Source organism: Isoptericola sp. MSGPD8_1_ISO-PGPR-S23-394 (assembly GCF_058072785.1).
Genome location: NZ_CM176517.1, coordinates 1,482,400 through 1,595,152, shown reverse-complemented (window position 1 = coordinate 1,595,152; position 112,753 = coordinate 1,482,400). Strand labels below are relative to the sequence as shown.

Sequence of the window (112,753 nt, the reverse complement as noted above, 5' to 3'; positions counted from 1 at the left end):
CCACCGGCATGAAGCAGCGGGTCAAGCTCGCGCAGGCCCTGGTGCACGACCCGGACGTGGTGTTCCTCGACGAGCCGACCAACGGACTGGACCCGGCCGGACGCGATGAGATGCTCTCGCTGGTGCGGCGCATCCACACCGACTTCGGGATCTCCGTGCTGGTGACGTCCCACCTGCTCGGCGAGCTGGAGCGCATCTGCGACGGCGTCGTGATCGTCGACGGCGGCACGCTCCTGCGCTCGTCGACGGTCGCCGACTTCACACGGTCCAGCGCCCAGCTCGCCCTGGAGGTGCTCGCCGACCCCGACGACGCCGCGACGGCGCTGACGGCCGCGGGCCTCCGGGTGGTGCGGGACGGACCGTTGCTGCTGGTCGAGCTCGAGGGCGACGAGACGTACGACAGGGTGCGTGACACGGTCGCGAACCATGGGCTCGGCCTGGTGCGGCTGGAGCCGCGCCGCCACCACATCGCCGAGGTGTTCGACGAGGAGGCCACCGATGTCGCGCGCTGACAGCGCGCCGGCAGGCGTCATCCACAACATCGGCTATCGCGGGTACGACGGCGAACGCCTCACCCGGCGCGGAATCACGCTCGGGCTCTACGCCCACAGCCTGCGCGGTGCCTTCGGGCTGGGGCGAGCCGCCCGGTCCAAGGTGGTGCCCATGGGCATGGTCGTCGTCGTGCTGCTGCCGGCGATCGTGCTCGCCGTCGTCGCCGTGGTGGGCGAGCAGATGGGGCAGCTCACCGGCCCGGTCCTGCCGTACACCCGCTACGCGATGGTGCTCCAGGCCGCGTTGGCGATCTTCGTCGCGGTGGCGGCACCCCAGGCTGTCTCCCTCGACCTCCGCTTCCACTCGTTGTCGCTCTACCTCGCCCGGCCTCTGGAGCGGGTCGACTACGTGCGGGCCAAGCTCGCCGCACTGACCACCGCCGTCTTCCTGCTGCTCGCCGCTCCCCTGCTGGTGCTGTACCTCGGCTCGCTCGCCGCCGGGTTCGACGCCGGGCGCGAGACGGCGGACGTCGCCCAGGCTCTGCTCGGTGCGGTGCTGTTCGCCGCCGTCCTGTCCAGCATCTCTCTGCTGATCGCGTCGCTCACCTCACGGCGTGGCTTCGGGATCGCCGGGATCGTCACCGTGCTGGTACTCAGCTACTCGATCGTCTCCAGCATGCAGGGGGTGGTGGCCTTCGAGGCCGACGACCCCGTCACGGCCGGATGGATCGGTCTCTTCTCGCCCATGACGCTGGTGGACGGTGTGCAGGTGTGGGCGTTCGGCGTCTCGAGCTCGACGCCCGCCGGACCGACCGGCGACCTCGCCGGCCCCGTGTTCCTCCTGGTGTCCCTGGCCGTCGTCGCCTTGGCCTACGTGGCCCTGAACCGTCGCTACCGGAAGGTGAAGGTCTGATGGCCACGCTCAGGATCGAGGAGTGCTCGCGCTGGTTCGGCAACGTCGTCGCGGTCAACGACGTCTCGATGTCGATCGGCCCGGGGATCACCGGACTGCTCGGGCCGAACGGCGCCGGGAAGTCCACGCTGATCAACATGCTCGCGGGCTTCCTGCCACCGTCGGCAGGTTCCGTGACGCTGGACGGCGCGTCGACCTGGAAGAACCCGGAGGCCTACCGCGTGCTCGGCATCGTCACCGAGCGGGAGGCCACCTACGACTACCTCACGGGGCGCCAGCTGGTGGTCGCGAGCGCCGAGCTGCACGGCCTGGCCGACGCCGGCGCCGCCGCGCAGCGGGCGCTGGCCACCGTCGCCATGCAGGACGCCCAGGACCGCAAGGTCGGCGAGTACTCCAAGGGCATGAAGCAGCGGGTCAAGATGGCCTCCGCCCTGGTGCACGACCCGACGGTGCTGCTCCTGGACGAGCCCTTCAACGGCATGGACCCGCGTCAGCGCCTGCACCTGATCGAGCTGCTGCGGCGCATGGGGGCCGAGGGCCGCACCGTGCTGTTCAGCTCGCACATCCTCGAGGAGGTCGAACAGCTCGCGCACCAGATCGAGGTGGTCGTCGCCGGCCGGTACGCGGCGTCGGGCGACTACCGCGAGATCCGGCGGCTGATGACCGACCGCCCGCACCAGTACACCATCGTCTCGAGCGACGACCGCGTGCTCGCCTCGGCCCTCGTGGCCGACCCCTCGACGGCGGGAGTCAGCCTCGAGGACGGCGTCTTGCGTGTCCAGGCCCGAGAGTTCCTGCGCTTCGCGGAGCTGCTCCCGCGGGTCGCCCGGGACACCGGCGTCCGCCTGTTCGAGGTCTCTCCCGCCGACGAGTCGCTCGAGAGCGTCTTCTCCTACCTGGTCGCCACCTAGGAGCCACCGTGAACCGCACCATCATCCGACTCACCGCCCAGGGGATGCTCGGCGGTCGCCGCCTGTGGCTGCTCGGCGCCCTGGCCCTGCTGATCCTCGTCATCGCGGTCGCGACCAGGCTGCTCGCCCCGGGCTCGCCGGCCGACGGCGCGACCGTCCTGCGGACCATCGTCTTCTCGACGTTCCTGCCGCTGTTCGGCCTCATCGTCGGCACCGGGGCCATCGCCCCCGAGATCGACGACGGCTCGATCGTGCACCTGCTCGCCAAGCCGGTCTCCCGGCACACCATCGTGCAGAGCAAGCTCGTGGTGTCGGTCGGCGCCGTGGTCGCACTGGCCGTGGTCCCGACGATGATCGCCGCCGTGATCCTGGGCACCGAGGTGCAGACGGTGTTCGCGTTCGGGGTCGGGGCGCTGGCCGCCGGCGCCGTCTACACCGTGCTGTTCATGCTCCTGACCATCGTCACGCGGCACGCCGTCATCATCGGCCTCATCTACGCGCTGGTCTGGGAGAGTCTCGTCGGCAGCTTCGTCCCGGGCGCCCGGAACCTCAGCATCCAGCAGTGGGCGCTGTCGGTGACGGAGGCGATCGCCCCGGCCGGCGTCGTGGCCTCCGACGTCGGCCTCGGCTTGGCGTGCGCCCTCATCGTGGTCGGCATCGTCGTGGGCACCTGGTACGCGGGCAGCCGGCTCAACAGCCTCACCCTCGCCTCGGAGGACTGACGCGGAGCGCAGCGTAGGGTGCGGGCCGAGGAACGAGGGACGCGCCCGCAGCGCAGCGCAGCACCAGTCCGACCACCAGGCTCGGAGGACTGACGCGGAGCGCAGCGTAGGGTGCGGGCCGAGGAACGAGGGACGCGCCCGCAGCGCAGCGCAGCACCAGTCCCCGCCCACGGAACCGGAGGACTGAGCCTCAGTCCTCGCCGTAGACGACGCGCTCCATGACGGTCCGTGCTCTGCGGGACGTGCGCAGGTAGAGCTCCTCGAGCTCGCCGCCGGTGCCGACGTCGCCGAGGAGGTTCGCCAGCCCGGACAGCGCCCACGCGTCGGCGGGCAGCACGTCGCCACGAGGCCCGCCGACCTTGCCGGACCAGAGCACCAGCGCGGACCGCAGGCGCGAGGCGAGCATCCACGCCTCGCGCAGCCACTCGGCGTCCAACGGGTCGAGCAGGCCGGCCGACTCCGCGGCATCGAGGGCCGAGACCGTCTCGGTCACCCGCAGGCCGGGCACCTCGTGGGCGTGCTGGAGCTGCAGGAGCTGCGCGGCCCACTCCACGTCGGAGACGCCTCCCCGGCCGAGCTTGAGGTGGCGTGTCGGGTCCGCGCCCCGTGGGAGCCGTTCGGACTCCACCCGGGCCTTGATGCGGCGCACCTCGCGCAGGGCGGCCTCCGGGAGCCCACCGGCCGGGTAGCGGTACCGGTCGACGAGGGTCGCGAAGCGGCCGGCCAGCTCGGCGTCCCCGCCGAGGGCGCCGGCGAGCGGGCGCGCGCGCAGCAGGGCCTGCTGCTCCCAGACGTCGATCCACCGCTCGTAGTACTCCACGTAGGAGTCGAAGGTGCGCACGAGCGCGCCCTGACGTCCCTCCGGGCGCAGGTCCGCGTCCACGGGCAGGTTCGGTTCGGGTCCGACGGCGGAGAGCATCTTCTGCAGGGTGCGCGCCGTGCGCAGCGCGAAGTCCTTCGCCTGCGCGGCGTCGGCACCGGGCACCGGGTCGTGGACGAACATCACGTCCGCGTCGGAGCCGTAGCCCATCTCCCGGCTGCCGATCCGCCCCATCGCGACCACGAGCATCCTCGTCGGGTTGGCCGCCGCGTCGGTGCCGAGCCCCATCTCGGTACGGGTGGCGTACTCGGCGACGCGAAGCCCGCCGAGGAGGACCATGTCCGCCGCGTCGGAGATCGCCGCCTGGGCACGGACGGGGTCGAGCACCCCGAGCACCTCGCCCGCGCCGGTGCGCGCCAGCTCGCGGCGACGCAGGGCACGGAGCTTCGTCGCGGCGGGGCCGGGGTCGTCCACCCGGGTGAGCACGGCGTCGGCCTCCGCGGCGAGCCGCTGCGGTCCGCGGGGCTCGAGGCGTGAGGTGTCGGCGAGCCACTGCACCGATTCCGGGGACCGCGCCAGGGCGTCGGCCAGGTAGCGGGACGACGCCAGCAGGTGGGCGAGGTGGTAGGCGGCGTTCCCGGAGTCCCGCAGCAGCCGCAGGTACCAGGGCGTGGCACCGAGGGTCTCGGACAGCTTGCGGAAGGCGAGCAGCCCGGCGTCAGGGTCCGCCCCCTCGGCGAACCAGCCGAGCATCACCGGCAACAGCTGGCGCTGCAACGCCGCGCGTCGCGAGGTGCCCTCGGTGAGCGCCACGACGTGGCGTATGGCGCCGTCGGGGTCTCGGTACCCGACCGCCGCGAACCGCGCCCGCGCGGCGTCCGGGGCGAGCGAGAGTTCGTCGTCGGAGAGCTGCGCCCACGCGGGCAGCAGGGGTCGGTAGAAGACGGCCTCGTGCAACGCGCGGACCTCGCGGCGGGTGTCGCGCCAGCGTCGCAGGAGGTCGTCGGCCCCCTGGCCTCGCATGCCGAGCGACCGGGCCAGCCGGCGCAGGTCCTCCTCCGACGTCGGCAGGAGGTGCGTGCGGCGCAGCCGGAAGAGCTGGACCCGGTGCTCGAGGGAACGCAGGAACCGGTAGCACTCCCCCATCCGCGCGGCGTGCTCACGTCCCACGAAGCCCGCGTGCGCGAGCGCGTCGAGCGCGGCGAAGGTGTTGGCCGCGTGGATCGACTCGGTGGTGCGGCCGTGCACGAGCTGGAGCAGCTGCACCGTGAACTCGACGTCCCGCAGGCCGCCCTTGCCGAGCTTGATCTGGCGGTCGACCTCCGCGACGGGCACGTGCTCCTCGACGCGTCGACGCATCGCCTGGGCGTCCTCGACGAAGTGGTCGCGGTTGACCGCCGCCCACACGAACGGGTCGACGGCGTCGCGGTAGGCGGCACCGAGCTCGGCGTCGCCCGCGACGTGCCGCGCCTTGAGCAGCGCCTGGAACTCCCAGGTCGCCGCCCAGCGCTCGTAGTAGGCGACGTGGCTCTCGAGCGAGCGCACGAGCGGCCCCTGCTTCCCCTCGGGACGCAGCGCGGCGTCGACCTCCCACAGGGAGGGCTCGATCGAGGTGCCGCCGCAGACCTTCTGCAGCCGTGACGCGAGCTGCGTCCCGATTCGCATGGCCTCCGACTCCTCCATCACCGGTCGCCCGTCCGGCGTCGTGGCTGGTTCGCAGACGTAGACGACGTCGACGTCGGAGACGTAGTTGAGCTCGCGGCCGCCCGTCTTGCCCATCCCGACGACGGCGAGCCGGACGCCGGCACCGTGGTCGGGCACCTGGGAGCGGGCCACGGCGAGCGCTCCTTCCAGCGCCGCCGCGGCGAGGTCGGACAGGGCGGCGGCGACGGTGGGCAGCACGGCCAGCGGGTCACCGGCGGTGAGGTCGGTGGCCGCGATCCTCAGCAGCCGTGCCCGGTAGGCGCGGCGCAGCGTGTCCGTGGAGGTGGTGGCCTGCGCGTCCGGCCAGGACGGCGGCCCGTCCGACGCCGGTTCGGGGTCGGGAGCGGCGACCGGGACCTCGGCGGACGGGTCGGCACCGACGGCACGCAGGAGCTCTGCGCGCACCGCGGCCGGGTCGGTACCGATGCCGGAGTCCTCGTCGGCGAGGACGCCGAGCAGCTCCGGGCGGCGGATGATCTCGTCGCCGAGCGCCGACGACGCGCCGAGTACCGCCAGGAGTCGGGCCCGGGCTCGGCTCTCCGGCCCGGACTCCCCGGCGGCGAGCAGCTCTCCCAGGTCGTCGCCGACGCCGGGGGCACCGACGAGACGGACGAGCTGGAGGAGCGCCAGGTCGGGGTCCGCGGTGGCCCCGAGCGCCCTCAGGAGCACGTCGCCGCCGTCGTCCCCCAGACATGCCTGCAACGACTCGTCGGCCCAGAGGTCCGCCGACCGGCCGAGGTCGGCGAAGCCGGCTCGCAGGAGTCGTCGGGTGGGGGTGTCGCGTCTACCGGTGCCGGACGTCGTCGAGCTCACGACACGACCCTACCGACCGTGCGGCACCGGCGGACGAGGCCTCTCAGAGGAACTGCAGCGACGTGCGCAGCTCGTAGGGGGTGACCTGCGCACGGTAGGCGTCCCACTCGGTGCGCTTGTTGCGCAGCACGTAGTCGAAGACGTGCTCGCCGAGCGTCTCGGCGACGAGCTCGGAGGACTCCATGAGCTCGATCGCCTCGTCGAGCGAGTCGGGCAGCGGCGCGATGCCGAGCGCCCGCCGCTCGGAGCCGGTCAGCTCCCACACGTCGTCCTCGGTTGCCTCGGGGAGCTCGTAGCCCTCCTCGATGCCCTTGAGCCCGGCGGCGAGCAGCACGGCGAAGGCGAGGTAGGGGTTCGCGGCCGAGTCCAGCGCACGGTACTCGACCCGCGAGGAGTTGCCCTTGCCCGGCTTGTACATCGGGACGCGCACCAGGGCGGACCGGTTGTTGTGACCCCAGCAGATGTAGCTGGGCGCCTCCGCACCGCCCCAGAGCCGCTTGTACGAGTTCACGTGCTGGTTCGTCACCGCGGTGATCTCACCGGCGTGGACGAGCAGGCCGGCGATGAACTGGCGGCCCGTCTTGGACAGCTCGAACTGCGCACCGGGCTCGTGGAAGGCGTTGTGGTCCTCCTCGAACAGCGACATGTGGGTGTGCATGCCCGAGCCCGGCTTGTCGGCGAGCGGCTTCGGCATGAAGGAGGCGAAGACCCCCTGCTCGAGCGCCACCTCCTTGACCACCGTGCGGAACGTCATGAGGTTGTCGGCCGTGGTGAGCGCGTCGGCGTACCGCAGGTCGATCTCGTTCTGGCCCGGTCCCGCCTCGTGGTGGGAGAACTCCACCGAGATGCCCATCGACTCGAGCATCGTGATCGCGGCGCGCCGGAAGTCGTGCGTGCTGCCGCGGGCGAGGTGGTCGAAGTAGCCGCCGTCGTCGACGGGGACGAGCGGCTGCTCGCTCGAGGACATCTGGTTGAAGAGGTAGAACTCCACCTCGGGGTGGGTGTAGAAGGTGAAGCCCTTGTCGCTGGCCTTGGCGAGCTGGCGCTTGAGGACGTTGCGGGAGTCCGCCAGGGAGGGCTCGCCCTCCGGCGTGAGGATGTCGCAGAACATCCGCCCCGTGCCGTGCCGCTCCCCGCGCCAGGGAAGTACCTGGAACGTCGTCGGGTCGGGCTTGGCGATCATGTCCGCCTCGTAGACCCGCGTCAGTCCCTCGATCGAGCTGCCGTCGAACCCGATGCCCTCGATGAAGGCCTGCTCGAGCTCCGCCGGGGCGACCGCGACGGACTTGAGCACCCCCAGCACGTCGGTGAACCAGAGACGGATGAAGCGGATGTCGCGCTCCTCGACCGTGCGGAGCACGAACTCCTGCTGCCTGTCCATGACCCCATCCTGCCCGATACCTGTTGCCCGTGGATGACGAACCGTTCCGGCGCCGTCGACCAGGGAGGACGAGATCGCGAGACGAGGTCCCACCCGGCTGTCGCCTACGCTATCGACCATGGCAACCACGAGCCAGAATCCTGCGCCCCAGAGCCCCTCCGGACCGGATGTGAGGTCCGTCACCCCGCAGGGCGAGGACGTCCCCGGCATCGCGCACGGCGCCCGCCGCGTGCGGGTCCACCACCTGCAGCAGGCCAAGGAGCGCGGCGAGCGGATCACGATGCTGACCGCCTACGACGCGCCCACCGCGGCGCTCCTCGACGCTGCGGGGATCGACACGCTGCTCGTCGGCGACTCGATCGGCAACACGATGCTGGGGCACGCCACGACGCTCCCGGTCACGCTGGACGACATGGTGCGCGCCGGACGCGCGGTCGCCTCGGCGACGCGGCACGCGTTCGTCGTCGTCGACCTGCCGTTCGGCACCTACGAGGCCGGGCCCGAGCAGGCGCTCGCGTCGGCCGTCCGCGTGATGAAGGAGACCGGCGCGTCGGCCGTGAAGCTGGAGGGCGGCCGGCGGGCGGCCGCCCAGATCCGGGCGATCTCGGAGGCCGGGATCCCCGTCGTCGGGCACCTCGGCTACACCCCGCAGTCGGAGAACGCGCTCGGCGGCCCGCGGGTCCAGGGCCGGGGCGACGACGCCGCCGAGGAACTCAGCCAGGACGCTCTGGCCGTCCAGGAGGCCGGGGCAGTCGCGGTCGTGCTGGAGATGGTGCCGGTGGAGGTCGCCGAGCGCATCACCGAGTTCCTGCAGATCCCGACGATCGGGATCGGCGCCGGGCCGCACGTCGACGGCCAGGTGCTGGTGTGGACGGACATGGCGGGGATGACGGACTGGTCACCCCGATTCGCCCGCCGCTACGCCGAGCTGGGCCGCGCGCTGCAGCAGGCGGCCGCGGACTTCGCCGGCGAGGTGCGTTCGGGCGCGTTCCCCTCGACGGAGCACTCCTTCCAGCAGTAGCCGGGCCCCGGCCGGCCCCTGGTCAGCCCTGCCCGCGCCAGTCGCTGTCCTCGTCCTCCCAGGACTCGTTGCGACGCGAGGCGGTGTCGAGCGCCTGCTCGGCCGCCTCGCGCGTGGGATACGGGCCCATGAGGTGGGTCCACGACGACTTCTGCGCCGCTTCCTCCACCTCGCCGGTCTCGGTGTTGTACCAGAACTGCGTCGGGCGCGGACTGTTCTCGCTCATGACTCGATCCTGCACCAAGATGGTGCCCATGGCTGAGCAACGAGAGCACCGGGTGGCCTTCGGCATCGACGTCGGCGGGTCCGGGATCAAGGGCGCACCGGTCGACCTGGCCACCGGCGAGTTCACCGCCGAGCGGCAGCGGATCCGCACCCCCGACAAATCGACCCCCGAGGCCGTGGGCGAGATCCTCGCCGAGCTCGTCGGCGGCTTCGATCTTCCCGACGACGCCCCGATCGGCGTCGCCTTCCCCGCCCCGCTCGACCACGGCGTCGTCCGCTTCATCGCGAACCTGCACAAGTCCTGGAAGGGGATCGACCTGCCCGCCCTGGTCCGGGACGCGACCGGCCACGAGGCCGTGGCGGTCAACGACGCCGACGCGGCCGGCGTCGGCGAGCAGCGCTACGGGGCGGCCCAGGGGTGCGACGGAGTGGTCCTCGTGGCCACCCTGGGCACCGGGATCGGCTCCGCCCTGCTCGTCGACGGTGCGCTCGTGCCGAACACCGAGCTCGGTCACCTGGAGATCGACGGGCACGACGCCGAGCACAAGGCCGCCGAGTCGGCCCGGGACCGGGAGGACCTGTCCTGGGAGAAGTGGGCCAAGAGGCTCCAGCGCTACTTCGAGACGGTGGAGATGCTGCTCTCCCCCGACCTGATCGTGGTCGGCGGCGGGGTGAGCAAGCACCACGAGAAGTTCCTGCCGCTGCTCGACCTGCGCGCCGACATCATCCCGGCGACCCTGCGCAACCGGGCCGGCATCGTCGGCGCGGCGTCCCTCGCCGCGCGGCCGCACTGACGGATCCGGGGCGACATCACGCCCATGCGACGGGGCCGACCACCCGCGGCGGTCGGCCCCGTCGTGGTGCTGTCAGCCTGCGACGAGCGTGTCGAGCTCGAGCGTGCGCAGCGCCTGGCGGATGGCAGTCGGCGGCTCGTGCAACGAGACCTGGAGTCCTTCGTCCTGCCCGATGCGGCAGAGCTGGACGAGGAAGGCGATGCCCGCGGAGTCGATGAACGTCACCCGGGACGTGTCCACGACGACGGGCAGGTCTCGCTGGAACGCCCCGGCGAGCGCCGCCGAGGCCTCGTTGCGCAGGGCGATGTCGACCTCGCCCCACATCGTCACCACGCTCTCCGTCGGGCGCTCGGTCAGAGCGATCCCGCCGGCCTGAACCTCACTGGTGAGGGTCACTGTCACACCTTCGTCCCTGGAGTCAACGCCCCCTGCGTGCCACGGCGCGGCACCGGCGATCAGGACACGCGACCTCGTCGTCGCGATGCGGCCAACCTACACCAGCACGGCCCGGGAGTGAACCCCGTCACAGAGAACTCCTTGACCAGAACTTCATGCTTCGACAAGACGTCCGACACTCGGACGTTTCCCTCTCACCACTCGATCCGCCTCACTCCGGGACGAGGCCAGGGATGCGGCATGCTGTGCCCGTGACCGAGCACAGCGACGACGGCGCCTCCTGGTTCGTGGTCAGCGACGACGCGACCCGCGCGACCGCCGAGGCGGCGATCCGTGGAGCGCTCGTGGCGCAACGCGACCGCTTGGCCGTCCTCTGGCTCGACGTCCTCTCCGACGAGGCCTGGCCGGCGGAGGCCCGGCCCGCCGTCCGGCTCGCCGAGGATCGTCTGGGCCGGACGCGACGCCGGGGCACCTCGCTCACCTTCGACCCACGCGTCGACGAAGACTTCGAGATCGCGTTGGCGCTCGCCCGCTTCACCATCGGCTCGACGGGGATGAGTGACCGTGGCGACGATCTCTGGGACGTGAACGACACCGGCACCAGTACCGCGTGGAAGCTCCACCCCACCGAGGAGCGCGCCGTCAGGTCGGCGATCAGCGATGCGGGAGGCCGCCCCGACGACCTCGTGACGCTGTCACAGCACCACCTGGGTCGACCGAAGGTCAGCGACGACGACGGCACCGTCACCCTGACGCTGCGTTCGCTGACGCGCGCCGGACGCAGGCTCTGGAAGCCGTTCTTCCCCATGGCCCTGGTCGCGCAGCACGTGTACCGCCGCCGGTATCTGCGCGCCCTCCGGCAGGTCGGGGCACGTACGACGTAGCAGGACTACGCCGACGTCCGGTGGGGCGCTTCCCCGAGGTCATCCGCCCGCGGCATCGTCACGGCACGCCCGGCACAACCCCGCCAGAGTGCTCTGGCCGGGATCGAGGGAGAACCCGGTGTCGTCGCGCACGCGGGCCGTCGTCGCGTCGAGGGCGTCCACGGGCAGCGGCACGATCGTCCCGCACGCACGGCAGTGCCCGTGCAGGTGCTCGTGCGCCGTCCCGGCCACCGTGACGTGATACCGGGCGGCACCACCCAGCGGACGGCTGTGCGCCACGACGCCGGCCGCGACCAGCAGGTCGAGGGTGCGGTAGACCGTCGCCCGGTGCACGTCCCCACCGGCGAGCATCGTCGCGACGTCATCGGCACTGAGGGGCTCAGGGTGCGCGGCGAGCACACCGAGCACCGCCCGCCGCGGCGCCGTGACCCGCTCGCCACGCTCGCGCAGCGCAGCGACCGCGGCACTGACGGCCGCGGGCCCGGACGCGGCGTGCAGCGCCTCGTGGTGTGTCGACATGGAACTCATCCTGACAGCGACGAGCCCCGGCCACGGACCGGACGAGCGGACGCCGTCCGGCACGCGGTGAACTACTGTGGTCCGATCGTCGCAAATGCGACGATGTCGCAATTGACCAGGGGCACGTCACCATGGCTGTCATCGGCGAAGAACCGGCGTCGCACGCGGCGACGTTCGCCGGCTCCGTCCGCGCCTCCCGGCGTCGCACCGCCCTCTGGACGATCGCCCTGGCCGCGGTGCTGCTGGCGTCCGCGGTCACGACGACCGGTATCGGCCCGGTCGCCGTCGCCCCCGAGACCATCCTGCGCATCGTGCTGCACCACGTCGGAGTCCTGTCCGCCGACGTGGGGTGGTCACGCTCCGACGAGGCGATCGTGTGGAACGTGCGCATCCCCCGCGTGCTGCTGGGCATGGCGGTCGGCGCGGGCCTCGCCCTGTGCGGCGCGACCCTGCAGGCGATGGTCCGCAACGTGCTGGCCGACCCCTACATCCTCGGCATCTCCGGCGGTGCGTCGACGGGAGCCGCCGGAGCGATCCTCTTCGGCCTCGGCGCCGGGGTCGGTCCGTACTCGCTGCCGCTGAGCGCCTTCCTCGGTGCCCTCGCGGCGTCCCTGCTCGTGTTCTTCATCTCCCGGACCGGCGGACGGATCACGTCGCTACGCCTGCTGCTGTCCGGTGTCGCGGTCGGCTACGCCCTCTCCGCCGCCACGAGCTTCCTCATCTTCGCGTCCGACTCCGCGGAGGGGTCGCGGTCGGTCATGTTCTGGCTGCTCGGGTCCCTCAGCCTGGCCCGCTGGGACGTCGTGCTCGCGATCGTGGTCGTCGTCGTGGCGATGACCTTCGCCGGGCTGTTGCTCCAGGGACGACGGCTCGACGCCGTCGCCGCGGGAGACGAGACCGCGCTCACGCTCGGCGTCTCGCCCGACCGCACCCGCGTCGGGATGCTCGTCGTCGTGGCGCTGTGCACCGGGGCGGTGGTCGCCGCCGCCGGCGCGATCGGGTTCGTGGGCCTCGTGATACCGCACCTCGCACGCCGGCTCGTGGGCGCCGTGCACAGCCGCATGCTGCCGGTGGCCGCCCTCCTCGGCGCGCTCTTCCTGATCTGGGCCGACGCCCTCGCTCGCACCGCGATGCAACCGCGAGAGCTGCCAATCGGCATCCTCACCGCGATCGTCGGCGCGCCCTTCCTGCTGGTCCTCGTCCGCCGCATGTACGCACGCCACTCATGACCCGGAAGGAGCGTGGCGCCATGGCGCACACGACCCGTTCGCTCGCCGTCGGCCTCCTCGCTCTCGCCGTCGCTGGTTGCAGCGCCTCGGCGCAGGAGTCCGCGGCACCGGCGGCGCAGACCGGCGGGACCACCTATCCCCTCACCGTCGACAACTGCGGCGAGGAGGTGGTCTTCGAGTCGGCACCGGAGCGCGTCGTGCTCCTGGAGTCCGCGCCCGTCACGATCCTCGACGGCCTCGGGGTGCTCGACCGTGCCGTCGCCCGGGCAGGGACCTTCTCCTACCAGTACTACCCGGCCGAGCTCAACCGGCGCATCGACCAGGTCGAGATGCTCTCCGACGAGATCGACACGACCGGCCACCTCATGATCAACGCCGAGGTCGTCCTGGCGCAGCAGCCCGACCTCACGCTCGGGCTGCCCGAGGGCCTCACCCGCGACGGCCTGCGCGACGGCGGCTCGAACACGCTCGTGCAGCCGGTCTACTGCCCCACCGACGTCGGAGAGACGTCGTTCGCGTCCCTATACGAGCAGATCGGGATGTACGGCGAGATCTTCGACCGCCGCGACGAGGCCGAGGAGCTCGTCGCCGACCTGACGGCTCGGGTCGCGGCGGTGGAGGAGGCGACGGCCGACACGCCCGAGCGCGACGCCGCGGTGCTCTACCCGTCGGTGGGCGGCGGCCCCCTCTACGCCTACGGCCGCGGGTCGATGGCCCAGCCCCAGCTCGACGCCGCCGGCTTCACCAACGTCTTCGACGACACCGCGGAGCGTGTCTTCGAGGTGAGCGTCGAGGAGCTCATCGCCCGCGACCCCGACGTGCTGGTCCTGCTCCACCAGGGCGACGAGTCCGGGGTGCTGGAAGCGGTGGAAGGGCTGCCCGGCAGCGATGCGCTCCAGGCGATCGAGAACGACGACGTGCTCGTGCAGCTCTTCAACTTCACGGAGCCACCCACCCCGCTCTCCGTGGACGGGCTGGAGCGGATCGTCGAGCGCTTCGGGACCGGCTCATGATCTCGGGCGAGCACGTCAGCCACGCCTACACCGACGCCGAGGTGCTGCACCGCGTCTCCGTCACGGCCGACGTCGGCGAGGTCGTGGGACTCATCGGTCCCAACGGCAGCGGGAAGACGACGCTGCTGCGCGCGCTCTACGGTGCCCTGAGCCCGACGCGGGGCGAGGTCACCGTGGACGGCGCGGCGATCCGCCGCCTGCGCGCCCGCGACGTCGCACGCGAGATCGCCGTCGTGGTGCAGGAGCCTCCCGGCGAGCTGCCGCTCTCGGTGATCGACACCGTGCTGCTGGGCCGTAGCCCGCACCTGCGTGGCTGGCAGCGCCAGTCCGAGCTCGACATCGACGTCGCCGGCGACGCCCTGTGTCGCGTCGGTGCCGAGCATCTCGCCGGTCGCGACGTCGCCGACCTCTCGGGCGGGGAGAAGCAGCGCGTCCTGATCGCCCGAGCCCTCGCGCAACGCGCCACGCACCTCCTGATGGATGAGCCGACCAACCACCTCGACATCCACTTCCAGCACGAGGTCCTCGCCCTCGTCCGCGAGCTGGGTGTGACGACGATCATCGTGCTGCACGACCTCAACCTCGCCGCCCGCTACTGCGACCGCCTCGTGCTGCTCGACCGTGGGCACGTCGTCGCGTCGGGCACGGTCGACGAGGTGCTGCGACCCGACGTCCTCGAACCGGTCTACGGGATACGGATCCAGCGGGTGGAGGCGGACGACGGGCGACCGCAGCTGCTCTTCCGCGCGCCCGAGCACCGGCACCCGTCAAGCCACCGTCACACGTCCGGTGCGGCGCCCGGCACCGCGACGCTCGCCGCAACGGGTCGAACCGCCGCGAGTGCACCTCTGGCGGCCGACGGCTAGCGTGTGCCGACATGACGGCTGAAGCGGACGCACAGCCCGCGGCGAAAGCTGCGCCATCGCGTGGCACGGTCGCGCTCCTCGCTGTCCTCCTGCTGGCGCCCCTGGTGGTGCTCAGCATCTCCCCATGGCACGCGAACGGTTCGCTCTGGTACCTGGGCATGCTGCCGGTCATCATTGGGTTGTTCGCCGGCGCACGCGTCGGGTTCGCCGCGGCCCTCGTCACTCCGGCGCTCATCGGGGTGTCTCTCCTGCTGCACGACATGCCGGTCGTCGGCGCGCTCTACATGGCGACCGTCGCCGTCGCGACCGGACTCGCCGCGGTGCGTGGCTGGCACCTGATGCTCTCGTTCGCCGGCCCCCTGGCGTCGTTCGCCCTGATCGGCGACGTGGACGTACGGCTCCCGACCGGCACGGTGCCGGCCGACTCGTCACTGACGGCCGGGCTCGTCACCATCGGCGTCGTTCTCGCCGGCGGCCTCTGGACGGCCTCGCTCGGTCAGCTCGTCGTCCGGGCGTTCCCGGTCAAACCGCCGAAGACGATCCCCTGGCACACGGCCGGCTACTACGCCGCCGCACTCGGCCTGTTGGTCGGGATCGCGACCTACGTCGCCATGAGCATTCTCGACGCCGACTCGTGGTGGATGATCCTCACCTTCTTCGTCGTCGTGCAGCCGTACTACGTCGACAGCGCCGGCCGGATCGCGGCACGCGTGGCCGGCACCCTGGCCGGCGCGCTGGTCGCCGTCCTGATCGTCGCCGTGCTCCAGGAAATGCCCGCCGTCATCACCACGCTGGCGATCGTGCTGACGGTCGCCGCCGCGTGGGCGAACATGAGGCTCCCGTACTGGGCCTTCGTCACCTTCCTGACCCCGGCCGTCGTCCTGCAGACCGCCGGAGGATCAGAGGCCATCGTCGACAGCATCGTCGAACGAGCGCTCGACACCATCGTGGGTGCCGCCGTCGCCGCCGTCGTGCTCACGGCGGGCCACGTCCTCGTCACCGGACGACGGCACCGCGCCCGGTCGAGGACGGCCACGGCCGAGGACGCCGACGCCTGAAGCCGCCGCCGACGACTCGGCGACGAGGGGACATCACTCCGGGAGGACGGCAGGAAGACGGTCGCCGGTCCGGGAAGGACCTGAGATGCGGACGAGTCGGTCTGTACGCCGGGTTCGCCTCCCTGGGCGAACGCACCGTCACGGACTGACGTGGCGCCCACGAGGTGCGGCGTCGCAACCGCCACGGCAGATTTTCCTGACTCTGTCGGCAACGACAGCAACGCGGGCTCATTGGCCCGCACGGACCAGTGCGCGAGGAGCGCACCCAAAGCACCAACCTGCGCATCGCGCCAGCGTGGGCGCGCTTCGGCCGGCCAGTAGGAGAACCCTGCCCCTGCACGTTGGTAGTAGCCGCTCACGCGTCCATCCTTGCACCTGAGCCCCTTCTCGCTGGGGACGCTCCACCTAATCCTCAGAATCAGCGCCTGACACCGCCACGGTCGAACTGCGATCCACCGCTACCAGGGAAGCGGATACTGCGACGGCCATGATGACGAGCCATCCATCGGTCAAGGTATCGGTCGCCGCCCACGCGGTCGTCTTCCACGACCTCCGGACCTACTACGCTCGGCTCATTCGCCACGGCGCCTCCGTGAAGGTCGTGCAAGCACGCCTCGGCCACAAGTCCACCGGCGAGACACTCGACACCTACTCCCACCTCCGGCCGGCGAACGACCGGACCCGAGACGCCGTGGACAGCGCCTTCGCGCCGCCTGCCGCTAGCCGGGACGACCGCACCTCCGCCGCGTAGGGTCACGTAAGCCGCATTTTCGTGTACGTTATTCCTATGGATGAGAAGCAGCGCACCATCCACGGCAAGTCGGTCACCGACGAGCAGATCCAGGCGTGGGCCGACGAGGCCGAGGCCGGATACGACCTGCCCGCTCTCCGCAAGAGTCGCCGCGGCCGCCCCGCCGTCGGCCACGGCCCCGGCAACCCCGTCACGGTCCGCCTCGATGAGCAAACCCTGGCCGCCCTTCGGAAGCGCGCAGAGCACGAAGGCCTGGCGAACGAGTCTGAGGCGATCCGCGCCGCGGTCCGCGCCTGGGCCCACGTGGCGTGAAGGTCCACGAGTCCGCACGCAAGCACGACAAGCGAGACCGCCTCACCGACGACGTCGTCCTGTACGCGGGCTTGCACGCACTGCTGCGCGAGCCGCTTGACGACGAGGACGACGACCCTCGCCGCTGGCTCTTGCTGGGCGTCGATCCGGCGGGACGCGTGCTGGAGCTCGTCATCCTCGCCTTCGACTCCGGCGACGAGCTCGTGATCCACGCGATGAAGGCCCGCCAGCAGTACCTCGACTGGCTCTGATCGACGGCCTTCCGGGAGCCGACGCAGAAATTCTTGCGGACTCTCTGCGGACTGGGCCACCCTCTGCGGCATCAAGCCGCAGGTCAGACCGTGTGAAGCGGACGAGCCGGTCTGTACGCCGGGTTCTGTTCCCGCACCGGGTTGCCCCGGCACGGGCGACGGTCATCCATCTAGGACCTGCGTTGCCACAGGCCTCCAGCGGTCTACCCGACTGCGCTTCTCGTCAGAGAATCGGGCGGGCCGCCCTCGATCACAGCCTGTCTGACCTTGCTCCAGGTGGGGTTTACCGAGCCGCGACCGTCACCGGCCACGCTGGTGGTCTCTTACACCACCGTTTCACCCTGACCTGCTCGCCGAGGCGTGCAGGCGGTCTGTTTTCTGTGGCACTGTCCCGCGGGTCACCCCGGGTGGCTGTTAGCCACCACCTTGCCCTTCGGAGCCCGGACGTTCCTCGGCGCCACCGCTCCGAGGAGCAGCGACGACGCGACCGTCCGACCGACTCGTCCGCCCGGCAAGGATACCCCTCAGTAGGCAGTCTTCCCGTCGAACGCGTGCCACGCCTCGAACGGTGCCGACACGTCGTCCACGGTCCGCTGCTCCACGCGCAACGGAGCAGGCGCGCGGCCGGCGAGCACGTCGTGGAACAGCCGGTCGTCGAACCCGGCCGCGGCGGCGTCGTGCCGGTCGGCGGCGAACACGACCCGGTCCACGCGCGCCCACAGGATGGTGGCCAGGCACATCGGGCACGGCTCGCACGAGCTGTAGAGCACGGCACCGGCCAGGCTGAACGTGCCGAGCGCCCGGCAGGCGGCCCGGATCGCCACGACTTCGGCGTGCGCGCTCGGGTCGAGGTCCACGGTCACGCGGTTGGTCCCCTCGCCCACGACCTCGCCGTCGTGCATCACGAGCGCCCCGAACGGGCCTGCGCCCGCCGGCACTCCGGACACCGCCAGCTCGACCGCTCGGGTGAGCCATCGTTCGTCGGACGTCATGGCCCCGATGCTCCCATAGGGTGTCCGGGTGCTGATCTGCCTCCCGCCCTCCGAGGGCAAGACCCCCGCGCCCGACGGTGGCACCCCGGTCGACCTCCGGGCGTTGACGGCGCCGGAGCTCTCCTCGCAGCGCGAGGCCGTGCTGGACGCCCTGTGCGCGGTGAGCGCGGGCCCCGGAGCCACGGAGGCCCTCAAGGTCGGCGCGACGCTCGCCGAGGAGGTCGCCCGCAACACCTCGCTGCGGACAGCCGCGGCCGCACCCGCCACCGAGGTGTACACCGGCGTCCTCTACGCGGCAGCGGGCCTGGGCGGCCTCACCGGGCGTGCCCGTGCGCTCGCCACGGACTCGGTCCGCACCTTCTCGGGGCTGTGGGGCGTGGTCGCCCCGGGCGACCGCATCCCCGCCTACCGGCTCTCGATGGGCGTGGACCTGCCGGGCGTCGGGAAGCTCGCCACCGCCTGGCGGCCCCACCTGACGGCCGCGCTGGCGCAGCGCGCGGCCGGGGACGTCGTCGTCGACTGCCGCTCGGCCGCCTACCTCGCAGCGTGGAGGCCGGCGACCACCGGCGAGCACGCTGCCGACTGGGTGACCGTCCGGGTCGTGCGCGAGACCGACGGCCGGCGCACCGTCGTCTCGCACAACGCCAAGCACACCCGCGGCGTGCTCACCGGGCACCTGCTGCGCCGGACGTGTCGGCCGCCGTCGTCGGCGGACGAGCTGCTCACGGCCGTCCGCGAGCTCGACGGCGAGGTGATCGGCACCGAGGTCGGCACCGGCCTGAGCTACCAGATGATCGAGGCGACGCTGGGCGCGCCGCCCGCTCGCAGCGGGCCGCGCGTCCTGGAGCTCGTCATCTCCTGAGGGTGCTCCGCACCGACCCGTCAGTCCGCGGCGGGGTACCCGACGGCGGTGACCTCCCGGGCCCCGTCCGGCCAGATGCGCAGGACCGACAACGAGCACGGCGGGATGCGGACGCGTCCCCAGGCGTTCGGCGGCGCGTCCAGGGCCAGGCCGACCAGGGCGCGCACGACCGCGGCGTGCGCGACGACGACGGCGGTGCTCCCGACCGCGTGCGCGGCCACCTCGTCCAGCGCCGGCTGCACCCGGGCGCCGAGATCGACGTAGGACTCGCCGCCGGGCGGGGCGAACGTCCCCTCGGTGACCCACCGGCGCAGCTCGCCGGGCCAGCCCTCGTGCACCTGCTCGGGGACGAGAGCCTCCCAGTCGCCGAAACGGATCTCGGCGAACCGCTGGTCCGTGCGGACCGTCGCACCGATCCGACGGCCGACGGCCGACGCCGTCTCCTGGGCGCGCACCATCGGCGAGGCGACCAGCGAGTCCGGACGCGGCACGTCGGGCCACTGGTCCTTGCCGATACGGAACACGACGTCGGCGGCCTGCGCCGCCTGTCGCCGTCCCGCCGTCGTCAGCGACGGGCCGGGCACGTCACCCCCGGAGAGTGCACCGACCTCGGTCAGGGGCGTCACGCCGTGGCGCACCAGCACCACCGTGGCGGGCACCGCGCCGTCGTACCGGGCGAGCGCTCCCGGTGCCGGACGCCGCATCAGGCCGCCGCGCGCACGAGGATCCGGCCACACTCCTCGCACCGGACGACCTGCTCGGGCGGGGCGTTCTTCGCGGCGGCGAGGTCGCCAGGGTTCAGCTCGAGGCGGCAGCCCTCGCAGCGGTTGCCGTTCAGCGCGGCCGCACCCGAACCGAGCTGCGCGCGCAACCGGTCGTAGAGGGTGACGAGCGCGGCGTCGAGCCCGTCGACGGTGGCGGCCCGCTCGGCAGCGACCTGCTGGGCGGCGCCGTCGACCTCGGCGAACGCGGCGTCTCGCTCCGCGGCAGCCTTCTCCTGGGCGGCGACCAGCTCGCCGTGGGCGGCCTCGACCTTGGCCAGCGCCTCCTGGTGCGCCTCGAGCCGCTCCATGAGCTCGAGCTCGGCCTCCTCGAGGACGTTCTGGCGGCGGGCCAGCGACTCGAGCTCGCTCATGACGGCGGTGGCGTCCTTGGCGCCGAGCGCGCCGGCGTCGAGCTTCTGCTGGTCGCGCGCCGCACGCTGGCGGACCTGCTCGACGTCTCGCTCCGCCTTGGTGACGTCACGCTCGAGGTCCGCGACAGCCGTCCGGGAGTCGACCAGGGACCCGTGCAGGTCGCGCAGACGCTGGTCGAGCTCGGCGAGCGTGGCGAGGGCCGGGTGGTGGCTGCGCTGGTGTGCGAGCTGCTGGAGCCTGGTGTCGAGGGCCTGGACCTCGAGCAGCCGACGCTGATCCTCGACGGGTGCGGTAGCCATGGGTGGGTCCTCTCGTGCAGCTCTTCAGATGATGGTCAGCGGCCCGTGCTCGCGACCCGGGTGCTCCAGGGGTCCGTCACCAGGGTGCTGACTCTGGTGGTCACCGTACCGTCTCCGAGTCGGCCGGCGAGATCCTCGGCGGCGTAGGCCAGCCAGGGCCACTCCGAGGCGAAGTGCGCCACGTCGAGCAGGAACGGGCGCCCGCTGTCCGGCCGCACCTCGGTGCCCGCCTCGAAGGCCGCTCGCTCGCGCAGCTCGGAGGCCGGGTGGTGCCGCAGGTCGGCGGTGACGTAGACGTCGACGGCGGCGGCCCGGACCGCGTCGAACAGCGAGTCGCCGGACCCGCCGACGACGGCGGCGGTGGCCACCGGCACGTCGAGGTCCCCCGCGACCCGGACGCCCTGCGCGGTGGCGGGCAGCACGCCGGCGACGCGCCGGGCCAGCTCGCCCAGCGTCGTCGGACGCTCGAGCGTCCCGACCCGGCCGATCCCCCGCTCGGTGTCGTCGAGGCGTGCGACCAGCGGCCGCCGGTCGGTGATGCCGACGAGGTCGGCCAGGGCGTCGGCGACCCCGCGCGGCGCGGAGTCCGCGTTGGTGTGGGCCACGTGCAGGGCGCAGCCGGCGCCGAGCAGGCGGTGCACCACGGAGCCCTTGAAGGTGGTGGCCGCCACGGAGGTCACCGGCTTGAGGAACAGTGGGTGGTGGGTGACCAGCAGGTCGGCGCCCCACTCGATCGCCTCGTCCACGACCGCCTCCACCGGGTCGACGGCGAAGAGCACCTTGCGCACCGTTCGCTGCGGGTCGCCCGCCACCAGCCCGACGGCGTCCCAGCCCTCCGCCGTCGACGGCGGGTAGAGGTCCTCCAGGACGGTGACGACGTCGGCCAGGGTGGGTGCGCTCATGCGCCCGACGATACCGACGTCACGATGTCGTCGACATCACTTGGCGTCGGCGTACGCCTCGACGGTGGCGACGGTGAGCGGGAACGACACGGCGAAGTCCCCGAAGAGCAACCGCCCGGCCTCCTCGGCCGCCTCGCGCACCTCCCGGGCCACGTCGTCGGCGAGTGCCGCCGGCGCGTGCACGACCACCTCGTCGTGGACGAAGAACACCAGGTGCGCCCGGTCGGCGAACGGCGCGGGCCCCTGGTTGGGCTGCGCGACGGCCGGCAGTCTCCAGAGCCGCCGCCGGATCGCCGCGATCCAGCACAACGCCCACTCGGCGGCCGTGCCCTGGACCACGAAGTTGCGGGTGAAGCGGCCCCAGGCACGGGCCGACGACCGCGCGAGGCTCGCGGCGTCGGGCGGAGCCCCGTCGCCGAGCGCACCGGACTGCGCCGCGTCCCACGCCTGCCCGGGAGGTGGCGAGGTGCGTCCCAGCCAGGTGGTCACGGACCGGCCCCGCTCGCCCGTGCGCGCCGCGTCCTCGACGAGCCCCATGGCGCGCGGGAACGCCCGCGACAGGCGGGGCAGCACCTGCCCGCTCGCGCCCGTGGTCCCCCCGTACATCGCCCCGAGCATCCCGACCTTGGCGAGCTCGCGCGTCGGCACCGCCCCGGTGGCCACGATCCCGGCGTACATGTCGCCACCCGCGCCCGCGGCGGCCATCGTCTCGTCAGCGGCGAGCCCGGCGAGCACCCGCGGTTCGAGCTGGGCGGCGTCCGCGACGACGAGCACCCACCCGGGGTCGGCCTGGACGGCGCGCCGCACCCCGCGGGGCAGCTGGAGCGCTCCCCCACCGCTGGACGACCAGCGCCCGGTCACCACGCCGCCGACGACGTAGTCGGTGCGGAAGCGGCCGTCCCGCACCCAGTGGTCCAGCCAGGACCAGCCGTTGGCCGTGTAGAGCCGGTACAGGCTCTTGTACTCGAGCAGGGGCGCCACCACCGGGTGGTCGATCTTCTCGAGGTCCCACTTGCGCAGGCTGCGGGCGCCGACGCCGGCGTACTCCATCGCGCGCAGCAGGTCCGGGTGGGAGTCGGGGTTGAGGGCGTCCGGGGCGTCGAGGGCGGCGCGGATGCGCACCGCGAGCGCCTCGAGCCGCTCGGGCCGCCGGCCCGGTGCCGGGCGCGGTCCGAGCAACTCGGTGAGGATCTCGTCGTGAACGTCGGTGCGCCACGGCAGGCCGACGTGGTGCATCTCCGCCGCGGCCAGCGCCCCGGCCGACTCCGCCGCGAGCAGCAGTCGCAGGCGCCCCGGCGCGGACGACCCGGCGACCGCTGCCTCCTGGGCAGCCAGCTCGGCGAGGAGCCCGACGGCCCCGACCTGCTGCCCACCCGCGGAGGCGTCGTCCGAGCGGGCCGCAGGGCCCAGCTCGAACAGCGACTCCTCCTGCGGCCGGTGGGGCGCGCCGGTGAGGACCTCCTCGCTCGGCGGCGTCGGGTCCATCGCGTCCCACGGACCGGGCGGCGCCTCGGCCAGCGCGGCCCCGGTGGCGAGGCTCGTCGTGCGCAGGATGCGGTGCGCGAGGCGCAGGTCGTGGCCGCGCTCGACCCGCACGCCCGCCGTGAGCAGCGCCGGGTACCACCGGTTCGTGTCCTGCCACGTCCATCGAGGAGGTGTGGGCGCGGACTCCTCGGCGTCCCGCACGACGGCGGGAAGCTCCTCCGAGGCGACCACGTGGTCCGGCGCGCCTGCGTCGCCCGGGGCGGCGGCGCGGACGAGGCGGGCTGTGCCCGCGGGCTCCCGGGCGAAGACGACGTGCACGGGCCCATCCTGCCCGCCGACTCCGACAACGCGCGCCGGGTCGACCCGCTCAGCAGGTGCGGCGAGGGCGACCGGGCGGACGGCAGCAGCCTCAGGGGGCGCCGGACGCACCACCCGGAAGCCGCCGCTCGTCCGGCCGCAGGGCGTCGAGGATCAGCGCGAGGCCGCCGTCGAACTCGTCGGCGTAGTCGTAGCCGGGCTGTAGGGCGTGCTGGGTGGTGACCTCCACCAGGTACGGGTAGCGCTCGGCGTCGAGGCCCTCGAGGATCCCGCCGGCCACCTCGCCGAGCTCCTCGCTGCTGCGGAACGGCAGGCTGACCTCCTGCAGCACGAACCCGTAGACGTAGCTGTCGATGACCGAGAACGCCCGCGCGGCGCCGGCGACCGAGAAGCCTCCCGTACGCAGCACGCCGAGGACGGCGTCGTGGTGACGCAGCGTCGCCGGGCCGGGAGCGCTGCGGGAGTCCAGGAGGCCGACCGCCCACGGGTGGAGTCGCAGCACCTGCCGGGCCGCGTCGGCACGACGGCGCATCGCCTCGCGCCACTCGACCCCCGCGGCGGGCAGGTCGATCTCGGCGAAGACGGCGTCGACCATCCCGTCGAGCAGGTCGTCGCGACGGCGGACGTGGTTGTACAGCGACATCGCCTCGACGCCGAGCCGGCCGGCGACGGCGCGCATCGTCACGCCGGCGACGCCCTTCTGGTCGGCCAGCGCCACCGCCGCCGCCACCACTCGGTCCCGGTCGAGCGGCCCCCGTCGCGCCTCGCCGTCGACCCTCTTCCTTGCTGCCACCCTCGACCCCCTTGACGCTGCTTACAGTGTAAGCCTACGATACTTACACTGTAAGTCGAGGAGTTCGGACAATGGAGCGGCAATGAGCAGCAGGACGACGAAGGTCTGTATCGTCGGGGCTTCGGGCAAGCTCGGGCAGCACATGGTCCAGCACGCTCTCGACCGCGGTCACGAGGTGGTCGGCGTCTGCCGCGAGCGCAGCGTGCCGAAGCTCGACCGGTACGCCGACCGGATGACGATCGTCCCGGGCCCCACGAACGACCCCGAGGTGATCCGCCGTGCCGTCGCCGGCTGCGACGGCGTGCTCACCGTGCTCGCACCCTGGGGCGTGCAGCAGTACTCCTCGGGCACGGCACAGGCCGTGCTCGACCACGCCGATCCCGGCGCGCGTCTCGTGTTCTCCTGCGGCTGGCACGTCGCGCGGGACGACCAGGACCGGTACTCACGCCGGTTCCTCGCCACCGTGCGCCTGGTCACCTGGCTCGCCCGGGCGGTGCGCGCCGTCGAGATCGACGACCAGGTCGAGGCGTGCCGTCGCATCTTCGCCAGCGACCGCCGGTGGACGGTGGTGCGCGGGAGCGACCTCGAGGAGGGCCCGAGCCAGGGGCTGCCGGTCTGGAGCCCGCACGTCGGCGACCCTGTGCTCGCGAGCAACCTCACGCGACGTGTCGACTTCGCGCTGTTCATGGTCGAGGCTCTGGGTGACGACGACCTGATCCAGCAGGCCCCCGCCATCGTCGGACGCCTCTCCCCCAGCGCGCTGGCCCACCGTCCCGACGCCGAAGGAGCACGATGACGTTCCCCACGCCCGTCGCTGACCCGTCCCCCGGCGTCCGCGCCCTCGCCCCGGACCTCGCCCGGGGCCTCATGCTGCTGCTCATCGCGCTCGCGAACGTCCCGTGGTTCCTGTACGGCCAACCGACGTCGGCGACCAGCGCGCACCGCGAGCCGACCGGCGTCCTCGACGCCGTGTGGCAGTCCGTGGCCATCGTCGCCGTCGACGGGCGCAGCTACCCGCTCTTCGCGTTTCTCTTCGGCTACGGGATCTGGCAGTCCTTCTCCCGGCAGCGCGCCGCAGGACTCGACGAGCGTGCCGTGCGCCGTGCGCTGCAGCGCCGTCACCTGTGGCTGATCGCCTTCGGCGCGGTGCATGCCGCACTGCTCTGGTTCGGCGACGTGCTCGGCGCCTACGGCCTGGTCGGGCTCCTCGTGGTCTGGCTCTTCCTGGGCCGGGCGACCCGGACGCTGCTCGTCTGGGCCGGCGTGCTCACCGGCCTCCTCCTCGTCGGGGCGCTCGGCACCCTCGCGCTGGGCGCCGTGGTCCCCGCCGAGCTCGCCGAGATCCCTGGCGACGCCAACCCCGACCTCGCCGGCGTGACGCCCTACGCCGCGTCGATCCTGCCTCGCCTCGCCTTCTGGCTGCCCCTGACCGTGACCCAGGGCATCGTCGGGCTGGTCGTGCCGATCGCCGTCCTGCTCGGCATCGCCGGCGCCCGGTCCCGGGTCCTGGAGGATCCCGCCGCACACCGGCGCCTGCTCGTGCGCACCGCCGTCGTCGGCGTCGCGATCGGCTGGCTCGGAGCGGTGCCGTCGCTGCTCGTCCACCGGGGCACCTGGGACGTGCCCGCGTGGACTCCCACGGTCCTGCACCTCGCCACCGGCCTCTTCGCCGCACTGGGCTATGCGGCACTCTTCGCCCTGCTCGCGCTGCGCCTCCCCGTGGACGGCCCCCCACGCGGGATCACGGCCGGCCTGACGGCGGTGGGGCGGCGCTCGTTGACCAGCTACCTCCTGCAGTCGGCGATCTTCGCCCCCCTGCTCTGCGCCTGGGGCCTGGGCCTGGGCCTGGGCGGCGTCCTCCACCAGTGGCAGGCGGCGCTCGTCGCGGTCGCGGCCTGGCTCGTGACCGTCGTCGTCGCGTTGCTGCTCGCCCGCGCGGGGCGCCGGGGTCCTGCCGAGCACGCGCTGCGCGCGCTCACGTACCGGCGGCGGTCCCTCCGGTAACGTCTCGGGCGACCGACCGCGTCGACGAGGAGCTGTACTCCGGTGACCACCACCGACCGTGACGAGACGTTCACCCTGATGCACCGCAGCAACTTTCTCGGCACACCCGCCGACGACCCGGCGCTGGGCCGTGTCAACCGCTGGGAGTAACGAGGGATGCGGTGGTCGGCGACGCGACCGGCGGACGGCGAGCCGCCGATGCCCGTCACCGTCCGTTGCTCGGAGTGCGACGAGCCCGTCGAGATGCTCGTCCGGTCCCACAGCGGCACCCGGCGGATCCGGGCGATGTTCCGCTGGGCCGCCGTGACGGTGGCCTGGACCCTCGTGCTCAAGGCGGCCAACCAGATCGGCGTGAGCGGAGGCGGGGCGGGCTCGGCGATCTTCGCGAAGCACCTCATCAGCCGTGCGCAGCAGGCACCGGACGCGCGGCCCCTCCCTTGACGACCGGCTCGGGCCTCCGCCCGTCCGCCGACGGGACCGCCCCACGACGGGCTGCACCCGTCCCCCACCGACTATCCTGTGACGGCCGATGATCCAGATGACGCAGACCACCCGACCATCCGTGCCGCGACGCCCGGTCCCCTTCGTCGACGCCGCGGCCCGCCAGCGGTGAACGACATGTCACCTGCCGGGGAGTCGGAGTCCGGGGCCGTGGTCCTCGGCGGTACGTACGCCCTGGGCGCCATCCTCGGCACCGGAGGCACCTACACCGTCTACGAGGCCACCCGCGTCCGCGCGACGGGGGCCGACACGGACGACGACGGCACCGGTGGCTCCGGGACGGGAGGCGAGCCGGCGCTGGTCGTCAAGGTCCTGCACCCGCACCTGGTCGACGACGAGACCGCCCGTGCCGCGCTCGCCCGCGAGATCGCGGCATCCGCCCTCGTGGACCACCCGGGCGTCTCGAAGATCCTCGACACCGGCGAGGACGAGGTCGCGGGCGCGACCGTTCCCTGGGTGGCGGCCCGCCGGCTTCCCGGTGTCCCCCTCTCCGAGGTGGCGGCCGGCGACGGCCTGCCGTGGCGGGAGGCGCTGGCCCTGACCAGCGGGCTCCTCGACGCGCTGGCGGCGGTCCATGCCGCCGGGCTGGTGCACCGCGACGTCGGCCCGCGCAACGTCGTCGTCGAGCGGCACGACGGCGGCGACCCGACCGTCGGCCTGCTCGACCTGGGCCTCGCCGCCCCCGGCGGCGGCGGCGGCGACGGCGACCTCGTCGCCGGCTCGGTGGCGAGCATGTCGCCCGAGCAGGCCCGGGGCCGGCCCCTCGACGCACGCAGCGACCTGTACGCGGTCGGGTCGTTGACGTACTTCGCCCTCACCGGGCACGCCCCGTACGAACGGGCCCGGCCCGACGACGTGCTGCGCGCCCACGTGGGCGCGCCGGTCCCCGCGCCGTCCGCGCGACGCGCCGCCGTGCCGGTCGCCGTGGACCGGTTCGTCGCCCGAGCGATGGCCAAGGACCCGGCGCACCGGTTCGACTCCGCCGAGGCGATGCGTACCGTCGCCGCGACGCTCGGGGGCGTCGGTGCGCCCGCGACCGGGGCCGGGGCCGAGGTGCCAGGCCCTGGCACAACCATGACGCTGGGGCAGATCGCCGCGGAGGACCCCGACCGCACGGCGGTCATCGGCGCGGCCGGGGCCGCGGCCGCGGTGGCCGCCGCGGCGGACGCGGAGGCCGAGCTCCAGCGCACCCGCCAGCTCGGTGCGGTCGACCCGTCGGACGCACCGGCCGAGGACTCGCCCGCGCCGCCCGTCGCCGCAGGAGAGACCCCGTCCGATCCGTCCGACGACGCACCCGCCGGCGCGCGCTCCACCCGCCGCACGGTGCTGGCCGTCGTGCTCGTGCTCCTGCTGGCGGCTGGCGGAGCGGGGGCGTTCTGGGCGCTGCGCGACACCGACGGCAGCGCACCGGTCGCGCCGGCCACACTCAGTCCGTCCCCGTCACCGTCCCCGTCGAGCACACCTACGGAGACGCCCACCACGGCCCCGCCGGTCGGTCCCACCACCCAGCCGGACCCGACTGCGGAACCCACGCCCACGCCGTCCGCGACGCCCAGCGACGACGCGACACCCACCCCGTCACCCACGGAGGAACCGGAACCGTCGCAGGACCCGACACCTCCGCCGACGTCGGACCCCACACCCACCGACGACCCCGCACCGACGTCGGACCCCACACCCACCAGCGACCCGGAGCCGACGTCCGAACCGGACCCGACCCCCACCAGCGACCCGGAGCCGACGTCGGAACCGGGCACCGAGCCCACCGACGACGGCGAGCCGGTGGCCGACGACGAGCCGGCGAGTGCGGACGACGCCACACCCTGACGCCCCCGTCGACCGCTCAGGCCCACACCACCAGCGCGACCGTGCCCAGGTAGATCGCCGGGATCGCCACCCCCTCGAACCCGATTCCCCGCTTGTCACGCATCACCAGGCCCGTGGCCAGGGTGGCCGTGATGAGCATGGTCCCGCCGAGCAGCACCAGCGCCGCCGGGCCGGCGTCGGTGTAGACCGAGCCGGGCAGGTAGGTCGCGTCCGCGACCGCGACCATGAGCATGTCGTAGACGTTGCCGCCGATGACGTTGCCGATCCCGAGGGTGAGCTGGCCCATCCGCACCGCGGTGACCAGCACCACGAGCTCCGGCAGCGAACTGATGGCGGTGGTCAGCGTGAACCCCACGACGCCGCCGTCCAGGCCGGTCGCGGCGACCACGGCCAGACCTGCGCGTCCGACGACCCAGCCGGCGACGCCGACCACCACACCGAGGCCGGCCAGCGACCACCACAGCCGCGACGTCGACGTCCCCGCGGCGACGGCCTCGTCGTCCCCGGCGTCGTCGTCGGCCGTCTGCGCCGTCCGGATGGGCTGCCACATCGGGGCGCGGTGCATCTGACGCAGCAGCACGAGCCCGTACCCGTAGAGCAGCGGGATCGCCAGGGTCAGGGGATGGATCCAGCCGATCGTCAGCGTCGGGGTGGCGTAGGCGACGACCGGCACGGCCAGCAGCGCCATGAGGAGCAGGGACTGCAGGACGTTCTGCAACGAGGCCGCCGCGTGCTCGAGGTTCACCCGCCGGTACACCAGGTCCGCGATCGCGAGCCACACCGTCTGCAGGGCGACACCGCCCACCGGGTTGGCCAGGGCGAAGGCGGCGTCGCCCTGCAGGGCGCCTGTCACGACCGTGACGTTCCCCGGCAGGGACGTGACCGACCCCAGGAGCAGCGCGCCCCCGACGGCGTCACCCAGGCCCGTCCGGTCCGCGAGCGCGTCGGCGACGCCGGTCAGCCGGACGCCCGCGATCACGATGACCACAGCCATGGCCGCGAGCGCCAGGGCGCTGGGCAGCAGGGGCCAGGTCCCGTTCATCGGCGCCCCCCGACGACAGCTGGCCTGCCCACCGGTGCGCTCGGGGCGCGGGCCGGCTCGACGCTGGACGGACTCCTCCGGAGTGCGGGACACCTCACGTCGACGACGCTACTGCGCCGGGCGGGTCCACGGTCGACGGACCGCGCCACGGTGGCATCATGACTGCCGTGCCGAGATCGTCCGTGACCACGACCGAGGCCGGCACGCCAGGCCTCGAGGGCGAGCGACGCCGTCTGACCCTGCTCGCCTACCGGATGTGCGGGTCGTGGGCGGACGCGGAGGACGTGGTGCAGCAGGTCTACCTGGAGTGGTGGCGCGTCCACGAGTCGGTGGACAACGGCCCCGGCTGGCTCACCCGGACCACCGTCCGGCGCGCCATCGACGCACTGCGGGCACGGCAGCGGGACGCCACCTACGTCGGTCCGTGGCTCCCCGAGCCCGTCGTCCAGGACCGAGGCGGCGAACCGCACGCCGTCGCCGAGCAGTCGGAAGCGATGTCGACCGCGTTCCTGCTGCTCGCCGAGTCGCTGACACCGCCGCAACGAGCCGCCGTCGTCCTCCGTGCCCTGCGCTACGAGCACGCGGAGGTCGCCGACATCCTGGGGATCTCGCCGGCGGCGGCCCGGCAGCACCACGTGCGCGGGCTGCGGCGCCTCGCGGAGCGCGACGGTCGGGCGTCTGCCGTGGCCGCGACCGTGGGCCCGTGGGCGGGTGAGCGTCCGGAAGGCGTCCAACCTCCCGACGCCCGGGCCGAGGCGGCCCGCCTGCTCGCCGCCTTCCTGACCGCGGCCCGCCGCGGTGACACGGCGGCCCTCACCGCGCTGCTCCACGAGGACGTCCAGGCGTACAACGACGGCGGCGGCCGGACCAGGGCTGCCCGTCGGGTCGTCACGGGCGGTCGGCACGTCGCGCGGTTCGTGATCGGCGTGGCCGGCCGGCACGAGGGCCGGCGTGCCGTGCGGCTCGTCACCGTCAACGGCACGCCGGGTGCGCTCGTCACGCTGGCGGGCATCCGCCACGTGCTCTCGCTGGAGGTGCGCGACGGACGCATCTACCGCCTGTTCGACGTGTGCAACACCGACAAGCTGTCGGCCCTGCGCACGTCCGCCGCGCGCGGCTCCGCCTAGCTCTCCAGCGGTGCCGGGCCGAGCCGGGTGGAGACCCCCATGCGGTTGAGCAGGTTGATCGTCCCGATCGCCAGGATCAGGTCGGACATCTCGCGCTCCGAGAACGCGGCGGCGGCAGCGAGCCACGTCTCGTCGTCCACGCCGCCCGCGATGCGCGTGACCTGTTCCGCGAGGGCGAGCGCGGCCCTCTCCTGCTCGGTGAAGAAGCTCGTCTCGCGCCAGGCGGCGACCGCGTAGATCTTGCGGGCTGGCACGTCGGCCGCCGCCAGGTCCGTGGCGTGCCGGTCGACGCAGAAGGCGCACCCGTTGAGCTGCGAGGCACGCAGGTTGACCAGGTCCAGCAGGACCGGATCCAGGTGGCGTCGGGCATACGCGTCGAGCGCTGCCACCGCCCGGTACCCCTCGGGAGTGTGCTCCTTGATGGCCAGTCGAGTCATCGATCCTCCTCGTCGTGGGCCCCACGGCGGGGCCCTGCACGCTGTTCGTCGACGACGGCGGCGCCCGTGTGACACGCGTGCGTCAGGAATCGAGAAGTGCCGGTGGGCAAGGTGCGCCTAGCGTGGGCAGCACGATCACCGAGACCAGGAGGACCGTCGCCATGAGCACGAGCAGCAGCACGCAGGGCCGTCGCACGCCAGGATTCTCCGACGAGGAGCGCGCCGCGATGAAGGAGCGCGCCGCAGAGCTGAGGACCGAGGCAGAACGAGGGCGTGGCAACAAGAAGGCCGCCGACGAGCTCGCGGTGCTGTCGAAGATCGCCGAGATGGAGACGTCCGACCGAGCCGTCGCCGAACGCATCCACGCCCTCGTCACCACGGCAGCGCCCGAGCTGTCCCCCAAGCTCTGGTACGGGCAGCCCGCCTACGCCAGGAAGGGGAAGGTCGTGTGCTTCTTCCGCAGCGGCGACGTCGACAAGGAGCGCTACTCCACGTTCGGGTTCACCCCGGAGGCGGTCCTCGACGACGGCGACGGTCTGTGGGCGACATCATTCGCCGTCGCCGGTCTGAGTGACGAGGCCGAGAGGAGGATCGTCTCGCTCGTCGAGAGGGCCATGAGCTGACGATCGCTCTCGGTGGGCCCGGAGGGACTCGAACCCCCGACATCCACGGTGTAAACGTGGCGCTCTGACCAACTGAGCTACAGGCCCCGGCAGCCACGGGCAGCAGCCCTGGCAGCGCAGGAAAGGATACCGGTCCCCCGGCACAGGCTCGAACCGTGCGGCCGACGACCGGCGGTCGCGGCGGCGAGCGAGGTGCTACACCTCTGACAGCGCCGCCCGGTACGCCTCGAGCTCGCGGCGCTGCCCCCGCGGGCGCACCACGGACCAGCGCACGATGCCGTCGGCGTCGACGAGGAAGGACCCGCGCAGCGCGTTGCCGGACTCCTCGTCGAAGACCCCGAAGCCGCGCGCGGCGGCGCCGTGCGGCCAGAAGTCGCTGAGCAGGTCGAAGCCGAAACCCTCGACCTCCTGCCAGGCCTTCAGCGCGAACACGGGGTCTGTCGAGACGCCGAGCACGCGCACGTCGGCGGCCTCGAAGTCCTCGATGTTGTCGTGCAGCTCCCGCAGCTCACCGGTGCAGGTGCCGGAGAAGGCGAACGGGTAGAACACCACCAGCACGTTCTCGCCGCGCAGGTCCGCGAGCTGCGTCGGGGTGCCGTGCGTGTCCGGCAGCGTGAAGTCCGGTGCCGGGTCCCCGGCACCCGGCACGCGGCTGCTCATCGGCGCGCTACCGACCGCGCGGCGCCAGTCGCGTGGCAGACCAGTCCTCGCCCGCGGCGAAGGTGCTGGTCGCGTGCAGGCCGGCCGTCGTGGCGGCCTCCATGATCTCCTCGTGGGCCACGTGGCCCTCCCGCCGCGGCTTGCGCGTCAGGAGCCAGACCTGGCCTCCGTCGTCGAGCGCGGTCTGGACGTCGACGAGCATGTCCGTCAGGTCGCCGTCCTCCTTGCGCCACCAGACGATGACCCCGTCGATCACGTCCCCGTAGTCCTCGTCCACGAGCTCGCCGCCGGCCATGCCCTCGAGCGCTTCGCGCAGAGGCTCGTCGACGTCGTCGTCCCACCCGAACTCCTGCACGACCTGACCGGTGGTGAACCCGAATCGCTCGGCCGGGCTTTCCGCCTGCTGTCCCACGTGGACCTACGTTCCTTCCGTCGTCGGCAGATGCACCCCGTGGTGCGCCTGTGAGCGTCAAGGTAGTGCACGCGGCGCCGTCATGCGCGCCGGTCCACCGGCCCCGACGGCGTCCTCGACCGGTTGTCGACGCATCACCATGACGTAGATCACGGATTCTTGACCGCAACCTGGTGTCCGGGCCGAGGAAAGTCAGGACACAATGAGTAGTGACCACCCGTGGGTGGACCGCGCCGTCGCGACCTCGGCGTCGCGGCCGACCCTGCACGGGACGCCTGACACGAGCGGTCGCCGGACCACGGCGGCAGCCCGCAGAAGAGAGAGGTTGCTGGTGGCTTCGTACGACGAGACCGGACCGCTGATCGACGGTCTGCTCAGCGCTGTGCCGGACATCGACCCGTCCGAGACGTCGGAGTGGGTGGAGTCCCTGGACGGGCTGATCGACGACAAGGGCGGCCCGCGGGCGCGCTACGTGATGCTCAACCTGCTCCGCCGTGCCCGGGAGCGCAGCGTGCAGATCCCCACGTCGGTGGCGACCCCGTACGTCAACACCATCGGTGTGCACGAGGAGCCCTACTTCCCCGGCGACGAGGCACTGGAGCGCAAGTACCGGTCCTGGAACCGCTGGAACGCCGCGGTCATGGTGACCCGTGCCCAGCGCCCGGGCCTGGCCGTCGGCGGCCACATCTCCTCCTACGCCTCGGTGGCAACCCTCACCGAGGTGGGCCTCAACCACTTCTTCCGCGGCAAGGACCACGCCGGCGGCGGTGACCAGGTGTACTTCCAGGGGCACTCCTCCCCCGGCATGTACGCCCGCGCGTTCCTCGAGGGCCGGCTCACGGCCGACCAGCTCGACGGGTTCCGTCAGGAGAAGTCGCACCCCGGTGGCGGGCTCCCCTCCTACCCCCACCCGCGCCTCATGTCCGACTTCTGGGAGTTCCCGACGGTCTCCATGGGCCTCGGCCCGGCCTCGGCGATCTACCAGGCGTGGACGAACCGGTACCTCCACAACCGCGGCATCAAGGACACCAGCCAGCAGGACGTGTGGGCGTTCCTCGGTGACGGCGAGATGGACGAGCCGGAGTCGCGCGGGCTCATCCAGCACGCGGCGCACCAGGGCCTGGACAACCTGACGTTCGTCGTCAACTGCAACCTGCAGCGCCTCGACGGGCCGGTGCGCGGCAACGGCAAGATCATGCAGGAGCTGGAGGCCCAGTTCCGCGGTGCCGGCTGGAACGTCATCAAGGTGGTGTGGGGCCGCGAGTGGGACGCCCTGCTCAACGCGGACAAGGACCGCGCCCTGGTCAACCTCATGAACTCCACGCCCGACGGCGACTTCCAGACCTACCGGGCCGAGTCCGGCGCGTTCATCCGCGAGCACTTCTTCGGTCGCGACCCGCGCACCAAGGCCCTCGTCGAGAACATGACCGACGAGGACATATGGAACATGAAGCGCGGCGGGCACGACTACCGCAAGATCTACGCCGCCTACGCCGCGGCGCGGGCCCACACGGGCCAGCCGACGGTGATCCTCGCGCAGACGGTCAAGGGCTACGCCCTCGGCTCCGGGTTCGCCGGCCGCAACGCCACGCACCAGATGAAGAAGGTCAAGAACACCGACCTCAAGGTGCTGCGCGACACGCTGCGCATCCCGCTGAGCGACGAGCAGATCGACGCCGAGCCCAACCTGCCGCCGTACTTCCACCCCGGCATGGACGACGACGCGGTGCAGTACATGCTCGAGCGCCGCCGTCAGCTCGGTGGCTTCGTCCCGGAGCGGCGCTCGTCGCCGAAGCCGGTCAAGCTGCCCGAGCCGAAGACCTACGAGCTGCTCAAGAAGGGGTCGGGCACGCAGGAGGTCGCCTCGACCATGGCGTTCGTGCGCCTGCTCAAGGACCTCATCAAGGACAAGGAGCTCGGCCCGCGCATCGTGCCGATCATCCCGGACGAGGCGCGCACCTTCGGCCTGGACGCGATCTTCCCGAGCGCCAAGATCTTCAACACCGCCGGTCAGAACTACCTCGCCGTGGACCGCGAGCTCATGCTGAGCTACAAGGAGTCCGAGGCCGGTCAGATCATGCACACCGGCATCAACGAGGCCGGGTCGGCGGCCGCCTTCCAGGCGGTCGGCACGTCGTACGCCACCCAGGGCGAGCACATGGTGCCGTTCTACATCTTCTACTCGATGTTCGGCTTCCAGCGCACGGGCGACCAGTTCTGGGCCGCGGGCGACCAGCTCACGCGCGGGTTCATCATCGGCGCGACGGCGGGACGCACCACGCTGACCGGCGAGGGTCTGCAGCACGCCGACGGGCACTCGCCGCTGCTGGCGGGGACGAACACCGCGATGGTGCAGTACGACCCGGCGTACGGCTACGAGATCCGCCACATCGTGCGCGACGGCATCGAGCGCATGTACGGCGACGGTTCCGACGGACGCGACCAGAACGTCATGTACTACCTCACGGTGTACAACGAGCCGATGGTCCAGCCGGCCGAGCCGGAGGACGTCGACGTCGAGGGCATCCTGCACGGCATCCACCGCATCTCCGTCGAGGAGGGCGAGGGGCCCAAGGCTCAGCTGCTCGCGTCGGGCGTCGGTGTGCCGTGGGCCCTCGAGGCGCAGCAGCTGCTGCGCGAGGACTGGGGCGTCTCGGCCGACGTGTGGTCCGTGACGAGCTGGAACGAGCTGCGTCGTGACGCGCTCGCCGCCGAGAAGGACGCGCTGGTCGACCCCGCGTCCGAGCCCCGCGTGCCGTACCTGACGCAGAAGCTCGCCGACGCGTCGGGCCCGTTCGTCGCCTCCAGCGACTACGACCACCTGGTCCCCGACCAGATCCGGGCGTGGGTCCCCGGCGACTACGCGGTGCTCGGCGCCGACGGCTTCGGCTTCTCGGACACCCGCGCCGCCGCTCGCCGGCACTTCCTCATCGACGGGCCGTCGATGGTCGTCAAGACCCTGCAGCAGCTCGCCCGTCGTGGCGAGGTGCCGCGTGAGGTCGTGGCGCAGGCCGTCGAGAAGTACCGCCTCACGGACGTCACGGCCGGGACGTCGGGCTCGGTGGGCGGCGACAGCTGAGTCCCCCGGGACGACGCGTCCCTCGGTGACGTGAGAACGCCCTTGCCGCCCGTTCGGGCGGCAAGGGCGTTCTCACGTACTGGGCGAGCGGCGACTCGCTGCGGCTCGCGCTACCGCGGCGAGCCCGGGGTCGCCTCCGCGGACTCGGCCGCGGCGACGGCCGCCTCCAGCTCAGGGCGCAGCGACGCCACCGCGGCGGCGTCGGGATGCTCGGCCAGGGTCTGCAGGTGCTGCTTGGCCTCGTGGACGCGCTCCGCCTCCAGCGCCGCCAGGACGAGCTGTCGCCCCACCTCCGGTGTCTGCTCGCGCACCCGCCAGTGACCGATCCCCAGCCCGAGCGCCTCGACGGGCATGCCCGCGTCGCGCAGCACCTGCAGGCTCTCGGCCAGGGCGGCGCCGGTCCCCTCTCGTTCCGCGGCCGTGGCGAAGCGGCGCGACGCCCCCTCGGGATCCTCGACGACGGACAGCCGGCCGAGCTCGAGCAGCGGGCGCCACGCCTTCGGGTGGCCGGCGAGCTCCTCCGCCAACGACCACACCGCCAGGTCGGCCTCCTGCTGACGGTCCGCCTCCTCCTCGGGTGCGGTGAGCGGGTCCTCGGTCGACGGCTCCGCCGCCCGGCGGCGGACCAGCTCGGCGAGCGCGTCGAACGCCCGCGCGTCGTTCGGGTCGTCGTGCAGCATCGAGCGCAGCGCGTCCTCGTGGACGGTGTCGCCGTAGCGGCGGGTCTCGCTCGGGCGCCGGGTACCCACGCGCGACGTCGATCGTTGCCGGCGCATCAGCTGGCGGAGTCGGGGCAGCAGAGCCATAGCACGACCATATCGGCTGCGGGCTCTCGAGGTCGGTCGAGCGCGACCGGCGCATCAGATGGACGTCGTTTGTGCACTCCCCACAACATTGGCCCTATCCTCGTGGCATGCCGACCTCGACCGTCTCGCGCGACGAGAACATCCAGCGCGTCCGCGAAGGCCTCGGCCTGCTCACGGCGGCGGCGATGCGCCGGCTCGACGAGGAGGTCGTCTGGTACCGCCAGCTGCCCGCCGAGGACCGCTCCTACGTGGCGCTCGTCGCCCAGACGGGCATCAACGCGTTCGTCACCTGGTTCGCCGACCCGAAGCAGACCCCGCACGGCGTCGGCGAGATGTTCGCCGCGGCGCCGCCCGAGCTGACACGCTCGATCTCCCTGCAGCACACGCTGCAGCTCGTCCGGCTCATGGTCGACGTCGTCGAGTCGCACTCCGACCAGATCGCCTCGCCCGGCTACGAGCGCGAGCTGCGCGAGGCCGTCCTGCGGTACTCACGGGAGGTCGCGTTCTCCGCGGCCGAGGTCTACGCCCGGGCGGCCGAGGTCCGCGGCGCCTGGGACGCCCGGCTCGAGGCCCTGGTGGTCGACGCGATCGTGCGCGGGGACACCGACGACGCCCTGCGCTCGCGCGTGTCGGCACTGGGCTGGAGCGGTCGCGGCCAGGCCCTCGTGGTCGTGGGCGAGGCGACCTCCGGCCTGGACGACGTCGGCACCGCCGACCTGCGTCGGGCGGCCCGCCGAGCGGCCGGGGACACCCTGGTCGGCATCCATGGCGACCGGCTCGTCCTGGTGCTCGGCGGCGAGGGCGACCTCGTGGCCGCCGCCAGCTCGCTGCTCGGCCGCTTCGGCCCCGGACCGGTCGTGTTCGGGCCGGTGGTGGCCAGCGTCACCGAGACCCCGGCGTCGGCACGCTCGGCGCTCGCCGGGCTCGCGGCCGCGCCGGCCTGGCCCCAGGCGCCGCGGCCCGTGCCGGCGGACGACCTGCTGCCCGAGCGTGTCCTGACCGGCGACCGCACGGCGCGGCGCGTGCTGGTGGCCCAGGCCTTCCGCCCGTTGCAGGAGGCCACGGGCTCAGTGCTGGACACGCTGTCCGCCTACCTCGGGACGGGCCGCTCGCTCGAAGCCGCCGCCCGCCGGCTGTACGTCCACCCGAACACCGTCCGCTACCGGCTGCGCAAGGTCTCCGAGATCACCGGCTGGGACCCGCTCGACGCGCGGGAGTCTTTCGTCCTGCAGGTCGCCCTCGCGCTCGGCCAGCTCGACCCGGCGGACTGATCCGGCCGACGGCGGTTGAGGATTCCCACAATCGCCTCCGGTCAGGTTGGTGCGGGTCGCCACGCACCGCGGAGCCGCGCAGGTGGCACCGTGGTCACGTGCTCGCCGTCGTCTGCCCTGGACAGGGCTCTCAGACCCCCGGGATGCTCAGCCCCTGGCTGGAGCTGCCCGGCACCACCGACCTGCTCGACTCCTTCTCCGCGGCCGCGGGCAGCGATCTCACGCTGCACGGGACGACCTCGGACGCGGACACGATCCGTGACACCGCCGTCGCTCAGCCGCTCATCGTCTCGGCCTCCCTGCTGGCCCTGCGCACGATCCTCGACGGACGCGCGACGACCGACGTCGTCGACGTCACCGCCGGGCACTCGGTCGGCGAGCTCTCCGCAGCGGCCGTCGCCGGCGTGCTCGACGACGCCGGCGCCGTCGGGCTCGTCTCGCACCGCGCGCGGGCCATGGCGGACGCCGCAGCGGCCGCACCGTCCGGCATGAGCGCCGTCGTCGGCGGCGACCCGGACGAGGTGCTCGCCGCGATCGAGGCCGCTGGGCTGTACCCGGCCAACGTCAACGGCGGCGGCCAGGTCGTCGCCGCCGGCGACACGGAGCGCCTGGCCGCTCTCGCCGAGAACCCGCCGGCCAGGACGCGGGTCATCCCCCTGCCGGTCGCCGGGGCGTTCCACACGCCCTTCATGGAGCCGGCCCGCGCCTCCTTCGAGAAGGTCGCGACGACGTGGCTCGCCACCGATCCTCGCCTGCCGCTGCTCAGCAACGCCGACGGCGCCGCCTACGCCACCCTCGGCGAGGGGGCGCACGGTCACGGGCGGTCCACCGACGTCCTGGCCCGCCTCACCGCGCAGGTCACCGCGCCCGTGCGCTGGGACCGGTGCCAGGAGACGCTCGCGGGACGCGGCGTGACCGGGATCCTCGAGCTCGCCCCGGGCGGGGTCCTGACGGGGCTGGCGAAGCGGGCGCTCAAGGGCGTCGAGTCGGTGGCCGTGAAGTCGCCCGACGACGTCGAGGCCGCCCGCGACCTGATCGCCCGCCACTCCGCCGTCGGCGCGGCGGCATGAGCGCGCGCAAGACGCTGCGCCAGGCGGAGCCTGTCCGGTACTCGCGGCTCCTGGCCGTCGCGGGCGAGCGTGGCAGCGAGACGGTCACCAACGACGACGTCGCCGGACCGATCGACTCCTCCGACGAGTGGATCCGTCAGCGCACCGGCATCGTCACGCGGCGCCGCGCTACGGCCGACGTCGACGTGCTCGACCTGGCCGAGGCTGCCGCCCGCAAGGCGCTCGACGCCGCCGGCCTGGTCGGCGCGGACGTCGACGCGGTGATCCTGTCCACGATCACCTACTTCCACCAGACGCCGTCGGGCGCCGCGATCCTGGCCGACCGCCTCGGCGCCACGCCCGCCGCGGCCTACGACATCTCCGCGGCGTGCGCCGGGTACGCCTACGGCATCGGGCAGGCCGACGCCCTCGTGCGGTCCGGCGCCGCCCGGCACGTCCTGGTGATCGGCGCCGAGAAGCTCAGCGACGTCGTCGACCCCACCGACCGCTCGATCTCTTTCCTGCTCGGCGACGGCGCCGGTGCCGCCGTCGTGGGACCGTCGGACACCCCCGGCATCGGCCCGACGGTGTGGGGGTCGGACGGCTCCAAGGCGCAGGCGATCCGCCAGACGCACTCCCTGCAGGAGCTCGCCGCCGACGGCGCGCTCGGCATGCCGACGCTGCGCCAGGACGGGCAGACGGTCTTCAAGTGGGCGAGCTTCCAGATGGCGCCCGTCGCGGCGAAGGCGATGGCCGAGGCCGGGGTGGAGGCGGAGGACATCCAGGTCTTCGTCCCGCACCAGGCGAACATGCGGATCATCGACCAGATGGTCAAGCAGCTCGGCCTGCCCGAGAACGTGGTCGTCGCCCGTGACATCGCCGACACCGGGAACACCTCGGCGGCCTCGATCCCGCTCGCCACCGAACGCCTGCTCGCCGAGGGCGCCGCACGCCCCGGCGACCTCGCGCTGCAGATCGGGTTCGGTGCCGGGCTGGTCTACGCCGCCCAGGTGGTCGTGCTCCCGTAGCGACGCCCCGTAGAGTCCGAACCCGGTGGTGCGCGAGAATCGCACTGCCACACCCCGACCCGGTGCCGGACGGCCGGTACCCCGTTCAAGGAGAGAAGCACCCCATGGCTCACACCGCATCCGAGATCCTCGAGGGCCTCGCAGAGATCGTCGCCGAGGAGACCGGTCTGCCGACCGACGCCGTCGTCGCCGAGAAGTCCTTCACAGACGACCTCGACATCGACTCGCTGTCGATGATGACGATCGTCACCCACGCCGAGGACAAGTTCGGCGTCCGCATCCCGGACGACGAGGTCAAGAACCTCGCCACCGTCGGCGACGCCGTGAAGTACATCGAGGGTGCCCAGGCCTGAGGCCTGACCGACGCACCGCGTCGCCGCGCGGGCAGGCCGTCAGGCCGCCCGCGCGGCGCCTCGCACCGAACCACACCGAACCAGGAGCTCCCCCATGACCGCAGCTGCCTCACGCGACGTCGTCGTCACCGGCCTTGGTGCCACCACCCCGCTCGGCGGGGACGTGCCCAGCACCTGGTCGGCAGCCCTGGCCGGGGAGTCCGGTGCGCGGACCATGGACAACGACTGGTCCGAGAAGTACGGCATCCCGGTCACCTTCGCCGCGACCATCAAGGTCAAGCCCGAGGACGTCCTGCCCCGCCCCGAGATCAAGCGCATGGACCCGTCCGCGCAGTACGCCATGATCGCCGCCCGGGAGGCCTGGCAGGACGCCGGCGCCCCGGAGGTCGACGGCGAACGCCTGGGTGCCGTCGTCTCCTCCGGCATCGGTGGCATCTGGACGACGCTGGACGGCTGGGACACCCTGCAGGAGCGTGGCGCCCGTCGGGTGCTGCCGATGACGGTCCCCATGCTCATGCCGAACTCCCCCGTCGCGTACGTCTCGCTCGAGTTCGGTGCGCAGGCCGGCGCGCACTCGCTGGTGTCCGCGTGCGCCTCGGGCGCCGAGGCGATCGGCTACGGCATCGACATGATCCGCGCCGGGCGGGCGGACGTGGTGGTCTGCGGCGGCACCGAGGCGACGATCCACCCCATGCCGATCGCCGCGTTCGCCGCGTCGCGCACCCTGTCGCTGCGCAACGACGACCCGGCCGGCGCGTCCCGGCCGTACGACGTCGACCGCGACGGTTTCGTCATCGGTGAGGGCGCCGCCGTCGTCGTCCTCGAGAGCGCCGAGCACGCCGCCGCCCGCAACGCCCGCGTCTACGCACGGCTGGCGGGGGTGGGGCTGTCCTCCGACGCGTACCACATCACCTCCCCCGACCCGGAGGGCAAGGGGCAGGTCTCCGCGATGCGGCGGGCGCTCGCCGACGCCGACGCCGCCGGTCCCGACGTCGCGCACGTCAACGCGCACGCCACCTCCACCAAGGTGGGTGACCTGACCGAGACCCGGTCGATCCGGGCCCTGCTCGGGGCGGACGCCGACCACGTCCAGCTCTCCGCGACGAAGTCCATGACCGGGCACCTGCTCGGCGGCGCCGGGGCGCTGGAGACCCTGTTCACGGTCAAGGCCGTGCACGAGCGCCTCGCTCCCCCCACGATCAACGTGGCCAACCCGGACCCCGAGCTCCAGGTGCCGCTGGTGCGTGACACCCCGTCCGCGCTGCCCGACGGCGACATCGTCGCGATCAACAACTCCTTCGGGTTCGGCGGTCACAACGTGGCGCTGGCGGTCACGAACGCCTGAATCCTGCGGGGCAGAGCCGACCGGGTGAATTTCCCGGGTGAAGTTCTCTCCGCTCGCGACGGTGACATCCCTCACTTAGCGTGAGTGCCGCAAGCGACAATTGCACGGCACTCTTCCGCCTTAGGGGGGCCACCATGGCCGCACCGCGCCTGCACGACCACAATGCCAGCCGAGAACCGGCGAACTCACCACCACCACCTCGCCAAAGACGACGATCGAGGCATGGACACGGCAAGGGCGCTGCCGCGTTCGCCGTGGCCGCCGGTGTCGCCGGAGCTGCCGCGCTGGCGGGCGTCCCTGCCGCCTCGGCGGCACCGACGGACGACAGCGAAGCCCTCGGCAAGTTCCTCGGCGGGAGCGCTGGGACCATCGACCTCGACGATCTCGCCACGGTCGAGGGAGCCCTGGCGGAGTACCCGTCGGGCAGCGAGCTCGAGACCAACCCACTCGCGGCCGACGTCCTCAACGCACTCTCGGTCGACCTGGGTGGTGGGCTGTCGCTCTTCGGGGACACCGGGCTCATCGAGCTCGGCGCCGTGAACCAGTACGCGTCCGCGGACGACACCGGCGCGGCTGCTGCGTCCGGTGCGGTCAGCGACCAGGGCGCGATCGAGGTCGGTGGCAGCACCGAGTTCCCGTCCGACGCGAACGTCACCCTGACGCCACTGCTTGCGGACGCCGGGCTCGACGACGTGCTCTCGCAGCTCGACCTCGAGCTCGGTGCACTGTCCAGCACCGCGACGTGGGCGCCTGACGGCGAACCGGTCGGCGACTACCAGATCGCCGGCTCGACGTTCCAGATGGAGAGCCCGGCCGTCTCCGGCATCGCGACACTCGTCGACGACGAGGTCGTGCCCGAGGTCGACGACGCGGTGGGATCGCTCGTCGGACCGGAGGGACTTCTCTCCGACGCGCTCGGGACGATCGACGCGCTCGCACCAGTACTCGCGGCCTTGGGTTCCGAGCTGACCGTCGACTCGGCGATCACCCTCGACACCGAAGCTGCTCTGGACCCTGTGCTCGATCAGGACTTCGGTGACGAGGGTGTGGTCATCAACGTCGGGGCAGGCACGATCGACGTGGACCTCGACACGATCCTGGGTGGCGAAGGCTCGCTGAACGGGTTCGACCCCAACACCGAGGTGCTGTCCGCGGATGCGCTAGCAGCGATCACGGACGGTCTCAGTGCCGCTCTGGACGACCTGACGCTCGCTCTCGTCGACGCGGTCGACACGGCGCTGCAGGCGGCGGCTCTGACATTCACCGCGCAGGGGAGCCTCGTCGGCGGGCTCACCGCGCTCGACATCACGCTCGACAGCACGGTCGGCGACGTCGTCGGCGGCACCGTGGACCCGGGCGACGCGTCCATCACGATCTCGCTGGCCGGTCTCCCCGTGACCCTCCCGCTCGGGGACCTCACCAACGCACTCGCGGGGCCGCTGAACGATGTCCTCTTCGACGAGAGCACCGGACTGGTCAGCACGCTGGCGGGCACCATCAACACCACTGTGGTCGACCCGACGCTGGCGGCGCTGTCGCCGGCACTCCAGGCCCTGAACACCGTCGTGAGCCTGGTGGCGAACGTCCAGGAGCAGCCGGGCGAGCTCCCGGCGCACGACCCGACGGGTACCGAGTCCTTCACGCAGCGGGCACTGACGCTCACGCTGCTGCCGGGCGGTACGCCGCTCGCCCAGGTCGACCTGGCCTCCTCCACGGTACGAGCCGTCGAGGTGCTGGACCTCGCGGTCACGGTCACCCCGGACACCGCCGCACCCGGTGACACCGTCACCGTGGACGGCACCGGCTACACCCCGGACGCCACCGTCACGGTCGAGATCCGCGACTCCGAAGGCACCGTCATCGCCACCGTCGAGGACGTGCCCACCGACGCCGAGGGAGCCTTCACCACCCCGGTGACCATCCCGGGCGACACCGCCGAGGGCGACTACACCGCCGCTGGCATCGACGACACCACCGGCCAGGAAGCAGAAGCTCCCCTGACCATCGCCGAGGTCGTCCTGGACCTGGCCGTCGCGGTCACCCCGGACACCGCCGCACCCGGTGACACCGTCACCGTGGACGGCACCGGCTACACCCCGGACGCCACCGTCACGGTCGAGATCCGCGACTCCGAAGGCACCGTCATCGCCACCGTCGAGGACGTGCCCACCGACGCCGAGGGAGCCTTCACCACCCCGGTGACCATCCCGGGCGACACCGCCGAGGGCGACTACACCGCCGCTGGCATCGACGACACCACCGGCCAGGAAGCAGAAGCTCCCCTGACCATCGCCGAGGTCGTCCTGGACCTGGCCGTCGCGGTCACCCCGGACACCGCCGCACCCGGTGACACCGTCACCGTGGACGGCACCGGCTACACCCCGGACGCCACCGTCACGGTCGAGATCCGCGACTCCGAAGGCACCGTCATCGCCACCGTCGAGGACGTGCCCACCGACGCCGAGGGAGCCTTCACCACCCCGGTGACCATCCCGGGCGACACCGCCGAGGGCGACTACACCGCCGCTGGCATCGACGACACCACCGGCCAGGAAGCAGAAGCTCCCCTGACCATCGCCGAGGTCGTCCTGGACCTGGCCGTCGCGGTCACCCCGGACACCGCCGCACCCGGTGACACCGTCACCGTGGACGGCACCGGCTACACCCCGGACGCCACCGTCACGGTCGAGATCCGCGACTCCGAAGGCACCGTCATCGCCACCGTCGAGGACGTGCCCACCGACGCCGAGGGAGCCTTCACCACCCCGGTGACCATCCCGGGCGACACCGCCGAGGGCGACTACACCGCCGCTGGCATCGACGACACCACCGGCCAGGAAGCAGAAGCTCCCCTGACCATCGCCGAGGTCGTCCTGGACCTGGCCGTCGCGGTCACCCCGGACACCGCCGCACCCGGTGACACCGTCACCGTGGACGGCACCGGCTACACCCCGGACGCCACCGTCACGGTCGAGATCCGCGACTCCGAAGGCACCGTCATCGCCACCGTCGAGGACGTGCCCACCGACGCCGAGGGAGCCTTCACCACCCCGGTGACCATCCCGGGCGACACCGCCGAGGGCGACTACACCGCCGCTGGCATCGACGACACCACCGGCCAGGAAGCAGAAGCTCCCCTGACCATCACCGACGGCGGCACCGAGGTCGACGGTGTCGAGGTCGACGGCGTTGAGGTCGACGGCGTCGAGGTCGACGGCGTTGAAGTTGACGGCGTCGAGGTCGACGGCGTTGAAGTTGACGGCGTCGAGGTCGACGGCGTTGAAGTTGACGGCGTCGAGGTCGACGGCGTTGAAGTTGACGGCGTCGAGGTCGACGGCGTTGAAGTTGACGGCGTCGAGGTCGACGGCGTTGAAGTTGACGGCGTCGAGGTCGACGGCGTTGAAGTTGACGGCGTCGAGGTCGACGGCGTTGAAGTTGACGGCGTCGAGGTCGACGGCGTTGAAGTTGACGGCGTCGAGGTCGACGGCGTTGAAGTTGACGGCGTTGAAGTTGACGGCGTCGAGGTCGACGGCGTTGAAGTTGACGGCGTCGAGGTCGACGGCGTTGAAGTTGACGGCGTCGAGGTCGACGGCGTTGAAGTTGACGGCGTTGAAGTTGACGGCGTTGAAGTTGACGGCGTCGAGGTCGACGGCGTTGAAGTTGACGGCGTTGAAGTTGACGGCGTTGAAGTTGACGGCGTTGAAGTTGACGGCGTCGAGGTCGACGGCGTTGAAGTTGACGGCGTCGAGGTCGACGGCGTTGAAGTTGACGGCGTCGAGGTCGACGGCGTTGAAGTTGACGGCGTCGAGGTCGACGGCGTTGAAGTTGACGGCGTCGAGGTCGACGGCGTTGAAGTTGACGGCGTTGAAGTTGACGGCGTTGAAGTTGACGGCGTCGAGGTCGACGGCGTTGAAGTTGACGGCGTTGAAGTTGACGGCGTTGAAGTTGACGGCGTTGAAGTTGACGGCGTCGAGGTCGACGGCGTTGAAGTTGACGGCGTCGAGGTCGACGGCGTTGAAGTTGACGGCGTCGAGGTCGACGGCGTTGAAGTTGACGGCGTCGAGGTCGACGGCGTTGAAGTTGACGGCGTCGAGGTCGACGGCGTTGAAGTTGACGGCGTCGAAGTCGACGGAACCGAGGACCGTGACCTGTCGGCAGCGTTCGACAAGCCCCAGGTCGAGCGCGGCGAGGAGCAGACCTTCAGTGCGTCGGGCTTCGAGCCTGGCGAAGAGGTTCAGGCCGTCATCAACTCCGAGCCACTGGTCCTCTCGGTCCAGGAGGCCGACGACGGCGGCGACGTCACCTGGACGTTCGTCGTGCCGGCGGACTTCGAGGCGGGAACACACACGGGTACCGCCACGAGCGTCGAGGAGGATGATTCCGTCGTCGCGAGCTTCCAGGTCGCCCTGACACCGTCCGACCCCGGCGGTACGGGCGGGGACACCGGTGTCGACGGCACAGGTGGCTCGGGAAGCAGCGGTGGGTCAGGTGGAACGCCCACCTACTCCAGTGGGGGTGGCATGCTCCCAAAGACCGGTTCGGAGGTCGCGACGTATCTCGCGATCGCGTTCCTCCTGACCGGTGCGGGCGCGGTGGCACTGCGCGCGGCCAAGCGTCGTACGCTGTCGGTGACCGACTGAGTCCGACGACCGCAGGATGACCGACGACCCGGTGCGACGTCCGTCGCGCCGGGTCGTCGGGCACGTACCGCCCGACCGAGCTCAGGGGAGACAGTGACCGAGACGAGCACCCGCAGACCCGCGTGGGTGGTGATCGTCGCAGGGGTGCTGGGGCTCGTCGTCGCCGCACACACGGCGGCGACGTTCCTGTGGATCGCACCGGAGAACGCGTTCAGTCGCGCTGCCGACGACCCGCTCGAGTCGGCCATGGACCCGGTCTTCCAGCAGAACTGGTCGCTGTTCGCCCCGACGCCCATCAACGTCGGCAACTCTCTCGAGGTGCGGGCCCTCGACGCCGATCTCGAGGCCACCGCCTGGGTCGACGTCACCGATCTGGAGATCACCGCCAACTTCACGCACCATCTGCTCCCCAACCGCGGGAGCCGGCCGACGCGGATGCTGGCCGCGCGGGCCCACGCCCAGTTCTCGAAGCTCTCGGACGACGAGCTGGAGGTGCTGGGCCAGCATTACCACGAGGACGCCTGGCCCCGCCTGGCCGAGGCCCTGGACGCCGCTGAGGGGTCGTCGTCCGCCGCCCGACGCGAGCTCGTCCTCCAGTACGACAAGGTCATGGCCGCCTACGCCACCGAGTTCGCGCGCGCCACGGCGACCGAGGTCGATCCGGTGTACGTCCAGTTCCGGGTGGTCCGGCAGCGGGCGACCCCGTTCCTGCAGCGCGACGGTGCGCCGTCGGAACCGACGACGTACACGTTCGGGCGTCGCCCGATGTACGAGTTCCCCCGGCAGGACTCGGATGCGTTCGACGAGGCGATCGAGAGGTTCCAGGGATGAGCGTCACAGCTGCCGTCCGTCCGGCCCGCGAGCTCGGCGAGCGGGCGCTCGCCTGGGTGAGCGACCGCCGTCGTGCCACGTACGGCAGCGCACTCGTCCGGATCGCCTTCGGCGGCGGTGCCCTGGTCTTCCTGCTGACGCACCTGCCGAACCGTGAGTACCTGTGGGGCCAGGCGGCACGGTGGGCCGCTCCGCTCGACGACAACGGCGGGTTCGAGGCGCCCTTCACCGTGTTCGCCGGGGGGCTGGGCTCGGTGCAGCTCACCATCGCGTACGTCCTCCTCACTCTCCTGGCCGCACTCGTGACCGTCGGGTGGCGCAGCCGGTGGGTGACCCCGGTCTTCCTCGTGCTCTGGGTCAGCCTGCTTGAGTCGAACCCGCTGACCGGCGACCAGAGCGACAACATCTTCCGCATCCTGCTGTTGTACCTGTGCTTCGCCGACCTGGGGGGCCGCTGGTCGCTCGACGCTCGCCGACGCGCCCGGGCGGTCGCGCGCTGGGGCGTCCCGCGTCCGTTCGGACGCTTCGGCTCCGAGGCGGCGAACGCGCGGGCGGTCCAGCTGGGGACGCTGCTGCACAACTTCGCGATCGTCATGGCGGGCGCGCAGATCTGCCTGATCTACGTCGCCTCGGGCCTGTACAAGGCGCAGGGCCTGCGCTGGCAGGACGGCACGGCGATCTACTACCCGCTGCAGCTGTCGCACTACCGCCCGTGGCCGTGGCTGGCCGACCTGCTCGTGGCCAACCCGTTCATGGTGGCCGCCGTGACCTACTTCTCGGTGTTCATCCAGCTGTTCTTCCCGCTGATGCTGCTGCAGCGCTGGACACGGATCATCGCGATCCTCGGTGTCTTCGCGATGCACACGGGCATCGCGGTGGCGATGGGGCTGCCGTTCTTCTCGCTCTTCATCATGGCGGGCGACTGTCTGTTCGTGCGGGACGCGACGTTCGCCGCGATCGAGCGGCAGGTCCGACGACGCACGTCACGTCTCGCTCGACGCGTGCGCGGGACGCCCGTCGCTGTCCCGGACGACGTCGACGCGGAGCCGCAACGCGTCGAGGGTGAGCTCGCCCCCCGGTGACAGGCCCTTCGGGGACCGGCCACCGGGGTCGACGTCAGCCGACGCGGTGCAGCCAGCGCACCGGCGCGCCGGCGCCGGCGTACCGGAAGGGCTCGAGCTCGTCGTCCCAGGCGCTGCCGAGCACGAGGTCCATGGCGGCACGCAGCGCGTGCGGCTCGTGGTGGCTCTCCAGCGCGCTGCGCACCCGGTCCTCGGGCACGACGACGTTGCCGTGCACGTCCGTCATCGCGTGGAAGAGACCGAGCTCGGGGGTGTGCGACCACCGGGCGCCGTCGGCACCGTGGCTCGCGTCCTCGGTGACCTCGTAGCGCAGGTGGTCCCACCCGCGCAGGGCGGACGCCAGTCGAGCACCCGTGCCCTGGGTGCCCTGCCACGGGTACTCCGCCCGATAGAGCCCCCGTGCGGCAGGCTGGGGTGCCCAGTCGAGCGACACGTCTCCGCCCAGCACATTGCCTGCCGCCCACTCGAGGTGGGGGCAGAGCGCGCGCGGTGCCGAGTGCACGAACAGCACACCGCGGGTGATTGCGCCAGCCATCTTGTCCTCCCTGGGTTTCCGAGGTCCGTCTTCCCCTACGTCCTCAGTACCCGTGAAGTTCCTGGTCAGCGCGTCAATACGGCGTGTCGTGTTGCGTTGTCGTTCACATCCTGCCTGACCCCCGGCGCGTCCGCGAGAGGGATTCCGACATTTGAGGCACCTCAGAGGCGCTCGCGCAGCTCCCGCATCGCCTTCTTGCGGGTGCCTCGCTCCAACCGGTCGAGGTAGAGCTTGCCGTCGAGGTGGTCGCACTCGTGCTGCAGGCAGCGGGCCATGAGATCCGTCCCCTCGACGACGACCGGCCGGCCGTCGAGGTCGGTCCCCTCGACCCGGGCGTACCAGGCGCGGGTCGTCGGGTAGTAAAGCCCGGGCACGGACAGGCAGCCCTCGTCGCCGTCCTGGATCTCCTCCGAGACGTCCACGAGGCGCGGGTTCAGCACGTAGCCGATCTCGTCGTCGACGTTCCACGAGAACGCCCGCAGGTTCACCCCGATCTGGTTGGCCGCCAGGCCGGCCCGCCCCTCCGCGTCGACGGTCTCGAGCAGGTCGTCGACGAGCCCGCGGACCCGGTCGTCGATCGTCGTGATCTCGTCGCACGCCGTGCGCAGCACGGGGTCGGGCACCACCCGGATCTCTCGCATCGCCATGGCGGACATTCTTCCACGCCGACGTCGTGACCTGGGGCATCCAGGCCCTCGACGGCGACACGTCACAGCGGCGGGTTCGTGCCGTTCCGGTAGGCTCGCGCCGCGCCCCGTTAGCTCAGCTGGTCAGAGCAGTCGACTCATAATCGATCGGTCGCCGGTTCAAGTCCGGCACGGGGCACCGACCTCTCCCCTGGTATCAGGAGGGCGCCACGGATGCTCCCTCCCACTATGGACACCGCACGCTCCGTGCTCGTCCTCGACGACACGACCGACCTCGCCGAGGTCCTGGAGCACGCCACCTGGCTGCACCGAGGTCGCGTCGACGAGGTCCGGGTCCATGTCTCCGGGCTGACCCTCGACGAGGCGGCCGAGGCAGCACACCGCATCCGGCGCAGCACCAACGACTGCGGGTGCCGGTGGGGCGAGAGCCTCCTCGCACTGACTGCCGTCGCCCTCTGGCTGGTGCCGATCGCCGTGGACATCACCCGGCCCGGAGTGCTCGGGTCGACCGCGCTCCTGATGATCGCCGCCGTCGGCGGCAAGCTGGCCGGCCTCGCCGCGAGCCGGGCCCGACTGCGCGGCGAGCTGCGCAGTCGGGCCCGGCTCGCTGACCGGTCGAGGTGAGTCCGATGGCAGAGATCTGCCGTGACATCGACGAATGGATCGAGGAAGAGGTCTCCCGTCCCCTCGAGGAGTGGGAGGAGCAGCAGGAGCAACGGTGCCGCGAGGAGGAGTGCAACTGGTGGACCCTCTGCCTGAACAAGCTCTTCTGCTGGCTGGTGACGGTGCTGGTCAAGGTCGTGCGCTGGGTCATGGTCACCGTGGGGCGCTGGGTGACCCGCACCGTGTGCACGGTGATCTCCATCGCCGTCGACCTGGTCGTCGCGCTCGCGACCGGTCTATGGGACGTCGTCGTGGGCGTCTTCACCTGGAACTGGGCGCGCGTCTGGGACGGTCTGGTCACGATCGTCGGCGGCGCGATCGTCGCGGTGCTCGGGCTGGTGCGCGTCGTCCTGCTGCTGGACACCGTCGACTTCGTGCGCGAGGAGATCCAGGAGTCACGGCTGCGGGACCACGTGCGCGAGCTGCTCGCCCGCCGCTTCGCGAGGGACCCCGAGGCCCTGGCGGCAGCACGTCGCGCGACGGGCGTCGACCATGGCGCCTTCGGGCTGCGCCTGCAGGGCCGCGCCACACGGACGTTCGTCCGTTCCGACCGCACAGGGCCCGACGGCGGTGTCCCCGACCTGGTGCGCTGGCACGAGGACCCGGAGCTCGACATCGACGTCCGCGTGCTGGCCGGCTACGACAGCGAGGACTTCTGGCGGCGCGGTCGTCCGGAGGTCGTGGGTGCCGACGAGGCCCAGGTCGACGCGTATCTGCGGGACAGGGGCGGCCGCAGCTTCCGGATCTTCCCGATGAGCGAGAGCACCCTGCGGCACAAGACGTCGGTCTGTGCCGAGCGGTCGCGCGAGCTGGGGCTGATCTACCGGTTCACGCTGGACGAGCGTGAGGTCACCGACCCGGCCTACGTCGTCCTCACCGCCAGCCAGGACGACTACGACATCGACGTGCTGCGCCGCGTCAACGAGCGCGTCGACCCGGCAGGTGCGCGCCAGGACCTGCCGACGCCGCACGCCGGGACGGTCTTCGCCTACGCGGGCACGCTCATCGGGCTCAGCGCCCACCTCGACGACGCGACCGGGGTCGACGGCACCCCGTTCCCCGGGAGCTTCACGTCGGGGGTGTCGGTCCTGGACCGCGTCCCCGACCTCATCTTCGAGTACGTCCTGGCCCACGAGCTCGGCCACTACTTCGGCCTGACCCACGTCGACGGCTACCACCGGATCATGTACACCGCCAACGCCGCGGCCGGAACCAAGGCGATCACGTGGTGGACCCTGCCCTCGTTGCTCCTCTTCGAGCAGCAGCCCAAGTTCGTGCTGGAGGAGGCCAAGGCGGTCTGGGACTACATCGTCGCGGGCTTCCCGACGGAGGCGCTCACGACGCGTGCTCACTGACACGCGTCGCGAGCGCTCCGGGCGTCGCTACTTCTTGAAGGCGTCCTTGACGTCGTCGCCGGCCTGCTTGAGGTTGGCCCTCGACTGGTCGGCCTCGCCCTCGGCCTCGAGCTTCTCGTCGTCCGACGCCTTCCCGGCGCCTTCCTTGAGCTTGCCCGCGGCCTCTTCGGCAGCGTGCTTGGCCTTGTCGCCGATACCCATGAACGACCTCCTCTGTCCGGGGACTTTCGACGATACGAGCGTGCGACTCTCGACGCACCCCGGCCAGGACGTCCTCAAGAGCCCATCGTGGTGACCTTGTACACCTCGCCGCCGCGGTCGTAGGTGGTCCACTCCCCCACCCTGCGGCCGTGGTCGAAGTGACCGGAGCGCATCCGCGTCCCGTCCACGCGGAACCACTCCCAGTAGCCGTGCAGCTCGCCGTCGAGGAGGTGCCCGGTCCCCCGGACGCTTCCGTCACGATGACGCTCGGTGTGCTCGACAAGACCCGGCGCGTCCGGGTCTCCCGCATGATGAGTTGCCACGGCTCCATCGTGCCGCAGGAGCAGCCCGCACGACCGCTACCGTGGGCGCATGTTCTCGCGCCGCCGTCAGCTCACGCCCGCCGCCCGTCGCGCCGTGCCCGTCCGCCGCGACGAACGGCACCTGGCGGCAGCCGAGCTGGCCGACGGTGGCCACGCCGTGGCGACGACGGCGGGTCTCGCCGTCGTCGCCGACGACGCGAAGGTGACGCTGCGCCGCCCGTGGTGCGACGTGGACCGCGCCGCCTTCGACCCGGAACGGTCGGTCCTCACGGTCGAGTGGGTCGATGCCGCACCCGATCTCCGCCTGCGCCTGGTGGAGCCGCGCGGGACGAACCTGCCGGCCGTGCTGCACGAGCGCGTCCTGTGGTCCGTCGTCCTGGCCGAGACCGTGGACGTCCCGGGCGGCAGCGTCCGCATCGCCGTCCGCCGCGCCCCCGACGGTTCCCTGTTCTCGCAGGCGGTCGCCGGCGGGGCCGTCGACCTCGCCGACCCCGCGGTGGCGAGCGTGGTGAACGCCACCGAGTCGAGGCTCCGTGGCGCGTGCGGACTACCCCTGTGAACCTGGTATTGTTTTTCCCGGTTCGCCGATCGGCAGGAACACTCGCCGAGGACGGATCACCGATCCCGCGTAGCTCAGCTGGCAGAGCATCCGACTGTTAATCGGACGGTCACTGGTTCAAGTCCAGTCGCGGGAGCACGACAGGAAGCCCTGACGCCCCGAGCGGGCCTCAGGGCTTCCGTGCGTCACGGACCGGATCCGGCCCCGGCGGAATACCGGACGTCGGTCCGTGACTTGTTCCTGGACGTGGGCTCCAGAACTTCCGTCGGACTGCGCTCCGAACGCGGACCGATCCTCCTCGCGCTCATGCTGTCGACGGCGCTGGTCGCCCTGGACGCCACGATCATCGCGACGGCGTCGGCCACGATCGCGCGGGAGCTCGGCGGCTTCGAACAGCTCCCCTGGCTCTTCTCCACCTATCTCCTCGCCCAGGCGGTCGGCACACCGTTGTCCGGGCGGCTGACGGACGTGCTCGGCCGCAAACGCATGATGCTGGGCGGTGTCGCGCTCTTCTTCCTCGGTTCCGTGCTCTGCGGGGCGGCGTGGTCGATGGGGGCCCTCATCGCGGGCCGGGTCCTGCAGGGCCTCGGCGCGGGCGCCGTCATGCCGGCGTCGCTGACCATCGCGTCGGACATCTACACGCTCGAGGAGCGCGCCAGGACGCAGGGCTACCTCGCCTCGGTGTGGGCGATCTCGTCGGTCGTCGGCCCCACGCTGGGCGGGGTGTTCTCCGAGTTCGTCAGCTGGCGCTGGATCTTCTTCGTCAACATCCCGCTGTGCGCATTCGCCGCCTGGATGCTCGTGCGCCACTACCAGGAGACCCCGCGCGACGGCGCGCGCGAACCGATCGACTACGCCGGCGCGGCCCTGCTGACCGGCGCCAGCACGTTGCTGCTCCTGGGGCTGCTCGAGGGGGGCAGCACCTGGCCCTGGGACTCGACCGCGTCCGTGGGGATCTTCGTCGCCGCTGCGGCCCTGTTCGCCGGCTTCGTGCTCCGTGTCCGCCGCACGCGGCACCCGATCCTGGACCTGACCGTCCTGCGCCGGCGCGTCGTCGCCGTCCCCGCGGCCGTCTCCTTGATGGTCGGTGTCATCGTGCTGGCGCTGTCGACCTACATCCCGATCTACGCGCAGGGGGTGCTCGGCGTCGGGCCGCTGGTGGCCGGTTTCACGCTGGCGGCGATGATGGTCGGGTGGCCGTTGTCGGCGACCAACGCCGGGCACTTCTACCTGCGGCTCGGGTTCCGGCTGACCGCGACGATAGGGTCCGCGCTGGTGCTCACCGGCCTCACGCTCGCCCTGCTCCTCGGGGCCTCGTCCGCGATCGTCGCCGTCGCCGGGGTGTGCTTCCTCGTCGGTGCGGGCATGGGCCTGACGGCCGTACCCACGCTGATCGCCGCCCAGTCGTCGGCGTCCTTCTCGGAGCGTGGCGCCGTGACCGGCACCAACATGTTCGCGCGGTCGCTCGGCTCGGCCGTCGGCGTCGCCGTCTGCGGCGCGATCGTCAACTCGCGCACCACCGTGGGGGCCGACGGCGTCCCGGAAGGCCCCGGGCTGATGTCCGCGATGCACGTCGTGTTCATCGTCCTGGCGGCCTGCGCCGCGGTGCTGGTGCTCCTGGCGACGCTCATGCCGGCCGACCGACGTCAGACGCGTGAACGCCGCGCGGCGGGGCGGTCCGAGGCCGCCCCGCCGCGTGCGGCGTAGTGACGGGCGTCAGGCGCCGTCCTGGGCGGCGCGCGCCGCCCCCAGCTCGGTGGTCTCTCCGGCCGTGGACAGCTTGCCGTTGGCCGACTCGAGGTGCGCCCGCACGAACCAGTGGAACTGCTCGAGCTCGCCCAGGTGGCCGATCAGCATGTCGTTCGTGACGTCGTCGAGCTCCTCGGTCGCCTTCGCAGCCTCCCGGTGCGCGGTGATGACACCCTGGTACACCTCGTCGAGCGCCCCGAGGTGCTCGATCGCCGTGGCCCGCCCGAGGTGGTAGTCCTCCCAGGTGCGGGACGCGACGAGCGCACCCGGCGTGCCGAGCGGTTCCGCCCCGAGCGTCGCGATCCGTTCCGCGGTGGCGTCCGTCATGAGACGCACCGCGTCGACCTGCGGGTCGAGCATCTCGTGCACCGCGATGAAGTGCGGTCCCACGACGTTCCAGTGGACGTGCTTGAGGGTCAGGTGGAGGTCGGTCAGCGAGTTCAGCCGGTCCTGGAGGATCTCGGCGACCTTCGCGCCGTCCTCGGGCGTCAGCGACGGCACGGTGTAGGTGGGCACGTGCTTGGCAGCAGACATCGGGGCCTCCTTCTGTCGGGCGTGTCGGGTGCGCCCATCGTGCCCAGGAGTCCGGGTCCCCGCGACCGCACAGGACCTACGCGCTGTCGCGCAGCTCGCGACGCTCCTTCTCGATGGCCACGAGCCGCTCGAACGCCTCGTAGTAGGCGTCGCCGTCCCGCGCCGGGTCCAGGCGCTGCACGCGACTCTTGGCGTCCGCGATCCGCCGGGTGAGACCCAGGTCGATCACCTTGCGCACCACGTCGGCCACGTACGCGGCGATGACGTCCTCGCGGTCCTCCGGCACCGGCGCGACGGCCAGCTCGGTCACCAACGGACCGACGGCCTCGCCCGCCTCGTCGACCACGGTCTCCACCCAGCGGCTCCCGGCGACGTCGCGGCCGGCAGCCACTCCCCCGGCAGCCCGGATCGCGGCGTGCACCGCCCGCCACGCCGGGGTCGCGAACGCCTCCTCGCCGAGCGTGTCGAAGTGCTGGGGCACGTGCTGCGGGTACTGCAGCGCGACGACGAGTGCCAGCCGTTCGATGCGCGCCACCGGGTCGCGAGGGTCCGGCGCGGTCACCACCGGAGCGACCGGCCCGCTCTCCGTGCCCGACGGCGGCGCGTCCTGCCGCGGGCCCCGCACCTCGCGGTCGTCCCGCCGTCGGGCCCGGTCCGGACGCGTCGAGGCACGACCCACCTCCCGGCGCACCTCCTCCGGGTCGAGACCGATCCAGCGCGCGAGCGAGCGGCTGTAGCCGAGCTGCATCGACCGGTCGCGGATGCCGGCCACGAGGGGTGCCGCCGAGCGCAGCGCTCCCACGCGACCCTCGACGGTATCGAGGTCGAACCCGTCCAGGGTGGTGCGGATGACGAACTCGAACAGCGGCACCCGCCCGTCCACCAGCGAGCGGACCGCGTCGGGACCGCGCGCCATGCGCAGGTCGCACGGATCCATGCCGCTCGGCTCGACCGCCACGAACGTCTGGGCGTGGAAGCGCTGGTCCTCGCCGAACGCACGCATCGCCGCCTTCTGTCCCGCGGCGTCTCCGTCGAACGTGAAGACGATCTCTCCGCCGAGCGATGCGCCCGAGGCGAGCTGCAGGCCGCCCCCGGCGGTGGTGTCCCCCATGAGACGCCGCACCACCTTGGCGTGGTCGCCGCCGAACGCGGTGCCGCAGGTCGCCACCGCGACCTCCACGCCGGACAGGTGCGCGGCCATCACGTCGGTGTACCCCTCGACGATCACCACACGCTTCGACTGGGCGATCGCCCGCTTGGCGAGGTCGATGCCGTAGAGCACCTGCGCCTTCTTGTACAGGCTGGTCTCGGGGGTGTTGAGGTACTTGGGTCCCTGGTCCTCGTCGAACAGCTTGCGCGCCCCGAACCCGATGACCGCACCCGTCACGTCACGGATCGGCCAGACGAGACGGCCGCGGAACCGGTCGTAGATCCCGCGCTGGCCCTGGCTCACCAGACCCGACGCGACGAGCTCCGGCTGGGTGAACCCCCGCCCCTGCAGGTGCCGCATGAGGGAGTCCCAGCCCGTGGGGGCGAACCCGAGACCGAACGTCTCGGCGTCGGCCCTGCCGAAGCTCCGCTCGGCGAGGAACGCCCGGGCGGCCTGCGCCCCGGGGGCGAAGAGCTGCTCGGCGTAGAACTCCGCGGCGACCCGGTGGGCCTCGACGAGCCGCTGCCGGCGCCCCGGCTCCTCCCGCGGGCCACGCGATGCCGCGCCGCCGGTGCGCGAGTCCTCGTAGCGCAGCTGCACACCGACCCGGTCGGCGAGGTGCTCGACGGCGTCGGTGAAACCCATGCCGTCGATCTTCTGGACGAACGAGATGACGTCGCCGCCCTCACCGCAGCCGAAGCAGTGCCAGCGCCCGACGCCGGGCCGCACGTGGAAGGAGGGCGTGCGCTCGTCGTGGAACGGGCAGAGTCCTTTCATCGAACCCACGCCGGCGGGCTTGAGGGTGACGTGCGCCGAGACGATCTCCTCGATGCGCGCGCGCTCGCGTACCGCCTCCACGTCCTCCCGCTTGATCAGCCCAGCCACGCAGGGAGTCTATGCCCGCAGGACGCCCCGGCCCGCGCGAGCGCCCCGCGATCGCTGTGGGTATGAAATCTCCCGCGTGAAGCGAGGCGAAGCGGGAGACTTCATACCCACAACGGGGGTCAGGGCCTGCGGACCAGGCGCGCGTGGAGCTGCATCGCCGAGACGTCCGTGAGCGAGGCCACCTGGTCGACGACGACGCGCAGCCGGGCCCCGTCGTCGGCCGCCTCGGACCAGTCGGCGGCGAAGGCCGGCTCCAGGGCGACCGGCGCGCGGTCCGCGATCGCGGTCACCAGGTCCGCGACGATCTCGCGCTGCGCACCGTAGACGGGCTCGGACTCGCGCGGCGCCATGACGTAGGTGACGGCGACGCCCTTGAGGGCGAGGATCTCCTCGGCCGTCTCGTCCGGCACCACGAGCCGGGCGGAGTACCGCGTGAGCGGGCCGTCGCCGTAGACGTCGCGCGTCGCGCGCTGTGCCGCGCCGCTGAACCGCCCGATGAGCTGGCTCGTCGCGTCCTTGAGCGCGGCGAGCGACCGCCGCGACCCGTCGAAGTCGGTGACCAGGTAGCCGGTGTCACGCAGCCGGCACAGCGCGGCGTCGAGCGCGGCGGGGTCGTGCCAGTCGCCGTACCAGGACCGCACGTGCTCGACGACGCGGGCGCGCTCGGACTCGTCGTCGAGCAGGCGCAGGTCCACCCGGCCGCCGACCACGGCGTCCTCGACGTCGTGCACCGAGTAGCTGATGTCGTCGGCCAGGTCCATCACCTGGGCCTCCATGCAGCGCACTCCCCCGCGCGGCGCGCCCTGGCGCAACCAGGCGAACACCGGGGCGTCGTCCGGGTACACGCCGAACTTGTGCGTGGACCGGCCGTCGGGACGAGGCGGCCCCTCGCCGAGGCGCCACGGGTACTTGACGCTCGCGTCCAGCGAGGCGCGCGTCAGGTTCAGTCCGCGGGGGGCGCCGTCGTCGGCGATGATCTTGGGCTCGAGGCGCGTCAGGAGCCGCAGCGTCTGGGCGTTGCCCTCGAACCCGCCGATGCCCGCGGCGATGTGCGCGAGCGCCCGCTCGCCGTTGTGCCCGAACGGCGGGTGACCGAGGTCGTGCGTCAGGCAGGCGGTGTCCACGAGGTCGGGGTCGCACCCGAGGGCGCGGCCCATCTCGCGACCGACCTGCGCCACCTCGAGGGAGTGCGTGAGGCGGGTCCGCACGAAGTCGTCGCTGCCGGGGGTGAGCACCTGCGTCTTGGCCCCGAGGCGCCGCAGCCCGGAGGAGTGGACGACGCGGGCGCGGTCGCGCTCGAACGGTGTGCGGTGCTTGGTCTTGGGCGGCTCCGCGGCCCAGCGCTCGGTGTCGGCGTCGGTGTACGACGCCGTGCCCTCCTCGCCCGGGGCGGGGCGCGGCCCGGTCCCGACGACGGTCGGGTCGAACGCGTCCTGCGAGAACGTCTGCACGGGGAGCAGCCTACCGAGCGGGACCGACGCGCCCACGACACCTATGTGGTGGGCTGCAGCGCACGGTAGACGGCGGTCCGCAGCTCCTGCTCCCACGCGGCGTACTGCGGCATGCCCACCTCGCGGGCGACGGCGAGCTCGGCCTCGACGTCGTAGGGCAGGCGGACGATCTGCAGGCCGAACGGGCCGGGCTCGACGGCGTCGGGCACGCCGTCGAGGATCGCGTAGCTGGCGCTCGGCTCGTCGAGGGCGTTGCCGACGCTGCCCGTGTTGAACAGCGTCCGGCCGCGGCGCGTCCGCTGGTAGGCGGCGTGGACGTCGCCGTAGCCGACCACCGTGGGACCGGGGCCCGCGCCGGTGAGCTCCGTCGCGGCGAACATGCCGTCGAACTCCTCGCGCGTGTGCTCCACGTGCACGCGCACGTGGACGCTGGTCGCCGAGGCGTGGAACAGCCGGACACGCCGGCCGGAGAGCCGCAGGTCGTGGCTCCGCGGGCGGCGCTGGATCGCCGCCAGCCGCTCGGGGCCGGCCTCGTCGCGCCACCACACCATCTCCGGCGCGCCGTCGTCGCGGATCTGCGGCAGGAAGTCGTCCCAGTTGCCGCGGACGTTGACCTCGCACACCTGCGTGGTGCGGTCGACGACGGCCCGGCCCCGCGGTCCCTTGCCGACGTCGTCACCGAGGTTGACGATGCGCTGGATCCCGCGGGCCGCGATGTCCGCCAGGACGGCGTCGAGCGCCGTGAGGTTGCCGTGGACGTCGGAGATGATCGCGATCTGCTCGGTGGCCACGCCCCGATGCTCCCACAGCCCCGCGCGGCTACGCCCGGCCCGTGCGCTCCAGGACGCCGCGGAGGTAGGCGATCTGCGCGGCGTGCTCCAGGGAGTCCAGACCGACGCTCACCAGCCGGGCACCGCGCGTGACCGGCGGTTCCCAGGCGTCGTCGACGATCTCGTCCAGGGCGTCGTCGTCGAGGTGCGCGAGCACGTCGGCGGACTCGGCCGCCACGGCGTCGACGTAGCCGAGCAGCAGCTCGGTGGGCCCGCCGACCCGGGCGACGTCCTCCGGCGTGTGCCCGTAGCCCGTGTCGTCCGGGCCGAAGGGCAGGTCGAACCGGTCGGCCCAGCCGCGCGACCACACCTGGTCGCGCCCGACGGCGGCGGCCACCTGGACGTCCTGGTCCCGGCCGATGTGCCAGGTGAGCCAGGCGACGGTGTTCGCCTCCGGGTCGAGCCGCGCCGTCAGCGCGTCGTCCGGCAGGCCGTCGACCGCACGATGCACGGTCGGGCCGATCCGGGAGTACAGGTCCTGCAGCACCGTGACACCGTCCATCGCGACCTCCGTCCGGGGAAACGCTCGGGAGACCCACGATGCCCCATGCTCCCCGGCCTGTCAGGACGTGACGGGGGTGTGCTGCCACGAGAGTCTGACAGGTCGGGGTCAGCCGAGACGGTGGACGCCGACGCCGGGGCCGTCGCCCGGCACCACGATCCCGTCGGCCGTGACCCGCAGGCCGACGTCGCCGTACAACGGTTCCGGCGACGCGCCCGGCGCCAGCACGTGGCGCGGCAGCACCGCACCCTCCCACGGGCCGCGAGCCAGCACGACGAGCACCCGCTCGGTGGGCGACTCCCGCAGGAACGCCACGGCGTCGTCGGCCACGACCGCCCACCGGATGCCGCCGTCGCGCAGTGCGGACGAGCCGCGCCGCAGCGCGGACAGACGCCGGTAGACGGCGAACGTGGCGTCGTCCCAGCGCGGCCCGCCCCCACGGGCGCCCTGGTCCCAGGCCATCGTGGTCCGCGCGTGCTCACCGTTGTCGCCGGTGGCGCCCACCTCGTCGCCGGCGAAGACGACCGGTGTGCCGGGATAGGTGAACAGCAGCGTCGCGGCGACCTCGACCAGCGCCGCCGAACCGACGACGGTGCGCAGCCGCGGCGTGTCGTGCGAACCGAGCAGGTTCCACTGGCGTGCGGTCACGCTCCAGGGCACCGCCGCGTCGAACTCGCGCATCGCGGCCACCATCGCGTGGCCGGGGCGACGCACGGCTCCGACCGGCAGCCCGTGAGCGCCGGCCGGGGACCCGTCCACCGCCAGCCACGACCAGGCAGGACGGGTGAACCCGGTGTAGTTCATGTTGGCGTGCCAGCCGTCACCCTGCAGGTCCGCGGTGGCGTCGTGGAAGTGCTCCGCGACCAGCGCCCCGTCGGGGCGTTCGCGCACGACGGCGGCTCGCAGCTCGCGGGCGACGGCGTGCGCCCGGTCGGCGCTGCCCCACCGGCCGGTCATGTTCGCCACGTCGACCCGCCAGCCGTCCAGCCGGAACGGTTCGCGCAGGTACCGGGTGATCGGCGCGCCGTCGCCGGTCACCATGCGTCGCCAGGTCTCCGGCGCGGACCAGTCGAGCTTGGGCAGGGACCCGAACCCGAGCCAGGCGGCGTACCCCGTCCCGTCCGGCGTCGCGGCGACGTCCGGGCCGCCGGGCGGCGCCCACACGTACATCTCGTGCTCGGCAGAACCGGCGTCCGCGAGCGCCCGCGTGAACCACTCGTGTCCCTCACCGGTGTGGTTGGTGGTGATGTCGCCCATCAGCCGCATGCCCCGGTCATGGACCTCTCGTGCGAGCCGGGCGTAGGCCGCATCGCCACCGAGCAGGGGGTCCACCTGGTGGAACGTCGAGGCGTCGTAGCGGTGGTTGGACCGGCCGGGGAACACCGGGGTGAGGTAGACGGTGCCGACGCCGAGGGCGGCCAGGTGGTCGAGGTGCGCCACGATGCCGTCGAGGTCGCCGCCGTAGAGCTGGGTGCCGGCGAGCGCCCCGTCGCCGGCGGGCTCGTCGTCCCAGGCGGCGGGGACGGCCCAGTCCGGCACCGGACGCGACGCCGCCGCGGCCGAGCGGGCGAACCGGTCGGGGAAGATCTGGTAGACCGGCCCGTCGGCCAGCCAGGAGGGCGCGGGGGCGTGCGTGGTCAGGCGGAAGCTGCCGGCGTCGGAGACGTCGCGGTCGTGCACGCCGCGACCGTCGAGCCAGCGGTAGCCGCCCGGGGAGTCCAGGAGGAAGCGGTACGGCGTGACGGGGTTGTGGACCACGACGTCCGCGACGTAGACGTCCTCGTCCGCCGTGCCGCCGTCGTGCCGCGCAGGGGTGACCCGGGGCTCGCCGTCGCGCACGGACCGCAGCCAGACGCCGCGGACGCCGGACGCCTTCGGCACCCGGACACGGACGGGGACGGTGTCGCCGAGGGCGGGTGTGCCGCCGGCCACGTGCACGGACGACCCGTCGTGGTGCGGCAGGTCGAGCAGGTGCGGTACGGGGGTCATGCGATCCTCTCGGTCGGGGCCGCCCGCCGACCGAGGAGGGACCTCAGCGCCGACGGCGGCCGATCGCCCACCCGGCGGCGAGCGCGATCGCGATCCCGACGATCTGTCCGCCGAGGATCGCCTTGTTCAGGTCGAGCACGGGCTGCCAGCGGGCGCCCTCGGCGGAGACGACGTAGACGCCGAGCGGCTTGACCTGCAGACCGTAGCCACCGCCGCCGCCACCGCCCTCGCCGGACCCCTCTCCGTGGGTCTCGCCGCGGATCTCGCCCTGGGCGTCACCGGAGGCGTCACCGGCGTCCGAGCCGTCGCCGGGGTCCCCGGAGTCGGACGGCTGGGGGGTGCCACGCTGGAAGGAGCGGGACCATCCGGCGAGGTGGCCCGAGCCCTTGCCGGTGCCGGTCCCCTGGCCGGAACCGTGACCGGCGCCCGTGCCCGCGCCACCCCCGGAACCGGTGCCGATCCCGCCCCAGACCTTGGCGACGGGGACGATCAGGTGGCCCTGGTGCTCGTAGGGTTCACCGTACGCGCGGCGCACGGAGAACGAGTCGTCGGCGGCATCGGTCATCCGCCGCAGATCCGGGGTGAAGCTGCGCGTGTGATCGGTCATGAGCCCAGGCTAGAGGCAGGGTGTGACCACCGCCACAGCCGGCGCCGACGTTCCTCAGCCCTTCACCGACCCGGCGGTCAGCCCACCGACGATGTACTTCTGCAGGAACAGGAACAGGGCGAGGATCGGGACGGTCGAGATCACGGCCCCGGCCGCGAACAGACCCCAGTTCGCCTCGAGCAGGCTGGACACCCAGGAGTAGAGGCCGACGGCGAGGGTCCAGCTCGACTCGGACTGCAGCAGCACCCGGGCGATGACGAACTCGCCGAACGTGGCGATGATCGACAGCAGCGCGACCACCGCGAGGATCGGGGTGACCAGGCGCAGGATGATCGTCCAGTACGTCTGGGCGTGCGTGGCACCGTCGATCTTCGCCGCCTCGTCCAGCTCGCGCGGGATCGTGTTGAAGAACCCGTACATGAGGAACGTGTTCACGCCCAGCGCCCCGCCCAGGTAGACGCACACGAGAGCGACCTTCGAGTTGAGCCCGAGCGCCGGCACCACCTCGCCGAGGCTGATCAGCAGCAGGAAGATCGCCACGAAGGCGAGCATCTGCGGGAACATCTGCACGATGAGCAACGTCGTGAGCCCGGCGCGGCGCCCCTCGAAGCGGAAGCGGCTGAACGCGTACGCCGCGGCGGCGCCCATGAGCACCGTGCCGATCGCCGTCACGACGGCCACCTGGACCGAGTTGGCGAACCACGACCAGAACGCCGTTCCGCCCAGCGCGGCGTAGTTGGCACCGCTGATCGTGTCGAACAGCTGGTTGGAGCCGGTCAGGGTCCCGCCGGCGGACAGCGAGGCGGACAGCACGTAGACGATCGGGAAGACCGCGTACACGACGAACACGACGCCGACGAGATGGCGCCAGCCGGTGTCGGCGAACCAACGGCCGGGGGTCCGACGACGGTCGGCGGCGCTCGGCACGGGGCGACCGGCGGCACGACCTTCGGGGAGCATGGTGGCGGTCATGTCAGTTGATCTCCTCGAGCGAGCGGGTCCGCTTGAAGGCGATGGCCGAGATCGTCGCGATGATCACGAAGATGACGATGGACAGCGCGCTGGCGAGCCCGAAGTTCTTCGGTGCGCTGCCGTCGAGGCCCGCCACGGAGTACACCATCGTGATGAGGATGTCGGTGTGGCCCAGCGGCACGGAGGCGTCGTCGAACCTCGGACCTCCCCCGGTGAGCATGTAGATCAGCGCGAAGTTGTTGAAGTTGAACGCGAAGCTGGAGATGAGCAGCGGTGTCGTCGAGACCAGCAGCAGCGGCATCGTCACCGACCGCCACGTGCGCAGGCGGCCGGCACCGTCGATCTTCGCGGCCTCCATCACGTCGGACGGCAGGGACTGCAGCGCCCCGGTGCAGATGAGGAACATGTAGGGGAAGCCGAGCCACAGGTTGACCGCGATGATCGAGAACTTCGCCAGCCACGGGTCGGTGAGCCACGGGATCGCCGCGCCGCCGAGCAGTACCTGGTTGACGAACCCGAAGCTGCGGTTGAGCAGACCCGACCACAGCAGCGGCGCCACGAAGCCGGGGATGGCGTACGGCAGGATCAGCAGCGTGCGGTAGATCCGGCGTCCACGGATCGGGGCGTTGAACACCGTCGCCAGGAACATCCCGAGCAGGAACGTGGTGGCGACGGACAGGAAGGCGAAGACGAACGTCCAGACCACGACCTGGAAGAACGGGCCGGCGTACCGGGAGTCGCTGAACGCCGTCGTGAAGTTGTCGAACCCGACGAGCACGCGCCAGCCCACCTGCAGCGTGGAGCCGTCGGCGGCCTCGAACTGCCCCTCGTCGTTCGGCGTGTAGACGGCCCCGGTGGTGGTGTCCGTCATCGTGTCGGCCGCCTCGTCGTAGACGAGGGTCGGGGTGAAGACGTACCCGGTGCGGGCGTCCTGGGTGCGCACCGACCCGTCGTTCGGGTCGTCGGAGAGCGGGACCCGCAGGTCGGTGACCTCGTCCTGGCGCTCCAGGACCTCCTGGCGGGTCAGCACGTCCCAGCCGTCGACGGCGGCGACCTGCCCGTCGGTGACGGTGGCGTCCACCGGGGCGAGGGCGTCGTCGGCGTCACCCACGGCCGTCGTGCCGTCCGGCCGCACGACGGCGAAGCCGAGGTCGTCGCCGTCGGTCACGACCGTCAGGGGCAGGCTGGGCGAGCCCTCGACGCGGCGCTCGTTCTGCGCCAGCAGCGCGGTGACCGCGTCTTCCTTGGTCGAGTTGTGGCCGTCGCCGTAGTTCGTGAAGGCGACCCATCCGGTGTACGCGATCGTGAAGATCTGGAAGGTGAACAGGAAGATCAGACCGGGCAGCACGTACTTCAGCGGCACGGTGCGCCGGGAGAAGTACACCCAGTTCGCGACGGCGAGCATCGCCACCATCGCTCCCAGGATCACCCAGGACTCGGCGACCCACGCCGACCACACCACGTAGACGCCGAACGCGTCGACGACGGCCATCAGCGCGAGCTTGACGAGGAACCCTGCCCCGTACCGGCGTGCCGGGGACTCGTCGGGACGGGGCCGGCGAGGCGTGGGCGCTCCCGGAGGGTTCGTGGCGCCGGAGCCCGTCGCCGGGCGGCCGGCGGTGGCGCTCGTGGCGCCGGGTTGCTGCAGATCGGTCATCGAGGTGCCTTCCGAGGTCGCACGACGGGCCGTGGCAGGACGCCACGGCCCGTCGTGTGCTGGTACGTCAGGAGCCGAGGGCCCCTTCGATGTCCGAGATCATCTTGTTCCAGGCCTCGGCCGGCTCGGCCTTGCCCGAGATGATGCCGGCCTCGGTGACGCCCCAGAAGGCCCACACGGAACCCATCTCGGGGATGGAGGGCATCGGCACGGCGTCGGCGCCGACCTCGCGGAAGCCCGCGACGATCGGGTCGGACGACGCGGCGTCGGCGGCGGCGGTCAGGGCCGGCGGGCGCCCGCCCGCCTCGAAGAGCGCCGTCTGCGCCTCCTCGGTGGACAGGTAGTTGACGAGGAAGTCGTTCGCGAGCAGCGTGTTCTCGCTCTTCGCACTGACGTAGAAGCCCTGCACGCCGACGAACGGCTGCGCGGGCTGGTCACCAGCGGCCGGGACCGGGTCGATGGCGAGGTCCAGGTCGGCGAACTGCTCCAGCATCCACGGCCCGCCCACGATGAACGGCGACTGCCCCTTGGCGAACGCCTCGACCGCGATGTCGTAGGTGGTGTCGATGGTGAGGTTGCCGGCCTCGCCCTGCTCGGCGAGCCACTGGGCGTACGCCTCGCCGTTCTCGCCGCCCATCGCCAGCTCCGGGGTGTAGGAGCCGTCGGCGTTCTGCTCGAAGACCGGGGCGCCGAACGACGTCTGGAACGGGTAGTACGTGTACGGGTCGCCGTTCTCCCCGTCGGACTGGATGAGGAAGGGGAACTTGGTGTCGGCGTCCTCGCCGGCGGCGATCGCGTCGTCCCACGTGGCGGGCGCGGCATCGGTCAGCTCGGTGTTGCGGATCAGGGCGATGTTCTCGATCGCGTAGGGCAGGCCGTAGACCTGGCCGTCGGCGGTGAACGCCTGGACGGCGACTTCCTCGAACTCCGCGGCCTTGTCGCCGAGCTCGACGGGGGCGACCACGCCGTTGGTGCTCAGCTCGCCGAGCCAGTCGTGCGCGCCGACGGTGACGTCGGGGCCCTCGCCGGTGGGGACCTGGGCGACGAAGTCGGCGCGGATGTCCTCGAACGGCTTGAGCACCAGCTCGACCTCGGCGCCGGTCTCCGCCTCGAAGTCCGCCGCGGCGGACTCGACCGCGGCCTGGCGGGTCTCGTCGACCCAGACCGTCAGCGTGCCGCCGGCACCCGTCGCGTCGGCGGCCGCCGTCTCGTCGCCCGTGGCCGCGTCGCCGGCATCGGTCGCCTCGCCGGTGTCGTCGGTCCCGCCGCACGCCGTCAGGGCGAGCGTGGTGACCAGGGCGGAGGCAAGAAGGATGCTCCGTCGCATCGTGGTACTCCCAGCATGAGTCGGATGGCCCGGTGGCGTACGCGCCGGTGGGCCCTGCTGAGGGATGAACTTAAGAGGTATGGTCGCGTTTTGCAAGATCTTGCAATAACGTTTCTGCAACACGACGTCGCGCCGCGCGTCCGACCGGCGGGCGGCACAGGACGAGGAGGTCCGTTGTCCCCTACGATCAGCGGCGTGCGCACCCGACTGAGCGACCTGGCCGAGCAGGCCGGGGTCTCCACCGCCACGGTCTCGCGCGTGCTCAACGGCAAGCCGGGGGTCGCCAGCTCGACCCGACAGTCCGTCCTGGCCGCTCTCGACGTCCTCGGCTACGAACGACCGACCGCGCTGCGCGCACGCTCGGCCGGGCTCGTGGGGCTGGTCGTGCCGGAGCTCACCAACCCGGTCTTCCCCGCGTTCGCCCAGGCCGTCGAGTCGATCCTCGCCCAGCACGGCTACACGCCGCTGCTGTGCACGCAGGCCCCCGGGGGCACCACCGAGGACGAGTACGTCTCGACGCTGGTCGACCACTCCGTCGACGGCATCGTCTTCATCTCCGGGCTGCACGCCGACACGCGGGCGGACCACACGCGCTACGAGCTGCTGCGAGGTCAGGGCATCCCCATCGTGCTCGTCAACGGGTACGCCCCCGGGATCGACGCACCATTCGTCTCTCCCGACGACGTCGCGAGCGTCGACGTCGCCGTCCAGCACCTCGTCACGCTCGGTCACCGCAGCATCGGTCTGGCCATCGGTCCCGAACGGTACGTGCCCGCGCAGCGCAAGCTGGGCGCCTTCACCGCGGCGCTGGTGCGACACGGCCTCGCGGCCGACGAGGCGGAGGCCCGCCGGCACGTGACGAGCACGCTCTACACCCTGGAGGGCGGGCAGGCCGCCGGTGGTGAGCTGTTCGCGTCCGGGCACACCGCCGTCGTGTGCGGCTCGGACCTCATGGCCCTGGGCGTGGTGCGCGCGGCGCGCGCCCGCGGCCTGCGGGTCCCCGAGGACGTCTCGGTCGTCGGGTACGACGACGCCCCGCTCATCGCCTTCACCGAGCCGCCGCTGACCACGGTCCGCCAGCCGGTCGAGGCCATGGCGCACGCGGCGGTCAGCGCGCTGCTCACCGAGATCGGCGGGGACCAGGCTCCGCGCACCGAGCTGCTGTTCGCCCCGGAGCTGGTCGTGCGCGGCTCCACCGGCGTCGCACCGCGCACCTGAGTCACCGCTTGCACCGGTCCGGCGGCCCGAGCAGGCTGGTCGTCGGGTACGACACGCCCGACAGGCGTCGCGGCCCGCGTTGAAAACCTTGCAGCAAGGCATACACTCGACCGCCGTACCCACCCGCCGACTCATCGAGGACCCCATGGCCACCACCGAGCCGACCACCGCGACGTCCACGTCGCTCACCACCGACGGCACCGTGCACGTCGGGTCCGACACCGCCCGCGAGTGGTGGCGCGACGCCGTGATCTACCAGGTCTACCCGCGGTCCTTCGCCGACGCCGACGGCGACGGCATCGGCGACATCCCGGGCATCACGGCGCGGCTCGACCACCTGCGGACCCTGGGCATCGACGCCGTCTGGCTCTCGCCGTTCTACCGCTCCCCGCAGAAGGACGCGGGCTACGACGTCGCCGACTACCGCGACGTCGACCCGCTGTTCGGCACGCTCGACGACTTCGACGCGATGCTCGCCGGCGCCCACGAGCGCGGCATGCGCGTCATCGTGGACCTGGTGCCGAACCACACCTCCGACCAGCACGTCTGGTTCCAGCAGGCGCTGGCCGCCGCTCCCGGCTCGCCGGAGCGCGCGCGATACATCTTCCGCGACGGCCGCGGCCCCGCCGGCGAGCAGCCGCCGAACAACTGGCAGTCGATCTTCGGCGGCGCCGCCTGGACCCGCGTCCCGGACGGCCAGTGGTACCTGCACCTGTTCGACTCCTCCCAGCCCGACCTCGACTGGAACCACCCCGAGGTGCGCACGGAGTTCGAGGACGTGCTGCGCTTCTGGCTCGACCGTGGGGTCGACGGGTTCCGCGTGGACGTCGCGCACGGCATGGTCAAGGCCGAGGGCCTGCCCGACTGGCACGGTCACGTCTCGATGGTCGACGGCGGCAGCAGCGACGACCAGCCCACCGACCCCGGCGCCCCCGAGGACGGGTCCACCGGCGCCGGCAACCAGGGCCCTATGTTCGACCAGGAGGGCGTGCACGAGATCTACCGCTCGTGGCACCAGGTCCTCGCCGGGTACGACGGCGACCGCTGCCTGGTCGCGGAGGCCTGGGTGGAGCCGCTGTCCCGGCTGGCCCGGTACGTGCGCCCCGACGAGATGCACCAGGCGTTCAACTTCTCGTTCCTGACCACCGCGTGGGACGCGGCCGCGCTGCGTCGGGTGATCACGGCGTCGTACCGCGCGAACGACGAGGTCGGCGCGCCCACGACCTGGGTGCTGTCCAACCACGACGTCGTGCGGCACGCCACCCGGCTGGGACTGCCCGACCCGGGCGTCCGGCCCAACGGCGTCTTCCCCGGCGACCCGCAGCCCGACGAGGAGCTCGGCCTGCGCCGTGCGCGCGCCGCGTCGCTCCTCATGCTGGGGCTGCCCGGCTCCGCGTACCTGTACCAGGGCGAGGAGCTCGGTCTGCCCGAGCACACGACGATGCCCGACGAGGTGCGCCAGGACCCCGGTCACTTCCGCACGCACGGCGCCGAGGCGGGCCGGGACGGCTGCCGCGTCCCCCTGCCGTGGCACGCGGACGCCCCCGGCTACGGGTTCGGACCGACCGGCGCCACCTGGCTCCCCCAGCCCGAGTCCTACCGCCGCTACGCCGCGGACACCCAGTACGGCGTGGACGGCTCCACGTTCGAGCTGTACCGGGCGGCCCTGACCACCCGCCGCGCCGAAGGCCTCGGGCACGGGGGGCTCCGCTGGCTCGACGCCTGGGCCGACTCCCCCGACGTCGTCGCCTTCGCCAACCGGGGGGTCGCCGTCGTCGCCAACCTCTCCTCGACGGCCGTCGACCTGCCCGACGCCGAGATCCTGCTGGCCTCCGGACCGCTCGAGGACGGCGTGCTCCCGGCGGACACCACCGTCTGGCTGCGGGGCTGAGGCGAAGCGGCCGGGTCGCCGTCCACCGGCGCCGACCCGGCCGCTTCGTCACCTCCGGATGACGGTGCGGAGCGGGTGAGTCGGTAGCCTCCTGGTGTCACACCCGTGTCCGACCACTCCGACCGGGGGCCTGTTGCCCGTGAGCAGTCCAGGTGAAGCGCTGCCGCGCGGCGTCACACCGCTCGTGCCTACCGACCCGCGCTCCCTCGGTGCCCTGCGGGTCGTGGGCAGGATCGGTCGCGGCGGCATGGGACTGGTCTACCTCGGTGAGACCCGGGCAGGAGCGCGGGTAGCGATCAAGGTGGTCCGCCCGGAGTACGCCCAGGACCCCGAGTTCCGGACCCGCTTCCGCCGGGAGGCCGCCGCCGCGCAACGGGTGCGCAGCCGCTTCACGGCGGCGCTCGTCGACGCGGACCTCGACGGCCCGGCGCCCTGGCTCGCCACCGAGTACGTTTCCGGCCCCACCCTCGCCGCGCGCGTGGCCGACGGCGGGCCGCTCGCCGAGCCGGAGGTGCGGCTGCTCGTGGCACACCTCGCCGGAGCGCTCCACGACGTCCACCGGGCCGACCTCGTCCACCGCGACCTCAAGCCGGCGAACGTGCTGCTCGGACCCGACGGTCCACGCCTCATCGACATGGGGATCGCACGCGCTGCCGACTCGACGTCCCTGACGATGACCGGGATGCAGCTCGGCACGCCGGTCTTCATGGCACCCGAGCAGGCGAAGGTCGACGAGCCCACCGCCGCCACCGACATCTGGGCGCTCGGCGGGGTGGCCTTCTTCGCGGCGACCGGGCAGCGCCCCTTCGGCGAGGGCCGTCCCGACATCATGTACTACCGGGTCGTGCACGAGGAGCCACGCCTCGACGACTGCCCACCGTTCCTGCGCCCCTTCGTCGAGGCCTGTCTCGCCAAGGACCCGGCGGACCGCCCCACCGTCGCCGAGGTGCTCGCCGCCCAGCCGGGACTGCCCGGGCCACACCCTCACCTCTCGGCGCCACCCGTCGCGGAGGTCCCGTTCCTCGCCGACCCGCAGCCGGTCGACGACTCCCCCGCCGACGACACCCAGGTGCCGGGGGCCGCCGGTCCGGCCGCCGTGGCGGAGCCGGCGGCGGCCCCGAGCCACACCGCCCCGCCCCGCCGGCGCACGGGCATGGTCGTCGCGGCGGTCGCCGCCCCGGTCGTCGTCGTGGGCGGCGGTGTCGCGCTCGCGACGGGCTGGCCGCTCACCGGGAGCACGCCGTCGGCGCCCGCGACGACGACACCGACCGCCTCGCCGAGCACGTCACCCAGCACGTCATCGGTGGACGCGCAGTCGCCGGTGCCGCCGACGCTCGACCCCTGCCTCGTGGGCCGCTGGGAGCAGACCACCATGACCGACACCTGGGACCTGCTCGGCGAGGACGTCGAGGTCACCGGGTGGGACGGCCGCGTGCTCGAGATCGCCGAGGACGGCAGCGAGGTCGTCACCTACGACGACGCCGACCCGGTGACCGGCGCGATGAGCGTGGGCACGATCACGGACACCTGGAGCGGGACGTCCACGGACAGGCTCGTCACGGACGACGGCACGCTGGAGTTCACCGCGACCGACCACTCCGAGGTGACCGTGGACCGGGAGGTGGCGGGGTTCACCGAGACGTACGAGCCGCCGTCGGCCGCCGGCGACACGGTCACCTACACGTGCGACGGCGAGACGATGGTCCAGCGCGAGCCCGACGGGGCCTACGAGGCGACATTCACCCGCCTCGACTGACCCGCCCCGCCCGGATCCCGTCCAGGGGCCGGGCCGCAATCCGCCCGGTGCGCTCATCCCCCCGAGACGCTGAGCTCGGCCTCGCGCAGCTTCGCCTCGAACTCGGCGTCGAGCTCGCGCGAGTCCAGCCAGCCGTAGGGCAGGTGCGGCTTCTTGGGCGAGCCGGCGCGCCCCCGCGGCCCTTCGGCGTCGACCCCGGGGTAGCCGAGCGTGAGGTCGAGCGCGTCGAGGTGCGCGCGCAGCTCCTCGAGAGAGGACACCATGGCGAGCGCACGGCGGGTCTCGCCCCCGACGGCGTAGCCCTTGAGGTACCAGGCCATGTGCTTGCGCAGGTCCCGCATGCCCTTGGACTCGTCGCCGTCGTAGTAGGAGATCATCAGCTCGCCGTGGCGGTAGATCGTCTCGGCGACCTCGCGCAGGCCGGGGCGCACCCGCTGGTCGGAGCCGTTGAAGGCGGCGGCCAGGTCGGCGAACAGCCACGGGCGGCCCTGGCAGCCCCGGCCGACGACGACGCCGTCGGCGCCGGTCTCGCGAACCATCCGCAGCGCGTCCTCGGCGGCCCAGATGTCGCCGTTGCCGAGCACCGGGACCGTGGTCACCGCTTCCTTGAGACGAGCGATGGCAGACCAGTCGGCCGTGCCGGAGTAGTGCTCGGCCGCGGTGCGGGCGTGCAGCGCGACGGCGGCCACCCCGAGGGACTCGGCGGTGCGGCCGGCGTCGAGGTAGGTCAGGTGGTCGTCGTCGATGCCCTTGCGCATCTTGACGGTCACCGGGATGCCGTACGGCTCGGCGGCGTCGACGGCGGCGCGCACGATGTCGGTGAAGAGCTGCTTCTTCCAGGGCAGCGCCGAGCCACCACCCTTGCGGGTGACTTTGGGCACCGGGCAGCCGAAGTTGAGGTCGACGTGGTCCGCGCGGTCCTCGCTGGCGATGATCTTCACCGCCGCGCCGACGGTGGCCGGGTCGACGCCGTAGACCTGCGCCGAGCGCGGCGTCTCGTCCTCGCCGAAGGTGACGATGCGCAGCGCCTCCGGGTTCCGTTCGACCAGCGCACGGCTCGTGACCATCTCCGCGACGTAGAGCCCCGGGTCGAACCCCGTGGAGCGGCCTGCCTCGCGGCACAGCGTGCGGAAGGCGCGGTTGGTGACGCCGGCCATCGGCGCGAGCACGACGGGTGTGCCGACGGTGATCGGCCCGATCTGCAGCGCGGGCAGCACCTGCGTGCCCGACGACGGAGCCCCGGTCGTGGAGGTGGGCTGCGGCGTCGTCGTGCTGACGGGTTCGAGCGTGGAAGTCACATCCGCCATTGTCGCAAACCTGCCGGGGCGGTGGCGGGGGCTACGCCTGCACGACCGGCGTGACACCGGTCACCGCGCGTTCGTCCTCCCAGCACTCGATCCCCGCGACACCGGGCAGCCGGTCCCGGGTGAAGACGGGGTCACGGCCGCCGCGACGCTGCTGCAGGTAGTCCGCCAGCAGCTTCCACACGATCCCGGACAGCAGCGCGATCGCGACGAGGTTGACCAGTGCCATGAGCCCCATGATGCCGTCGGCTGTGTTCCAGACCAGGTTCGACGAGGCGACCGAGCCGCCGAGGACCGCCAGCACCACGAGGGCGCGGTACCCCTGCAGCACAGGGCGGGACCCCGTGATGAACTCGATGTTGGACTCGCCGTAGTAGTAGTTGCCGAGGATCGAGCTGAAGGCGAGCAGGAAGATGATGACCGTCAGCAGCCCGTTCGCCCAGGTGCCGAGGCCGGCCACGAACGCCTCCTGCGTCAGGGTGATCCCCGGGGCGGCGTTCGCCAGGTCCGGGCCGGTGACCAGGATGATGAACGCCGTCACCGAGCAGACGACGAACGTGTCGAAGTAGACGCCGAGCGACTGGACCAGCCCCTGCTTGACCGGATGGGTCACCGCCGCCGTCGCGCCGGCGTTCGGTGCGGATCCGAGGCCCGCCTCGTTGGAGAACATGCCGCGCTTGACGCCCTGCATGATGACCGTGCCGAGCGTGGCGCCGAGCACCTCGTTGAACCCGAACGCATCGGTGAAGATCATGGCGACGACGTCGGGGATCCGCTCGGCGTTCATCGCGACGACCACCAGCCCCGCGAGCAGGTAGACGAGCGCCATCGTCGGCACCACGGCCTGCGTGACGTGCGCGATGCGCCGGACGCCACCGAAGATCACCATGCCCGTGAGAGCGGCCAGCACGATGCCGACGCCCCAGGCGAGTGCGCCACCACCCTCGACCCCGACGGTGGAGGCCACCGTGGCGGTGATCGTGTTGGCCTGCAGCGACGAGAAGGCGAACGGGAAGCAGAGGATGAGGATGACGGCGAACAGGACGCCCATCCACCGTGCCTTGAGCCCGCGCTGCATGTAGTAGGCCGGACCGCCGCGGAACCCGTCCGCGTCGCGCGTCTTGAAGAGCTGGGCCAGGGACGACTCGACGAACGCCGAGGCACCACCCACGAACGCCATGAGCCACATCCAGAAGACCGCTCCGGCGCCGCCCACCGCGATCGCCGTGCCGACGCCCGCGATGTTGCCGACCCCGACGCGCGAGGCCGCGGAGACGGTGAACGCACCGAACGCCGAGACCGACTGCGCCCGGCCGTTCTCGTCCTTCGGCGCCGGGTCCGTCAGGGTGCGGAACATCTCGGGCAGCAGGCGGACCTGCACCACCCCGCTGCGCACCGTGAAGTAGATGCCGAGCACCGCCACGACGGGCAGCACGATCCAGGTCCAGAGGACGTCGCCGCCGGCGAGGATCCAGTCGTTGAGCAGGTCCATCCGGACAGTCTGCGGTCCCGAGAAGCGCCTGACGAATCGAGCCACCGGAGCGGCCGCGGGGCGCCAGGCCGCGTCGTCAGCCGACGACCGTACCGAGCTCGGTGGGTCCGACCACCTGGAGGAAGGAGAGCGCCTCGGCCTCCGCCGTTCCGGGCGCCGCCGAGTAGACGATCACCGACTGGTCGCCGTCCGGATACACGAGCGTGTCGCAGTCCAGGGTCAACGGACCGAGCGCCGGGTGCACGATGGTCTTCCGGTGGCTGCGCCAGTGTCCCGTCGCGCCCGACTCCCACAGACGTGCGAACTCCTCGCTGCTGGCCCGGAGCTCGTCGACCAGCTCGCGCACCCGGACGTCGCGCGGATACTTGGCCAGCGTCGACCGCAGGCTCGCCACCGCCTGCACGTCGGTGACCGCTCGCTCCTCGTCCGTCATGGCGACGGCGCTCAGGCGCACCTGTGCCTGCGTACCGAGGAACCGGATCCGCACGATGTTCCGTTCGCGCGCCGGCAACCGGGACCAGTCGCCGAAGAGCGCCGACGCTGCTGCGTTCCAGGCGAGGATGTCGCCCTTGGCGCTGATGACCAGCGCCGGCTGCTCAGCGAGCCGGTCGATGATGCGCCGGACGCTCGACCGCACGGACAGGTCGACGACGTCGGCCGGCAGTGGCGCGCTGCCCGCCAGGTGGAAGAGCAGCTCCTGCTCGTCGGCGTCGAGCCGCAGCGCGCGGGCCAGGGCGATCAGCACCTGGGTGGACGGGTGACTGCCCCGACCCTGCTCGAGCCGCACGACGTAGTCCGCGCTGACGCCCGCCAGCTGGGCGACCTCCTCCCGGCGCAGGCCGGGCGTCCGCCGGCGGGCGCCCGGTGGCAGCCCCACGTCGGCGGGTGCGAGGCGCTCGCGCGAGCGGCGCAGCAGCGTGCCGAGCTCGATGCGGTCCATGACCCCAGCATGGCGTACGGAGAGCCGGGACGTCGGGCTCAGCCAGGTACGGGCGCTCCCAGGCTGGACCCTCCCTGGTGCGGCGGGCGTGGACCGGCGACGGTGCTGGCATGGACACCGAGAACACCTCCGCACCCCACCCCACCCCCACGGGCGCCGCCACCGTCGCCCTCGTCACCGGCGCCACCCGCGGCATCGGCCGTGAGACCGCACGCCGCCTCGCCGCGCTCGGCTGGACCGTCTGGCTGGGCGCACGCGACCTCGCCGTCGGGCGGACGGTCGCGGCCGAGCTGGGCGGCGACGTCCGCGCGCTCAGCCTGGACGTCACGCGCGACGACTCCGTCACCGACGCCGCCGCCGCGGTGGCCGCCGAGAGCGGCCGACTGGACGTCCTGGTGAACAACGCCGGTATCAGCGGTGAGCTCGTCGCGCCGCCCGAGACGCTGCCCGCACACTTCCTCGACGTCTTCGGCGTCAACGTGCTCGGCCCCGTGCGGACCACGCACACGTTCCTGCCACTGCTTAGCGCCGCGGAGCAACCCCGCGTCGTCATGGTGTCGAGCGGCCTGGGCTCGTTCGCCCGCACAACCGAGCCCGACACGGTGGAGTCTCAGTTCGCCTCGATCACCTACCCGTCGTCGAAGGCCGCCCTGAACATGGTCACCAGCCAGTACGCCCGGAGCCTTCCCGGGATCCAGGTCAACGCCGTGGACCCCGGCTACACCGCGACCGACCTCAACGGCCACCAGGGGGTCCAGACGGTCGAGGAGGGCGCCCGCAGCGTCGTCCGAGCGGCGACTCTCACGGCCGACGGACCGACCGGGCAGTTCCTCGACGCGCTCGGCACGGTCCCGTGGTGACGCCTGGTCGATCGACGTCCGCCTGAGTCGTCCCACCGGCTCGGCAGCTCCCGACGTGCCAGCACGGCGAGGCTGTGACATGTTCGGAACATGTCGCGACAAAACCTGTCGTGACGGACGAAGGAGGTCGACATGCCCCTCTGGCTGATTCTGATCTTGATCGGCGTGGTGCTGGTCGTTCTCGGCATCGCGACCGAGATCGGGCAGTTCCTGCTCTGGATCGGTGTCGTTGTCCTGGTCGTCAGCCTGGTGCTGGCGCTCATGAGGCGCGCCAAGACCTGACCGTCGCTACGACGTGCTCCCGCTCGCGGGAGCAGAACGGGGGGCCGCCCGCCTGGGCGGTCCCCCGTTCGTGCGTCCGGCTCGGGCTCAGACGCCGGGCATCCGCTGGGCGAGATAGCCCGCGACCTGGTCCAGCGCCACGCGCTCCTGCGCCATGGTGTCGCGGTCACGGATCGTGACGGCCTGGTCCTCGAGGGTGTCGAAGTCGACCGTCACGCAGTACGGCGTGCCGATCTCGTCCTGACGGCGGTACCGCTTGCCGATCGCCTGGGTGACGTCGTGGTCCACGTTCCAGTGCTGGCGCAGCTCGGCGGCGAGCTTGTCCGCGGTGGGCAGCAGGTCGGCGCTCTTGGACAGCGGCAGCACCGCGGCCTTGACCGGTGCGATGCGCTTGTCGAGGCGCAGCACGGTGCGCTTGTCGACGCCGCCCTTGGTGTTGGGCGCCTCGTCCTCGGCGTAGGCCTCGATGAGGAACGCCATGAGCGACCGCGTCAGGCCCGCGGCCGGCTCGATGACGTACGGGAAGTACTTCTCGTTCGTCACGGGGTCTCGGTACATCAGGTCCTTGCCCGAGTGCTTCGCGTGCGTGCTGAGGTCGAAATCGGTGCGGTTCGCGATGCCCTCGAGCTCGCCCCACTCGCTGCCGGTGAACCCGAAGCGGTACTCGATGTCCACGGTGCGGGTCGAGTAGTGCGAAAGCTTGTCCTCGGGGTGCTCGTACAGGCGCAGGTTCTCCGGGTCGATGCCCAGGTCGGTGTACCAGGCCATCCGGTTGTCGATCCAGTACTGGTGCCACTCGGCGTCCGTGCCCGGCTCGACGAAGAACTCCATCTCCATCTGCTCGAACTCGCGGGTGCGGAAGATGAAGTTGCCCGGCGTGATCTCGTTGCGGAACGACTTGCCGATCTGCGCGATGCCGAACGGCGGCTTCTGGCGGGACGCAGCGGCCACGTTGGCGAAGTTCACGAAGATGCCCTGTGCCGTCTCCGGGCGCAGGTAGTGGCGGCCGGACTCGTCCTCGACCGGGCCGAGGTACGTCGAGAGCATCATGTTGAAGTCGCGCGGCTCGGTCCACTCGCCGCGGGTGCCGCAGTTCGGGCAGGCGATCTCGGCGAGGCCGCCCTCGGGCGCACGGCCCTTGCGCTCGGTGAACTCCTCGATCATCTGGTCCTCGCGGAACCGCTTGTGACAGCTCAGGCACTCGGTCAGCGGGTCGGTGAACGCGCCGAGGTGGCCCGAGGCCTTCCACACGGGCGTGGGCAGGATGACGGACGAGTCCAGGCCGACGACGTCGGGCCGGCGCGTCATCGCCTTCCACCACTGCCGCTTGATGTTGTCCTTGAGCTCCACGCCCAAGGGGCCGTAGTCCCACGCGGAGCGGGTCCCGCCGTAGATCTCGCCGGACTGGAAGACGAACCCCCGGCGCTTGGCGAGGGAGACGACGGCGTCGAGCTGGGCGGTCGCGGATGCAGCCACGGATCACTCCTGAGGTCGACCCCGCAGGTGGCTCCTGCGGGGCGGGTGTGCACGGTAGGACGGCGCTCGCAAAGACGGCGACGCCGGTCTGCCAGCCTACCGGGCGGTGCGAACGTGCTCAGGGCCGCTCCCCGCGGGGGCGCCGCCACCCCCGCGGGGCCTGATGCTCCGCGCCCGGGTAGCGTGACGAACGCCCCACCCCACCGCTTTGACTTCGCTCCCTCCCAAGGCTGAGAATCGTTCTCATGACTCGCCGTGCCCCGCTCGCGCTCGCCACCGCCCTGCCCCTGACGCTCGCCCTCGCGGCGTGCTCCACCGCCGACGGCGGACCGGGTGGCGACAGCGACGACGGCGTGCAGGTGCTCGCGTCCTTCTACCCGTTGCAGTACGTGGCCGAGCAGGTGGGCGGCGACCTGGTGAGCGTCGACAACCTCACTCCCCCGGCCGCCGAGCCGCACGACCTCGAGCTCGCCCCCTCCCAGGTGCGCGAGGTGGGCGACGCCGACCTGGTCGTCTTCCAGTCGGGCTTCCAGCCGGCCGTCGACGAGGCCGTCGAGGCCCGTGCCCCCGAGCACGTGGTCGACGCCGCCGAGCTCGTCACGCTGGAGGAGAACCCCGGGTCTGCCGAGCACGCCGACGAGCACGAGGGCGAGACCGCCGAGGAGCACGCCGAGCACGCGGACGAGGAGTCCGGCGACGCGCACGACCACGGCAACCTCGACCCCCACCTCTGGCTCGACCCCACGCGGCTGATCCCCGTCGCCGACGAGGTCGCCGCCCAGCTCGGCGCCGCTGACCCCGACAACGCGGACACCTACACGACGAACGCCGCGGAGCTCGCGGCCACCCTGGAGGACCTCGACACGGAGTACGCGGCCTCGCTGGAGCCGTGTCAGGGCGAGACCCTCGTGACCAGCCACGCCGCGTTCGGCTACCTCGCCGAGCGGTACGGGCTGAACCAGATCGGCATCTCCGCCCTCGACCCGGAGGCCGAGCCGTCCCCGGCCCGGTTGCGCGAGATCGGCGACGTCGTCGTCGACAACGACGTCCAGACCATCTTCACCGAGACGCTGACCAGCCCGAAGGTCGCCGAGACCCTCGCCGACGACCTCGGCGTGACCACCGCCGTCCTCGACCCGCTGGAGGGACTGTCCACCGACGCCGCGGAGTCCGGGGCGGACTACATTTCTGTCATGGACACCAACCTCGCCGCGATCACCGAAGGACTGGGCTGCGCGTGACCACCCCCGTCATCGACGCCCAGGACGTGCACGTCCACCTGGGCGCCAGCCACGTGCTGCGCGGCGTCGACCTGCGTGTCGAGACGGGCGAGGTCGTCGCCCTGCTCGGCGCCAACGGGTCGGGCAAGTCCACCCTCGTGCGGACCGTCGTCGGCGTCCTGACGCCGTCGCGCGGCCAGGTCAGCCTGCTCGGCCACCCGCTCGGCAACGGGGTGCCCTGGCAGCGCGTCGGCTACGTCCCCCAGCGGGTCAGCGCCGCCGCGGGCGTCCCGTCGACCGCCGCCGAGGTCGTCGCCTCCGGCCTGCTGCACGGCCGCCGTCTCGTCCTGCCCCGCGGCTGGCGGGCGCGGGCCCGCGCGGCGCTCGACCAGGTCGGGCTCGCTGACCGGGCCGACGACGCCACCAGCCATCTCTCCGGCGGCCAGCAGCAGCGCGTCCTCATCGCCCGGGCCCTGGTCCGCGAGCCCGAGGTGCTGGTCCTCGACGAGCCCGTCGCCGGCGTCGACCGCCCGAGCCAGGAGGCCTTCGCCGCGACGATGACGCGACTCGTCCGCAGCGGCCTGACGGTGCTGGTGGTCGTCCACGAGCTCGGCGAGCTCGCCGACCTCGTCACCCGCGCCGTGGTGCTGCGGCACGGCAAGGTCGTCCACGACGGCGCGCCACCCCGTCCGCACGGCGGGCACGACGCCGCGGGCCACGAGCACGTCCATCCACACACCTCGGAGCTGCCCGTGCAGACCACGGAGGTCGGCCTCGCCGACGGCCCTCTCGGCACCGGATCGACTGAGGTGACCTCGTGAGCGAGATCGGCCTCATGCTCACCGACCCCCTGATGCAGCGGGCCCTGGTCGCGGCGCTGCTCGTGGGCGTCAGCGCCCCGGTGGTCGGCACCTACCTCGTCCAGCGCCGCCTCGCCCTGCTGGGCGACGGCATCGGACACGTCGCCCTGACCGGGGTGGCGCTCGGCTGGCTCATCGGTGCGGGCATGGGACTCGTCCCGAACGACGTGCTGGCCGTCCCCGGTGCCGTCGTGGCCGCCGTCGTCGGCTCGGTCCTCATCGAGGTCGTCCGACGTCGCGGTCGCACCTCGGGCGACCTCGCCCTGGCGATCATGTTCTACGGGGGCATCGCCGGCGGCGTGCTCATCATCGGCATCGCCGGCGGCTCGTCGGGCAACCTGATGGCCTATCTGTTCGGGTCGATCTCGACGGTGACCAGCACCGACCTGGTCCTCACCGTGGTGCTGTCCGCGCTGATCCTCGTGGTGGGCATCGGGCTGCGTCCCGCGCTGTTCTCCGTGAGCCTCGACGAGGAGTTCGCGATCTCCTCCGGGCTCCCGGTCTGGGCGCTCAACATGGCGGTGGCCGTGCTCGCCGCGCTGACCGTGACCGTCGCCATGCGCGTCGTCGGACTCCTGCTCGTCTCGGCGCTGATGATCGTCCCGGTGGCCATCGGGCAGCTCGTCACCCACTCGTTCCGCCGTACCATGGCCGTCGGATCAGTCATCGGGGTCGTCGTCTGCGTCGTCGGGCTCAGCATCACCTACTGGTACCCGGTCTCCCCGGGGTCCCTCATCGTGGTCCTCGCCATCGCGGTGTACGCGGTCGTGGCAGGCTTGCACCCGCTGCTGGCCCGCCGTCGGCCGGCACGAGACCCCCACCCCGACATCCCCGACGACGTCGAGGTCGCGACGACCACCACCGAGTCAGGAGAGTGCGAGAGATGACCCAGCAGCTGCGCATGACCAAGCAGCGTGCCGCCGTCGCCGACGCGCTGGACACCACCGACGAGTTCCGCAGCGCACAGCAGCTCCACGAGCTGCTGCGCGACCGCGGCGACGCCGTCGGGCTCGCCACGGTTTACCGGACGTTGCAGTCCCTCGCTGCCGGTGGCGAGGTCGACGTGCTGCGCACCGACGACGGCGAGGCGCTGTACCGACGGTGCGCCCGGACCGAGCACCACCACCACCTGGTGTGCCGCTCGTGCGGCACCGCTGTCGAGATCGACGGCCCGACGGTCGAGGCGTGGGCAGCTCGTGTCGCTTCCGCGCAAGGCTTCTCCGACATCGAGCACACCGTGGAGCTGTGGGGCACCTGCGCGGACTGCCGTGCCGCCCGTGGGGACGCCACCTCCCAGGGTTAGGCCAGGCATACCTCAGCAGGGCATGATGGGCGCATGACGCTCGCCACCACCGTGCCCGCCGCTGCGCTCGCGACCGCAGCTGCCGGCGACGACGGCCGGCACGGCGTGTTCACGCTCGAGGGCTTCCCGTACTGGGCGGTCTACGTCGCGGCGTTCTGCATCGTCATGGCCCGGGCCCAGGCGACGTACTGGCTCGGCCGTGGCGTCGCGCGCGGGATGGGTGGCACCCGGGTGGCGCTCCTGCTCACCTCGCCCCGCGCGGTCCAGGTGATCGACCGGATCCACCGGTGGGGACCGCCTGCCGTCACCGTGTCCTTCCTCACCGTCGGGGTGCAAACCGTCGTCAACCTCGCCGCCGGCTACCTGCGGATGCCGTTCGGCCGCTACCTCGTCGCGCTGTTCTTCGGCTGCCTGATCTGGGCGGCGGTGTGGACCACGGTCGGCACCGCCGTGGTCTACGCGGCGATCCTGCTGTTCCTGCTGCACCCCGCCGCGCTCGCAGCGGCCGGCGCGCTCGCCGTCGGCGGCGTGGTGTGGCTGCTGGCCCGCCGGCGGGCGGGAGCACCCCGGGGACTGTGGAAGACTTAGGCAATGCTTACCTCGCCTCAGGTCACGTCCTCGGACGCGGCCCGTCAGGTGGCACACCGGACCCGACGGCGGATCGCCGCCTGCGTCGTCGCCCTCGCCGCACTCGCACTCGTCGTCGTCGCGAGCCTCGTGCTCGGGGTACGTGACGTCTCGCCGGCCGTCGTGTGGGAGGCCCTGACCGCGCCGGTCGCCGGGAACGTCGACCACCAGGTGGTCGCGGGCCAGCGCGTGCCGCGGGCCCTCGTCGGGATCTGCGCCGGGCTCGCCCTCGGCGTCGCCGGAGCCGTCATCCAGGGTGTCACCCGCAACCCGATCGCGGATCCCGGCCTGCTCGGTCTCAACTCCGGGGCGTCGCTCGCCGTCGTCTGCGCCGTCTGGCTCCTCGGACTGTCCGCACCGTCGCAGTTCGTGTGGTTCGCGTTCCTCGGCGCCGCCGCCGCCGCGGCGCTCGTGTTCTCCATCGGGGCGGGGCAGCCGGTCAAGCTCGCGCTGGTCGGGGCGACGGTCACCGCGCTCATCACCCCGCTCATCACGCTCGTGCTGCTGCGCGACCAGCAGGCCTTCAACCTCTACCGGTTCTGGGCCGTGGGCTCGCTCACCGGCCGCGGCCTCGAGACGCTCGTCGTCGTGCTGCCGTTCATCGCCGTCGGCGCCGTCGTGGCCGCCGGGCTGGCGCACCGGCTCAACATGCTCGCCCTCGGCGACGACGTCGCCCGCGGCCTCGGCCAGCAGGTCGGCGTGACCCGCGCGCTGGCCGGCCTGGCCATCGTGCTCCTGGCCGGCGCCGCCACCGCGCTGGCCGGGCCCATCGCGCTGGTCGGGCTCGCGGTCCCGCACGCCGCCCGCCGCCTGGTCGGCACGGACTACCGCTGGGTCCTGGCGCTGTCCGCGCTCCTCGGGCCCGTGATGTTGCTGGGGGCCGACGTGATCGGCCGGCTCGTCCTGCCCGGCTCCGAGCTGGAGGCCGGGGTCGTGGCGGCGGCGATCGGCGCGCCCGTCCTGGTCGCGGTCGCCCGCGGCAAGAAGGTCGCGGGGGTGTGAGATGACGTCCGCGACACCGGTCACCGCCCTCCGGTCCCGCCGTACCCGCCGCCTCGCCGTCGTGCTCGGCTCGCTGGCCGTCCTCGTCGTCGTCCTCGCGACCCTGGGCCTCACGCTCGGAGCCGCCTCGCTGCCCCCGGGACGGGCGGTCCTGGCACTGTTCGGCATCGGCGACGACGGCGACCTGTTCGTCGTCCAACGCCTGCGGCTGCCCCGGATCGCCACGGCGCTGCTCGCGGGCGCCGCCTTCGGGCTGGCCGGCGCCCTCTTCCAGTCGACGCTGCGCAACCCGCTGGCCAGCCCGGACATCCTCGGCATCGCCAGCGGCGCCTCCGTCGGCGCCGTGACCGTCATCCTCGGGCTCGGCCTGTCGGGCTGGGCGGTCTCGGTCGGGGCGTTCGTCGGTGCCGCGACCATCGCCGTGCTGATCTGGTTCTTCGCCTGGCGCCAGGGCCTGCACTCCATCCGGTTCGTCCTCGTCGGCGTCGGCTTCGCCTACCTCGCGGCCTCGTTCCTCGCCTGGATGCTCGCGACCGCCGACCAGCGCGACGCCGCCACCGCCCTGGTCTGGACCGTCGGCAGCGTCGCGGACGTGCGCGGCCCGGAGCTGGCGGTGCTCGCCGTCGGGCTGGCCGTGCTCGCCGTGGCCGTGGCCGCCGTCGCGCGCTGGCAGGGGCCGTTGGCCCTCGGCGACGACCACGCCCGGGGCCTCGGCGTCGCGACGGACGCCGCCCGGGTCACCACGCTCCTCGTCGCCGTCGCGCTCGTCGCGCTGGCGACGGCGACGGTGGGCCCCCTCGCGTTCGTCGCGCTCGTCGCGCCGGCGATCGCCCGCCGGCTGATCGACGACGGCGGACCGGCGCTGCCCGTCTCCGTCGCCACGGGTGCCACGCTGGTGCTGGCCGCCGACATCGTGGCCCAGCACGGCCTGCTCGGCGTGGCCGCCCCGACCGGCATCGTCACCGGCTTGGTCGGAGCCCCCTACCTGCTGTGGCTGCTCGCCACCCACGAGAAGAGGACCCGCGCATGATCGACACCCGCGCCACCCGCTCGTCGTGCACCGAGGGGTCCGCCGGCACCGCGGGCGCCGGAGACCTCACCGCGCACGGCGTGGCGATCGGCTACGACGGCCGCCCGGTCATCGAGGGGCTGGACCTCACCCTGCCCGCAGGCCGGGTCACCGCCGTCGTCGGGCCGAACGCCTGCGGCAAGTCCACGCTGCTGCGCGGGCTCGCCCGCCTCCACCCGCTCACCGCGGGTCGGATCACGCTCGGCGACCAGGACGTGACGGGCCTGGCGCGCAAGGAGCTCGCCCGGCTGGTGGGAGTGCTTCCCCAGTCGTCCGTCGCGCCGGACGGGGTGCGGGTGGCGGAGCTGGTCGGTCGCGGCCGCTACCCCCACCAGGGCTGGTTCGGGCGGCACAGCAGCGACGACGACGACGTGGTCATGCGCTCGCTCGAGGCCACCGGGGTTGCCGACCTCGCCGACCGACCCGTGGCGGAGCTGTCAGGCGGGCAACGCCAACGGGTCTGGATCGCGATGGTGCTCGCCCAGCAGACGGACGTCGTGCTGCTGGACGAACCGACCACGTTCCTCGACGTCACGCACCAGGTCGAGCTGCTCGACCTGCTGCACGACCTCAACCGGGATCGCGGCACCACCGTCGTCATGGTCCTGCACGAGCTCAACCTCGCCGCCCGGTACGCGGACCACCTGGTGGTCATGTCGGCGGGCCGGGTCGTGGCCCAGGGGGCACCCGGCGACGTCCTGGACGAGGCCACCGTCCTGGAGGCCTTCGGGCTCGACGCCCGGGTGGTGCCCGACCCGGTGTCGGGGACCCCGATGATCGTGCCGGTCGGTCGTCACCACCGGGCCGACGGGACCCCGGCACCGGACGGCTCGGCGGAGCCGCGTGAGTGACCTCACATCACGGATTGCTCACGAGGTGGGACGAAGGGTTTCACGTCGTGACTTGGTGAGGTTAGCCTTTCCTCAACAGCCGTACCTCGCGACCCGTCGCGAGCACACCAAGGAGTACCCGTGCGCCCTCGCCGTTCCCTGACCACCGCCGTCGGCCTCGTCGCCGTCGGCACGCTCGCCCTGGCGGCCTGCTCGTCCGAGACCGACCCGGAGTCCGGTGGCGGCGAGCAGACCGCGGCCGCGGAAGGTGACGGCGGGGCCACCGACGAGTTCCCGATCACCATCACGCACGCGCTCGGCGAGACGGTCGTCGAGTCCGCACCGGAGCGCGTGGCCACCTGGGGCTGGGGCTCCACCGAGGCCGCCCTCGCCGTCGGCATCGAGCCGGTCGGTGTGGCCGAGCAGGTCTTCACCGTCGGCGAGCAGGCGCTGCTTCCGTGGGTCGAGGAGGAGTACGACGCCCGCGGCGTCGAGCACCCCGTCATCTTCACCGACGCCGAGGGCGGCGCCAGCGTCCCCTACGAGGAGTTCGTCGAGGCCGACCCGGACCTCATCCTCGCGCCCTACTCGGGCCTGACGCAGGAGCAGTACGACGTGCTCTCGGACATCGCCCCCGTCGTGGCCTACCCGGAGTCGCCCTGGGTCACCCCCTGGGACGACATCATCACCCTCACCGCGGAGGCGCTCGGCCGTTCCGAGGCCGGCGAGCAGGTCCTGGCGGACATCGACACCTACCTCGCCGACCTGGCCGCCGAGCACCCCGAGGCGGAGGGCAAGACCTTCGCGGCGATCGTCGACTCGCCGTCCGAGGGCCTGGCGTACGTTTACACCCCGGCCGACCCGCGCGTGGCCATCCTGGAGAACCTCGGTATCGTGTCCGCCCCTTCCGTGGCCGAGCTCGACACCTCCGACGGCGGGTTCTTCTACACGCTGTCCTACGAGGAGCTCGACAAGCTCGACTCCGACTTCCTCATCGCGTACACCTACACCGAGGAGGAGGCCGAGACGTTCGGCGAGAGCGACGAGCTGCAGGCGATCCCCGCCGTCGCCGCGGGCGACGTCGTCAAGGTCGTCGGCAACGTCGCCGTGTCGTCGGTGTCGCCGCCCACCGCGCTCTCGTACGACTGGGCCGACGGCGTCCCCGCCATCGTCGACCAGCTCGCGGAGATCTACGGCTGACCCACCCCGCCGAGTGCCGAACAGGAGGTTGGGCCCGCATTCCCGAGGGAAAGCGGGCCCAACCTCCTGTTCGGCACTACGAGGTCGCGACGTCGACGGCGCCGCCGTAGCGGCGGTCGCGACGGGCGTACTCCTCCACCGCGCGCCACAGGTGCCGGCGGTCGACGTCGGGCCACGGTTCGGGCAGGAACACCAGCTCGGCGTACGCCGCCTGCCAGATCATGAAGTTGCTCGTGCGCTGCTCGCCCGAGGACCGCAGGAACAGGTCGACGTCCGGCAGGTCCGGTTCGTCGAGATAGCGCTGCACGGTCTTCTCGGTCACCCGCGCCGGGTTGACCTTCCCCGCCGCCGCGTCGCGGGCGATCGCCGCCGCGGCGTCCGCGATCTCCGCCCGCCCGCCGTAGTTGACGCACATCGTCAGCGTGCACCGGTCGTTGTCCTTGGTCATCTCCTCCGCGACCTGCAGCTCCTTGATGACCGAGCCCCACAGCCTGGGCCGCCGCCCGGCCCACCGGATCCGCACGCCCCACGACGACATCTCGTCCCGCCGCCGCCGGATGACGTCCCGGTTGAAGTTCATCAGGAAGCGCACCTCGTCGGGCGACCGTTTCCAGTTCTCGGTGCTGAACGCGTACGCCGAGATGTGCTTGACGCCGATCTGCACCGCGCCCGCGACGACGTCGAGCAGCGACTTCTCCCCCTCCTTGTGCCCCTCGACCCGCGGCAGACCGCGCGCGTTCGCCCAGCGTCCGTTGCCGTCCATCACCACGGCGACGTGGTTCGGCACGAACTCGGCGGGGATCGCCGGCGGCGTGGCGCCGGAAGGGTGCGGGTACGGCTCGGCGTACGACTGCGGGGCGCGGGGCATCAGGCCTCTCTCTCGATCATGCGCAGCGAGCGCAGGGTGCGCTCGAGGTAGAACTGCGAGTACGCGGCCACCAGCCCGGCCGCCTCGGAACGGTGCCGTGGATCCGCGGCGTCGGCGACGTCCCAGTCGCCGCCCAGCAGCGCGGCCAGGAGCACGAACGTCTCCGGCGCCGGCGCCGGAGATCCCGGCGGACGGCAACGGGTGCACACCGCGCCACCCTGGGCGACGGCGAAGGCATGGTGCGGCCCGGGCTCGCCGCACCGGGCACAGTCGGAGAACGACGGCGCCCAGCCCGCCACCGACAGCGCCCGCAACAGGTACGAGTCCAGCACGAGCCCCGGGGCGTGGGCACGGGTCGCGAGCGCCCGCAGGGCGCCGGCGAGGAGCCAGTACTGCTGGACCGCGGGCTCGTGCTCGGCGGCCACGAGCCGGTCGGCGGCCTCCAGCATCGCGGCACCGGCCGTGTACAGCCCGTAGTCCGCGCTGAGAGGGCTCGCGTAGGCCCCGATCGTCTCCACCTGGGTGACCGAGTCGAGGTTGCGCCCTGTGTGGAGCTGGACGTCCACGGCCATGAACGGTTCGAGGCGCGCCCCGAACCGCGACGACGTCCGGCGCACCCCCCGGCCGACGGCCCGGACCTTGCCGTGCTCACGCGTCAGGAACGTGATGATGCGGTCGGCCTCGCCCAGCTTGTGGGTGCGCAGCACGATCGCGTCGTCTCGGTACAGGGGCACGGTCCCATTGTCCCAGGTGCGGCGGACACGACGGTCGGGACGACGACGCCGCGCGCCGCCGTCCCGACCGCTCGGTCGTCAGCGGCGCTCGGCGCGGTTCACGGCGGAGACGACGGCCTTCAGCGAGGAGGTGGTGATCGACGAGTCGATGCCCACACCCCACAGGACGTCGTCGCCCACGGCGCACTCGACGTAGGCGGCCGCCGAGGCGTCCCCACCCTCGGACAGCGCGTGCTCGGCGTAGTCCAGGACCTGCACGTCCAGACCGACGTGGCAGATGGCGTCGACGAACGCGGCGAGCGGCCCGTTGCCGGTCCCGGTCAGCGTGTGCTCCTCGCCGCGGTCGACGACGTCCACCTCGAGCCGCGTCGCACCGTCCTCGCCGGACGACGTCCGCGTGCGACGCAGGCGCAGGCGCCCCCACGGCTCCAGACCGGAGTCGGCATCCACCGGCAGGTACTCGTCCGAGAAGATCCGCCAGATGTCCTCCCCGGTGACCTCCTTGCCGCCGGTGTCGGTGTGCCGCTGGACAGCGGACGAGAACTCGATCTGGAGCCGGCGCGGCAGCTCCAGGTGATGCTCCGTCTTGAGCAGGTAGGCCACGCCGCCCTTGCCGGACTGACTGTTGACGCGGATGACCGCCTCGTACGAACGGCCCAGGTCCTTCGGGTCGATCGGCAGGTACGGCACGCCCCAGGTCAGGTCGTCGACCGGCTTGCCCTCCGCCTCCGCACGGGCCGCCATGTGGTCGAAGCCCTTGTTGATCGCGTCCTGGTGCGACCCCGAGAACGCCGTGAAGACCAGGTCGCCCACATACGGGTGCCGCTCGTGCACCGGGAGCTGGTTGCAGTACTCCACCGTCCGGCGGATCGCGTCGATGCCGCCGCCCACCGTGAAGTCGATCTGCGGGTCGATGCCCTGGCCGAACAGGTTCATGCCGAGCGTGACCAGGTCGACGTTGCCCGTGCGCTCACCGTTGCCGAACAGGCAGCCCTCGATGCGGTCCGCGCCGGCCTGGTAGCCCAGCTCGGCGGCGGCCACGGCCGTGCCGCGGTCGTTGTGCGGGTGCAGCGACAGCACGACGTTCTCGCGGTACCGCAGGTTCCGGCTCATCCACTCGATCGAGTCGGCGTACACGTTGGGCGTCGCCATCTCCACCGTCGCCGGCAGGTTGACGATCACCGGGCGCGACGCCGTCGGCTCCAGCACGTCGAGGACCTCGTTGCAGATCCGTGCCGCGAACTCCAGCTCGGTGCCCGTGTAGGACTCCGGGGAGTACTCGTAGTAGACGGTGGTCTCCGGGACCGTCTCCTCGAGCTTGCGGCACAGGCGCGCGCCCTGCAGGGCGATGTCCACGATACCGTCCATGTCGGAGCGGAAGACGACCTCGCGCTGGAGGATCGACGTCGAGTTGTAGATGTGCACGATCGCCTGCTTGGCACCGCGGATGGCGTCGTAGGTCCGCTCGATGAGGTGGTCGCGGCACTGCGTCAGCACCTGGATCACGACGTCGTCGGGGATCCGGCCCGACTCGACGAGGGTACGGACGAAGTCGAAGTCCGTCTGCGAGGCGGACGGGAAGCCGACCTCGATCTCCTTGTAGCCCATCTGGACCAGCAACTCGAACATGCGCAGCTTGCGCTCGGCATCCATCGGCTCGATGAGTGCCTGGTTGCCGTCCCGCAGGTCGACCGCGCACCAGCGCGGTGCCTTCTCGATCCGGCGGTCGGGCCACGTGCGGTCCGGCAGGTCGACGGCGATCTGCTCGTGGAACGGTACGTAGCGGTGGTACGGCATCCCGGAGGGGCGCTGCGGGTTGGCGGCGGAGATCCCGGTGGTTCCGGCGGTCTGCATCAGGGGTGTCCTTCGGTGGGGGGCTCAGTATCGGCCGGCGCACCACGAACCACCGCGGCGAGGGTCCGGCCTGTCAGTTGGCCCCGCCGCGGCACGGAAGGAGGAGGCTCACCACGTGCTGCACAGTCACACCGTACACCGTGCGTGGCCCATGTCACCCTGGCGTCCGCCGTCACCGGCGGGTGCGCAGCGCCGCGTCCACCGCCGGGTCGCCCAGCGCTCCCAGCCAGTCCAGCAGGGCCGGGTACGTCGAGGGGTTGGCGGCAACGTGCGGGCGCAGGTGCGGCGCCTCCTGGACGATCTGGGCGAGGTCCGCCAGCGGCGTCGTGGGATCGAGCGCCTGCTCGGGAGTCCATCGCGCACCCGGGACGTCCGCCACCGGAGGCATCACCTGGGTCTGGCTCGGGGGCTGCGACGCCGGCTGGGGCTGCGCGGCCACCTGCGGCTGCGCGCCCGTGTCGACGGGCGCCATCTGCTGGGTCGCGTCGGTGCCGGCGGCCCACGTCCCCCGCCACCGCGAACCCGCCTCGCCGGCCCGCGCCGGGACCGGCGCCTGAACGGCCGTGTCCTGCGTCGCGGACGCGCGCGGGCTGCGCTGCTGGGCGGCGGGCTCCTGCGCGGCGGGCTCCTGCGCGGCGGGCTGCTGCGGCGCGACGTGCCCGAGCGGCACCTCGGCGGACGTCGCACCCGCTGACCGCACGTCCGTGGCGGGCCGCTCGTCACCGGCCGGCGCGCCGGTGGGCGACCAGCCCGTCCCGTCCTCGCCAGCCGGTTCGGCATCGACGAACGCACGGACGGACGGCGGGAGGAGCAGCGCACCGAGCACCACGGCCGGCAGGGCCAGGGCGAGCAGCAGCTCCTCGACGTGGCTCCGCGTCCCGACGCCGGCCCGCGCCACGAGGATGACGAGCCCGAGCACCACCACGACGCAGGCGGCCCCGACGGCGGTGGCGTGCGCCGTGCGCGCGTCGCGCAGCAGGGCACGCCGTGCCAGGAACGCCACGACGACCACGAGGACCCCCACGACGAGCCGCAGGACCGGCTCCACGCCGAAGCCGAAGCCGGGGACGTCGGTCGCCGCCGCGGCGACGAGACGGACGACCGCCACGAGCGTGACGAACGTCCCCACGACGATCATCAGGTCCAGGGCACGCACGGCCACCCGGACCCACCGGGCCGCGGCGGACTCGACCGGCTCACCCACGGACGCCCGGAGACGCCCGAACACCGACGGCACCGCGAAGGCGGCGACGACGGGCAGCAGCAGCAGGCCGTACCGGTCCCCGTGCACGGACTCGACCCAGGCGTACTGCGAGCTTCCGCCCAGCAGCGCCAGCTCCAGGGCGACCGCGGCGCCGACGGCGACCAGGACGACACCGGCGGCGTCGTCCCCCTGCAGGAAGGCCCGGACGGTCAGCCACAGGACGGCGAGCACGAGCAGAGCGGCCAGGACCGCCCCCACGACGAGGGGCCACGGCCGCCCCGCGACGGCGGTCGTCAACGGGGTGGCCACGGCGGCCACGGCGACGACCGCGGCGGACACGACCAGCCCGCGCGTCGTGGGCAGCGAGGCGGCCAGGACGGCTCCCGCCAGCCCCAGGGCGAGGCCTGCTCCGACACCCGGAGTGCCGACCGACAGCACGTCGAGCACCAGGTGCAGGAGCACCACCAGGGCGTAGGGCGCGAGCCCCACCAGCCGGGCACGCGGAGCGGCGACCTGCGCCCACCCGTCCGGGACGATCCCTGCCCGGCGGGCGTACGGCGCCACGATCGCGAGGACGGCGACCACCGTGGTGAGCACCACCCAGAGCAGGTCGCTCCCGCGGCGCACCTCGTTCCAGGGCAGCGGCAGCGCCAGCAGGAGGGCGACGACGGCGACGATGTCACGCACGACGTCGCGCGTCGGGACGTCCGCGAACGGTGACCGAGGGTGGACGACGTCGGACATGGGTTCTTGCTCCCTGCAATGAGTGGACGACCGAGAAATATCGGTCGGGTCGTTTCTACCCGACGCGGGCCCCTCGCGTCAGGTCGGGCCCCCGGGCGCGTCAGATCCCGAGCTGGTAGACGCCCCAGTAGGCCAGGGTGAGCAGCAGCGACGCCGAGCCCGCCACGACGCACCACAGCACGACGCGTGCCGGCACCCAGCGCGCCACGCCCACGGAGCCGGCGGGACGCCGGGTCGAGCGTACGTCAGCCACCCGCTGCAGCAGCACCGCGGCGGCGACCGCCGTCACGACCCCTAGCAGGCGGACCGTGATCCAGCCGCCCTGGACGACCAGGTCGTTGCGCTGGTAGTCGAAGGCGAGCCGGGCGACGAGCAGCAGGTACACGGCCAGCGCGCCCGTCGTGGCGACAGAGCCGACGCCGAGCACCACCAGGGCGCCCCCGACGCCCGGCGCGAAGTCGTCGGCCGAACCGTGGGGGTGCGGCCGGGCGAGGCGCCGCACGCGCCGCAGCACGGCGACCAGCCCCCACGAGACGAGGGCGAGCACGATCAGGCCGGCACCTCCCAGCACGGCCGCCACGACGACGTCGCCGTTGCCCCACCAGCGCGGCTGCGGCACCGGCGCGGCCAGGTACAGCTGCTCCGGTGTCGCGCCGGCGACCTGCGGAGCCGCGTCGGCCGTGCCGGGCTGGCCCTGCACCCAGGCCGCGAGGTCCGGGACGACGTCGGGGTGCAGCGGGTGGTGGTCCGTGCCGTCCCGCACCCGCAGCCCGTGGTCCGCACCCTCGTAGTAGCGCACGGTCACCGGAGCGTCACCGGGCCCGGCCGCGGTGTCGGCGAGGATCAGCCGCGCGCCCTGCTCGAGCGGCATCGAGGCGTCCGCGGTGCCGTAGACGACCAGCACCGGCGCCGTCTGGCGGACGAGCCAGGGCCGCACGTCGAAGTCGGCGTACCCGAAGCCGCCACCTGGGAACTGCATGCCCACGGCCCGCGGGATCGCGCGGAACACCTGGTCGGGGACCCCCGTGTGGCGCAGGTAGTTGTCGACGGCGTAGGCCGCCTGCTCCCGCGGGGGGACCACGGGCGCCGAGGCGAGGACGGTGAAGGCGATGGACGGGTCGTCCGCCTGCAGGATCGGGACGATCCAGGCGCCCTCCGACTCGCCGTAGACGCCGACCCGGGTCGGGTCGACGCCGTCGACGCCGCGCAGCAGCTCGACCGACCGGTCGTAGTCGCGCGCCATCGCCTCGTAGTCGCGGTCGCGCAACGAGTACGTGTCGAGACGCTTGTCCGGCACCAGGGTGACGATGCCCGCGCTGGCCAGGTCGTCTGCCGTGTCGGCGAAGGCTTGCACGGCGCGGCCGGTCCCGGCGCCGTGGACGAACACCACGCCCGGACGGTCCGACAGCAGGCTGCCGTCGGCCTGCACCGGTCGCCGCAGGAGCCCGCCCACGGTGGCACCGTCCAGCTCGATCGTCACCGGCTCCGTGCGGACCTCGTGGTCGCCGACGGCCCCGAAATCCCCGGAGGCGACGGCGGCGGGGTCGACGCCCCCGATCCGCGTGTCGGGGGTCGTCGGCACCACGTGCTCGGTGACGGGTCGCGGGTCCCACTGCGGGCCGGCGACCGCGCCCACCACGGCCAGCCCGACCAGCAGCGCCGCACTCGTCGCGATCGTCCGGAACACCACCCACCGGATGCTACTCGCCGGAGCCCTCCGGGGAGGTTCCGGCGCGGCTCAGAACCCGAGCCGCTGCAGCTGCTTCGGGTCGCGCTGCCAGTCCTTGGCGACCTTGACGTGCAGGTCGAGGTAGATGCGCGTCCCGAGGAGCTTCTCGATGCCCTCGCGCGCCGTCGTGCCGACCTCCCGCAACCGGGACCCACCACGACCGATGATGATGCCCTTCTGGCTCTCGCGCTCCACGAACAGCGTGACCCGCACGTCCAGCAACGGGGCCACGGCCGGGACGTCGTCGTCACCGTCGTGACCGGTGCCCTCCCGCGGGACGATCTCCTCGACCGAGACTGCCAGGGAGTGCGGCAGCTCGTCGCGCACGCCCTCGAGCGCGGCCTCGCGCACGAGCTCGGCGATCATCGTCTCCTCGGGCTCGTCGGTGAGCTCGCCCCCCGGGTACAGGTCGGGGCCTTCCGGCAGGTGGGCCGCGAGCACGTCGGTCAGCTCGTCGACCTGGAAGCCGCCCTTGGCCGACACCGGCACGATCGCGGACCAGTCGAGGTCCATCGACGTCGCCAGCCGGTCGACCGCCACCAGGTGCTCGGCGAGCCGTCCCCGGTCGACCAGGTCGGACTTGGTGACCACGGCCACCACCGGAACCGGCCGGCGCCCCTGCATCAGGGGTGCGAGCTTGCTCGCGATGTACTTGTCGCCCGGCCCGATCTTCTGGTCGGCCGGCAGGCAGAACGCCACCACGTCGACCTCGCTGAGGGTGTCCTGGACGAGGGTGTTGAGCCGCTCGCCCAGCAGGGTGCGGGGGCGGTGCAGACCCGGCGTGTCGACCAGCACGAGCTGCGCGTCGTCGCGGTGCACGATCCCCCGGATGGTGTGCCGCGTCGTCTGCGGCCGCGCCGACATGATCGCGACCTTCTCCCCCACGAGGGCGTTGGTCAGGGTCGACTTGCCGACGTTCGGCCGGCCCACCAGGCAGGCGAAGCCGGAGCGGTGCGGGATCTCGTCGTGCGTCATGCGGAAACGTCCTTCTGATCGTGCGGCACGACGGCGTCGTCCGCTGCTTCGGGTGCACTCCTGCGGACCAGGATGCTGGCGAGCTGCTTGCGACGCCCCTCGACCCGTTCGGCCTCGAGGCGCAGCGGGCCGACGTCGGCTCGGGCGCCGGTCAGCGGGACCTTGCCCAGGTGCTTGGCGAGCAGGCCGCCCGCCGTGTCCACGTCGTCGTCGTCCAGGCGCAGGTCGAACAGCTCGCCCAGCTCGTCGACCGGCAGCCGCGCGGGGACCCGCCACACACCGTCGCCGAGGTCCTCCGGCATGGGCTCCGGAGCCGTGTCGTGCTCGTCGGTCAGCTCACCCACCAGCTCCTCGATGATGTCCTCGACCGTCACGAGGCCCGCCACTCCCCCGTACTCGTCCACCACGATCGCGATGTGCGAGCGGCGGGCCTGCATGTCGCGCAGGAGGTCGTCGGCCGGCTTCGACTCGGGGACGAACACCGGTGCACGGACGTGGTCGATGACGGGCCTGTCCTCCGCGGACGGGTCCGCGTCGAGGAGCCGGGCCACGTCCTTGAGGTAGACGACGCCGACCAGGTCGTCCACCGTGCGTCCCACGACCGGCACGCGGGAGAAGCCCGAGCGCAGGAACAGCCGCATCGCCTTGCGCAGCGGGGTGTGCGCCGGCGCCGTCACCATGTCCGGGCGCGGGACCATCACCTCGCGCGCCAGCGTGCCGCCGAGCTCCAGGGCGGACCGGAGCAGCTCGCGCTCCGGCTCCTCGATCGCTTCGTTCTCGCGGACCCGGTCGGCCATGTCGCGCAGCTCGTCGCCCTCCGGCGGTGCCGCCTCGCCCGGGGCGCGGCGCCGCGGCACCCAGCTCACGGCACGGTGCACCGCACCGAGGGGCCCGGCCAGCGCGACCAGGGCGCGCGCCGGGTGGTGGTGGGCCCAGGTGCGCGGGCTGAACCGCAGGAGCAGGACGCCGGCCACGAGCCCCACCACGGCGACGCCCAGCAACGCCTCCCACCAGCCGTCGAACCAGTCGGCGAGCAGGATGGCCAGCGCACCGATCGTGACCGACTCCGCGAAGACCCGCACGAGGGACAGCGAGACGGGCACCGCAGGGTCGGCGAGGAGCTGCTGGGCCCGGCGGATGCGCCGCACGCGGCCGGCGCTGGCCGGACCGGCCGGGTCGCCGTCGTCGTCGCCCGCGAGCGCCTCGGCGAGCGCGTCCGCGAGGGAGGCCCGCGTCGCCCGCTGCACCGCCGTCTGCCCCGCGCTGAGCACGGCCGAGAGGGCCAGGGCGACGAGCAGCACGAACCACAGCACCGTGTCGGGTGCGTCCACCGTGCCCGTCACCGTCCCGCGAGGAACGTGAGCAGGATCCGTCGCTGCAGCGCGAACATCTCCTTCTCCTCCTCGGGCTCGGCGTGGTCGTACCCCAGCAGGTGCAGGATGCCGTGCGTGGTCAGCAGCAACAGCTCCTCGGCCGTCGAGTGGCCGGCGACCTTCGCCTGCTGCACCGCCACGTCAGGGCACAGGACGATGTCCCCGAGCGTGCCCGGCGGGGTCTCCTCGCCCTCGCGTCCCGGGCGCAGCTCGTCCATCGGGAAGGAGAGCACGTCGGTGGGCCCCGGCTCGTCCATCCACCGCACGTGCAGGTCCGTCATCGTGGGCGTGTCGACGAACAGGACCGACAGCTCGCTGGACGGGTGCACGTGCAGGGTGTCGAGGGCGAAGCGTGCCAGCGCCGCGAACTCTGCCTCGTCGACCTCGTGCCCGGACTCGTTGTTGACCTCGATGCTCACCGGCGTCCCCCTCGCTCGTGGCGGCTGCCCCGCCGTGGACCGTCCGTGGGCCCGGCAGGGCGCGACGTGTCCCAGCGCGCGTAGGCGTCGATGATGTCGCTCACCAGACGGTGTCGCACGACGTCGGAGCTCGTCAGCCGGCAGAACTCGACGTCGTCGACGCCGGTGAGGATGTCCTCGACGACCCGCAGCCCCGAGGCGGTGCCGCCCGGCAGGTCGACCTGGGTCGCGTCGCCGGTGATGACCATCGTGGACCCGAACCCGAGCCGGGTGAGGAACATCTTCATCTGCTCGGCGGAGGTGTTCTGCGCCTCGTCGAGGATGATGAAGGAGTCGTTGAGCGAGCGCCCGCGCATGTAGGCCAGCGGCGCGACCTCGATGGTCGAGGACTCGATGAGCTTCGGGATCGAGTCCGGGTCGACCATGTCGTGCAGCGCGTCGTAGAGCGGGCGCAGGTACGGGTCGATCTTCTCGCTCAACGAGCCGGGCAGGTAGCCCAGCTTCTCCCCCGCCTCGACCGCGGGCCGGGTGAGGATGATGCGGTTGACGCGCTTGGCCTGCAGCGCCTGGACCGCCTTGGCCATCGCCAGGTAGGTCTTGCCCGTCCCCGCCGGGCCGATCCCGAACGTGATGGTGTTCGCGTCGATGGCCTCCACGTAGTGCTTCTGCCCGACCGTCTTGGGACGGATCGTCCGGCCCCGGCTCGACAGGATGTCGAAGGTCAGCACCTCGGAGGGACGCTGGGCGGAGGTGTCGGTGAGCATCGCCACGGAGCGGGAGACGACGTCCGGGGTGAGCGGGGTGCCTGACTCCACCACCTCGACGAGCTCGTCGAGCAGCCGCGAGACGATGACGACCTCGGCCGCGGGCCCGCGCACGGAGATCTCGTTGCCCCGCGCGTGCACGTCGACGCCCGGGAAGCCGTCCTCGACGGCGCGCAGCACGGAGTCCCGGCTGCCGAGCAGGGCGACCATCGGCAGGTGGGCGGGGACCACGACGCGGTGCTCCGACGCGTGCGTGGCCGCAGGGGTGGCCGAACGCACGGGGCGGTCGGAAGCGGCGGAGGTCGACATGCTCAGGCGGGGCTCCATCCGAGCTGGGTGCCGGCGATGACGTGGCCGTGGACGTGGAAGACGCTCTGGCCCGCCCGGGGGCCGGAGTTGAAGATGAACCGGTACTGGCCGTCGGCGAGGTCGTGCGCGACCGTGTCGGCGACCTCGACCACCTCCGCGAGCAGCGTCGGGTCGGCCGCGGCGAGCACGGAGACGTCCCCGTGGTGCTCGCGCGGCACGACGAGGACGTGCACGGGCGCCTGCGGGTCGATGTCGCGGAACGCCACGACCCGCTCCGTGGACTCCACGACGTCGGCCGGCAGCTCCCCGGCGACGATCCGGCAGAAGAGGCAGTCGCTCTCGGTCTCGACGTTCGTCATACGCTCCACGCTACCGCCACCGGCCCAGACGTTCGCTCAGGAGCGCCACCGCGACCGGTCCGGCGGTCGACGTGCGCAGCACGTGCGGCCCGAGCCGGGCCGCGACGGCGCCCGCGGCGGTGAACGACGCGAGCTCGTCGCCGCCGATCCCGCCCTCGGGCCCGACCACGACCAGCAGCTCGGCGGGGACGACATCGGACCCCGGCTCGACGGGCGCGGGCAGCGCGACGTCCGCCAGCGCCGTCGTCGCCTCCTCGTGGAGCACGACGACGGTGCCACCGGCGCCGATGACGTCGCGCGTCCGGGCGGCGAGCTGCCGGCTCGTCAGGTGCTCGGCGACGGGAGGCGACCAGGCGCGGCGCGCCTGCTTCACCGCGGCGCGCACCGTGGACTCCCACTTCGCCCGTGACCTCGCCGCCCGCGCGCCCCGCCAGACGACGACGGACCGGTCAGCCTGCCAGGGCACGACCGCGTCCACGCCGACCTCGACGGCCGCCTCGACGGCGAGGTGGTCGCGGTCACCCTTCGCGAGCGCCTGCACGAGCGTGAGCACGACGCGGGGAGCGGGCTCGACGTCGCGCGCCTCGATCCGCAGGTGCACGTCCTCGCGGTCCACGGCGGTCACGACGCCACGCAGCCTGGTTCCCGCGCCGTCGACCACGTCGAGGGTCTCGCCCGGCCCGCGGCGCTGCACGACACCGGCGTGGCGGCCCTCGTCGCCACTCAGGACGTAGACGTCTCCCGGCCGGACCGCGTGCAGGTCGTCGGCCGTGACGAAGACCGGAGCGCTCACGCTGCACACCTCTCACGTGACCACTGCGGTACCTCGCTCCGCCACACCTCGTCCCTCGGCGTACCTCCGCGGGGGCTCCTCGCGCTCACGCTGCACACCTGTCGCGTGACCGCTGCGGTACCTCGCTCCGCCACACCTCGTCCCTCGGCGTACCTCCGCGGGGGCTCCTCGCGCTCACGCTGCACCCCTGTCACGTGACCACTGCGGTGCCTCGCTCCGCCACACCTCGTCCCTCGGCGTACCTCCGCGGGGGCTCCTCGCGCTCACGCTGCACCCCTGTCACGTGACCACTGCGGTGCCTCGCTCCGCCACACCTCGTCCCTCGGCGTACCTCCGCGGGGGCTCCTCGCGCTCACGTCAGCGGCCGCTCAGCTTGTCCTTGAGCCGCGAGAAGACCCCCGGGTGCGCCGCGACGAGGCGCGGCTCGGGGCGCTCCTCGCCGCGCAGGCCCGCGAGCTGCTGCAGCAGCGCGGACTGCTCGTCGTCCAGGGCCGTGGGCACCTGCACCTCGACGTGGATGTTGAGGTCGCCGCGACCGTTGCCGTGCAGGTGGCCGACGCCGAGTCCCTTGAGCGTGATGATCTGGCCGGGCTGGGTCCCCGGGCGCAGGTCGATCTCCTCGAGCCCGTCGAGGGTGTCGAGCTCGAGGACGGTGCCGAGCGCCGCCGCCGTCATGGGGACCGGCAGCGTGCAGTGCAGGTCGTCGCCGCGACGCACGAACACGTCGTGCGCCTTCTCGCGGATCTCGACGTACAGGTCGCCGGCAGGGCCGCCCCCGGGGCCGACCTCGCCCTGCGAGGTCAGCTTGATGCGGGTGCCGGTGTCGACGCCCGCCGGGACGTTGACCGTGAGGCTGCGCCGCGAGCGCACGCGGCCCTCGCCGGAGCACTCCGCGCAGGGCTCGGGGATGACGGTGCCGAAGCCCTGGCAGGCGGCGCACGGCGCCGTCGTCATGACCTGGCCCAGGAACGACCGCGCGACGCGCTGCACGTTGCCGCGGCCGTGGCAGACGTCGCAGGTGCGCACGTCGGTGCCGGGCCGGCAGCCGTTGCCGCTGCAGGTGCCGCACACCACGGCGGTGTCGACCTGCAGCTCGCGCTTGACACCGAACGTCGCCTCGACGAGGTCGATGTCCATGCGCACCAGCGCGTCCTGCCCACGCCGGGCGCGGGGCACCGGGCCGGAGGCCTGGCCGCCGCCGAAGAACGTCTCGAAGATGTCCTGGAAGCCGAAGCCCTGGCCGAAGCCGCCGCCCGCTCCCCCGCCCGGGGCGGTCGGGTCGACACCGAGGTCGTACTGCTCGCGCTTCTCGCGGTTGGACAGCACCTCGTAGGCGCGGGCGACGTCCTTGAACTTCTCCTCGCCGTCGGCGCCCGCGACGTCCGGGTGCAGCTCGCGGGCGAGCTTGCGGTAGGCCTTCTTGATCTGCTCGGGCGAGGCATCGCGCTCGACGCCCAGGATCTCGTAGTAGTCGGTCACAGCTCTCTCTTCGGTGACGTACGCAGTCTGGTCAGGGGACCCGCGCGGCTCAGCTCGGCAGCACGCGGGAGAGGTAGCGGGCCACGGCGTGCACGGAGGCGATCGTGCCGGGGTAGTCCATGCGGGTGGGACCGATCGAGCCCAGGGTCGCCACGGGGTCGCCGCCCGAACCGTAGTCCGAGACGACGACCGAGGCCTCCGTGAGCCCGTCGAGGCGGTTCTCGTGACCGATGCGCACCCCGACGCCGTCGGTCGACATCTCGGTGAGCAGCCCGAGCAGGATCACCTGTTCCTCGAGCGCCTCGAGGACGGGGCTCAGCCCCTGCTCGAACGTGGACTCGGAGCGCGCGAGGTTGGCGGTGCCCGCCAGGACGATCCGCTCCTCGCTCTCCTGGCCGAGGGTGTCCACGACCAGGTCGGCCACGACGCCGGCGACGCCGGCCACGGCCGGGCCGACGGCCTCCACCACCGCGGTCAGGGCCACCGGCAGCTCCGCGAGCCGTTTGCCGGCCGCGGCGGCGTTGAGGCGAGCACGCAGCTCGGCGAGCGTGGCCTCGTCGAGCGCCGTCCTGCCGTCGCTGGTCACGGGCACCTCGCAGAACCGCTGCTCGACCCGGCCGGTGTCGGTGATGACGACCACCAGCAGGCGGTCGTCGGCCACCGGCACGAGCTCCAGGTGGCGCAGCCCCGACCGCCGCAACGACGGGTACTGCACCACGGCGACCTGTCCGGTGAGCTGGGCGATCAGTCGCCCGGCACGGACGAGGACGTCGTCCAGGTCCACCGCCTCGGACAGGAACGTCTCGATGGCCCGCTTCTGGGGAACGGTCAGCGGACGCACCTCGGCGAGCCGGTCGACGAAGAGCCGGTAGCCGGCGTCGGTGGGCACCCGCCCGGCCGACGTGTGCGGCTGGGCGATGTAGCCCTCCTCCTCCAGCGCGGCCATGTCGTTGCGGATGGTGGCGGGCGAGACGCCCAACCGGTGACGCTCCGTCAGCACGCGCGAGCCCACGGGCTCGCGCGTGGTGACGTAGTCCTCCACGATGGCGCGCAGCACCTCGAGCCGACGTTCCTCGCTCACTCCTGCGCCTCCCTCCGTCGAGCACCCGCGGCGCCCCGGTGACTGACCACTCCCGATGACTTAGCACTCTCGATCGCTGAGTGCCATCCTACGCGTCCCCGCCGACAGCACCGCAGCCCGTCCGCGTGGCTGAGGTACCTCAGGCACGCCCCGGCGGCCCGACCTGCCCGAGAACCGGGCACCTGCCCGATCCGCGCGCCTGCCTCAGCGGACGAGAGTGGATCGCGACGGGCCGCCCGGGCCCGTCGGAGCCGTCCAGGGAGGCCACCATGCACCTCGAACACCTCACCGAGCACCGGCTGCGCGAGGCGGAGCTGGTCCGACGCGTCGAGCAGGCACGGCAAGTCCGCGAGCGCCGCGCCACCCGGCAGCCCGAGCCCGCCCCGGCCACGGAGCCGGAGCCGGGGTCCGGCCGGCCGGACAGAGGCCGCCCGACGGCGCGGCGCCACCGCCCTGCCCTGCTGCGGCGTCGTCCGGCGTGAGCACGAGCGCGGCGGCGGAGAAGCACGACCAGCCGGCCTCCTGGCACGATGTCCGTGTGCCCCTCGATCCGTCCCCGCTCGTCGGCCGTACCGACCAGCTCGCCACCCTCCGCGGCGCCCTGGCAGCGGCACGTCAGGGCTCCGGCGGCACCGTGCTGCTGGCCGGCGAGGCCGGGATCGGCAAGACACGACTCTTGACCGAGCTGCTCGCCACCGCACCGCCGGACGTGCTCGTGACCCGCGGCCAGTGCGCCGGCTCCGGGTCCGGCCCCGTGCCGTACGCGGGCGTCGAGGGCGTGCTGCGCGACGTCGTCGCCGCCCTGGGCCGTGCCGACGCGCTCGCCGCGGCCGGTCCCGCGGCCGACGCCCTCGGCGTGATCATGCCGGGCCTCGTCGACGTCCGCCGCGACATCGACGGCGGGCGGGCACCGGACGTGCTCACCGAGCTCCTCACCACGCTGGCCGGCGAGCGTCCCGTCCTCGTCGTCCTCGAGGACATGCACTGGTCCGACGACGTCACCCGCGCGGTCGTGTCCCGGCTCGCCCGCGCAGCCGCCACCACCCCCCTGTACCTCGTGGCCACCTATCGCAGCGACGACGTCGACCGTCGTCACCCGTTGCGCACCACCGTCGGCGAGCTCGACCGCGCCCGCCTCGTCACCCGCGTGGAGGTGCCGCGCCTGGACGCCGGGCAGGTCGCCGCGCTCGTCCGGTCGGTGCTCGACGACGCCGGCACGGAGGCGCTCGACGCGAGCGGTCTGGCCGACCTGGTGGAACGCTCCGAGGGCGTCCCGTTCTACGTCGAGGAGCTCGCGAGCTGCGTCGACGAGTCGATGCCGGACTCGCTGCGCGACGTGCTGCTGCTGCGCTACTCCCAGCTCTCGGCGCCCGCGCAGGAGTTCTGCCGGCTGGTGGCCGCCGCCGGCGCCCGGGCGACGCACGACGTCCTGGAGGCCGTCCTCGGCGACGAGGAGCTCACCGCGGCGGAGCCCGCCGCGCGAGAGGCGGTCGACGCGCTCGTCCTGGTCGCGGAGCCCGACGGATACCGGTTCCGGCACGCCCTGATGCGCGAGGCGATCGACGACGAGCTGCTGCCGACCGAGCGCCGCCGTCTGCACACCGCCTACGCGGAGGCGCTCGCGGCACGCCCCGCCACCGTCCCCCGGCTCGCCGAGATCGCCGACCACTGGTGGCGCGCCCGGGTGCTGGACCGTGCGCTGTCGTCCGCCGTCCGGGCCGCCCTGGTCGCCGGCTACGACGCCGCCACGTCCACGTCCGTGGCGCTCGGCGAGCGCGCCCTGGACCTGTGGGACGTCGTGCCGGACGCCGAGGCCGTCACGGGCACGACCCACCACGAGCTCCTGCTGCGGGTCGCCGACGCGCAGAAGGACGCGACCCGCCTGGACCGCGCCCTGGCCCTGGCCCGGCAGTCCTACGCCGAGTGGCCCGCCGACGACCCGGGCGGACGGGCCGGGACGCTCGGCGTCGTGGCCCTGCACACCTTGCGCACGGGTGACCCGTCCGGGCTCCCGCTGCTGCACGAGGCCATCGCGAGCGCACCGGACGACCCCGCCCCGCTCGCCCCGCTGCTGCGGATGCAGGCCCGCACGGCGATGATCGGGGGCCGGTACGAGGAGGCGATCCGCACCGCCGCAGCGGGGATCGAGGCCGCGACGGCCGTCGGCGACACCTCGACGCTCTCGGCCCTGGTCAACGCCCGCGCCCTGGCCAGGATCGCCACCGGCGAGCTGGACGCCGTCGCCGAGCTGGAGGAGTCCCGCCGGCTCGCGGGCGACGACTGGTCCGCGCTGTCCCGGTACTTCACCAACGCTTCGGACACGCGCCTCAAGCTGGGACGCTTCGCCGAGGCGCGGAGCATCGCCCAGCAGGGCGCCGACCAGGCGCGCGCCCGAGGGGCCGGTCGCGTGAGCTTCGCGATGCTCGAGGGCAACGTCACCGAGGCGCTCATCGGACTGGGCCGCTGGGACGAGGCCGACGCCTGGTACGAGCACGCCACGACGGTGGTCGAGCCGAGCACCTATGCGGTGTACCTCGCCGAACGGTGGACGTGGCTCACGCTGTGGCGGGGCCGCACCGAGGCCGCCCAGGCGATGGCCCGCCGGCACCGCGCGGTGTGGCTGCGTCACGAGCGCGTGGAGATGCAGGTGCGTTCAAGGGTCCGGGGCACGCTCGCGGAGCTGGCGCTCGCTCGCGACGACCTCACCGACGCGTTGGACCTCGTCGCACCGGCCACGGACCCGGAGCGCCTGCACGGCGCGTACGCCCTGCCGGTGCTCGCCGTGGCCGCCCGAGCGCTCGCCCGCGCCCGGGACGCCGGCCGGGCGATCGACGTCGCCCCGTTCCGGGCGGCCCTCGACGCCGTCGCCTTCTGGCCCACGCACCCGGTGTGGGCGGCGGTGTTCGACGCCGAGCTCGGCGACGGACCGTGGGCGGCGGCCGCCGCGTACGGCCCCGACGACGGCGCGCCGGCCCACCTGCGGCCCTACGCGCTGTGGCGGGACGGGCAGGCCCGCCTCGCGGCCGGGGACAAGAGCGCTGCCCGGCGCTCGCTCGTCGACGCGGTCGACGCGGGCAGGACCGTCGGCGCCGGCTTCGTGACCGACCGCGCCGCCGCGCTCCTGGCGGACGCCGGCCTGACCGATCGCAGCACCCGCGGACGCGGCGGACCGGCCGGCGAGGCACCCGCCGGCGCCCCGGCGGCGCGGATCGACGGGCTCACCGGCCGCGAGCGGCAGGTGCTCGATCTGGTGGCCGACGGACTGACCAACGGCCAGATCGCCGAGCGCCTGTACATCTCGCGCAAGACCGCGTCGGTGCACGTCTCGGCGATCCTGCGCAAGCTCGGCGTCTCGTCGCGCACGGAGGCGGCCGTCGTCGCCCGCACCGACCGCCGCCCCGCGACGTAGGACCTCCGGCCGTCCGGGAGCACCGGCGGCGTGCTTCTCCACGACCGGCGGCACGACTTCGCGGACACGGGGTGTCGGTCGCCGCCGCCGGCACCGGCGCCGCCTACGCTCACCGCGTGCACGACCGCTACGGACCCGACGTCCTCGCCTCGAACCGTCCGCCCGGCGCCCCGGACGGGTCGGCCCACCACCGCCGTCGACCGACCTCGCAGCCGCGTCCCGCCGAGGCCGGGCTGGTCGTCGAGGACGTGCAGACCGGCTGGGTCGGGGCCGTCGTCCGCGTGGAGAAGTCCGGCGGGATGCACCTGGTGGTGCTCGAGGACCGGCGCGGCCGGACACGGTCGTTCCCGCTCGGCCCGGGCTTCTGGGTGGACGGCCGGCCGGTCGAGCTCACCGCCCCCGTGACCTCGCGTGCCCCCGCGGCCCCGACCCGGACGGCCTCCGGCTCGGTCGCCGTCCACGGCACCCGCGCCCGGGTGGCCCGTGGCTCGCGGATCTGGGTCGAGGGCAAGCACGACGCCGAGCTCGTCGAGAAGGTCTGGGGCGACGACCTGCGCATCGAGGGCGTGGTCGTGGAGATGCTCGACGGGGTCGACAACCTCGCCGAGGCGCTGGCGGAGTTCGCGCCCACGCCGCAGCGTCGGGTCGGCGTGCTGGTCGACCACCTGGTGCCCGGTTCGAAGGAGCAGCGGCTCACCACCGAGGCGCTGCGAGGCGCGCCCGAGGGAACCGTGCTCGTGCTGGGCCACCCCTACGTCGACGTGTGGCAGGCGGTGAAGCCGGGCCGGGTCGGCCTGGAGAGCTGGCCGACGATCGACCGCGGGACGGAGTGGAAGATCGGCATCCTGCGCGAGCTCGGCTGGCCCGCGGGCGGCCCGGCCGACGTCGGCCGGGCCTGGCAGCGCATCCTGGCGACCGTGCGGGACTTCCGAGACCTCGACCCGGCCCTGCTGGGCCGGGTCGAGGAGCTCATCGACTTCGTGACGGCCTGATCACATGATCCCGTCGCGACGGGCGTAGAGGTTGACCTTCTCCGAGATCGAGACGATGGCCTGGACGAACTCCAGGCCGATGCGCCACAGCGCCAGGTAGACCAGCGCGACGATCCAGCCGAAGAGGATGCCGATCAGACCGACGTACCACTGGTCGGAGAACAGGGTGACGAACGAGGCGATGAACGCCACCAGCCACCAGAAGGCGATGAGGATCGTCACGATCACGTAGATGATCTTGACGACCTTCGGCGTCACGTAGTTCGTGAACGAGTAGTCGAACAGCGCACCGAAGAAGCCCTTGGTGTCGTCTCGCGCCACACCGGCCGCTGACGACGCGGCACCCGCGTAGAACGGCCGGTCGTCCACCGGCCGCTCACCGATCGGCTGCTGGTAGTGACCGGGCTGGGACGCGGGCGGCGGCTGCCGGTGCGGCTCCTGAGGCGCCGGGCCCGGGCTCGGCGGCTGCTGGCCCGGCTGCGGCCGGTACGGCTCCTGCGGGGGTGACCCGGGGCTCGGCGGCTGGCCCGGCTCACGGCCGTACGGATCGCCGTCCGGCCGTCCGGGGGGCGTGGGAGTGTTCTCGCTCATCGTTCCTCCTGGTGGATGGGGCGGACCGACACCACTGTCAACCCGCCCGTCGTCCCGCGCCACCGGAACGCGGCCCGACATCTGCGTGGCTGCGTCCCCTTTGCGAGGATGAGGGCATGACCCAGTACCCACCACCGCCCGACCAGCCCACCGGGCCGCGACCGCTGTCGCAGTCCGACGAGCGCACGTGGGCGATCTTCGCTCACGTCGGACCGTTGCTCCTGCTGGCGATGAGCGTCGGCACCCTGGGGTTCCTGGCCCCGCTGGTGATCTGGCTCGTCCTGCGCGACCGCAGTGCCTTCGTCGCCGACCAGGCCAAGGAGGCGCTGAACTTCCAGATCACCCTGCTCATCGTCACGGTGGTCGGCTGGGTCCTGACGACCGTCCTCATCGGTTGGCTCGTCCTCGTCGCGGCGTGGATCGCCGGTCTCGTCCTGGCGATCATCGCGGCGGTGACGGTCAACCGGTACGAGGCCTACCGCTACCCGGTCAGCCTGCGTCTGGTGAAGTAGCCGACAGGGAGCAGCCGGCGCGGCGCGGTCACCGGGTGAAAAACCTCAGGTGTCCGTCAATTCTTTCCCCCGGCTTGTTCACGGGCGGTAGCGTGCGTGCGGCATCTCGCCCATATCGACACACGACGGAGTATCTCGTTGACTGAGACGACACCCGACCCGCAGCAGCCCGCCGAGCCCACGCCGCAGCAGCCGGGATCCCAGCAGCCCGCGCAGCAGCAGCCCGCGCAGCCCCCGTACCCGGCGCCCGCGGCGCCCGGGCCCGTGCCGCCGTCCGACGAGCGCACATGGTCGATCGTCGCCCACGCCGGCGGCATCCTGACCTGCTTCATCGTGCCGCTCGTGGTGTGGCTGATCTACAAGGACCGCAGCCAGCGCCTCGACCACCAGGGCAAGGAGGCGCTCAACTTCCAGCTCACGCTGCTCATCGCCTACGTCGGCATCCCCATCGTGTCGACCATCGTGGCGATGATCCCGATCATCGGCCTGATCAGCGTCCTCGGCGGGCTCCTGGTGTTCGCTGCCTGGGTCGGCTCGATCGTCTTCGGGATCCTCGGGGCGATGGCCGCCTCGCGGGACGAGTGGTACACCTACCCGTTCAAGATCACGTTCATCAAGTGATCCGTCGGGTGGTGGTCCGGCCACCGGCCGGACCACCACCCGGACAGCCCGTCAGACGGTCAGCTCGCGCACGACGGCGTCCGCGAGCAGCCGTCCGCGACGAGTGAGCACGGCACGGCCCTTCACTGCGGCTGTGCCGTCGAGCAGCCCGGAGGCGACGAGGCCGGCGACCGCCCGTCGCCCGTCCGCGTGCAGGACCTCGAGGTCGAGCCCATCGGCCAGCCGGACACCGAGCATCACCTGCTCCAGGTGCGCCTCCCCGCCCGTGAGGATCTCGCGTCCCGCCCCGGGGGACGCCCCGGACTCCAGCAGGGCGGCGTAGCGCCGCGGGTGCTTGACGTTCCACCAGCGCACCCCGGCCTGCCCGTGCTCGGCCGGGCCGTCGTCGTCGGACCGTCGAGCACCCACGTACGAGTGTGCGCCGGGCCCGATCCCCCACCAGTCGTCGCCGCGCCAGTACGCAAGATTGTGACGACAGGCGTGCTCCGCGCCGCGTGACCAGTTGCTGACCTCGTACCAGCCGAGCCCCGCCGCGGTGAGCAGGTCGTCCGCGACCTCGTACTTGGCGGCCTGGTCGTCCTCGTCCGGCAGGCGGACCTCGCCGCGGCGGACCTGCGCGGCCATCTTGGTCCCGGCCTCCACGACCAACGCGTACGCCGAGACGTGGTCGACGCCGGTGGCCAGCGCGACCTCGACCGAGGTGCGCCAGTCGTCGAGCGACTCCCCCGGTGTGCCGTAGATGAGGTCGAGCGAGACGTCGAGGCCGGCCTCGCGCGCCCAGCGCACGATGTCGGGGATGCGCGCCGGGTCGTGGGTGCGCTCCAGCGTGGCCAGCACGTGCGGCACCGCCGACTGCATCCCGAAGGACACGCGCGTGAACCCGGCCTCGGCCAGCACCGCCAGCGACTCCGGCGTCACCGAGTCGGGGTTGGCCTCCGTGGTGACCTCGGCGTCCGGCACCAGCCCCCAGGCGTCACGCACGCCGGCGAGGATCCGGGCGAGGTCGGAGGCCGGCAGCATCGTCGGCGTCCCGCCGCCGAAGAACACGGTCGAGACCGGCCGACCGCCGAGGCCGGCGTCGTCCAGGACGCGGGCCGCGAGGTCGACCTCGCGCAGCGCCGTCGTCGCGTAGGCGACCTGCGAGGCGCCACCGCCCAGCTCCGAGGCCGTGTAGGTGTTGAAGTCGCAGTAGCCGCACCGCACCGAGCAGAACGGCACGTGGACGTAGACACCGAAGCCCGCTCGCGCCGCGGCGCCGTCGGACACGAAGGAAGGCAGCGCGCCGTCCGCCGGGACGGCCTCGCCGTCGGGAAGAGCCGGCACGCTACTTCTTCTTGTCCTTCGTCTCCTTGCCCCCCGCGCCGTCGGAGGACAGGGCGGCGATGAAGGCGTCCTTCGGGACCTCGACCGACCCGATGTTCTTCATGCGCTTCTTGCCCTCCTTCTGCTTCTCGAGCAGCTTGCGCTTGCGGGAGATGTCACCGCCGTAGCACTTGGCGAGCACGTCCTTGCGGATCGCGCGCACCGTCTCGCGGGCGATGACCCGGGCGCCGACGGCGGCCTGGATGGGCACCTCGAACTGCTGGCGCGGGATGATCTCCTTGAGCTTGGCGGTCATCTTCACGCCGTACTCGTAGGCCGCGTCCCGGTGCACGATGGCGCTGAACGCGTCGACCTGGTCGCCCTGCAGCAGGATGTCGACCTTGACGAGGTCCGCGGCCTGGTCGCCGACGGGCTCGTAGTCCAGGGAGGCGTAGCCCCGCGTGCGGGACTTCAGGGCGTCGAAGAAGTCGAAGACGATCTCCGCCAGGGGCAGGGTGTAGCGCAGCTCCACCCGGTCCTCGGACAGGTAGTCCATGCCCTGCATGGTCCCGCGACGGTCGGTGCACAGACCCATCACGGTGCCGACGAACTCGCTGGGGGCCAGCACCGTGGCCTTGACCACGGGCTCGCGGACCTCCTTGATCTTGCCGCCGGGGAACTCCGAGGGGTTGGTCACCTTGACCTCGGTGCCGTCCTCCATCGTCACGTCGTAGACGACGTTCGGGGCGGTCGAGATGAGGTCGAGGTCGAACTCGCGCTCCAGGCGCTCGCGCACGATCTCCAGGTGGAGCAGACCCAGGAAGCCCACGCGGAAGCCGAAGCCGAGCGCCACGGACGTCTCCGGCTCGTAGTTCAGCGCCGCGTCGTTGAGCTTGAGCTTGTCGAGGGCGTCGCGCAGCGTCGGGTAGTCCGAGCCGTCGACCGGGTACAGCCCGGAGAACACCATGGGCTTGGGCTCGGCGTACCCGCCCAGGGCCTCGGTGGCCGGCTTGTTGGCGGTCGTCACGGTGTCGCCCACCTTGGACTGACGGACGTCCTTCACCCCGGTGATGAGGTAGCCCACCTCGCCGACGCCGAGCCCGTTCGTCTTGATCGGCTCGGGAGAGATGACGCCGATCTCGAGCAGCTCGTGCGTGGCGCGCGTGGACATCATCTGGATGCGCTCGCGCGGGTTGAGGTCGCCGTCGATCGCCCGCACGTACGTCACCACACCGCGGTAGGTGTCGTAGACGGAGTCGAAGATCATGGCGCGCGCGGGGGCGTCCGGGTCGCCCACGGGTGCCGGGACGCGCTCGACGATGCGGTCCAGCAGCGGCTCGACGCCCTCGCCGGTCTTGCCCGAGACCTTGAGGACGTCCGCGGGGTCACCGCCGACGAGGTTCGCGATCTCCTCGGCGTACCGCTCCGGCTGCGCCGCCGGCAGGTCGATCTTGTTGAGGACCGGGATGATCTCGAGGTCGTTCTCCATCGCCAGGTACAGGTTGGCGAGCGTCTGCGCCTCGATGCCCTGGGCGGCGTCGACGAGCAGCACGGCGCCCTCGCACGCGGCCAGCGAGCGCGACACCTCGTAGGTGAAGTCGACGTGGCCGGGCGTGTCGATCATGTTCAGCGCGTAGGGCGTCAGCGGCGCCTCGTCGCCGTCGCCGTCACGGACGGCCCACGGCATCCGCACGGCCTGCGACTTGATCGTGATGCCGCGCTCGCGCTCGATGTCCATCCGGTCGAGGTACTGCGCTCGGGCGTCGCGCGGCTGCACCACGCCGGTGAGCTGCAGCATGCGGTCCGCGAGCGTCGACTTGCCGTGGTCGATGTGCGCGATGATGCAGAAGTTGCGCAGGAGCTCGGGCGCGGTGGCGTTCGGCTGGATGCGCTCGCTGAGTGCGGGGGACGGGATGGGCAACGCGTCTCGCTCCGTCGGGTCGGGGCAGGGTGATGGGCCTGGTCATTCTCCCATGCCCCGGTGGTCCCGTGGGCTGCATCTCGACGGCTCCTGGCAGACCGGGCCCTTCACTCCCACCCTGCCGCGCTCTAGCGTGACGTCATGGCCACGCCCGCACCCGCCGTCGACCCCGCCTCCGGACGCCGCACCGACGGGAGGGACCTCGACCGGCTGGCGCTGCTGGGCGGGCTGCAGCAGGCCTTCGCCGCGGACGCCGGCGGCGCGGACCCGCGGGCTCCGGTGCCGGCCTGCGGGCGCTGGCGCGTGCGGAACCTCGTCACCCACCTCGCGCGGATCCACCACTGGGCCGCGGGCCAGGCCCGCCGCGCCCAGGAGACGCCGCTGGGCCGCGGCCAGTTCGACCTGGTGCCGTTCTACACGGAGCAGGCGGCCGAGATCCGGGACACCCTGGCAGCCCTCGGCCCGGACGCGACGTCGTGGACGCTGCTCGGCAACGGCCCCGCCTCGTTCTGGCGGCGACGTCAGATGCACGAGACCCTCGTCCACCTGCACGACCTGCGGGCCGCCCGGCTCGGGTCGGGCGCCGCCGTCGCCGACCAGGCGCCGATCGAGGTCCCGGCGGAGGTCTGGGCGGACAACGTGGACGAGGTCGTGCGGATGTTCACCCCGCGTCAGGTGCGGCTGGGCAGGATGGGACCGTTGCCCGTGACTGTCGCCCTTGAGGCCACCGACGTCGGCTGGTCGTGGAGCCTCGGCGACGGTTCCTCCCCCGACGCCACGGTGCGGGCCGGCGCCCACGATCTCGCGCTCCTCCTGTGGCACCGCCTGGCGCCGTCGGAGACCGACCTCGAGGTGGTCGGCGAGCGGGCCGCCCTCGACGTCCTCCTCGAGTCACCGGTGGTCCCGTGACCCGGGCGCGCAAGGTCACCTGAGACGTCGTCTCGTTCGCGATCGACCCGCACCGCTGCTTGGCTGGGCGTCGGCGGGACGATCCCGCCCGAGCGAGGAGGACCCGTGCCGCACACCGTCACTGTGGAGCACGACGGCGCCGTCGCCGTCGTCACGATGAACCGACCCCGGGCGCGCAACGCGCTCGACACGGCGCTCAAGGAGGAGCTGCTCGCCACGCTCCGCGGCGTCGCCGCGGACCCCGCGGTGCGTGCCGTCGTCCTCGCCGGTGCGGGACCGGCGTTCTGCGTGGGTCAGGACCTGCGCGAGCACGCGGAGTCCCTGGCCTCCGGCGCCTGGGCCGCGCAGCGCACGGTCGAGCGGCACTACAACCCGCTCGCGGAGACGCTGACGACGATGCCCCAACCCGTGGTCGCCGCGGTGCACGGCGCGTGCGTCGGGGCCGGGCTCGGGATCGCGCTGGCGTGCGACCTGCGGGTCCTCGCCGACGACGCCGTCCTCGGCACGGCGTTCGGCGGCGTCGGATTGACGTTCGACACGGGCCTGTCGGCCACGCTGACCTGGGCGGTGGGCGCCGCTCGCGCTCGCGAGCTCGTCCTGCTCGGCGACACCTTCGACACCGCGAGCGCCGTCGCCTGGGGCATCGCAGGCCGGGTCGTGGCCGCCGGCGACGTCATGAGGACGGCGCGCGAGCTCGCTGCCCGGCTCGCCGCCGGGCCGCCGCTGGCGCACGCGGCCTCCAAACGCCTGGTCGCGGCAGCCACGACGCGTCCGCTCAGCGCGACGCTGGTGGCCGAGGCCACCGAGCAGGACGCCCTCGGCCGGACGGCGGACCACCGCGAGGCCGTGGACGCGTTCCTGGACCACCGCACCCCGACGTTCACCGGGGTGTGAGCCCCGGCGGTCGTCACGGGTGCCCCGGGTCGGCGCCCCCGATCACCCCCGAGAGGAAGCCCCCGACGAACGTGTCACCGAGCCCGATCGTCGTCGGACGCGAGGCGGACACGTCGTACCCGGGCTCGCAGACCACGTCGGGCACCGCGTCGGCCAGGTCCTGCGAGAACGCGACGGCGACCGGGTCGCACCGCCGGGAGCGCATCGTCTCGAGGTCGGCTACGGAGAACCTGTCCCCGACGAGGTAGCGGGTGACGCCCATGAGGATCCCGCTGCGCAACGATTCCCGGAAGCGGCCCGCGCCGGGGCCGTGAGCCAGCGCCCAGCTCTTCGTGTGCACCACGCGCACGCGTGCCGGAACGGCGACCGCCAGGTCCTGCAGCGCCTTGCGCACCTCGTCGACGTCGAGCAGGTCGATCTCACGGCCGAGCCACCACTCCAGCTCGTCCTCGTTCATGGCCCAGACGTCGACAGCGGGGGCGAGCGCGTCGCGCACACGCCGAGAGAACTCGGGCAGGTGGTATCCCGCGTCCTCGAAGTAGACGATGCCGTGCTCCGGGACCCGCTCCAGGCCGGCGCGGACCGTAGCGAGCCGGTCGTCGAGCAGGTCTTCGTCCTGCATGACGTTGAAGCCGGACACCAGCACCACGTCGGCGGCGGCGAGCTCGTCCGCCCAGGCGGCGTCGATCACGAGGTCGCGGTTCGGCGGGTCGTTGACATAGATGATCCGGTTCGATCTCGGCGCCACGACCTCGCCGTCGAGCAGCCGCACCCTTTCCCCCTGCGCGAACTGCACGATGAGGTGGGGATCGAGCGTGTCCTCGTGCGCGCTGCACACGTACGACGTTGATGCCGGGAGCAACCGGCGCACCGTGTCGTCGATGCTCACGAGGTGGACCACGGCAGGCATCCCGACGGCGTCCATGGCGATGGCGGCCCGGACGCAGGTGCCACCCAGGGTGACTCGCACGTCGAGGTGCCGCGCGAGCCCGGTGATGATGTCGGAGGAGGCGACGAACCGCTCTCCCCCGACACCATCACGCACGAACGCCAGGAGGGTGCACAGGAGGTCTCGCTCGTCACCGATGGCTCGCGTGGTGTCCAGGTCCGCGAGGAAGACCCCGTGCTCGGCGGCGAGGCTCTCCAAGACGCTCGCGTCCCAGACGACCTCGTAGTCGACGGTGCCGCCGAGACCCAGGGCGAATCGTGCACTCATGGCGGTCCGGTGTCCCTTCAGCGGTAGAGCGAGGCCTTGCCGGCGGCGTCGAACAGGTCGATCTTGTGCGCGGCGACCTCCTTCATGGCGGCGACGCAGGCCGGCTGGATCACGTTGGGCTCACGCACGCCGGCATCCTGCAGCACGGTGCGCATCGTGTCGTGGTAGACGACCTTGATGTCGCTGGAGATGTTGATCTTGTTGATGCCGAGCTTGACGGCCTGACCGATCTCGGCGTCCGGGTTCCCGGAGCCGCCGTGCAGCACGAGCGGGATCGGCAGTGCCGTCTTGATCTCCTGGAGCAGGTCGAGCCTGAGCTCCGGCTTCATGTGCTTCGGGTAGAGCCCGTGCGCGGTGCCCACGGCCACCGCCAGGCTGTCCACCCCGGTGCGCTCGACGAACTCCACCGCCTCGGCCGGTTCCGTGTACGTGATCTCGGAGACAGCCACACCCTCCT

107 protein-coding genes, 3 tRNA genes and 1 other RNA gene (2 of these 111 running past the window's edge) are annotated in these 112,753 nt (G+C 72.5%); 57 read left to right on the top strand and 54 right to left on the bottom strand.

Annotated elements, in window-relative coordinates; translation table 11 throughout:
* The 4 genes in view from AC3RJ8_RS07100 to AC3RJ8_RS07085 are tightly spaced (at most 8 nt apart) and all read left to right on the top strand, a layout consistent with a single transcriptional unit that may run on beyond the window.
* Positions 1–512 carry the 3' portion of an ABC transporter ATP-binding protein gene (locus AC3RJ8_RS07100; RefSeq protein ID WP_489715204.1) on the top strand. 403 nt of this gene lie to the left of the window's left edge, so 512 of the gene's 915 nt are visible here — the last part of the coding sequence; the start codon falls outside the window, past its left edge; the stop codon is at positions 510–512.
* A complete protein-coding gene (locus tag AC3RJ8_RS07095; protein ID WP_489715203.1) occupies positions 499–1,404 on the top strand; it encodes an ABC transporter permease in 906 nt (301 codons plus the stop codon). The genes AC3RJ8_RS07100 and AC3RJ8_RS07095 overlap by 14 nt, the downstream gene beginning before the upstream one ends.
* The gene (locus AC3RJ8_RS07090) at positions 1,404–2,315 is read left to right on the top strand and encodes an ABC transporter ATP-binding protein (RefSeq protein ID WP_489715202.1); all 912 of its coding nucleotides are present in this window, start codon (positions 1,404–1,406) and stop codon (positions 2,313–2,315) included. The genes AC3RJ8_RS07095 and AC3RJ8_RS07090 overlap by 1 nt, the downstream gene beginning before the upstream one ends.
* Before the next feature lie 8 nt (positions 2,316–2,323).
* Complete coding sequence (locus AC3RJ8_RS07085; protein WP_489715201.1) at positions 2,324–3,037, top strand: ABC transporter permease; 714 nt, start codon at positions 2,324–2,326, stop codon at positions 3,035–3,037.
* 190 nt (positions 3,038–3,227) lie between these two features.
* Here AC3RJ8_RS07085 and AC3RJ8_RS07080 read toward each other — a convergent pair whose 3' ends face one another.
* Both AC3RJ8_RS07080 and AC3RJ8_RS07075 read right to left on the bottom strand, forming a co-directional pair.
* Positions 3,228–6,374: a bifunctional [glutamine synthetase] adenylyltransferase/[glutamine synthetase]-adenylyl-L-tyrosine phosphorylase gene (locus AC3RJ8_RS07080; protein WP_489715200.1), complete on the bottom strand. Its 3,147-nt coding sequence runs from the start codon at positions 6,372–6,374 to the stop codon at positions 3,228–3,230.
* A gap of 43 nt (positions 6,375–6,417) precedes the next feature.
* On the bottom strand, positions 6,418–7,755 hold the full coding sequence (locus AC3RJ8_RS07075; protein WP_489715199.1) for a glutamine synthetase family protein: 1,338 nt from the start codon (positions 7,753–7,755) through the stop codon (positions 6,418–6,420).
* 118 nt (positions 7,756–7,873) lie between these two features.
* Between AC3RJ8_RS07075 and panB the strand changes: the two genes are divergently transcribed.
* The gene (panB, locus tag AC3RJ8_RS07070) at positions 7,874–8,776 is read left to right on the top strand and encodes a 3-methyl-2-oxobutanoate hydroxymethyltransferase (RefSeq protein WP_489715198.1); all 903 of its coding nucleotides are present in this window, start codon (positions 7,874–7,876) and stop codon (positions 8,774–8,776) included.
* A 22-nt stretch (positions 8,777–8,798) separates the two neighbouring features.
* Here the strand turns inward: panB and AC3RJ8_RS07065 are convergent, their stop codons facing one another.
* Complete coding sequence (locus tag AC3RJ8_RS07065; RefSeq protein WP_489715197.1) at positions 8,799–9,002, bottom strand: SPOR domain-containing protein; 204 nt, start codon at positions 9,000–9,002, stop codon at positions 8,799–8,801.
* A 28-nt stretch (positions 9,003–9,030) separates the two neighbouring features.
* Between AC3RJ8_RS07065 and ppgK the strand changes: the two genes are divergently transcribed.
* Positions 9,031–9,795 (top strand): polyphosphate--glucose phosphotransferase, encoded by a 765-nt coding sequence (gene ppgK / locus AC3RJ8_RS07060; protein WP_489715196.1) that lies wholly within the window; start codon positions 9,031–9,033, stop codon positions 9,793–9,795.
* A gap of 72 nt (positions 9,796–9,867) precedes the next feature.
* Here ppgK and AC3RJ8_RS07055 read toward each other — a convergent pair whose 3' ends face one another.
* Complete coding sequence (locus AC3RJ8_RS07055; RefSeq protein WP_489715195.1) at positions 9,868–10,191, bottom strand: STAS domain-containing protein; 324 nt, start codon at positions 10,189–10,191, stop codon at positions 9,868–9,870.
* A gap of 251 nt (positions 10,192–10,442) precedes the next feature.
* Here AC3RJ8_RS07055 and AC3RJ8_RS07050 point away from each other — a divergent pair, with 251 nt between their 5' ends.
* Entirely contained in the window at positions 10,443–11,075 is a 633-nt protein-coding gene (locus AC3RJ8_RS07050; protein WP_489715194.1) for a hypothetical protein, read from the top strand.
* A gap of 39 nt (positions 11,076–11,114) precedes the next feature.
* On the opposite strand, the gene AC3RJ8_RS07045 is transcribed toward AC3RJ8_RS07050, so the two are convergent.
* Positions 11,115–11,594, bottom strand: a complete 480-nt coding sequence (locus AC3RJ8_RS07045) for a Fur family transcriptional regulator (protein ID WP_489715193.1) — start codon at positions 11,592–11,594, stop codon at positions 11,115–11,117.
* A gap of 131 nt (positions 11,595–11,725) precedes the next feature.
* Here AC3RJ8_RS07045 and AC3RJ8_RS07040 point away from each other — a divergent pair, with 131 nt between their 5' ends.
* The 7 genes from AC3RJ8_RS07040 to AC3RJ8_RS07010 all read left to right on the top strand — a co-directional run bounded on the left by AC3RJ8_RS07040 (position 11,726) and on the right by AC3RJ8_RS07010 (position 17,074).
* Positions 11,726–12,823 carry a FecCD family ABC transporter permease gene (locus AC3RJ8_RS07040; RefSeq protein ID WP_489715192.1) on the top strand — a complete coding sequence of 366 codons (1,098 nt, stop codon included), beginning with the start codon at positions 11,726–11,728 and terminating at the stop codon, positions 12,821–12,823.
* 20 nt (positions 12,824–12,843) lie between these two features.
* Positions 12,844–13,836, top strand: a complete 993-nt coding sequence (locus AC3RJ8_RS07035) for an ABC transporter substrate-binding protein (protein ID WP_489715191.1) — start codon at positions 12,844–12,846, stop codon at positions 13,834–13,836.
* Entirely contained in the window at positions 13,833–14,702 is an 870-nt protein-coding gene (locus tag AC3RJ8_RS07030) for an ABC transporter ATP-binding protein (protein ID WP_489715190.1), read from the top strand. The genes AC3RJ8_RS07035 and AC3RJ8_RS07030 overlap by 4 nt, the downstream gene beginning before the upstream one ends.
* Before the next feature lie 11 nt (positions 14,703–14,713).
* A complete protein-coding gene (locus AC3RJ8_RS07025) occupies positions 14,714–15,760 on the top strand; it encodes an FUSC family protein (RefSeq protein WP_489715189.1) in 1,047 nt (348 codons plus the stop codon).
* A gap of 487 nt (positions 15,761–16,247) precedes the next feature.
* A complete protein-coding gene (locus AC3RJ8_RS07020) occupies positions 16,248–16,511 on the top strand; it encodes a tyrosine-type recombinase/integrase (protein ID WP_489715188.1) in 264 nt (87 codons plus the stop codon).
* Between the two features lie 36 nt (positions 16,512–16,547).
* Positions 16,548–16,823, top strand: a complete 276-nt coding sequence (locus AC3RJ8_RS07015; RefSeq protein ID WP_407317451.1) for a ribbon-helix-helix domain-containing protein — start codon at positions 16,548–16,550, stop codon at positions 16,821–16,823.
* Entirely contained in the window at positions 16,820–17,074 is a 255-nt protein-coding gene (locus AC3RJ8_RS07010; protein WP_489715187.1) for a toxin, read from the top strand. The genes AC3RJ8_RS07015 and AC3RJ8_RS07010 overlap by 4 nt, the downstream gene beginning before the upstream one ends.
* A gap of 98 nt (positions 17,075–17,172) precedes the next feature.
* Here the strand turns inward: AC3RJ8_RS07010 and rnpB are convergent.
* Together rnpB and AC3RJ8_RS07000 are read right to left on the bottom strand one after the other, a co-directional pair.
* Positions 17,173–17,577: RNase P RNA component class A (rnpB, locus tag AC3RJ8_RS07005), an RNA gene on the bottom strand.
* A 21-nt stretch (positions 17,578–17,598) separates the two neighbouring features.
* Positions 17,599–18,066 (bottom strand): nucleoside deaminase, encoded by a 468-nt coding sequence (locus AC3RJ8_RS07000; protein WP_489715186.1) that lies wholly within the window; start codon positions 18,064–18,066, stop codon positions 17,599–17,601.
* 28 nt (positions 18,067–18,094) lie between these two features.
* On the opposite strand from AC3RJ8_RS07000, the gene AC3RJ8_RS06995 reads away from it, so the two are divergent.
* Positions 18,095–18,928 carry a YaaA family protein gene (locus AC3RJ8_RS06995; RefSeq protein ID WP_489715185.1) on the top strand — a complete coding sequence of 278 codons (834 nt, stop codon included), beginning with the start codon at positions 18,095–18,097 and terminating at the stop codon, positions 18,926–18,928.
* 20 nt (positions 18,929–18,948) lie between these two features.
* Here AC3RJ8_RS06995 and AC3RJ8_RS06990 read toward each other — a convergent pair whose 3' ends face one another.
* The 5 genes from AC3RJ8_RS06990 to AC3RJ8_RS06970 form a co-directional block, all read right to left on the bottom strand.
* A complete protein-coding gene (locus tag AC3RJ8_RS06990) occupies positions 18,949–19,632 on the bottom strand; it encodes a histidine phosphatase family protein (protein WP_489715184.1) in 684 nt (227 codons plus the stop codon).
* A complete protein-coding gene (locus AC3RJ8_RS06985) occupies positions 19,632–20,363 on the bottom strand; it encodes a zinc ribbon domain-containing protein (RefSeq protein ID WP_489715183.1) in 732 nt (243 codons plus the stop codon). Before AC3RJ8_RS06985 ends, AC3RJ8_RS06990 begins: the two co-directional genes overlap by 1 nt.
* Before the next feature lie 35 nt (positions 20,364–20,398).
* Positions 20,399–21,265, bottom strand: a complete 867-nt coding sequence (locus AC3RJ8_RS06980) for a Nif3-like dinuclear metal center hexameric protein (protein WP_489715182.1) — start codon at positions 21,263–21,265, stop codon at positions 20,399–20,401.
* Positions 21,266–21,301: 36 nt separating this feature from the next.
* Complete coding sequence (locus AC3RJ8_RS06975) at positions 21,302–23,068, bottom strand: bifunctional 3'-5' exonuclease/DNA polymerase (RefSeq protein ID WP_489715181.1); 1,767 nt, start codon at positions 23,066–23,068, stop codon at positions 21,302–21,304.
* A gap of 91 nt (positions 23,069–23,159) precedes the next feature.
* The gene (locus AC3RJ8_RS06970) at positions 23,160–23,861 is read right to left on the bottom strand and encodes a TetR/AcrR family transcriptional regulator C-terminal domain-containing protein (RefSeq protein WP_489715180.1); all 702 of its coding nucleotides are present in this window, start codon (positions 23,859–23,861) and stop codon (positions 23,160–23,162) included.
* Between the two features lie 82 nt (positions 23,862–23,943).
* On the opposite strand from AC3RJ8_RS06970, the gene AC3RJ8_RS06965 reads away from it, so the two are divergent.
* From AC3RJ8_RS06965 to AC3RJ8_RS06950, 4 genes are all read left to right on the top strand, one after another.
* On the top strand, positions 23,944–24,657 hold the full coding sequence (locus AC3RJ8_RS06965) for an NAD(P)-dependent oxidoreductase (RefSeq protein WP_489715179.1): 714 nt from the start codon (positions 23,944–23,946) through the stop codon (positions 24,655–24,657).
* Positions 24,654–25,865, top strand: a complete 1,212-nt coding sequence (locus AC3RJ8_RS06960; protein ID WP_489715178.1) for a DUF418 domain-containing protein — start codon at positions 24,654–24,656, stop codon at positions 25,863–25,865. The genes AC3RJ8_RS06965 and AC3RJ8_RS06960 overlap by 4 nt, the downstream gene beginning before the upstream one ends.
* A 198-nt stretch (positions 25,866–26,063) precedes the next feature.
* Positions 26,064–26,306, top strand: coding sequence for a hypothetical protein (locus tag AC3RJ8_RS06955; RefSeq protein ID WP_489715177.1), 243 nt, complete (start codon positions 26,064–26,066; stop codon positions 26,304–26,306).
* 177 nt (positions 26,307–26,483) lie between these two features.
* Positions 26,484–28,193 (top strand): serine/threonine-protein kinase, encoded by a 1,710-nt coding sequence (locus AC3RJ8_RS06950; RefSeq protein ID WP_489715176.1) that lies wholly within the window; start codon positions 26,484–26,486, stop codon positions 28,191–28,193.
* 16 nt (positions 28,194–28,209) lie between these two features.
* On the opposite strand, the gene AC3RJ8_RS06945 is transcribed toward AC3RJ8_RS06950, so the two are convergent.
* Complete coding sequence (locus tag AC3RJ8_RS06945) at positions 28,210–29,235, bottom strand: sodium:calcium antiporter (protein WP_489715175.1); 1,026 nt, start codon at positions 29,233–29,235, stop codon at positions 28,210–28,212.
* A 158-nt stretch (positions 29,236–29,393) separates the two neighbouring features.
* Between AC3RJ8_RS06945 and AC3RJ8_RS06940 the strand changes: the two genes are divergently transcribed.
* Positions 29,394–30,362 (top strand): sigma-70 family RNA polymerase sigma factor, encoded by a 969-nt coding sequence (locus AC3RJ8_RS06940; RefSeq protein ID WP_489715174.1) that lies wholly within the window; start codon positions 29,394–29,396, stop codon positions 30,360–30,362.
* Here the strand turns inward: AC3RJ8_RS06940 and AC3RJ8_RS06935 are convergent.
* Positions 30,359–30,799, bottom strand: a complete 441-nt coding sequence (locus AC3RJ8_RS06935; RefSeq protein WP_489715173.1) for a carboxymuconolactone decarboxylase family protein — start codon at positions 30,797–30,799, stop codon at positions 30,359–30,361. The two genes, AC3RJ8_RS06940 and AC3RJ8_RS06935, sit on opposite strands and share 4 nt — an antisense overlap.
* A 122-nt stretch (positions 30,800–30,921) precedes the next feature.
* Between AC3RJ8_RS06935 and AC3RJ8_RS06930 the strand changes: the two genes are divergently transcribed.
* Positions 30,922–31,422: a DUF1801 domain-containing protein gene (locus tag AC3RJ8_RS06930; protein ID WP_489715172.1), complete on the top strand. Its 501-nt coding sequence runs from the start codon at positions 30,922–30,924 to the stop codon at positions 31,420–31,422.
* 13 nt (positions 31,423–31,435) lie between these two features.
* Here the strand turns inward: AC3RJ8_RS06930 and AC3RJ8_RS06925 are convergent.
* The 3 genes from AC3RJ8_RS06925 to AC3RJ8_RS06915 all read right to left on the bottom strand — a co-directional run bounded on the left by AC3RJ8_RS06925 (position 31,436) and on the right by AC3RJ8_RS06915 (position 32,494).
* Positions 31,436–31,509: transfer RNA gene (locus tag AC3RJ8_RS06925), tRNA-Val, on the bottom strand.
* A 108-nt stretch (positions 31,510–31,617) separates the two neighbouring features.
* Positions 31,618–32,082, bottom strand: a complete 465-nt coding sequence (locus tag AC3RJ8_RS06920; RefSeq protein ID WP_489715171.1) for a peroxiredoxin — start codon at positions 32,080–32,082, stop codon at positions 31,618–31,620.
* 7 nt (positions 32,083–32,089) lie between these two features.
* Positions 32,090–32,494, bottom strand: a complete 405-nt coding sequence (locus AC3RJ8_RS06915; RefSeq protein ID WP_407317429.1) for a DUF3052 domain-containing protein — start codon at positions 32,492–32,494, stop codon at positions 32,090–32,092.
* Between the two features lie 331 nt (positions 32,495–32,825).
* Between AC3RJ8_RS06915 and aceE the strand changes: the two genes are divergently transcribed.
* Positions 32,826–35,573, top strand: a complete 2,748-nt coding sequence (gene aceE / locus AC3RJ8_RS06910; protein ID WP_489715170.1) for a pyruvate dehydrogenase (acetyl-transferring), homodimeric type — start codon at positions 32,826–32,828, stop codon at positions 35,571–35,573.
* A gap of 110 nt (positions 35,574–35,683) precedes the next feature.
* Here the strand turns inward: aceE and AC3RJ8_RS06905 are convergent, their stop codons facing one another.
* Complete coding sequence (locus AC3RJ8_RS06905) at positions 35,684–36,379, bottom strand: hypothetical protein (protein ID WP_489715169.1); 696 nt, start codon at positions 36,377–36,379, stop codon at positions 35,684–35,686.
* 107 nt (positions 36,380–36,486) lie between these two features.
* Between AC3RJ8_RS06905 and AC3RJ8_RS06900 the strand changes: the two genes are divergently transcribed.
* From AC3RJ8_RS06900 to AC3RJ8_RS06865, 8 genes are all read left to right on the top strand, one after another.
* Positions 36,487–37,650: a PucR family transcriptional regulator gene (locus AC3RJ8_RS06900; protein WP_489715168.1), complete on the top strand. Its 1,164-nt coding sequence runs from the start codon at positions 36,487–36,489 to the stop codon at positions 37,648–37,650.
* A gap of 98 nt (positions 37,651–37,748) precedes the next feature.
* A complete protein-coding gene (locus AC3RJ8_RS06895) occupies positions 37,749–38,720 on the top strand; it encodes an ACP S-malonyltransferase (protein ID WP_489715167.1) in 972 nt (323 codons plus the stop codon).
* Complete coding sequence (locus AC3RJ8_RS06890) at positions 38,717–39,727, top strand: beta-ketoacyl-ACP synthase III (RefSeq protein WP_489715166.1); 1,011 nt, start codon at positions 38,717–38,719, stop codon at positions 39,725–39,727. Before AC3RJ8_RS06895 ends, AC3RJ8_RS06890 begins: the two co-directional genes overlap by 4 nt.
* Before the next feature lie 104 nt (positions 39,728–39,831).
* On the top strand, positions 39,832–40,080 hold the full coding sequence (locus AC3RJ8_RS06885) for an acyl carrier protein (protein ID WP_106269616.1): 249 nt from the start codon (positions 39,832–39,834) through the stop codon (positions 40,078–40,080).
* A 94-nt stretch (positions 40,081–40,174) separates the two neighbouring features.
* Positions 40,175–41,425 carry a beta-ketoacyl-[acyl-carrier-protein] synthase family protein gene (locus tag AC3RJ8_RS06880; RefSeq protein WP_489715165.1) on the top strand — a complete coding sequence of 417 codons (1,251 nt, stop codon included), beginning with the start codon at positions 40,175–40,177 and terminating at the stop codon, positions 41,423–41,425.
* A gap of 254 nt (positions 41,426–41,679) precedes the next feature.
* On the top strand, positions 41,680–46,065 hold the full coding sequence (locus AC3RJ8_RS06875; RefSeq protein ID WP_489715164.1) for a choice-of-anchor G family protein: 4,386 nt from the start codon (positions 41,680–41,682) through the stop codon (positions 46,063–46,065).
* A 126-nt stretch (positions 46,066–46,191) separates the two neighbouring features.
* Positions 46,192–46,896, top strand: a complete 705-nt coding sequence (locus tag AC3RJ8_RS06870) for a DUF5819 family protein (protein WP_489715163.1) — start codon at positions 46,192–46,194, stop codon at positions 46,894–46,896.
* Positions 46,893–47,978, top strand: coding sequence for an HTTM domain-containing protein (locus AC3RJ8_RS06865; protein WP_489715162.1), 1,086 nt, complete (start codon positions 46,893–46,895; stop codon positions 47,976–47,978). Before AC3RJ8_RS06870 ends, AC3RJ8_RS06865 begins: the two co-directional genes overlap by 4 nt.
* A 34-nt stretch (positions 47,979–48,012) precedes the next feature.
* Here AC3RJ8_RS06865 and AC3RJ8_RS06860 read toward each other — a convergent pair whose 3' ends face one another.
* Together AC3RJ8_RS06860 and def are read right to left on the bottom strand one after the other, a co-directional pair.
* Positions 48,013–48,513 (bottom strand): DUF3145 domain-containing protein, encoded by a 501-nt coding sequence (locus AC3RJ8_RS06860; RefSeq protein WP_489715161.1) that lies wholly within the window; start codon positions 48,511–48,513, stop codon positions 48,013–48,015.
* Positions 48,514–48,674: 161 nt separating this feature from the next.
* On the bottom strand, positions 48,675–49,160 hold the full coding sequence (gene def / locus AC3RJ8_RS06855) for a peptide deformylase (RefSeq protein ID WP_489715160.1): 486 nt from the start codon (positions 49,158–49,160) through the stop codon (positions 48,675–48,677).
* A 104-nt stretch (positions 49,161–49,264) separates the two neighbouring features.
* Here def and AC3RJ8_RS06850 point away from each other — a divergent pair.
* From AC3RJ8_RS06850 to AC3RJ8_RS06840, 3 genes are all read left to right on the top strand, one after another.
* Positions 49,265–49,338: transfer RNA gene (locus tag AC3RJ8_RS06850), tRNA-Ile, on the top strand.
* Between the two features lie 50 nt (positions 49,339–49,388).
* Complete coding sequence (locus AC3RJ8_RS06845; protein WP_489715159.1) at positions 49,389–49,784, top strand: hypothetical protein; 396 nt, start codon at positions 49,389–49,391, stop codon at positions 49,782–49,784.
* Between the two features lie 5 nt (positions 49,785–49,789).
* Positions 49,790–51,178: a hypothetical protein gene (locus AC3RJ8_RS06840; protein WP_489715158.1), complete on the top strand. Its 1,389-nt coding sequence runs from the start codon at positions 49,790–49,792 to the stop codon at positions 51,176–51,178.
* Positions 51,179–51,205: 27 nt separating this feature from the next.
* Here AC3RJ8_RS06840 and AC3RJ8_RS06835 read toward each other — a convergent pair whose 3' ends face one another.
* On the bottom strand, positions 51,206–51,379 hold the full coding sequence (locus AC3RJ8_RS06835) for a CsbD family protein (RefSeq protein WP_489715157.1): 174 nt from the start codon (positions 51,377–51,379) through the stop codon (positions 51,206–51,208).
* 74 nt (positions 51,380–51,453) lie between these two features.
* Positions 51,454–51,702: a toxin-antitoxin system YwqK family antitoxin gene (locus tag AC3RJ8_RS06830; protein ID WP_489715156.1), complete on the bottom strand. Its 249-nt coding sequence runs from the start codon at positions 51,700–51,702 to the stop codon at positions 51,454–51,456.
* Positions 51,703–51,751: 49 nt separating this feature from the next.
* Between AC3RJ8_RS06830 and AC3RJ8_RS06825 the strand changes: the two genes are divergently transcribed.
* The 3 genes from AC3RJ8_RS06825 (at position 51,752) to AC3RJ8_RS06815 (ending at position 53,968) form a co-directional block, all read left to right on the top strand.
* Positions 51,752–52,261, top strand: a complete 510-nt coding sequence (locus tag AC3RJ8_RS06825; protein ID WP_489715155.1) for a hypothetical protein — start codon at positions 51,752–51,754, stop codon at positions 52,259–52,261.
* A gap of 63 nt (positions 52,262–52,324) precedes the next feature.
* A tRNA-Asn gene (locus AC3RJ8_RS06820) sits at positions 52,325–52,397 on the top strand.
* A 110-nt stretch (positions 52,398–52,507) separates the two neighbouring features.
* Entirely contained in the window at positions 52,508–53,968 is a 1,461-nt protein-coding gene (locus AC3RJ8_RS06815; protein ID WP_489715154.1) for an MDR family MFS transporter, read from the top strand.
* Positions 53,969–53,977: 9 nt separating this feature from the next.
* Here the strand turns inward: AC3RJ8_RS06815 and AC3RJ8_RS06810 are convergent, their stop codons facing one another.
* The 10 genes from AC3RJ8_RS06810 to AC3RJ8_RS06765 form a co-directional block, all read right to left on the bottom strand.
* Positions 53,978–54,544, bottom strand: coding sequence for a Dps family protein (locus AC3RJ8_RS06810; protein WP_489715153.1), 567 nt, complete (start codon positions 54,542–54,544; stop codon positions 53,978–53,980).
* A gap of 76 nt (positions 54,545–54,620) precedes the next feature.
* A complete protein-coding gene (dnaG, locus tag AC3RJ8_RS06805; protein WP_489715152.1) occupies positions 54,621–56,579 on the bottom strand; it encodes a DNA primase in 1,959 nt (652 codons plus the stop codon).
* A 119-nt stretch (positions 56,580–56,698) separates the two neighbouring features.
* On the bottom strand, positions 56,699–58,030 hold the full coding sequence (locus tag AC3RJ8_RS06800; RefSeq protein ID WP_489715151.1) for a deoxyguanosinetriphosphate triphosphohydrolase: 1,332 nt from the start codon (positions 58,028–58,030) through the stop codon (positions 56,699–56,701).
* 41 nt (positions 58,031–58,071) lie between these two features.
* Positions 58,072–58,821, bottom strand: a complete 750-nt coding sequence (locus AC3RJ8_RS06795) for a metallophosphoesterase family protein (protein WP_489715150.1) — start codon at positions 58,819–58,821, stop codon at positions 58,072–58,074.
* A 28-nt stretch (positions 58,822–58,849) separates the two neighbouring features.
* Positions 58,850–59,362, bottom strand: coding sequence for a mycothiol transferase (locus AC3RJ8_RS06790; protein ID WP_489715149.1), 513 nt, complete (start codon positions 59,360–59,362; stop codon positions 58,850–58,852).
* Positions 59,363–59,470: 108 nt separating this feature from the next.
* Complete coding sequence (locus tag AC3RJ8_RS06785; protein WP_489715148.1) at positions 59,471–61,351, bottom strand: glycoside hydrolase family 13 protein; 1,881 nt, start codon at positions 61,349–61,351, stop codon at positions 59,471–59,473.
* Between the two features lie 43 nt (positions 61,352–61,394).
* A complete protein-coding gene (locus AC3RJ8_RS06780) occupies positions 61,395–61,958 on the bottom strand; it encodes a hypothetical protein (protein WP_489715147.1) in 564 nt (187 codons plus the stop codon).
* A gap of 54 nt (positions 61,959–62,012) precedes the next feature.
* Positions 62,013–62,918 (bottom strand): sugar ABC transporter permease, encoded by a 906-nt coding sequence (locus AC3RJ8_RS06775; protein WP_489715597.1) that lies wholly within the window; start codon positions 62,916–62,918, stop codon positions 62,013–62,015.
* Between the two features lie 13 nt (positions 62,919–62,931).
* A complete protein-coding gene (locus AC3RJ8_RS06770; protein WP_489715146.1) occupies positions 62,932–64,587 on the bottom strand; it encodes an ABC transporter permease subunit in 1,656 nt (551 codons plus the stop codon).
* 67 nt (positions 64,588–64,654) lie between these two features.
* Positions 64,655–65,914, bottom strand: a complete 1,260-nt coding sequence (locus tag AC3RJ8_RS06765) for a sugar ABC transporter substrate-binding protein (RefSeq protein WP_489715145.1) — start codon at positions 65,912–65,914, stop codon at positions 64,655–64,657.
* A 195-nt stretch (positions 65,915–66,109) separates the two neighbouring features.
* Between AC3RJ8_RS06765 and AC3RJ8_RS06760 the strand changes: the two genes are divergently transcribed.
* The 3 genes from AC3RJ8_RS06760 (at position 66,110) to AC3RJ8_RS06750 (ending at position 70,779) form a co-directional block, all read left to right on the top strand.
* Positions 66,110–67,132: a LacI family DNA-binding transcriptional regulator gene (locus AC3RJ8_RS06760; protein ID WP_489715144.1), complete on the top strand. Its 1,023-nt coding sequence runs from the start codon at positions 66,110–66,112 to the stop codon at positions 67,130–67,132.
* A 145-nt stretch (positions 67,133–67,277) separates the two neighbouring features.
* Positions 67,278–69,023 (top strand): glycoside hydrolase family 13 protein, encoded by a 1,746-nt coding sequence (locus AC3RJ8_RS06755; RefSeq protein WP_489715143.1) that lies wholly within the window; start codon positions 67,278–67,280, stop codon positions 69,021–69,023.
* Positions 69,024–69,207: 184 nt separating this feature from the next.
* Entirely contained in the window at positions 69,208–70,779 is a 1,572-nt protein-coding gene (locus AC3RJ8_RS06750; protein ID WP_489715142.1) for a serine/threonine-protein kinase, read from the top strand.
* Between the two features lie 53 nt (positions 70,780–70,832).
* On the opposite strand, the gene dusB is transcribed toward AC3RJ8_RS06750, so the two are convergent.
* From dusB to AC3RJ8_RS06735, 3 genes are all read right to left on the bottom strand, one after another.
* A complete protein-coding gene (gene dusB / locus AC3RJ8_RS06745) occupies positions 70,833–72,086 on the bottom strand; it encodes a tRNA dihydrouridine synthase DusB (RefSeq protein WP_489715141.1) in 1,254 nt (417 codons plus the stop codon).
* A 31-nt stretch (positions 72,087–72,117) separates the two neighbouring features.
* Positions 72,118–73,575, bottom strand: a complete 1,458-nt coding sequence (locus AC3RJ8_RS06740; RefSeq protein ID WP_489715140.1) for an alanine/glycine:cation symporter family protein — start codon at positions 73,573–73,575, stop codon at positions 72,118–72,120.
* A 76-nt stretch (positions 73,576–73,651) separates the two neighbouring features.
* The gene (locus AC3RJ8_RS06735) at positions 73,652–74,515 is read right to left on the bottom strand and encodes a helix-turn-helix domain-containing protein (protein ID WP_489715139.1); all 864 of its coding nucleotides are present in this window, start codon (positions 74,513–74,515) and stop codon (positions 73,652–73,654) included.
* A gap of 110 nt (positions 74,516–74,625) precedes the next feature.
* Here AC3RJ8_RS06735 and AC3RJ8_RS06730 point away from each other — a divergent pair, with 110 nt between their 5' ends.
* Entirely contained in the window at positions 74,626–75,375 is a 750-nt protein-coding gene (locus tag AC3RJ8_RS06730; protein WP_489715138.1) for an SDR family NAD(P)-dependent oxidoreductase, read from the top strand.
* Between the two features lie 132 nt (positions 75,376–75,507).
* Complete coding sequence (locus AC3RJ8_RS06725; RefSeq protein WP_407317391.1) at positions 75,508–75,657, top strand: hypothetical protein; 150 nt, start codon at positions 75,508–75,510, stop codon at positions 75,655–75,657.
* 87 nt (positions 75,658–75,744) lie between these two features.
* On the opposite strand, the gene AC3RJ8_RS06720 is transcribed toward AC3RJ8_RS06725, so the two are convergent.
* Positions 75,745–77,133: a glycine--tRNA ligase gene (locus AC3RJ8_RS06720; protein WP_489715137.1), complete on the bottom strand. Its 1,389-nt coding sequence runs from the start codon at positions 77,131–77,133 to the stop codon at positions 75,745–75,747.
* Between the two features lie 245 nt (positions 77,134–77,378).
* On the opposite strand from AC3RJ8_RS06720, the gene AC3RJ8_RS06715 reads away from it, so the two are divergent.
* The 9 genes from AC3RJ8_RS06715 (at position 77,379) to AC3RJ8_RS06675 (ending at position 85,244) form a co-directional block, all read left to right on the top strand.
* Positions 77,379–78,374, top strand: a complete 996-nt coding sequence (locus AC3RJ8_RS06715; protein WP_489715136.1) for a metal ABC transporter solute-binding protein, Zn/Mn family — start codon at positions 77,379–77,381, stop codon at positions 78,372–78,374.
* Positions 78,371–79,174 (top strand): metal ABC transporter ATP-binding protein, encoded by an 804-nt coding sequence (locus tag AC3RJ8_RS06710; RefSeq protein ID WP_489715135.1) that lies wholly within the window; start codon positions 78,371–78,373, stop codon positions 79,172–79,174. The genes AC3RJ8_RS06715 and AC3RJ8_RS06710 overlap by 4 nt, the downstream gene beginning before the upstream one ends.
* A gap of 14 nt (positions 79,175–79,188) precedes the next feature.
* Complete coding sequence (locus AC3RJ8_RS06705) at positions 79,189–80,100, top strand: metal ABC transporter permease (RefSeq protein ID WP_489715596.1); 912 nt, start codon at positions 79,189–79,191, stop codon at positions 80,098–80,100.
* A complete protein-coding gene (locus AC3RJ8_RS06700; RefSeq protein ID WP_489715134.1) occupies positions 80,097–80,516 on the top strand; it encodes a Fur family transcriptional regulator in 420 nt (139 codons plus the stop codon). The genes AC3RJ8_RS06705 and AC3RJ8_RS06700 overlap by 4 nt, the downstream gene beginning before the upstream one ends.
* Before the next feature lie 33 nt (positions 80,517–80,549).
* On the top strand, positions 80,550–81,104 hold the full coding sequence (locus AC3RJ8_RS06695; protein WP_489715133.1) for a DedA family protein: 555 nt from the start codon (positions 80,550–80,552) through the stop codon (positions 81,102–81,104).
* Positions 81,105–81,107: 3 nt separating this feature from the next.
* The gene (locus AC3RJ8_RS06690; protein WP_489715132.1) at positions 81,108–82,145 is read left to right on the top strand and encodes a FecCD family ABC transporter permease; all 1,038 of its coding nucleotides are present in this window, start codon (positions 81,108–81,110) and stop codon (positions 82,143–82,145) included.
* 1 nt (position 82,146) lies between these two features.
* Positions 82,147–83,175, top strand: a complete 1,029-nt coding sequence (locus AC3RJ8_RS06685) for a FecCD family ABC transporter permease (protein WP_489715131.1) — start codon at positions 82,147–82,149, stop codon at positions 83,173–83,175.
* A complete protein-coding gene (locus tag AC3RJ8_RS06680) occupies positions 83,172–84,065 on the top strand; it encodes an ABC transporter ATP-binding protein (RefSeq protein WP_489715130.1) in 894 nt (297 codons plus the stop codon). Before AC3RJ8_RS06685 ends, AC3RJ8_RS06680 begins: the two co-directional genes overlap by 4 nt.
* A gap of 120 nt (positions 84,066–84,185) precedes the next feature.
* The gene (locus AC3RJ8_RS06675) at positions 84,186–85,244 is read left to right on the top strand and encodes an iron-siderophore ABC transporter substrate-binding protein (protein ID WP_489715129.1); all 1,059 of its coding nucleotides are present in this window, start codon (positions 84,186–84,188) and stop codon (positions 85,242–85,244) included.
* A gap of 76 nt (positions 85,245–85,320) precedes the next feature.
* Here AC3RJ8_RS06675 and AC3RJ8_RS06670 read toward each other — a convergent pair whose 3' ends face one another.
* The 13 genes from AC3RJ8_RS06670 to hrcA form a co-directional block, all read right to left on the bottom strand.
* Positions 85,321–86,112 carry an isoprenyl transferase gene (locus AC3RJ8_RS06670; RefSeq protein ID WP_489715128.1) on the bottom strand — a complete coding sequence of 264 codons (792 nt, stop codon included), beginning with the start codon at positions 86,110–86,112 and terminating at the stop codon, positions 85,321–85,323.
* A complete protein-coding gene (recO, locus tag AC3RJ8_RS06665) occupies positions 86,112–86,846 on the bottom strand; it encodes a DNA repair protein RecO (protein ID WP_489715127.1) in 735 nt (244 codons plus the stop codon). Before recO ends, AC3RJ8_RS06670 begins: the two co-directional genes overlap by 1 nt.
* A 78-nt stretch (positions 86,847–86,924) precedes the next feature.
* Positions 86,925–88,700, bottom strand: coding sequence for a 2-isopropylmalate synthase (leuA, locus tag AC3RJ8_RS06660; protein ID WP_489715126.1), 1,776 nt, complete (start codon positions 88,698–88,700; stop codon positions 86,925–86,927).
* 172 nt (positions 88,701–88,872) lie between these two features.
* Positions 88,873–90,648, bottom strand: coding sequence for a DUF7937 domain-containing protein (locus AC3RJ8_RS06655; RefSeq protein WP_489715125.1), 1,776 nt, complete (start codon positions 90,646–90,648; stop codon positions 88,873–88,875).
* Between the two features lie 100 nt (positions 90,649–90,748).
* Positions 90,749–92,338, bottom strand: coding sequence for an alpha/beta hydrolase family protein (locus AC3RJ8_RS06650; protein WP_489715124.1), 1,590 nt, complete (start codon positions 92,336–92,338; stop codon positions 90,749–90,751).
* Between the two features lie 48 nt (positions 92,339–92,386).
* Positions 92,387–93,352, bottom strand: a complete 966-nt coding sequence (gene era / locus AC3RJ8_RS06645; protein WP_489715123.1) for a GTPase Era — start codon at positions 93,350–93,352, stop codon at positions 92,387–92,389.
* The gene (locus AC3RJ8_RS06640; protein ID WP_489715122.1) at positions 93,349–94,683 is read right to left on the bottom strand and encodes a hemolysin family protein; all 1,335 of its coding nucleotides are present in this window, start codon (positions 94,681–94,683) and stop codon (positions 93,349–93,351) included. Before AC3RJ8_RS06640 ends, era begins: the two co-directional genes overlap by 4 nt.
* A gap of 8 nt (positions 94,684–94,691) precedes the next feature.
* Positions 94,692–95,144 (bottom strand): rRNA maturation RNase YbeY, encoded by a 453-nt coding sequence (ybeY, locus tag AC3RJ8_RS06635; RefSeq protein ID WP_489715121.1) that lies wholly within the window; start codon positions 95,142–95,144, stop codon positions 94,692–94,694.
* Positions 95,141–96,217: a PhoH family protein gene (locus tag AC3RJ8_RS06630; RefSeq protein ID WP_489715120.1), complete on the bottom strand. Its 1,077-nt coding sequence runs from the start codon at positions 96,215–96,217 to the stop codon at positions 95,141–95,143. Before AC3RJ8_RS06630 ends, ybeY begins: the two co-directional genes overlap by 4 nt.
* A 2-nt stretch (positions 96,218–96,219) precedes the next feature.
* Positions 96,220–96,576, bottom strand: a complete 357-nt coding sequence (locus AC3RJ8_RS06625; RefSeq protein WP_407317364.1) for an HIT domain-containing protein — start codon at positions 96,574–96,576, stop codon at positions 96,220–96,222.
* Between the two features lie 10 nt (positions 96,577–96,586).
* Complete coding sequence (locus tag AC3RJ8_RS06620) at positions 96,587–97,369, bottom strand: 16S rRNA (uracil(1498)-N(3))-methyltransferase (protein ID WP_489715119.1); 783 nt, start codon at positions 97,367–97,369, stop codon at positions 96,587–96,589.
* A gap of 357 nt (positions 97,370–97,726) precedes the next feature.
* A complete protein-coding gene (gene dnaJ / locus AC3RJ8_RS06615; RefSeq protein ID WP_489715118.1) occupies positions 97,727–98,848 on the bottom strand; it encodes a molecular chaperone DnaJ in 1,122 nt (373 codons plus the stop codon).
* Positions 98,849–98,897: 49 nt separating this feature from the next.
* On the bottom strand, positions 98,898–99,929 hold the full coding sequence (gene hrcA / locus AC3RJ8_RS06610; protein WP_489715117.1) for a heat-inducible transcriptional repressor HrcA: 1,032 nt from the start codon (positions 99,927–99,929) through the stop codon (positions 98,898–98,900).
* Between the two features lie 269 nt (positions 99,930–100,198).
* Between hrcA and AC3RJ8_RS06605 the strand changes: the two genes are divergently transcribed.
* The 3 genes from AC3RJ8_RS06605 to AC3RJ8_RS06595 all read left to right on the top strand — a co-directional run bounded on the left by AC3RJ8_RS06605 (position 100,199) and on the right by AC3RJ8_RS06595 (position 104,330).
* A complete protein-coding gene (locus AC3RJ8_RS06605) occupies positions 100,199–100,411 on the top strand; it encodes a hypothetical protein (RefSeq protein WP_489715116.1) in 213 nt (70 codons plus the stop codon).
* Complete coding sequence (locus AC3RJ8_RS06600) at positions 100,408–103,338, top strand: helix-turn-helix transcriptional regulator (RefSeq protein ID WP_489715115.1); 2,931 nt, start codon at positions 100,408–100,410, stop codon at positions 103,336–103,338. Before AC3RJ8_RS06605 ends, AC3RJ8_RS06600 begins: the two co-directional genes overlap by 4 nt.
* A 116-nt stretch (positions 103,339–103,454) precedes the next feature.
* Positions 103,455–104,330 carry a DUF3097 domain-containing protein gene (locus AC3RJ8_RS06595; protein ID WP_489715114.1) on the top strand — a complete coding sequence of 292 codons (876 nt, stop codon included), beginning with the start codon at positions 103,455–103,457 and terminating at the stop codon, positions 104,328–104,330.
* On the opposite strand, the gene AC3RJ8_RS06590 is transcribed toward AC3RJ8_RS06595, so the two are convergent.
* On the bottom strand, positions 104,331–104,921 hold the full coding sequence (locus AC3RJ8_RS06590) for a DUF4282 domain-containing protein (protein WP_489715113.1): 591 nt from the start codon (positions 104,919–104,921) through the stop codon (positions 104,331–104,333).
* 116 nt (positions 104,922–105,037) lie between these two features.
* Between AC3RJ8_RS06590 and AC3RJ8_RS06585 the strand changes: the two genes are divergently transcribed.
* Both AC3RJ8_RS06585 and AC3RJ8_RS06580 read left to right on the top strand, forming a co-directional pair.
* A complete protein-coding gene (locus AC3RJ8_RS06585; protein WP_489715112.1) occupies positions 105,038–105,433 on the top strand; it encodes a DUF4870 domain-containing protein in 396 nt (131 codons plus the stop codon).
* Positions 105,434–105,571: 138 nt separating this feature from the next.
* The gene (locus AC3RJ8_RS06580) at positions 105,572–106,054 is read left to right on the top strand and encodes a DUF4870 domain-containing protein (protein ID WP_489715111.1); all 483 of its coding nucleotides are present in this window, start codon (positions 105,572–105,574) and stop codon (positions 106,052–106,054) included.
* Positions 106,055–106,105: 51 nt separating this feature from the next.
* Here AC3RJ8_RS06580 and hemW read toward each other — a convergent pair whose 3' ends face one another.
* Together hemW and lepA are read right to left on the bottom strand one after the other, a co-directional pair.
* Entirely contained in the window at positions 106,106–107,377 is a 1,272-nt protein-coding gene (hemW, locus tag AC3RJ8_RS06575) for a radical SAM family heme chaperone HemW (RefSeq protein ID WP_489715110.1), read from the bottom strand.
* A 1-nt stretch (position 107,378) separates the two neighbouring features.
* Positions 107,379–109,277 (bottom strand): translation elongation factor 4, encoded by a 1,899-nt coding sequence (gene lepA / locus AC3RJ8_RS06570; RefSeq protein ID WP_489715109.1) that lies wholly within the window; start codon positions 109,275–109,277, stop codon positions 107,379–107,381.
* A 141-nt stretch (positions 109,278–109,418) separates the two neighbouring features.
* Between lepA and AC3RJ8_RS06565 the strand changes: the two genes are divergently transcribed.
* Together AC3RJ8_RS06565 and AC3RJ8_RS06560 are read left to right on the top strand one after the other, a co-directional pair.
* Positions 109,419–110,186, top strand: a complete 768-nt coding sequence (locus tag AC3RJ8_RS06565; protein ID WP_489715108.1) for a maleylpyruvate isomerase N-terminal domain-containing protein — start codon at positions 109,419–109,421, stop codon at positions 110,184–110,186.
* A gap of 105 nt (positions 110,187–110,291) precedes the next feature.
* Complete coding sequence (locus tag AC3RJ8_RS06560; RefSeq protein ID WP_489715107.1) at positions 110,292–111,080, top strand: enoyl-CoA hydratase/isomerase family protein; 789 nt, start codon at positions 110,292–110,294, stop codon at positions 111,078–111,080.
* A 13-nt stretch (positions 111,081–111,093) separates the two neighbouring features.
* Here the strand turns inward: AC3RJ8_RS06560 and AC3RJ8_RS06555 are convergent, their stop codons facing one another.
* Both AC3RJ8_RS06555 and AC3RJ8_RS06550 read right to left on the bottom strand, forming a co-directional pair.
* Positions 111,094–112,296 carry an ADP-dependent glucokinase/phosphofructokinase gene (locus AC3RJ8_RS06555; protein ID WP_489715106.1) on the bottom strand — a complete coding sequence of 401 codons (1,203 nt, stop codon included), beginning with the start codon at positions 112,294–112,296 and terminating at the stop codon, positions 111,094–111,096.
* Between the two features lie 17 nt (positions 112,297–112,313).
* On the bottom strand, positions 112,314–112,753 hold the 3' portion of the coding sequence (locus AC3RJ8_RS06550) for a ketose-bisphosphate aldolase (protein ID WP_489715105.1). The gene runs 430 nt beyond the window's last position; 440 of the gene's 870 nt are visible here — the last part of the coding sequence; its start codon lies off the right edge, out of view — the gene reads right to left on this strand; its stop codon occupies positions 112,314–112,316.

Bases quoted from the DNA above. Each gene is read 5' to 3' on its own strand.
- AC3RJ8_RS06670 (WP_489715128.1), bottom strand. From the start codon at position 86,112: ATGCCCCGCGCCCCGCAGTCGTACGCCGAGCCGTACCCGCACCCTTCC.
- AC3RJ8_RS06880 (WP_489715165.1), top strand. From the start codon at position 40,175: ATGACCGCAGCTGCCTCACGCGACGTCGTCGTCACCGGCCTTGGTGCC.
- AC3RJ8_RS07015 (WP_407317451.1), top strand. From the start codon at position 16,548: ATGGATGAGAAGCAGCGCACCATCCACGGCAAGTCGGTCACCGACGAG.
- AC3RJ8_RS06780 (WP_489715147.1), bottom strand. From the start codon at position 61,958: ATGACCGATCACACGCGCAGCTTCACCCCGGATCTGCGGCGGATGACC.
- AC3RJ8_RS06960 (WP_489715178.1), top strand. From the start codon at position 24,654: ATGACGTTCCCCACGCCCGTCGCTGACCCGTCCCCCGGCGTCCGCGCC.
- AC3RJ8_RS07020 (WP_489715188.1), top strand. From the start codon at position 16,248: ATGATGACGAGCCATCCATCGGTCAAGGTATCGGTCGCCGCCCACGCG.
- era (WP_489715123.1), bottom strand. From the start codon at position 93,352: ATGACGCACGACGAGATCCCGCACCGCTCCGGCTTCGCCTGCCTGGTG.
- AC3RJ8_RS06585 (WP_489715112.1), top strand. From the start codon at position 105,038: ATGACCCAGTACCCACCACCGCCCGACCAGCCCACCGGGCCGCGACCG.
- AC3RJ8_RS06980 (WP_489715182.1), bottom strand. From the start codon at position 21,265: ATGAGCGCACCCACCCTGGCCGACGTCGTCACCGTCCTGGAGGACCTC.
- AC3RJ8_RS06690 (WP_489715132.1), top strand. From the start codon at position 81,108: ATGCTTACCTCGCCTCAGGTCACGTCCTCGGACGCGGCCCGTCAGGTG.
- AC3RJ8_RS06950 (WP_489715176.1), top strand. From the start codon at position 26,484: ATGTCACCTGCCGGGGAGTCGGAGTCCGGGGCCGTGGTCCTCGGCGGT.
- AC3RJ8_RS06900 (WP_489715168.1), top strand. From the start codon at position 36,487: ATGCCGACCTCGACCGTCTCGCGCGACGAGAACATCCAGCGCGTCCGC.
- AC3RJ8_RS06990 (WP_489715184.1), bottom strand. From the start codon at position 19,632: ATGCGGCGTCCGGCACCGGGAGCGCTCGCCCGGTACGACGGCGCGGTG.
- AC3RJ8_RS06865 (WP_489715162.1), top strand. From the start codon at position 46,893: ATGAGCGTCACAGCTGCCGTCCGTCCGGCCCGCGAGCTCGGCGAGCGG.
- AC3RJ8_RS06705 (WP_489715596.1), top strand. From the start codon at position 79,189: ATGCTCACCGACCCCCTGATGCAGCGGGCCCTGGTCGCGGCGCTGCTC.
- AC3RJ8_RS06835 (WP_489715157.1), bottom strand. From the start codon at position 51,379: ATGGGTATCGGCGACAAGGCCAAGCACGCTGCCGAAGAGGCCGCGGGC.
- AC3RJ8_RS07000 (WP_489715186.1), bottom strand. From the start codon at position 18,066: ATGACGTCCGACGAACGATGGCTCACCCGAGCGGTCGAGCTGGCGGTG.
- AC3RJ8_RS06785 (WP_489715148.1), bottom strand. From the start codon at position 61,351: ATGACCCCCGTACCGCACCTGCTCGACCTGCCGCACCACGACGGGTCG.
- AC3RJ8_RS06940 (WP_489715174.1), top strand. From the start codon at position 29,394: ATGACTGCCGTGCCGAGATCGTCCGTGACCACGACCGAGGCCGGCACG.
- AC3RJ8_RS06920 (WP_489715171.1), bottom strand. From the start codon at position 32,082: ATGAGCAGCCGCGTGCCGGGTGCCGGGGACCCGGCACCGGACTTCACG.
- leuA (WP_489715126.1), bottom strand. From the start codon at position 88,700: ATGCAGACCGCCGGAACCACCGGGATCTCCGCCGCCAACCCGCAGCGC.
- AC3RJ8_RS06655 (WP_489715125.1), bottom strand. From the start codon at position 90,648: ATGTCCGACGTCGTCCACCCTCGGTCACCGTTCGCGGACGTCCCGACG.
- AC3RJ8_RS06680 (WP_489715130.1), top strand. From the start codon at position 83,172: ATGATCGACACCCGCGCCACCCGCTCGTCGTGCACCGAGGGGTCCGCC.
- AC3RJ8_RS07025 (WP_489715189.1), top strand. From the start codon at position 14,714: ATGACGGCTGAAGCGGACGCACAGCCCGCGGCGAAAGCTGCGCCATCG.
- dusB (WP_489715141.1), bottom strand. From the start codon at position 72,086: ATGGCGGATGTGACTTCCACGCTCGAACCCGTCAGCACGACGACGCCG.
- AC3RJ8_RS06685 (WP_489715131.1), top strand. From the start codon at position 82,147: ATGACGTCCGCGACACCGGTCACCGCCCTCCGGTCCCGCCGTACCCGC.
- AC3RJ8_RS06945 (WP_489715175.1), bottom strand. From the start codon at position 29,235: ATGAACGGGACCTGGCCCCTGCTGCCCAGCGCCCTGGCGCTCGCGGCC.
- AC3RJ8_RS06885 (WP_106269616.1), top strand. From the start codon at position 39,832: ATGGCTCACACCGCATCCGAGATCCTCGAGGGCCTCGCAGAGATCGTC.
- AC3RJ8_RS06905 (WP_489715169.1), bottom strand. From the start codon at position 36,379: ATGGCTCTGCTGCCCCGACTCCGCCAGCTGATGCGCCGGCAACGATCG.
- AC3RJ8_RS06555 (WP_489715106.1), bottom strand. From the start codon at position 112,296: ATGAGTGCACGATTCGCCCTGGGTCTCGGCGGCACCGTCGACTACGAG.
- AC3RJ8_RS06740 (WP_489715140.1), bottom strand. From the start codon at position 73,575: ATGGACCTGCTCAACGACTGGATCCTCGCCGGCGGCGACGTCCTCTGG.
- AC3RJ8_RS06770 (WP_489715146.1), bottom strand. From the start codon at position 64,587: ATGACCGATCTGCAGCAACCCGGCGCCACGAGCGCCACCGCCGGCCGC.
- AC3RJ8_RS06955 (WP_489715177.1), top strand. From the start codon at position 26,064: ATGCCCGTCACCGTCCGTTGCTCGGAGTGCGACGAGCCCGTCGAGATG.
- ppgK (WP_489715196.1), top strand. From the start codon at position 9,031: ATGGCTGAGCAACGAGAGCACCGGGTGGCCTTCGGCATCGACGTCGGC.
- AC3RJ8_RS06715 (WP_489715136.1), top strand. From the start codon at position 77,379: ATGACTCGCCGTGCCCCGCTCGCGCTCGCCACCGCCCTGCCCCTGACG.
- AC3RJ8_RS06890 (WP_489715166.1), top strand. From the start codon at position 38,717: ATGAGCGCGCGCAAGACGCTGCGCCAGGCGGAGCCTGTCCGGTACTCG.
- AC3RJ8_RS07075 (WP_489715199.1), bottom strand. From the start codon at position 7,755: ATGGACAGGCAGCAGGAGTTCGTGCTCCGCACGGTCGAGGAGCGCGAC.
- AC3RJ8_RS06700 (WP_489715134.1), top strand. From the start codon at position 80,097: ATGACCCAGCAGCTGCGCATGACCAAGCAGCGTGCCGCCGTCGCCGAC.
- AC3RJ8_RS06810 (WP_489715153.1), bottom strand. From the start codon at position 54,544: ATGTCTGCTGCCAAGCACGTGCCCACCTACACCGTGCCGTCGCTGACG.
- AC3RJ8_RS06985 (WP_489715183.1), bottom strand. From the start codon at position 20,363: ATGGCTACCGCACCCGTCGAGGATCAGCGTCGGCTGCTCGAGGTCCAG.
- AC3RJ8_RS06840 (WP_489715158.1), top strand. From the start codon at position 49,790: ATGGCAGAGATCTGCCGTGACATCGACGAATGGATCGAGGAAGAGGTC.
- AC3RJ8_RS06825 (WP_489715155.1), top strand. From the start codon at position 51,752: ATGTTCTCGCGCCGCCGTCAGCTCACGCCCGCCGCCCGTCGCGCCGTG.
- AC3RJ8_RS06630 (WP_489715120.1), bottom strand. From the start codon at position 96,217: ATGTCGACCTCCGCCGCTTCCGACCGCCCCGTGCGTTCGGCCACCCCT.
- AC3RJ8_RS06765 (WP_489715145.1), bottom strand. From the start codon at position 65,914: ATGCGACGGAGCATCCTTCTTGCCTCCGCCCTGGTCACCACGCTCGCC.
- AC3RJ8_RS06860 (WP_489715161.1), bottom strand. From the start codon at position 48,513: ATGGCTGGCGCAATCACCCGCGGTGTGCTGTTCGTGCACTCGGCACCG.
- AC3RJ8_RS06775 (WP_489715597.1), bottom strand. From the start codon at position 62,918: ATGCTCCCCGAAGGTCGTGCCGCCGGTCGCCCCGTGCCGAGCGCCGCC.
- AC3RJ8_RS06625 (WP_407317364.1), bottom strand. From the start codon at position 96,576: ATGACGAACGTCGAGACCGAGAGCGACTGCCTCTTCTGCCGGATCGTC.
- AC3RJ8_RS06590 (WP_489715113.1), bottom strand. From the start codon at position 104,921: ATGAGCGAGAACACTCCCACGCCCCCCGGACGGCCGGACGGCGATCCG.
- AC3RJ8_RS06605 (WP_489715116.1), top strand. From the start codon at position 100,199: ATGCACCTCGAACACCTCACCGAGCACCGGCTGCGCGAGGCGGAGCTG.
- AC3RJ8_RS07030 (WP_489715190.1), top strand. From the start codon at position 13,833: ATGATCTCGGGCGAGCACGTCAGCCACGCCTACACCGACGCCGAGGTG.
- AC3RJ8_RS06790 (WP_489715149.1), bottom strand. From the start codon at position 59,362: ATGGACGGTGTCACGGTGCTGCAGGACCTGTACTCCCGGATCGGCCCG.
- AC3RJ8_RS06725 (WP_407317391.1), top strand. From the start codon at position 75,508: ATGCCCCTCTGGCTGATTCTGATCTTGATCGGCGTGGTGCTGGTCGTT.
- panB (WP_489715198.1), top strand. From the start codon at position 7,874: ATGGCAACCACGAGCCAGAATCCTGCGCCCCAGAGCCCCTCCGGACCG.
- AC3RJ8_RS06730 (WP_489715138.1), top strand. From the start codon at position 74,626: ATGGACACCGAGAACACCTCCGCACCCCACCCCACCCCCACGGGCGCC.
- AC3RJ8_RS07035 (WP_489715191.1), top strand. From the start codon at position 12,844: ATGGCGCACACGACCCGTTCGCTCGCCGTCGGCCTCCTCGCTCTCGCC.
- AC3RJ8_RS07045 (WP_489715193.1), bottom strand. From the start codon at position 11,594: ATGTCGACACACCACGAGGCGCTGCACGCCGCGTCCGGGCCCGCGGCC.
- AC3RJ8_RS06845 (WP_489715159.1), top strand. From the start codon at position 49,389: ATGGACACCGCACGCTCCGTGCTCGTCCTCGACGACACGACCGACCTC.
- AC3RJ8_RS06755 (WP_489715143.1), top strand. From the start codon at position 67,278: ATGGCCACCACCGAGCCGACCACCGCGACGTCCACGTCGCTCACCACC.
- AC3RJ8_RS06965 (WP_489715179.1), top strand. From the start codon at position 23,944: ATGAGCAGCAGGACGACGAAGGTCTGTATCGTCGGGGCTTCGGGCAAG.
- AC3RJ8_RS07090 (WP_489715202.1), top strand. From the start codon at position 1,404: ATGGCCACGCTCAGGATCGAGGAGTGCTCGCGCTGGTTCGGCAACGTC.
- def (WP_489715160.1), bottom strand. From the start codon at position 49,160: ATGGCGATGCGAGAGATCCGGGTGGTGCCCGACCCCGTGCTGCGCACG.
- AC3RJ8_RS07040 (WP_489715192.1), top strand. From the start codon at position 11,726: ATGGCTGTCATCGGCGAAGAACCGGCGTCGCACGCGGCGACGTTCGCC.
- AC3RJ8_RS07095 (WP_489715203.1), top strand. From the start codon at position 499: ATGTCGCGCGCTGACAGCGCGCCGGCAGGCGTCATCCACAACATCGGC.
- AC3RJ8_RS06565 (WP_489715108.1), top strand. From the start codon at position 109,419: ATGGCCACGCCCGCACCCGCCGTCGACCCCGCCTCCGGACGCCGCACC.
- AC3RJ8_RS06695 (WP_489715133.1), top strand. From the start codon at position 80,550: ATGACGCTCGCCACCACCGTGCCCGCCGCTGCGCTCGCGACCGCAGCT.
- AC3RJ8_RS07065 (WP_489715197.1), bottom strand. From the start codon at position 9,002: ATGAGCGAGAACAGTCCGCGCCCGACGCAGTTCTGGTACAACACCGAG.
- AC3RJ8_RS06935 (WP_489715173.1), bottom strand. From the start codon at position 30,799: ATGACTCGACTGGCCATCAAGGAGCACACTCCCGAGGGGTACCGGGCG.
- AC3RJ8_RS06735 (WP_489715139.1), bottom strand. From the start codon at position 74,515: ATGGACCGCATCGAGCTCGGCACGCTGCTGCGCCGCTCGCGCGAGCGC.